Source organism: Bacillus sp. FSL P2-0069 (assembly GCF_038593315.1).
Lineage (GTDB): Bacteria > Bacillota > Bacilli > Bacillales > Bacillaceae > Bacillus > Bacillus safensis.
The window spans coordinates 3,565,592-3,665,757 of the sequence record NZ_CP151984.1 but is presented as its reverse complement, the minus strand read 5'-3'; the positions used below and the strand labels follow the sequence as shown (position 1 = coordinate 3,665,757).

Below are 100,166 nucleotides of genomic sequence, written 5' to 3'. Positions count from 1 at the left end.
AAGGCTTCTCCCCCCTCCTTTTCTTTTTAAAATGACCAGTATCAAACTGTTATAGAACACGAAAAAGAGCAAATGGTCATCACCATTCGTGCACATACATTGTTGAAAACAATTAATATAGTAGAAAAACGTCTTTTCGACAAATTACACAAGCTGTGGATAAACAATTCAACAGACTGTGTAATAACTTTCCACAGGTTATCCACAAATTGTGGATAATATAAAATGGCCAGATAAGTAATTAAGAGTTAAAACACAAATATAATATCAAAATAAACAAGATGGTGCAATGGGTGTCACAAACTTATCCACACACTTTACATCCTGTTGAAAAATAATTATCCACATCGGTTATTTGTGTGAAAAAAATGTCGATAATGGGTGTGGATAGTCTAAATATGCCGGAAAAATATCCACATTCTTGTTTTGAAGGTCTTTTAGGAGGAAAAAGAGAATAAAATGCTGGAAACTAAAAAAGAAGGTTTCTTCGTTTGATAATTTATGTTATGCTTATAAGGTTGATAATAAGAGTTTTATCATTGATATTGACAATCGATGGGTTACACAAATATAATGAGTTAGACTGTCTTAAACAGCTATTCCTCAGGGAGGTGTCATAAATGAAAAGAACGTTTCAACCAAATAACCGTAAGCGTAGTAAAGTTCATGGCTTCCGCAGCCGTATGAGTACTAAAAACGGACGTCTAGTTTTAAAGCGACGCCGCAGCAAAGGTAGAAAAAAATTATCAGCTTAGGCCACTGAATAATGTCAGTGGTCTTTTTTACATAAAATCGTAAATGAACTGTCAGTTTTTATCGGAGTGGAAGAAAACATGAAGAAGCGAAACAGGCTAAAAAAAAATGAAGAGTTTCAAAAGGTGTTCAAAAAAGGTCAATCAATGGCAAATCGCCAATTCGTTATTTACCAGCTGGATCAGCCAAATCAAGTTGAACTGCGTCTAGGATTGTCTGTCAGTAAGAAGATTGGTAATGCAGTGATGAGAAACCGAATTAAACGTCTGATCCGTCAGGTGTTTTTAGAGGAAGGCCATAAGTTAAAGCAAGAAAAAGACTACATTGTCATTGCACGAAAACCAGCGAGTGAATTGACCTTTGAAGAAACAAAGAAGTCTCTCCAACATTTATTTAGAAAATCCGCTGTTTATCAACAACAACCGAAAAAGTCTTCGTAATAGAAACTTTCGTTGAATCAATTTTTAAAAGCGCTTCCTTCATCTAGTGAATTAAAATGAAACCACCACTTTGCAAAGAAAAAATGTTACCATACTGATTAGGTGAGTCACTTTCTTAATCAATTCCAACTTAAATAAAGTTTGAAGTAATGGGAGGAATCTTGTTGAAAAGGCGATTATTACTAATATTTAGCTTGATTGGCGTATTGGTTTTATTGGCAGGATGTACACAGATCAATGAACCAATTACATCAGATAGTAAGGGATTCTGGAATTCTTATATTGTTTACCCGCTATCTCAATTAATCACGTACATGGCAAACTTAACTGGTGAAAACTATGGTGTAGCGATTATTATTGTAACACTGTTAATTCGCTTGCTTATTTTACCATTAATGATTAAACAGTTAAGAAGTACAAAAGCGATGCAAGCATTACAGCCTGAATTGAAAAAGCTTCGTGAAAAATATAGCTCTAAAGATCAAAAAACACAGCAGCAGCTTCAGCAGGAAACAATGGCCCTTTTTCAAAAAAATGGCGTCAATCCATTAGCAGGCTGTTTCCCAATTTTAATTCAAATGCCAATCCTTATTGGTTTCTATCATGCAATTATGAGAACAGCAGAAATTAAAAAGCATACATTCTTATGGTTTGACTTAGGCAGCCCAGATCCATTGTTCCTATTACCGATTATTGCGGGTGTAGCTACTTTCATTCAGCAAAAGCTGATGATGGCTGGAAATCCTTCGGACAACCCTCAAATGGCTATCATGCTATGGGTGATGCCGATTATGATCGTTGTGTTTGCAATTAGTTTCCCAGCAGCACTTTCATTGTACTGGGTTGTAGGTAACATTTTCATGATCATTCAAACATTGGTGATTAAAACACCTCAAGTAAAAGTTGATACAAAAGAAAAAGCTGGCGGGAATAAAAAATGAAGGAAATAACTGCTGTCGGTCGCACAATCGAAGAAGCAGTAGATTCCGGACTTAAACAAATTCAACTACTACAAGAAGAAGTAGAAATCACAATAGTAGATGAAGGAAATAAAGGATTTTTAGGATTATTTGGTAAAAGACAAGCTGTGGTCAAGTTAGTAGAAAAGATAAATGCATTTAAATTAGCTACACAGTATTTGGATAAAATTGTTAAGTCTATTGATCCTAAAGCAAAGATTATTTCCAAACAGGAACCGAAAAACATTTCTTACCACATTGATGGAGATAAAACGTCATTAATGATTGGAAAAAGAGGCCAGACATTGTACTCTTTAGAAACGTTGGTACAGCTAGTGTTTAATCGTTATTCTGATCAGTATCATCATATAACAATTGATATTGGCGATTATAGGAAGAAACGACAAGAAGCACTTGAACAATATGCAGTCAAAACAGCAAATCGGGTTTTAAAAACGAAGAGAAAGGTTCATTTAGAACCAATGCCTTCGAATGAACGAAAAATTGTTCATGATGCGATTGCTGCATTCTCTAAAGAACTTGCCACGGCATCTGAAGATACAGGCAGCAAACGTCATGTTGTGGTGCTGTATAAAAAATAGCAGAAAGGCTAAGATTCAGCAAAGCTGGATTTTAGTCTTTTTTTATTGAAAAATTGCTTTTTATAGAGGATTCATCCTTTATTTCTAAAAAATGAGTGTGTGATATGAGTGCAAAACGCCAATTTAACAAGTAAGTATAGGGATCAGGGCGTTTAAATTTATTGGATTTAGGTGTAAGATGTGAAGACAAGTTTCAAACGTCGTTATTCACATGTGGATAAGTTAAGTGTTAAAATAGATAAGATGCAAAGCTGTGGATAATTAGATATGGGATACTTTCACTTCGCTTTCATTTATGGTATCTTTAAATTTTGGATTAAGCGTTTTTGATATAGAAATGGACAATGTCCATTTAATAGATAACAGACTGTTTATTAAGTAGAGAAAGAGGTGAATGAGTGATGGATACAATTGCAGCAATTTCTACACCGATGGGTGAAGGAGCAATTGCGATTATTCGTTTAAGCGGGCCTGATGCGGTACAGATTGCTGATCGGATGTATAAAGGTCCTAAGGAGAAAAAACTTGTATCGGTGGATTCACATACGATTCATTATGGTCATATTGTGGATTCTAGCACTGAGCAAGTCATAGAAGAGGTCATGGTGTCAGTATTAAGAGCACCAAAAACATTTACGAGAGAAGACGTTATTGAGATTAACTGCCATGGCGGAATTGTAACGGTCAATAAAGTACTGCAGCTTGCTTTAAGAGAAGGAGCAAGATTAGCGGAGCCAGGTGAGTTTACAAAACGAGCTTTCTTAAATGGAAGAATTGATCTTTCACAGGCTGAAGCGGTAATGGATTTGATTCGCGCAAAGACAGATCGTGCGATGAATGTAGCGATTACTCAAATGGAGGGACGACTCTCCGGTTTGATTAAACGACTTCGCGGTGAGATATTGGAAACTCTGGCCCATGTTGAAGTCAATATTGACTATCCTGAGTATGACGATGTTGAAGAAATGACGCATCGGGTTTTAGTTGAAAAGGCAACATCAGTGAAAAAGGAAATTGAGTCACTGCTAACGACTTCTCAGCAGGGGAAAATACTGCGAGAAGGCTTATCTACTGTCATTATTGGAAGACCGAATGTTGGGAAGTCTTCCTTGTTGAATAGTCTTGTACAGGAAACAAAAGCGATTGTAACGGATATTCCTGGAACAACGAGAGATGTCATTGAGGAATATGTAAATGTTAGAGGTGTACCGCTTCGTTTAGTCGATACTGCGGGTATACGTGAGACGGAGGACATTGTTGAGCGTATAGGGGTTGAACGATCTAGACAGGTCTTAAAAGAAGCTGACCTGATTTTACTTGTGCTCAATTATAGCGAGGAATTGTCAGAAGAGGATATCAAACTTTTTGAGGCCGTCTCAGGCATGGATATCATCGTAATCGTGAATAAGACAGATCTTGAGCCTAAGCTTGATATTGAAAAGGTCAAGCAGTTAGCGAAGGATCGTCCGGTGGTTACTACATCATTATTACAAGAAAAAGGGATTGATGAACTTGAAATCGCGATTCAATCACTATTCTTCACGGGTTCAATTGAAAGTGGAGATTTAACGTATGTAAGTAATACAAGGCATATTGCTCTTCTTCAGGCAGCAAAACAATCCATTGAGGATGCTCTTGAAGGAATTGAAATGGACGTACCGATCGACATAGTTCAAATAGATTTAACACGCTGCTGGGAACAGCTGGGTGAAATTATTGGAGATGCTGTTCATGAAAGCTTGATTGATCAGTTATTCTCTCAATTCTGTTTAGGAAAGTAAAGGGAGGAACATAAGAAATGGGTTATGAAGCTGGCAATTATGACGTAATCGTCGTGGGTGCCGGTCATGCTGGAGTTGAGGCTGCTCTTGCTTCTGCAAGACAGGGCGCCAAAACACTTGTATTGACTATCAACCTCGATATGGTTGCTTTTATGCCATGTAATCCGTCTGTAGGCGGCCCCGCAAAAGGGATTGTCGTCAGAGAAATTGATGCTCTAGGCGGAGAAATGGCACGAAATATAGATAAGACGCATATTCAAATGCGCATGCTGAATACGGGGAAAGGACCTGCTGTCCGTGCGTTAAGAGCGCAGGCAGATAAGTTCCAATATCAGCATGAAATGAAAAAAACAATGGAAAATGAACCAAACCTGACAATGCTGCAAGGTATGGTAGATCATTTAATTGTAGAAGATGATGAATGTAAGGGTGTTGTTACTCAAACAGGGGCGAACTATCGTGCGAAGTCTGTTGTTTTAACGACAGGGACTTTCTTAAAAGGCCGCATCATTTTAGGAGACCTTTCGTATTCAAGCGGTCCAAATAACCAGCAGCCTTCTATTAAATTATCTGATCATTTAGCAGAACTAGGATTCGATTTGGTTCGCTTTAAAACAGGAACACCTCCTCGAGTGAATAGCCACTCGATTGATTATAGTAAAACAGAAATTCAACCAGGTGATGATGTCCCGCGGGCATTCTCCTATGAAACGGTTGAATATATTACTGACCAGCTGCCATGCTGGTTAACGTACACGAGTTTAGAGACCCATCAAATTATTGATGAGAATCTTCACCGTTCTCCAATGTATTCAGGTATGATTAAAGGAACTGGCCCTAGATACTGCCCATCCATTGAAGATAAAGTGGTTCGTTTCAATGATAAACCGAGACATCAAATTTTCTTAGAGCCAGAAGGTCGTAATACGCAGGAAGTTTATGTTCAAGGATTGTCTACAAGTCTTCCGGAGGATGTACAGCAGCGCATGCTTTCAACCATCCCAGGACTCGAGAATGTTCAAATGATGAGAGCGGGTTATGCCATCGAGTATGATGCGATTGTGCCTACTCAGTTGTGGCCTACACTTGAGACGAAGAAAATTTCTGGATTATATACAGCCGGCCAAATTAATGGTACGTCTGGTTATGAGGAAGCAGCGGGTCAAGGGATTATGGCAGGTATTAATGCAGGAAGAAAAGCATTAGGTAAAGAAGAAGTCATTTTAAGCCGATCTGATGCATATATCGGTGTCCTCATCGATGACCTTGTCACAAAAGGAACAAATGAACCATACCGTCTCTTGACATCACGTGCTGAGTATCGTCTCCTTCTACGTCATGACAATGCTGATTTAAGATTAACTGAACTTGGCTATCAAATTGGATTAATTTCTGAAGAAAGATTCCAAGCATTCCAGCAGAAAAAAGAAGCCATTGAAGCAGAGAAAAAACGTTTATATTCTGTGATCATTAAACCTTCAGCAGAGACTCAAGAATTTATTCGTTCACTCGGTGGAAGTGAGTTGAAGGACGGCATTCGTGCAAGTGATTTGATGAAACGTCCAGAAATGAATTATGAAACTGTTGTGAAATTAGCTCCTGCGGAAACACCGCTTCCTTCTGATGTGTGTGAGCAGGTAGAGATTCAAATTAAATACGAAGGTTATATTGAAAAGTCACTCCAGCAAGTTGAAAAACTGAAAAAGATGGAGAACAAAAAGATTCCTGATCGTATTGATTATGATGCCATCAAAGGGATTGCAACTGAAGCGAAACAAAAGCTGAAAGAAGTCCGACCGCTTTCTGTTGCACAGGCTTCTCGTATTTCAGGCGTTAACCCTGCTGATATTTCTATCCTTTTAGTATATTTAGAGCAGGGGCGTATTGCGAAGATAGCAGAATAGAAAGGATGTCGGCATGAACATTGAACAATTTACAGCAGCACTAGAGGAGAAAGGGATCACTCTTTCTCCTGTGCAGCTTGAACAATTTGAAACCTACTTCCGCATGCTTGTAGAATGGAACGAGAAAATGAATTTAACGTCCATTACTGAAAAGGAAGAAGTGTATTTAAAGCATTTTTATGATTCAATATCAGCAGCATTTTTTATTGATTTTCACAAAGTGACGACGATTTGTGATATTGGAGCTGGTGCTGGTTTTCCAAGCATTCCTCTTAAGATTTGTTTCCCTCATCTACATGTGACCATTGTTGATTCTCTTCAGAAACGAATTACGTTTCTCAATGAGTTAGCAAAAGGATTAAACTTACAAGATACTACTTTTTATCATGATCGTGCGGAAACGTTTGGACAACGTAAGGAAAAGCGTGAAAGCTATGATCTTGTCACTGCTAGAGCAGTTGCACGTTTATCCGTCTTGAGCGAACTATGTCTGCCTCTAGTGAAAAAGGAAGGATTGTTTGTTGCCTTAAAAGCATCTGCCGCTGATGAAGAAATGCAAGCAGGGAAAAAAGCTGTCACAGTCCTCGGAGGAGAGGTTGTTGAAAAGCATTCCTTTGTTCTTCCTTTAGAAGAAAGCGAACGGAACATCATTGTCATTGAAAAGAAAAAGCAAACACCAAAAAAATATCCTAGAAAACCAGGAACACCTAATAAATCACCAATAGAAGGTTGATCATGTAAAAGGTCGGTTTTTCTTCAATATTTATGATTTTACAGAAGGAAAAAACATGAGAAAATAGAATTATAAAAAGGTAGTTTTTAAAGGTGGTGTAGGTTCATGAAGCATTCACTCTCACGCTTCTTCGGGCTTGGAGACAAAGAACATCCTGAGCGTGAAACCGAAATAGAGGCAGAGATTGCTGAGCATGATACATTAAAGGAAGAGATACAGGAGCTCCCGGTCGACACAATTATGCCAAACCGTTTTCAGCCACGCACCATTTTTTCAGAAGAAAAGATACAAGAGCTGGCCACGACGATTCATACCCATGGCATTATCCAACCGATTGTTGTTAGACCAACAGAAGAAGAAGGAAAATATGAACTGATCGCCGGCGAAAGACGTTGGAGAGCGGTACAGACTCTTCAATGGGAGAAAATCCCCGCTATTATAAAAGATTTTACTGATACGGAAACGGCATCTGTGGCATTGATTGAAAATTTGCAAAGAGAAGAGCTGTCTTCTATTGAAGAGGCTCATGCTTATGCACGTCTTTTAGAGCTTCATGATTTAACACAAGAGGCGCTTGCTCAGCGTTTAGGCAAGGGACAATCAACTGTTGCTAACAAATTAAGACTTTTAAAGTTGCCTGAAGAGGTACAACAAGCCATTTTAGAGAAAAAAATCTCTGAAAGGCATGCACGTTCACTTGTGCCCCTAAAGCTTCCAGAATTACAAATCGCGCTATTGCAGGAAATCATCGAAAAGCAGTTGAATGTGAAACAGACTGAAGAGCGTGTAGTGAAGATGCTTGAACAAAAAACGGATCGCAAACCGAAGCCAAAACGTAAGGCGTTTAGTCGTGATACACGAATTGCGATGAATACCATTCGTCAGTCTCTCCACATGGTAGAAGACAGCGGACTTAAAATAAATACCGAGGAAGAAGAGTTTGAGGAATATATCCAATTAACGATTCGAATTCCTAAATAGAAATAAGCTGATGAGCGCCACTCGTCAGCTTTTTTTGTTTGTCTTATTTCCTGCACACACCATATTTACATAATATTTATAAATTGGTAAAATATGATTTTCATAGTATAAAGGAGGTGACAACTACTGATGAAAATGAAGAAGACTATTTTCGCCATTATTTGCTATTTACTTATTTCTTTTTCTGTTTTTCCAAATGAAGCGACAATATACGCTGTGAAATCGCCAACGGCTCATGCGGATGAAGGCCTGATGACCAACAGAGAATTGAACGTTTTGAAGAAGCAAGGTGTTGTTTCTAAAGATGTGACTGTACAGCAATTTAATCAAGAGTATGCGTCTTCCGACGATTCGATCGACTTGATTACAGCTGACGATGATTTGAAGAACTATGGTTTACGACAAAATAAGCATGATGAGCTGGTGACGGATGAAAAGCCGCACACCCTCAAGCAACTTTTAGGAAAGCCGTATCCTGGTACCGATATTATCCCTAAAAAAGGAGATATCTTGGTGACAACCACTGATGCTGTGAAGGGTTTGGTTGGACATGCAGGTATCGTCATTAATGAGAAAAGCTATGCTTCTATTCCAGGGTTTCGAAAGCATCCTCAACTTGATTCCATTCATAACTGGTTTCGCTATAGTGCCAATACAAAGGTAATTCGGATTAATCAAGAGGAGAAGGCAGATTTAGCAGGGGAATGGGCACACGATTATGTGAAAGATCATCCGAAGGCTCGCTACTCCATCACCATGTCAATTCAATCATTGGACCCGACTTATTGTTCAAAGATCGTGTGGCAGGCCTATGGCAAAACAGGGGACGCTTTGGGACATGCGACTTTTACCATTAAGACACCCTATGGATTTTTAAAAAAGAAAAGCTATAAAACAGTAACTCCTAAGGTCATTGTCAGTGAAGGCCGTAAAATAGGTGAATTATACTTTTAATATGTGACCCTCACTTTTGATAGAAGTGAGGGTTTTGATGCATGTCTATTTCTTAAAAAAGATATATCAATATACTTTTTAGATGTGTTATCATTCGTTCTTTTATGTACGAAAAGGCACATTCACCGACGAATTTATAATAGGGAAACAAAAAAAGCAAACGTTTCATACTTTTTTTGATAGAATAGGAAGTATGAATGATTGAGAAACTTGTTAAGTTGAAAGTGGGTGACATCGTGGGGAAAATCATAGCGATTACCAACCAGAAGGGCGGCGTCGGGAAGACGACAACTTCTGTTAATTTGGGTGCGTGTTTAGCATACATAGGCAAACGAGTGTTGTTAGTTGATATTGATCCGCAGGGCAATGCCACGAGTGGTATTGGGATTGAGAAGGCCGACGTAGAGAAGTGTGTGTACGATATTTTAGTTGATGATGCAGATGTTCTTGATGTGATTAAGACGACAGAGGTCGAAAATCTTGATGTCATTCCTGCGACGATACAGCTTGCAGGGGCTGAAATAGAGCTTGTGCCTACAATCTCACGTGAAGTGAGGCTGAAGAGAGCACTTGAATCTGTTAAGCAGAATTATGATTATATGATTATTGACTGCCCGCCATCACTTGGACTGCTGACGATTAATGCGTTAACTGCATCCGATTCCGTTTTAATACCAGTTCAGTGCGAATATTATGCGCTTGAAGGATTGAGCCAATTGTTAAACACAGTTCGTCTCGTGCAGAAACATCTAAATACCGATCTTGCCATTGAAGGTGTCTTGCTGACAATGCTTGATGCCCGAACAAATCTTGGGATTCAGGTTATCGAAGAAGTGAAGAAGTACTTTAGAGATAAAGTCTATCAAACCGTCATTCCGAGAAATGTGAGGCTGAGTGAAGCGCCAAGTCATGGAAAGCCGATTATCTTGTATGATCCACGTTCAAGAGGTGCAGATGTCTATTTAGACTTAGCAAAGGAAGTGGATGCGAATGGCTAAAGGTCTTGGAAAGGGTATTAATGCACTATTTAACAACGTAGACTCAAATGAAGAAACGGTTGAAGAAATTAAATTAAAGGATTTGCGTCCGAATCCTTATCAGCCAAGGAAAACGTTTGATGATGATGCATTGTCTGATCTGAAAGAATCCATTCAGCAGCACGGTGTTTTACAGCCGATCATTGTTCGTAAATCGATTAAAGGATATGACATAGTAGCAGGAGAACGTCGTTTTCGCGCAGCACAACAAGCTGGTCTGACAACAATTCCTGCAATCGTTCGAGAGTTTTCAGAAACGCTGATGAGAGAAATTGCCCTTTTAGAAAACCTGCAGCGTGAGGATCTCTCTCCACTAGAGGAAGCGGAAGCGTATGCTTCCTTGCTGGATCATCTAAGTGTGACGCAAGAGGAATTAGCGAAGCGATTAGGGAAAAGCAGACCGCATATTGCGAACCATCTCCGTCTGTTGACTTTACCGGATGAGATCCAAAAGCTGATTGCAAATGGAACGTTATCAATGGGACATGGCCGGACATTGCTTAGCTTAAAGAACAAAAAGAAGCTGGCGCCTTTGGTAAAGAAAATCGTGGATGAGGGGTTAAACGTACGACAGGTTGAGAAACTTGTTCAGCAGTTAAACGAAAATGTTCCACGTGAAACAAAGAAAAAAGAAGCACCAAAGGATCGAGTGTTGAAAGAAAGAGAGTCTTTCTTACAAAACTACTTTGGTACTTCAGTGACGATCAAGAAACAGAAGAAAAAAGGTAAAATTGAGATTGAATTCCTCTCAAATGAAGATTTAGACAGAATCCTTGAATTGCTTTCTACGAGGGAATCATCAGAGTGACCATCTTGATATGAGATGGTCTTTTTTATATTCTTCCAGTGATATTTTGAATAGGGGTGAAGAGAGACCGGCTTTTTTCTCTCGTCCAATCCATTTGGTCAATGTGAGATAGACTTTCAGAAAGTGTATTGGCCATAGACATGACAAGATGAAGACGTGTGTTTTGGAGGACGAAGTATTCCATGAAACCACTCACATTGACGATCCCATTAATATGAATATCTCCTACCTCTGGAAGCTCTTTTTGCACACCAGCTCCAGGCTTTAACGGTCCATCTCCAATTTGGAAAGAACCGACACTTTTCACTCTTCCTAAACAGGCATCAACCGCTACAATAAACGGGTGTTTATGAGCTTGTTCAATTTCAGCGAGTTTTTCTTTTAAATTGACCGCATGCACTGGGTCAGAGAGTGTTCCATATACATGAAGCTTTTTCAAATCCAGACCTGAAAGCTTTGAACCAACAAGTGGACCTAGAGAGTCGCCAGTTGAGCGGTCTGTACCAATACAAACGATGGCAACGGGTCTTTTTCCTGCTTTCTGAAGATGCGAGAATAAAATACTTTTAAGCTGTTGAATGGCGTTTGTATCCGTATGGGACACGTATTCTTTTACCCTATTTCTAAAAAAAAGACCGTTCTTGCTATTCATAGGTCTCACTTCCTTGTCATAGTAGTTAGTAACAGTATACGGAAACAAGCTTAATTCTATACCTATGAGGTGATGATTGTGTGGAAGGCTGGTTCAAGGTGGACGCTTTTAATTTTAGGAAGCTTAATAGGTGCGGGATATGCTTCCGGCCAGGAAATTTGGCAGTTTTTTGGCATTGATAGCGGACTAGCCATTCTACTGTTTACATTGATGTTTATGCTGTCTACCTATGTGGTGTTAAAAATCAGTTATGAGGTGCGTGCCGATCACTTTGTGCCAGTGCTGGAACGGCTTGTCGGTCCATGGCTGGCTAAGGTGTATGACGTGTTAATTGTCCTTTATTTATTCACGACAACGACGGTCATGATTGCTGGCGGCGGGGTGACGCTTGAGATGTATCATGTGCCTTTTTGGGTTGGCATCGGCGCGTTCTGTTTGTTTTCATTTATGATTTTTTTCTGGGATGTGAAAGGGCTCTTATCTGTGAATGCTTTCATTATACCAATTTTGGTGGCGGGGCTCATCTATGCGTTTGTTTTTTATTATATGAACCATGATCATATGTGGAGGATTGATTTTGGGCAGCAGTACAATTGGCCTGCCAGCATTGTCTTTGCTTCTTTGAACATATTATCTGTTGTGGCAGTGCTGTCTTCGGTTGGGAAAGAAATGAAGGGGCTTGGGGAAGCCAAAGTGGCGAGTATATTAAGCGGTCTTATTTTTGGTGTCATCTCGTATGTGTATAACGAAATACTGGTTGATATTTCGGGAAGTCTTTCATCAGAGGGAATTCCTTTGTTTACAGTATTAGAAGGGGCGCCGACTTCTTTGTTTGTGTTTATGACCGTTGTCCTTTGTCTAGCAATTTATACGACGACGGCAGCAGGTTTATTTGGATTATCCAGCCGGATGCTTTCTTTTGTACGAATGCCCCGCTGGCTGGTTGTCTTGGTGATGCTTCTTTTGATGGCACCTTTAACATCTCTTGGATTTGCTGATTTGATTGCTTTCTTGTATCCAATTTATAGTTTGTTGAATCTGTATTTGCTCGTCTGTTTAATGCTGTATCCGATTTTAAGTAAAAAGATATTTTCTCGTTCTAAAAATTATATTGATAAAACAAAATAAGCACCTCTCTTTTTTAGAGCTGTGCTTATTTGATCTGAATTGAATCAATAGCTTCTTTGATATCATCATAGACAGGCATTTGCTTGAGACGCTGGAGGCGATCCTCTAATTCTGAAATGGCCTGTCCCTTTAAATGCTGGGAAATGTGTTGTTTGACAATGGTCGTCTGGTTTATCATGTCTTCTGTTTTAGACAATTGATATTCCAAGTGCACGCGAGTATTTGCTAATTCGTCGTGCAGCCGCATTTTGAGCAGCCGTTTTAGATCCTTTCGCTGTCCTTCTCTGCGCATGGCCTGAATGGCGGCGATTTCTTCAGGAGACTGTGTTTGTGTGTGGGGTGCCGATTGATTTTCGAATACAGACATGGAACGGCGGGCACTCACATTTTGCAAGAAACGCTGGGCGTCACTAGGAGGCTTATTTTGATTGATCATGCGATGACTCCTTTCTTAATGAATACCCATTTGCATCGCAAGGCGTCTATCTGCCTTGGCGTAGTCATCACCCATTGTGTACATATGTCTTGAAAGAGCAGAAAGCTCTTGTTCGTAATCCCTCAGGGTGTACAAGGCATTCAGCTGTTTTTCGTGTGAATAAAAGGAGGAATGCGACTGTTCCATCCTGACTTCCTCTACCAGTGCTTCCACATCACTATGACTTAATAAATCATAGTGGCCAAAGCCGACGAGTCCTTTGAGTTCTTGTTTTACATGATGGACGGCGTCTTTTACGCTTTCATCAATTCCATCGATTTTTTCAAATACAGTGTGCACTTCATGTTCAATAATACCTTGCAGATCATAGGATGAATTTTTCAGTAAATGGGATTTTATGATAATTTCAAGTCCGTTTTGTGCATATGCACGTCCAGAATGGATCTCTTGCAGCAGCATGGCTGTAAAACTTGTATTATGATCAAGCTGTTCATCTAAAATACGAGCGGATCCATTCGGGTGGAATGAATATCCATTTGCTTTGAATTCTCCTGAAACGAGAGCTAAAAAAGCATTTGTATCAAAGGATTCGTTCCATTCTATATTCATAGATGCAAAAGCTGATTTTAAAAAGGTGTCAATTTCTCTTTTTTTGTATTTTACGGATTCTTGGACTGAGTCTTGCTGCCGTGGCGGTACGGTGTACTTGACTTGCCCAACTCCTTGATCATGACGATTGAGTAAACCGACGTAATGACTAGGCTGAATATATTCAGTCAACATGCGTTTATATTGACCTTGCTGCGCCTTTTGCTGAATCGAAGGCGACAGGCTGCTCCATATATTTGGGCTGTCAAAGGTGACGGCTTTTTTGACAGCTGGCTGTTCTGTTGCAATATAAGCACAAACAGCACCGGCAAGTGCTTGTCCAGTGAGATGGATACCTGCATTCGGATGCTTCTGACAGACTTTCTCTATGTATTCCTTCCCTTTAAAAAAGACATGGCCTTGATTGCCATCAAGGGACTTTCTTTCAATTGGATAGGCATAGTCAGTTTTGAGCAATGACTGTGCTGCGTTGTGTACATCTTGCTTAGATGACACCGTCATTTGATGTGGCAGCGGGCAGTGAAAAGCGACGATGAATTCATCTGATTGTTCCGGCTGCATTGTTAAACCATATAATTTTTGGTCGATCTTTAGAAAATCGTGGACAGTGAGTGTTTGCTGACCTATTTCTATTGTATGGTGCTGCTGGTAATTGTCGATATTTCCAGCATGATCGGATATGATTTTATATTCTTTATCAGTTAATCTATCCTTTCGATTGACCATCGTACCTGCTCCCTCACATAACATTTATGCAGATATCATAAATCAAAAAATATGGAAAAACCACCGCGTTCTACCAATAAAAACCTTTTGACCTACAGTGTTTGTGACAATATTGAAAAAAAACGGAGTTTAAGTAACTATTGGTCACAAATAAAATGATCTAAAAGAAGGGTTTTTTCTCTAAAAAAGAATAGGATGAACGATTGAAAGAGACTCTTTGTTTTGTGCATTGCCCTCCATCGCCGTTTTTTTGTACAATAGATTCAATGAAGTGAGCAAGGAGAGGTGAAGGCTGATGGCAGACAAAGCGTTTGGGTTACATGATGTTGTAGAAATGAAAAAGCCCCATCCATGTGGTGCCAATCGGTGGAAGGTCATTCGTTTGGGCATGGATATCCGTATTAAATGTGAAGGCTGCGGACACAGCGTGATGATCCCAAGAAGAGATTTTGAACGAAAAATGAAGAAAATTCTCGTCAAGCATGAGGAGCCAACTGCTTAAGTAGGCCTCATGCTTTTTTCATTAAATTTGTCTTTTCTAAAACAAAGCCAGGTGCAATTTCTCGTTTTGAAGCATTGATTTATTCTTTTTGACGATGTTTCTTCTATTGAAAATGCATGATGGTTAGCTTGTCTTTTCATGTAAACCTACTTATAATTGCTCTAGGTTCATATTACGCAGTATAACGAGCACGTTTGATATAGAGGAGATGAAAGAATGGCTTTAACAGCTGGTATTGTTGGCTTACCTAACGTCGGGAAGTCAACGCTATTTAATGCAATTACACAGGCTGGAGCGGAGTCTGCTAACTATCCGTTTTGTACCATTGATCCAAACGTCGGAATTGTAGAAGTTCCTGACGAGCGTTTACAAAAGCTAACAGAATTGGTGCAGCCGAAAAAGACAGTTCCCACTGCTTTCGAATTCACTGATATTGCGGGTATTGTCAAAGGTGCATCTAAAGGTGAAGGTTTAGGGAATAAATTCCTTTCTCATATTCGTCAAGTAGATGCGATTTGTCACGTGGTCAGAGCTTTTGCAGACGATAACATTACACACGTAGCTGGTAAGGTTGATCCTGTAGCAGATATTGAAACGATTAATCTAGAATTAATTTTGGCTGATTTAGAAACAGTTGAAAAGCGTTTAGCTCGTGTGAGTAAGCTCGCAAAACAAAAGGACAAGGAAGCAGTAGCTGAATTTGAGATTTTGTCGAAGCTAATGAACGCATTTGAAGCTGGGAAATCGGCAAGATCTGTAGAATTTACAGATGAACAGCAAAAGCTTGTGAAACAGCTTCATTTACTCACATCTAAACCAGTTCTTTATGTAGCAAATGTGAGTGAGGATGAAGTAGCGGATCATGAGGGCAACGAATATGTGCAGCAAATCCGTGAGTTTGCTTCTGGTGAAAACGCTGAAGTCATCGTCGTTTGTGCAAAGATCGAGTCTGAAATTGCAGAGCTTGAAGGAGAAGAGAAGCAAATGTTCCTTGAAGAGCTTGGTATTAATGAGTCAGGGCTTGATCAGCTAATTAGAGCATCTTATTCACTTCTAGGATTAGCTACGTATTTCACAGCAGGTGAGCAAGAGGTACGTGCTTGGACATTTAAAAAAGGAATGAAAGCGCCAGAATGTGCTGGAATCATCCACACAGACTTTGAGCGTGGATTTATTCGTGCTGAAACGGTTGCGTATGAGGATTTACTAGCTGGCGGAAGCATGTCTGCTGCTAAAGAAGCAGGAAAAGTTCGTCTAGAAGGCAAAGAATATGTAGTGAAAGATGGAGACGTCATTCATTTCCGTTTTAATGTATAGGTTCTTGTCATAGGCCAAGTGATTTGTTATAATATACAATTGTGAGTAATATAATTTATTGCTCCTTGCCCGTTTAGGGCCGCTTAGACCAAAAGGAGGTGCAATCAGATGAGAAAGTACGAAGTTATGTACATCATCCGCCCAACAGTTGACGATGAGGCTAAAAAAGCAGTTATCGAGCGTTTCAATAACGTGTTAACTTCTAACGGTGCGGAGATCACTGGAACAAAGGATTGGGGTAAACGTCGTCTTGCATACGAAATCAATGATTTCCGTGACGGTTTCTACCAAATCGTAAACGTTCAATCTGACGCTGCAGCAGTTCAAGAATTTGACCGCTTAGCTAAGATCAGTGACGATATCATTCGACACATTGTTGTTAAAGAAGAAGTATAAATCATTGAAATATATATTTAAAGGTGGTCTTTCAATATGCTAAACCGTGTTGTATTGGTCGGAAGACTAACAAAAGACCCTGAGCTTCGCTACACGCCTAATGGTGCGGCTGTAGCCACGTTTACTCTAGCTGTGAATCGTACGTTTACGAATCAATCTGGAGAGCGTGAAGCCGATTTCATTAACTGTGTTACTTGGAGAAGACAAGCCGAGAACGTGGCTAATTTCTTGAAAAAAGGAAGTCTTGCCGGTGTAGACGGTCGTTTGCAGACAAGAAACTATGAAAATCAGCAAGGACAGCGTGTCTTCGTGACAGAGGTTCAAGCTGAAAGTGTTCAATTTCTTGAGCCTAAGAGCGGCGGTGCTGGTTCAGGTGGATACAGCGGCGGTGGCAATAGCGGAGGCCAGTATTATGGCGGTAGCCAAAACGATCAGAATCCATTTGGAAATGAACCAAGTCAAAATCCATATGGCAATCAAAACAACCAAAATCGTAATCAGGGAAATAGCTTTAATGATGACCCATTTGCGAACGATGGTAAACCGATTGACATCTCCGATGATGATTTGCCATTCTAATTGATCTGAAAAAATGACTAAAGGAAAGGTGTGAAAACAAATGGCAGGTGGACGCAGAGGCGGTCGTGCGAAACGTCGTAAAGTATGTTTCTTTACTTCTAACGGTATCACGCACATCGATTACAAAGATGTTGATCTTCTTAGAAAGTTTGTTTCTGAGCGTGGTAAAATTTTACCTCGTCGTGTAACAGGAACTAGCGCTAAGTATCAACGTAAATTGACTTTAGCGATCAAAAGATCACGTCAAATGGCATTACTTCCATACGTTACTGGTGAGTAAGTCGTTGACTTAAAAAGCGGAGAGCCCCGAGCTCTTCGCTTTTTTTATTTTCCTCACTGTGAATCCCATCTATTTTTGCTAGAGTTGTTTTTGACAGTCAACCTAGGGGAAGTATGTAAAAGTGACAGTTTATTCTATACAAATATGAGGTTGATCTGTCATATTGGTAGTCTAGAAAATAATTGCAGTCAGGGCGTGGGAAGATGATTGAATTTAATAAGGTATCGATGCAATTTTCTGATGAACGCTATGCCGTTCAATCTGTTGATTTGGAGATTCAGCAAGGTGAGTTTTTTGTATTGATTGGACCTAGTGGCAGCGGGAAAACGACGACATTGAAAATGATCAATCGTCTCATTTCTTCTACAGAAGGTGAGATTTACATAAAGGGTCAAAAAATAAGTGATTTTGATATGTATGAGCTGCGCTGGGATATCGGTTATGTTCTGCAGCAAATTGCGCTTTTTCCTCATATGACCATAGAAGAAAATATTGCTGTGGTGCCAGAGCTTAAACAATGGAGCCGGAATGAGACCAATCAGCGTGTCCATGAACTCATGTTGATGGTCGGGCTTGATCCTGCTATGTATCGGCACCGAAAGCCAGCAGAGTTATCTGGTGGACAGCAGCAGCGTGTCGGTGTGGCACGTGCACTTGCAGCTGATCCTGAGATTGTCCTGATGGATGAACCTTTTAGTGCGTTAGATCCACTAACGAGGGAGAAATTGCAGGATGATCTGCTTGATTTGCAGCGCCGCATACAAAAAACCATTGTTTTTGTGACGCATGATATGCAGGAAGCTATGAAGCTTGGTGATCGGATTTGTGTGATGAATGAAGGAAAAGTTGTGCAGATCGGACGTCCTGAGGAATTGGTTCAACATCCAGCCAATGCCTTTGTAAAGGAGTTTGTTTCAGGGGCTGCCCGCCATGTGGGACATCAAGCTTTTGAGCTGGAAACCTTGGCCCAACCGATGGCTCACGAAGCTCTTTTTCTCTATGAGGCGGTCTCAGCAGATGCCACACTGGATGAAGCCTTGTCTCTATTGGCAAAGCACGAGGAATTGGCTGTTGAAAAGAATGGAGAGCGGATTGGACTAGTGAATCGTCAAGCAGTGATTCAGTTTTTAGCTGATTCTTCTAAAGAGAGGGGCGAGTCACATGAATGATTGGACCCGTGTGTTATGGGAACGCAAAGAACAATTGGGGCACGCCTTACTTGAGCATATTCAAATTTCTTTTATTGCTTTATTTTTAGCGATTTTGATTGCCATTCCATTAGGTATCTATTTAACGAGGGTTCCAAAGCTAGCGGAATGGGTCATTGGGGTGACGGCTGTCTTGCAAACGATTCCGTCGCTTGCACTGCTTGGCTTGCTGATTCCTCTCGTGGGGATTGGGCAAGTGCCTGCGATTATTGCGCTTGTGGTCTATGCCTTACTCCCTATTTTAAGAAATACATATACAGGCATTCAGGAGGTCGATCCTTCCCTGAGAGAAGCAGCGCTTGCTATGGGGATGAATCATCGCAAACGGTTATTAAAGGTAGAGCTTCCACTTGCCATGCCAGTCATTATGGCGGGTATCCGAACCGGAATGGTTCTCATTGTGGGGACCGCCACTCTGGCAGCACTGATCGGAGCTGGGGGATTAGGAAGTTTAATTCTGCTGGGAATTGATCGAAATGATATGTCTCTTATTGTCATTGGTGCGATACCAGCTGCCTTACTCGCTCTCTTATTTGATGTGGTGCTGCGAACCTTTGAGAAAATTTCTTTTAAAAAGACTGTGATTTCTGTGGCTGTTTTTGCTCTGATTGCAGGAGCAGTTGTCGCTGCCCCCTCGCTGTTTCAGCAAGAAAAGAAAGAAATCACCATTGGCGGAAAGTTAGGATCAGAGCCTGAGATTTTGATCTCGATGTATAAGCTTTTAATTGAACAGGATACAGATATTCAAGTGAACCTGAAGCCCGGTCTTGGTAAGACGTCCTTTGTTTTCCAGGCATTACGCTCTGGTGATATTGACATTTATCCCGAGTTTACGGGTACAGCGATTTCTGAATTCCTCAAAGAAACAGCAAAAAGCACAGATAAAAGAAAAGTGTATGAGCAAGCGCGGCGTGGATTGGAATCGTCCTTTCAGCTCCGTCTTCTTGAGCCTATGGCATACAACAATACGTATGCTTTAGCCGTGCCGCAGTCACTGGCTGATCAATATGAGGTGTCCAACATTTCAGATCTAGGTAAGGTCAAAAACCGTATAAAAGCTGGATTTACCTTAGAGTTTTCTGATCGTCAGGATGGGTATCGAGGCATTCAAAAAGCATATCAATTTTCCTTTGGCGATGTTGTGACGATGGAGCCGAAGCTTCGTTATCGAGCGATTCAAAAAGGAGATATCAATTTGGTCGATGCGTATTCGACAGACAGTGAATTGAGACAATACAAATTAAAGGTGCTTGATGATGATCAGCATGTTTTCCCGCCATATCAAGGAGCACCGCTGCTCAGGCAGGAGACATTAACTGAATTCCCTGAGATTGAGACCTCTCTCAATAAGCTTGCGGGTCAAATCACAGACGATGAGATGAGAGAAATGAATTATGAAGTCAATGTGAAGGAGAAGGATGCATTTCAGGTAGCGAAGGCCTATTTAAAAAAGAAAAAATTGCTGCAATAATCAAGGGAAAGCAGAGCTGTTTCATGCAAAGCAGCTCTGCTTTTTTAAAAGAAAAACAAAAAACATTGACATTTATTTAAAAACATCATATCCTTAATTCGAGATAAATATATTTTTTTGATCTAATATCTCGAATTCGAGATAATATAAAGACGTCAGTAAAGACATAATGAATAGAGGTTTCTTACTTCAATTAGGAGGTCATGAGAAGTGAAAAAAACAGAAGGAATTCACCATATTACAGCTATTGTAGGTCATCCTCAGGAGAACGTTGATTTTTATGCAGGTGTTTTAGGACTTCGTCTCGTGAAGAAGACCGTGAATTTTGATGATCCGGGCACATACCATTTATATTTTGGAAATGAAGGCGGCTCTCCAGGGACAATTATTACGTTTTTCCCTTGGCCAGGTGCACAAAAAGGTCAAATTGGTGCAGGACAAGTGGGCGTGACGACATATGTTGTACCGACAGGCGCTTTCTCTTTCTGGAAAGATCGTCTTGAGCAGTTTAATGTCTCTTATGAAACGGTTGAACGTTTTGGTGAAGCTTTTCTCTCATTTGAAGATCCACACGGCTTATTGATTGAGCTGGTAGAGCGTGCGGAAGGAAAACAAAACGAGTGGACCTTTAATGGTGTCACACCAGATGTAGCCATTAAAGGATTTGGCGGAGCTGTTTTATTAACTTCGCAGCCGGAGCAAACGATGCAGCTGCTAGAGCAAACGATGGGACTTGAACGAGTCGGAGCAGAAGGAGACTATGTGAGATTCCGTTCGTTTGGTGAAATAGGCAATGTCATTGATGTGAACATCACACCTGTTCCACGAGGACGTATGGGTGTTGGAGTTGTGCACCATATTGCATGGAGAGCAACAGATGATCATGATCAATTAGATTGGCAAAGACATATTGCACAAAGCGGGTATCAAGTGACACCTGTGCAAGACCGAAATTACTTCAATGCTATTTATTTTAGAGAGCTTGGCGGCATATTATTTGAGATCGCTACTGATCCTCCAGGGTTTGCACACGATGAATCAGTGGAAACAATGGGTGAAGCATTGAAACTGCCACCGCAATATGAGGCGCAGCGCAGCCAGATTGAACAAATTGTGTTTCCAATTGAAGTGAGAGAAGTTAAAGGGAAAGGAGATTCATGATGAAGCATCTTTTTCGAAAAGGAAAGAATGAACAAAGACCTGTCCTGTTATTACTGCATGGAACTGGCGGGACGGAAGAAGATTTATTGCCGCTTGCACAGATAGTAGATCCTGATGCATCTGTTCTTAGTGTGAGAGGGAATGTATTAGAAAACGGCATGCCGCGTTTTTTCAGACGTTTGGCAGAGGGTGTATTTGATGAACAGGATTTGATTGAGCGTACTGAGGAACTATATACATTTATCGGCGAAGCAGCTGATGAATATGGATTTGATCGTCACAATGTGGTAGCTATCGGATATTCCAATGGGGCAAACATTGCTGGAAGCTTGTTATTCCATTATGGGGATGCCCTAAAAGGCGCCATCCTGCATCATCCAATGGTTCCAAGACGCGGAGTTTCATTGCCTTCATTAGCGGGGAAACAAGTCTTTATAGCAGCAGGTGAAAATGACCCAATGTGCCGTCCAGAGGAATCACAGGAGCTGGAGCAATTGCTGCAGGGTGCAGGTGCATCGGTTACACTTCATTGGGAAAATCGCGGACATCAGCTAACGAGAGAAGAAGTCGATGCTGCGGCTTTATGGTATCGTCGTCAATTTTAAATAAGGTGGGGAATACAGGTGGGATTTTTACAGAAGCTTTTTGGGCAAAATAAACAAAAGGAGATGGAACAAATGGAAAACGTAAAATTAGCGATTATTTATTATAGTTCAACAGGTACAAACTATCAGATGGCGAAATGGGCTGAAGCTGGAGCAAAAGAAGCTGGCGCAGAGGTCAAAGTATTAAAGGTTGCTGAATTGGCACCAGAAGCAGTTGTCGCTTCAAATCCAGCATGGAAAGCACATTTAGACGAAACAAAGGATGTGCCAGAGGTTCAATTAAGTGATTTAGAGTGGGCAGATGCCATCATCTTTAGCATGCCGACACGTTTCGGTAACCTGCCAGCTCAAATGAAGCAGTTCTTAGATACAACAGGCGGCTTGTGGTTCCAAGGTAAATTGGCAAACAAAGCAGTCAGCGCGATGACTTCAGCTCAAAACGCAAATGGCGGACAGGAGCAGACGGTTCTCAGCCTATATACGACGATGTTCCACTGGGGAGCCATTATTGCCGCTCCTGGATACACAGATGATTCCTTATACGGTGCAGGGGGCAACCCTTATGGCGTAAGTGTCACTGTTGACCAAAATGGAAAAATCCAAGAGGATGCAGAAGCAGCTGTGAAACATCAGGCAAAACGTACAGTCAATGTAGCAGAATGGATCAAAAAAGGTCAAAACGCTTAATAGATGTATACAAAAAGAATGCAGCCTCGCCGCTGCATTCTTTTTTTCATTAATAAGGATCTGATGGTGTGCTGTTGTTGATGGCATCGTCCACGGCTTCGGCAGCGCCTGTAGAGCCGATAGGTCCGCTTGGCTGCTCTTGTTTAAAGGCTTTTAAGCCGTCAGCGACACGCTTTCCGTAATCAGGGTCTGCTTTTGTAAAGTTTTCGATCATTTGGTCTTGAATGTCCTTTTGACATGTCGCAAGGGTATTGACTAAGTTCTTAATCAGTTCCTCACGCTCCCAATCATTAAAACGGCGATACGTTTCTCCTGCTTGTCCAAAGTTGTTTGGGCGGTCAATGGCTTCTCGTTTGACTTCACCCTCTACAAAAGGCGTATGATCCTTTCCATCCTGTTTGGCTTCTTTTAATCCCCCGAGGATCGACGGTTCATAATTCACATGGGGATTTTGGCCTTTGCCTTGATCGACATGGTATTCCATTTGTCCATCTCTTTGATTGGTGGCGACATGCTTTTTCGGTGCATTGATCGGCAGCTGTAAATAGTTTGGCCCTACACGATATCGCTGCGTGTCAGAGTAGGAGAAGGTGCGGCCTTGTAGCAATTTATCATCTGAGAAGTCCAAGCCGTCTACGAGTACACCAGTACCAAAGGCAACCTGTTCGACTTCTGCGAAATAGTTTTCTGGATTTTTGTTTAATACCATCCGTCCGATTGGTTTCCATGGATAGTCATCCTTGTACCAAAGCTTTGTCGGGTCTAGCGGGTCAAAGTCGAGGTGAGGGTGGGCATCATCTTCCATGATCTGTGCATATACCTCCCATTCAGGATAATCTCCTTGCTCAATCGCTTCATATAAATCCTGTGTGGCATGGTTAAAATTTTCTCCCTGAATCGCTTGAGCCTGTTCTTGGGTCAGGTTGCGAATGCCTTGTTTCGGTTCAAAATGATATTTAACCAGCACCGCTTTTCCTTCATGGTTGACCCATTTGTACGCATGGACACCTGAGCCTTGCATGTGCCGGTATGTTGCGGGGATGCCCCACGGTGAAAAAAGAAATGTCACCATATGCGTCGCTTCAGGTGATTGTGAGACAAAATCAAAAATACGCTCGCCGTCCTGACGATTGGTGACAGGATCAGGCTTAAAGGCATGAACCAAATCAGGGAACTTTAAAGCATCTCGGATAAAGAAAATTTTCAGGTTGTTCCCCACGAGATCCCAGTTGCCTTCCTCTGTATAAAATTTAATCGCAAACCCTCTCGGATCACGTAATGTTTCTGGCGAATGACCGCCGTGAATCACAGAAGAAAAACGAACGAAAACAGGCGTCTTTTTTCCTTTTTCCTGAAATAATTTCGCTCTCGTATAGGTGGAGATGGGTTCATCACCAAATGTGCCGTAGGCTTCAAAATAACCGTGAGCTCCAGCACCGCGTGCATGAACGACACGTTCAGGGATGCGTTCACGATCAAAATGGCTGATTTTCTCTAGGAAATCGTAGTTTTCAAGCGTAGTGGGTCCTCTATTCCCAACAGTTCTCATATTTTGATTGTCTGTTACGGGATGACCTTGCCGATTCGTTAACGTTTCTTCTGACTCTGAAGATGGTTTAGGCTGTTGATTTTCTTTCAATTCGAATCCCTCCTTCAATATCTCCCTAACAATATGGTCATGTTTCTCCCTATTTCATACAAGGATTGATATAATGATTGAAAACTTTCACGAGGAGCAAACCAGATGATTCGATTACACTGCCTTCACGCCCATCCATCCAATCAGTCATATATAGAAGATGTTTTTGGTGATACAGATGTTGATTTGCATCACACAGTCGATTCATCATTTATAGAACGCGCCACTCAAGATCCTGCATTTGATCAATACAAGCAGCAAACGTATGCTATCAACAGATTAAAGCAAGAAAATGAAGCCGATCTCATTCTGCTCACGTGTACACAATACATTGCTGCTCTAGGTGATCAGCAGCACCTTTTCAAACAACCGATTGTTCCGATCGATGAACCGTTATTTGAGATGATTTGTGAGAAACAAGGGCCTCTTCAACTGGTGTTTTCCAACCCAGATACAGTGGAAGGGACAATGCAGCGGCTTGAATCATATGCCACAGAGCGGGGCAAACAGGTTGAAGTGGAATTGGTTGTGATGGAGGATGCCTTTCATCTCTGTCTAAACGGTGATATGCAAGCCTATGATGAACAAATCAAGGAGCAGCTGAGAAGATGTATGAAGCAAAAAGGGAAAGACATTTGTGTGATGCAGCTTTCGATGGTTCATGCGGCACAGCAGATGGAGCAGGAGACAGGCGTTCCTATCATTCATCCGCTTTCTTCACTAAAACAGTTTGTTCATCAAACACTATCCGCTTGGAAAGAGTGAACCCATCAGGTTCGCTCTTTTTGTATAGGAACGTAAATGCGATGACATGTTAAAAAAATAACCGAGCGCAAACTATTTTCAAAAGGTGCGCGTCTATCCAATGTAAGAAATAACAGATGCGCATTTAAGATAAAGGAGCTCTTTGTAAAATGAAGAAACGAAAAATAGACGATCAATTTGCGGATTACGTCATGGAACATAAACACAGTTTTTATCGGTTGTCCTATAGTTATGTCAAAAACCCAGAAGATGCTATGGATGTTGTTCAGGAGGCCATTCATAAAGCACTCAAATCTGTTCACCGATTAGAGGATGCGAGCAAAATGCATAGCTGGTTTTATAAAATCGTGGTGAACGCTGCCCTAGACTTTTTACGAAAGAAGAAACGGGTGCAGGTGACAGATGATGATACGCTTGAATTCTTATCTCAGGGCGAATCAGATGTATACGAGGATCAAGATGTCAAACGGGCTATAGAGGATTTGCCTGAGATGTATCGGGTCATCATTATTTTGAGATTCTTTGAAGATTTAAAACTAGAGGACATCGCCCAGATTCTCGATGAAAATGAAAACACCATTAAAACAAGATTATATAAGGCGCTGCGGCTTTTAAAAGTAGAATTATCACAGGAGGAAATATAAATGGATAAGTATTTGGAACATTTAAAAGATGAATATTTAGAAATCCCTATTCCACCGGAATATGATGCGATGGTTGAACGAACGTTAAAAAGAAAAAATAAAAAACCTCATTTTCAGCAATGGACAATAGGACTTGTTGCGGCGGCAGCTCTTTTTGTCACAACGGTTAATGTCAGTCCACAGGCAGCAAGAGCGATTTCAGAGGTGCCTGTCATTGGCGAGCTGGTGAAAGTCGTAACGTTTACAGAATTTAAAAAGAGCGATCAAGGAACGAATATTGATCTTAAAACACCACACGTTTCAGGACTTGGGGACGGAACATTACAAGACAGCCTGAATCAAAAATATTTAGCTGAAAACAAAAAGCTGTATCAAGATTTTGAAAAGGAAACAAAGGGGTATAAAAATGGTCATTTAAGTGTTGAGAGCGGTTATGAAGTGAGAACGAACAATGATCAAATCCTTTCACTAGGCCGATACAAGGTGACGACTCAGGCTTCTGCGGCAGAGGAAATGACATATGATACGGTTGATAAGAAAAACCATGTCCTCATTACATTACCAAGCCTGTTTAAAGATGACCGTTATATTGATGTAATTAGTGAAAATATTAAAGAACAAATGAAGAAACAGATGAAAGAGGATTCAAACAAAATGTATTGGATTGGCAAGCAAGATATGGCGGAACCATTTAAGAAAATTAAGCCGGATCAAAACTTCTATATCAATTCAAAAGGAAAGCTTGTGATTTCCTTTAATGAATATGATGTGGCACCTGGCTACATGGGTGTTGTTGAATTCACGATTCCAACAAGCGTGCTAAAGGATGTTCTCGTTAGTGATATGTATATTCATTAAAAAGAATATAGACAAAAAAGACTGCTGAATGATTCAGCAGTCTTGTCGTGTTGATTAAGAAAGTGCGTCTGTCAGCGCTGGTACGACTTGTTTCTTTCTTGATACAACACCTTTTAGTAAAGCTGTGTTGTTTTCAAGCGTGACGTTAAATGCTTTTTCTACTTTTGCTGCTTCAGCACCGAGTGCAAGAGCAAGGGAGTCATTTTCCAAAATGTCTGTGATGACTAAAACAAATAGATCAAGACCTTTTGCTGCAATGACTTCATTGATTTTCGCTTCAATGTCAGCCTGTCTTGCTGTCACTTCAGCAATATCTACTGTATTGACTTGTGCAATTTCGACTTTGCTTTTGCCTAGTGCGAATTCTTTTGCATCAAGTGTAATTAATTCTTGAACCGTTTTTTGGCTTAGATCAGCGCCTGCTTTGAGCATATCTAGGCCGTAAACTTCTGGATCTACCCCTGCGATTTTTGCAAGCTCATGTGCAGCATCAATATCTTGCTGTGTGCATGTTGGGGATTTGAATAATAAGGAATCAGAAATGATCGCAGATAAAAGCAAACCAGCGATTTCTTTTTCAATCGTCACTTGGTTTTCTTTATACATTTTGTTTAAGATCGTTGCTGTACAGCCTACAGGCTCTGCACGATAGTAAAGAGGTTCACTTGTTTCAAAGTTGGCAATACGGTGGTGGTCAATGACCTCAGTTACTTGTACTTGATCAATATCGCTTACACTTTGCTGGAATTCGTTATGATCGACAAGAATGACTTGCTTTGTTTCATTTGCAGCCGTTTCAATGAAACGAGGTGCTTCTTGTTTAAAGAAATCTAATGCGTATTGTGTTTCTCCATTGATTTCTCCAAGTCTGACGGCTTCTGCCTGAACGCCGATTTTGTTTTTCAGATCAGCGTAAGCAATAGCAGAACAAATCGTGTCTGTGTCAGGATTTTTGTGTCCGAATACGAGTGTTTTTCCCATGTGAATTCTCCTTCTTACATTTATTGATGATGTTTCTATTCTAACAGCTTTTGACCTTGAATTCAGGGTTTATAGCTAAGAATAATCTAAAAAATTGTAACATGCTGTTTGAAAACTTGCATGTGCGGTTCCATATCGGTGTTCCACGTGAAACGCTCCCAGGACAGCCTGCATTTTACTTGAGATTTACCGCTATGGTAAAATAAAGGTTGGGGCAAGACATGATGGAGCTGACATCATACGTATACATAGAAGTACACATTGAGCAAGATATAGACAAAAGGATTGGATAGAGGTGAAGGTGTGAAACAAACAAAAGCGTTAGTAGAGGGCGCAATCATGATGAGTATTTTTGCGGTCATGATGCTGTTTTATTTGTATGTGCCGCTTTTATCTATTATTTTCTTTCTAGCTGCTCCGATTCCGATCATCCTCTATACAATCAGACACGGCTTGAAAAAAGGAATTGCTGCTGGCGCTATTGGCATAGTGATCAGCTTTTTAATTGGGTCTATGGCTGGACTCATGAGTGCACCTATCTTAATTGCCGTCGGATTGGGCATGGGTGTTTTCTACAGCAGAAGGCAGCCTGGGAATGCCATCATTACAGGTGCGCTGCTTTATTTATTCAGTATTCTCATCTCCTTTGTTGTCAGTGTCCAGCTCTTTCAAATCGATATTATGAATATTGCGAAAGAGTCGATTGAGCAAATGATGCCGATGGTAGAGAGTGTTTTAAAGCAATCCGGGGCTTCTGAAAAGGACATAGCTAAACAGCTCAAACAGTTTAAAGAGATGCAGGATACGGCATTAAGTGCTTTACCTGTAGCGTTATTGATTTTGGTGACGCTGATGGCTTTTGTGAATCACTGGTTCGTGCGGCCTTTGCTCAAACGGTTTGTTTCAGACATGCCGTCCTTGAAGAAATTTAAGGATATGCGGCTGCCAAAAAGCATGGTATGGTATTATTTACTCACATTGCTTTTGATGCTGATTCAGACGGAAAAAGGCAGCTTTTTATGGCTCGTTCAAACGAGTGCGTTTCAAATTTTATTTATACTGGTGCTTATTCAGGGATTTTCTTTTCTCTTCTATTATTGCCACGAAAAAAACATCTCAAAAGCGGTACCCATTTTCGCTGTCGTGTTAACGGTTTTCTTTCCGCCAATCGGTGTGATTGTGCGAATTATAGGGATTGCTGACATAGGCTTTGATTTAAGAGAAAAAGTAAAAAACAAATAATTCACTCTGAATGTTGAGGAGTTGATATCAGTGCCAAGCTTCTATAGAAAACCTGTCATCAAGTATCCGATCTTCGCGTTAATTGTTCTTGCGGTGGTCACAGTCCTCCTCAACCTTTATTTCAATTGGATCATAGGAGCAGTTGGTCTTATCGTCCTTGCAGGTGTGCTCTACTTCTTAAAGTGGGCAGATACGCAAGTGCAGAAAGAGATTGATTCATATATTTCAACATTATCCTATCGAGTCAAAAAGGTTGGAGAAGAAGCATTAATGGAGATGCCAATTGGTATTATGCTGTTTAATGACCAGTATTATATCGAATGGACCAATCCGTTTCTCGCTTCGTGCTTTCATGAGAGCACACTTGTCGGCAGATCCTTGTACGATACATTCGAGTCTATTGTGCCTCTTATTAAACAAGAGGTCGAGACCGAGAATGTGACGCTGAATGACCGGAAATTCAAAGTCATTATTAAACGGTCAGAGCGCCTTTTATATTTCTTTGATGTCACGGAACAGGTGCAGATTGAACGACAGTACGAAAATGAACGAACGGTGTTATCTTATATCTTTTTAGACAACTACGACGATGTCACGCAGGGCCTTGATGATCAAGTGCGCAGCGCGATTAATAGTGAAGTGACGTCTTTGCTCAACAATTGGGCACAAGAATACGGTATTTTCCTGAAGAGAATTTCGTCTGAACGATTTATGGCGGTTCTAAATGAGAGCATTTTAGCTGAGCTTGAAGCGTCAAAATTCTCCATTTTAGACGAGGTCCGTGAGAAAACAGGGGCACATAGTGCGACGCTTACTCTAAGTATCGGGATCGGTGCGTCCGTTCCTTCCTTGAAAGAGCTTGGAGCACTTGCCCAGTCGAGTCTTGACCTTGCCCTCGGACGAGGCGGGGATCAGGTCGCCATTAAACAGCCGAATGGAAAAGTGAAATTCTACGGTGGAAAAACGAATCCAATGGAGAAACGGACACGCGTACGCGCACGGGTCATTTCTCATGCTTTAAAAGAAATTGTATCTGAAAGCGGTAATGTCATGATCATGGGGCATAAGTTCCCAGACATGGACTCGATCGGTGCATCCATTGGGATTTTAAAGGTCGCCCAGGCCAATGGAAAAGAAGGCTATATTGTCATTGATGCCAATCAGATTGGCGACAGTGTTCAACGCTTAATTAGTGAAATTAAAAATTATGAAGAGCTTTGGTCACGTTTTATCACCCCAGAGGAAGCAATGGAGCTTGCAAAGGATGATACATTGCTTGTCGTCGTGGATACACATAAACCGTCTCTCGTTATGGAAGAACGGCTGCTGAATAAGATTGAAAATGTCGTGGTCATTGACCATCATAGACGCGGCGAGGAATTTATCCGTGATCCTTTACTTGTTTATATGGAGCCGTATGCTTCATCTACAGCAGAGCTTGTGACAGAGCTTTTAGAGTATCAGCCGAAGAAATTACGGATTAACATGATTGAGGCGACTGCGCTTCTGGCTGGGATCATCGTTGATACGAAGAGTTTCTCCCTGAGAACGGGGTCAAGAACGTTCGATGCAGCATCCTACCTTCGTGCAAAGGGAGCAGATCCTGTCCTTGTGCAAAAGTTCTTAAAAGAAACCGTCGATCATTACATCAAACGAGCAAAACTCATTCAGCATACAGAACTGTATCAAAATCAGGTGGCCATTGCTTCATTGCCATCTGACAGGTCGGAGTATTATGATCAAATTACGATTGCCCAGACAGCGGATTCCCTGTTGTCAATGAGTGAGGTAGAAGCGTCATTTGCTGTCGCTAGACGAGATGACGACACAGTATGCATTAGTGCCAGATCATTAGGGGAAATCAACGTTCAAATTATTATGGAAGCATTAGACGGCGGCGGTCATTTGACTAACGCTGCTACCCAGATTTATGGTATAACCATTGAAGAAGCGGTAGGGAAATTAAAGGCTGCCATAGACGAATATTTCGAAGGAGGGGTTCAAAGATGAAAGTCATCTTTCTAAAAGACGTAAAAGGCAAAGGGAAAAAAGGCGAAGTCAAGAATGTAGCTGACGGATACGCGCACAACTTTCTCATCAAACAAGGGTTAGCTGTTGAAGCAACTCCAACGAACCTAAGCGCATTGGAAGGGCAGAAAAACAAAGAGAAAAAGAATGCCATCCAAGAGCTTGAACAAGCAAAACAATTAAAAGAAACACTTGAGGCGTTAACAGTGGAACTCACTGCAAAATCAGGTGAAGGCGGCCGTTTGTTTGGCTCGATTACAAGCAAACAAATCGCTGATAAATTGCAAAAAGATCATCAAATTAAACTCGATAAGCGTAAAATCGAGCTGAATGACGCCATCCGTGCATTAGGTTACACAAATGTACCGGTGAAGCTTCATCCAGAGGTACAAGCAACGTTAAAGGTACATGTGACAGAGCAGGCATAAGTAGAAAAGAACCCGTCTCACGAGGAGGCGGGTTCTTTTTTTATGAAGGATCTGAAATATAGACACTGCGTCCAGCACGCATACCGGATAAAAACATGAAAAATAGGATGATGATAAAGATGATAATCGCTGGTGTCCATGTATGTGTGGAATCAAAAAGGATACCAATCATGAACGGCCCAACAGCAGCTAATAAATAACCGAGAGACTGCGCCATTCCAGAGAGGGCAGCTGCTTGTTCCATATTGGTTGTACGTAAACCGATAAATGTGAGGGCAAGACTGATACTGGCCCCTTGTCCAATGCCGATCAATAGAACAGAGATGACAAGGATAGGCGTCGATCCTCCGAGGAGAAGTCCAATCATGCCGAGTAAATACACAAGGACAAGGCCGGCGACAAGCGGTCTTTGCGTTTTTAATTTTTCTGCAAAAACGGGCGTTAAGAAGGTGGATGGCAGCCCAACAAACTGCATAATGGACAGCATCCAGCCAGCTGTCGACAGGTTCATTCCATGGGATGTTAAGATATCAGGAAACCATGCGATGCTGCTATAGAAAAGGAATGACTGCAACCCCATAAAAAAGGTCACCTGCCATGCAACACGTGAACGCCATATTGGCTGCTCTGTAAGAGAAATACTTTTGACGTCCGCTGTATTCTGATGAAGAAGCTGCGGCGCCCAAACCATCATGGCGAGAAGGGCAAGTCCAGCCCATACAAGGAATGATGTATTCCAGCCGCCAGGCATCGTATGACTGAGCGGAACACTGACACCTGATGCAAGTGCAGCGAAGACGGACATTGAAGTTGTATATACACTTGTCATCAAGCCTGCATGTGCAGGAAATTTATGCTTCACAAGCCCCGGTAAGAGCACATTACAAATCGCAATTCCAACGCCGACCAGCGCTGTTCCAATCATTAAGAAGGTGATGGAGCCAAACGAGCGAATCACAATCCCAAAGAGAAGGACGGCAAGTCCAAGCCAGAGGGTTCGTTCATTGCCAAGTCGTTTTCCGATTTTAGGTGCAATTGGAGAAAGCAATGCGAATGAGAGCAGTGGTAATGTCGTAAGAAAACCCGCCAGTCCATTTGAAAGCTGTAAATCGGAACGAATCGCGCCGATAACAGGGCCAACGGATGTAATGGCAGGCCGAAGATTAAATGCAATAAGCAAAATCCCAGCAATCAGCAGGATGGTTTGTCCTGTACTGCGAGGATGTAATGTTGATTTTTCTAGTTGTTGTTCCATGAATGTAAACTCCTTTAATTCTTTAAGAAGAACGATCTTTCTTCTGTTCAAGCTCCGCTAATTTAGCTAATAAGATATGCTGCGGCATATGCATGATTTGTTCTAACGGTACATTGAGTGATGCAGCAAGCTTTTGTGCGGTATCGGCTGAGATTTGTAAAGGTCTCATGCGCAAATCCCTCCTCTTTCAATCTATACGTTCCAATATATCATATCGGCTTTGTGCCATGCTGATAAAAAATTAGCGTTCTCTTTGATAAAACCACTTTAGGGCCGATAAGAAATTTTTTTGAAATTGTTTCAGATGATGGCCCTCCCCTTGTTCGATGTGATATTGCAGCTGCCTTTCTTGCATCCCTTTCTGTAATAAAAGGTCATGCAGTTGTTTGTTGAATAAAGGCATGTGCTGTTGAGCAGATGTTTTGCCTTTCCCTTCTTCACTGCCTACAGACAAATAAATAAAGTGATCCACACACTGAATGCTTTGTTGTTTAGCAAACGGTAGAAAATCTTGATACCAAAATGACCCGGAGATCGATGCGATGTTTTTAAAAAGATCAGGGTGCATGAATAAAGTATAAATAGCAAACAGCCCGCCTAATGAAGCACCTACGTGGCTATGTTCATGACAGGTCTCTTGAACTGGATATTCTCTTTTGATATATGGGAGTAAGTCATTCGCTAAAAATGACACATACGTCTGTGCCTCACCTTTAAAGTCAGGAAACCCAGATCGCAGTGATGACGCCTTCCATGGTGTATATTCGTCAAGTCGATTGAATGGGTGTATGCCGACAATGATGATTGGCGAGATGGTTTTAGTTTCGATCATTCTTTCGATCTCTAGCAGGTGTGTTCTAAACAAAGAAGAGCCATCTTGTACAAAGACAGCTGGAACATCAATAGAGGTGTCCTGTGGAAGGTAAATATCAAGCTGACGCCCATTAAACTCATCATATAGAAACGTTCCGTTCATGTGTATCCTCTCCTAAAGGTTTTCAACTGCGTTGAAAAGAAGACAAAGGGCTAAACAATTTAGCCCTTTGTCAAAAATCTGATTACGCATCTGTTTAGTTGTTTTGATCTAACCATTTGACAGCCTTATCAAGGAAGGTTGTTTTGCTTAGTGCTGTTCCTCCTTGAAGCATAGGATCAACGGCATTTTCATTGATGTGCCCATTTTTCACAGCTTTTAGGCTTGTCCAAATTTTATTTTTCTCTAAGTCCTTCAATGCATTTGGATTCGAGGAGTTTTCCTCTTTAGAGAACTGAACAAAAATATAGTCAGGATTGAGTTCGCCAAGGCGCTCCAATGAAATCAATGCTTGTGCTTTGGCTTTTTTGATATCACTTGGTGCTGTAAATCCTAAGTCCCCATATAAGGTCGAGTTGAAGTATACGTCTTCAGGGTAAACGTACAGGTCGCCCTGTCTAATGCGCAAAATGACAGCTGTTTTGTTGCTGCTTTTGTCTTTCAGGGTTTCTTTCGCTTGTTTGAGATCTTTCTGATAATCAGAAATGATGTTTTTCGCTTCTTTACTTTTTCCAGTCAGTTCACCGAGTAATAATAGATTGCTTTCCCAGTCAGAAGAGACATGGGATACTGGGATCGTCGTTTGGACTTTATCCAATTTTTTAATTGTTGCAGGCGGGAACTTGGTTGATCCGAGTATCACATCTGGTTTTAGTTTTAGGATTTTTTCCAGGTTCGGTTCTGTTTTTTCACCGATACCTTCTGTTTTCGCTGTAATGTCTTTAAATAATTCAGGGAATGTGCCGCCTACAGTAGAAGCACCAATAGGCTCGATACCAAGTAATTTTGCATCTTCCATTGATTCAAGGCTTCCAGCAATGACAATTCGTTTCACTGGTGTTTTGAGTTTGTACGTTTGATCTAAGTAGTTGATATTTGTTTCTGCTGTTTCAGCTGACTTGCTTTTGGTCGTGTTTGAAGCAGGTTTATTTTCTGCAGCACCACAGGCTGCTGCGGTGATCGTCATGATACAAAGGATAAGCAATGCGAACCATTTTTTCATTTGTTTTCTCCTTTAACTGATAATTGTTCTCAATTAAAGATTGTAGTAGTCTTTTGTCCTTTTATCCATAGACAATGATCTGTCAAATGATGGACTTTTTACGGAAAAAAAGATAAAAGGTCCTGAATGACTCGTTGATGACTGGCTGCTGTGTATTCACGCCAAGGGTCAGACGTAAGTGGATAGACGGCTTGCTGCGTCACAGCCTTGAGATTTTGCCAAGACTCCTGCTGCTTTAACTTTTGATAAAAAGCAATGGTTTTTGGCTCCTTATGCAGGAAGAGGAAGATGGCGTCTGGATCTAGCTGTTGTATAGAGCGAATGCTGATTTTCTTTTCTATTAGCTGGCCGTCATTCTGAAAAGCTGGCAGAAGGCCAATATCTTGAAAAATTACTTCTGACATGGTGCGATTCACAGACAAATAGAGCTGATCTTGAAAGATACGAAGAGGCAGGACGGTTTTTGGTGGATGATCAAAAAGGCATGCCTTTTTCGCTTGAATGACGAGTTCCTCGTAATGAATCAGCCATTCTTCTGCTTCGTTCGCTTCATTTAGGAACGTAGCTGTTTGTTTGAATTGAGTGCGCCAATCTAATTGTGTGAATGGAACAAAGTGAACAGGACAGATGGTTTTTAACACTTGTTTTTCTTCCTCTGTCACATGATCATTGGCAATGATCAGCTCAGGTTTTGTTTCTTTTAATAGCTGTAAATTGGCTTCAGCGTGCTCGTTGATCCGATGTGCACTCAGGTGAATCGGAATTTCTTCTGCATGATGCTCAAAATCATGTGCTGTCCACTTAGGGTGAAGAGGGGCAGCATATGGGATGATGTGAATGGGTGTGAGCTGGCCGAGTATGGAATGGCCATAGGCTGCAATTTTCCGCTGACGGCTTTTCATATAAGTTGAAGGGGTTATGCCCGTTTTTTTCTTAAAGATGCGGCTGAAGTAATACGGATCTTGATAGCCGATTTCCAGTGCAATGTCTTTGAGCTTTGCGTTGCCTTTTGCCATTAATTGTTTGGCTCTAGCCATCCTTTTTTTGGTGATATAATCAGTGACACTCACATCAAAATGCTTTTTAAATAGCTCGCTGTAATGATTGGCGCTGATGCCAGCCATATGAGATAGACTTGTCAGGCTGAGGGGTTCTTCGGAATGTTGATCGATATATTGTTTTGTTTTGAAAAGGGCATGTGCCGTGTCACAAATATCTTCTTTATGCAGTGTGAAAAGCTGCATAATGAGCTGCTGAAAAAGAGTTTGGCTTCTAAAAAAGCTAATGGATTCAGGTCTTTGCCATTCCTCTGTCATATCGGATAATAAAGAATGAATATGTTCAATCGAGCTAATATCGATAAATTGCCATTTATTCAGTAAAGAACGGGCATGTTCCGTTGATACTTCTCCTATGTTTTGATTTTGCAGCGTGTAGAGCTGAAAGCGAAACAGATAGAGCTCGTGTTTTTGATAAGGCTCTGTTTTTAACATAAATGTTTCCCCAGGCATGATTGTATAGAGTGTCAGATGTTTCAATCGCCATTTTTGATCGTTCAATGTGAGTAAACCGCTGCCGCTTATGCTGAAGAGGAGGCAGAATGTATCTGATAGCTGCTGCTCTGTATGTGGAAGCTCTGCATTATTTATTTTTTCAGTATATGTTAATCGGTAGATGAATTGTTCGGCATTTGCCAATGTACGTAATTGATTGTTGTTTCCCATAAAACCACCTGATCTCTTATTGATTGATAAACATTCTCAATTAAATTGTAGCAGAAAGAGCTGAAAGATGGTGATGTTTATTCTGTCAAAAAAGCACCCTGATGGAGATCAGGGTGCGGTGATTTATTCCGTTTTTCCATGTGCTAGCGCAGGTTCTTTTGTTAAGCTTAATGGCCGCAAGTCCTGCCAGTGTGTCTGGATATAATCGATGCAGGCATTTCTAGTGTCTTCCCCAAAGACTTTTTCCCATCCATCTGGCACTGGTGCAAATGATGGCCAAAGTGAATGCTGTCCTTGTTCATTGACCAGCACAAGAAATACACCGTCTTCACGATCAAAGGGATTTGTCATTTGTCATCTCTCCTTTATTCTTAGTGCTTTTGTTTGACCCGATGCAGTGCGTTGTCTAAGATGACACCAATTTCTGCTAGGGGTTTAGGCTGGCACATGTCTTTGTGCCGGCAATGAATGTCGTGCTGTTCGATTGTTCCGTTGATATAAGGTGCCCATGCTTCGGGATCAATTGGTGTAAACCAATCTGGGATAATGGTAGATCTAAAGAATAATATGTCCCCCTGATAAGTTTTTGGCTGATATTCTCCGAGCAATCGAACTGAATTCACATAGGTTTCTTTTAGATTTCTAATGGCATCTTCATTTAAGCTAGCTAGTGCACTGCCATCTTTTTTCAAGATGTCGATGGCACTTTTCATCGTGAGCGGTTCACCTGTTAAGGTATCTGGATCATAACCGCCAAGCGCAAGAAGAGCGATTAGTGCTTCTTCTTCATCAGGTGCTGCTTTAATCGGTAAGAAATGGTTCGGATAGGCATCCAGCATCGCAACGAGTGCGATTTCTTCACCTTGCTTCTGGAGCTGTGTAGCCATAGCCTGAACAACGTTTCCGCCTAATGACCAGCCAAGAAGATGATAAGGGCCTTTTGGCTGAATCGTTTGGATGTGCTTGATGTAATCCGCAGCCATATCATCTAGTGTGTGCGGGTAGTCATCTTTTCTTGCGATTCCTCGAGCCTGTAATCCATAAATAGGGATGTCTTTTTCTAATGTATTCAAGAGACCTGCATAGCACCAGCTAAGACCACCTGCTGGATGAACACAGAAGAGTGGATATCTTTCTCCATTTGTTCGCAGCGGCAGCAAGATGTCTAGTGCGTTTTCATCGCTTCCTGTTTCTAGTTTCTCTGCCAAACTTGCCACATTTGGTGCTTCAAACAATGTTCCAATGCTTAGTTTGACACCAAGTGCATCACGAATGCGGCTGATTAAACGAACTGCAAGCAGTGAATGCCCGCCAATGTCAAAAAAGCGATCGTCTATGCTGATTTTAGGCAAATCAAGCACCTCTTCAAAGAGATGACATAGGATTTCCTCTTTCGGGTTTCTAGGGCCGCGGCCATCTGCTTGCTGCATATGCAATTGAGGTGCTGGCAGTGATTTTTGATCAAGCTTCCCGTTTGCTGTAAGCGGCATGGCGTCAATCTGTACATATGCCGCGGGCACCATGTAATCAGGAAGACTGGCTGCTGCAAAATGACGAAGGGTTTCAGTATCGAAACGGTCTTCTTCAGTTGTGACGATATATGCGACTAAGCGTTTGTCGCCAGGCTGATCCTCTCGCATCATGACGGCAACTTGTGCAACTGCATCGTGGCGTGCCAGAACGGCTTCAATTTCTCCAAGTTCAATGCGAAATCCGCGTATTTTAATTTGATGATCAGATCTGCCAATGTAATCAAGAGCCCCTTCTTCTGTCCAGCGCGCAAGGTCGCCTGTACGATACATCCTTGTGCCAGGTGCCCCATATGGATCGGCAGGGAATCGATCTGATGTCAGGTCAGGTCTGCCTAGATAACCTCTTGCAAGGCCAGCTCCAGCTACATACATTTCACCTGTCGTCCCAGGGGGAACAGGCTGCAGGTATTCATCTAGTACGTACACGTGTAAATCAGGAATCGGTTCGCCTATTAAACTGCTGGAGTTCTTTGTGATCATATCTCGATTGAGTTCATTGTACGTAACGTGTACGGTGGTTTCTGTGATGCCGTACATGTTAATGAGCTTTGGCTTACAGTCTGAGTGACGGCTGTACCAATCTTCTAATCTGCTAAGCTCTAATGCTTCACCGCCAAAGATGACATAGCGGAGTGATAATGCTTGGCCTAGTGTTTGTTGTTCCTTGTCTATCTGCATGAGCTGATAGAAGGCAGAAGGTGTTTGATTAAGTACAGTCACGCCTTCCTCAACTAGAAGCTGCAGCATCTCTTCTGGGGAGCGAGAGATGGTATGAGGTACAATGACAAGCCGGCCGCCATATAAAAGTGGTCCCCATATTTCCCATACTGAAAAATCAAAGGCATATGAATGGAACATTGTCCAAACATCTTCTTCATCAAATTGGAACCAATGTTCAGTAGATGTCAGAAGACGGATGACATTTTGGTGTGGGATGACCACTCCTTTTGGTTTCCCTGTAGAACCGGATGTATAAATAATATAGGCCGGATGCAGAGAAGATAGCGGCTCAATTCTGTCTATATCAGCTGGATTGTGATTTGGCGTAGTCAGCAATTGATCGCTCGTTTCCTTTTCGTCTAACAAAATCAAATCGCAATCAGCAGGGAGGTGCATTGCATCTGCTTTTGTTGTGATGCTGCAAACGGGTTTGGCATCTTGTATCATGTATGCCAGCCTGTCTGCTGGATAATCGGGATCAAGCGGAACATAGGCTGCGCCTGCTTTATGAACGGCTAATAAGCTTATGAGCATATCGATTGATCTAGGCAGGGCAAGTGCAACGAACTGTTCTGGTCCAACGCCTCTTTCTATTAATAAATGAGCAAGACGATTGGCTTTGTTGTTTAACTCACCATAGGTCAGCTGCCTCTTGCCATCCGTTACTGCGACTCGATCAGGAGATTGCTGCGCCGTTTTTTCAAATAAAGCCGGGAGACTATGTGCTTGGTCTAACTGAGCAATTGTCTTTTTGTCAGGGAGAAATGTTTGCCGCTCTTTATCTGATAAAATGTTCACTTGACCAATCGGCAGATGCGGGCGCTCAGCTACCTCTGTTAAAAAGCGCTTCATTCTGTCAGCGATTGCTCGAATGGTGCTTTGTTTAAATACATCTGTGCTGAATTCAAACAATCCTGTTAATCCCGCTGCTGACCCAGTTTCCGTTCTTTGTTCTGCCAATTCGATGGTCAGATCAAATTTAGCTGACCCTACTGGTTTCACGTAAAGATCTGAGTCAAGTTGTGTCAGCTTCATTTCTGCCTTCGGTGTATTTTGGAAGGCTAGCATGACCTGGAACAATGGATTTCTTGATCTGGACCGGGTTGGGTTTAGGATTTCAACTAGCCGTTCAAATGGCAGATCCTGATGCTCATAGGCTGCTAGGTCAACGTCTCGCACTCGCTTCAATAGCTCACTAAAGGTTGGATTACCAGCTGTATTTGTACGTAATACTAGTGTGTTCACAAACAAGCCCACAATATCGTCAAGTGCATCGTCATTCCGTCCAGCAATTGGACTGCCGATTGGGATATCTGTACCGGCCCCAATGCGTGTCAGTAATGCTGCAAGTGATGCTTGAAGCACCATGAACAAACTCACTTGATGCTGCTTTGCAAGCTCAAGGAGGTTCTGATGTAAAGCGGGTTCAATCGTAAAGTCTATCGTCGCACCGTTGAAGCTTCCTTCCTGTGGACGCGGGAAGTCATAAGGCAGTTCAAGTTCTTCAGGCAGGTCATGTAAGGCATCTTTCCAATAGCTGAGCTGCTTGGCAAATAGACTATCCGCCTTTTCTTCACTGCCCAACAGCTTCTGCTGCCAAATAGCATAGTCAGCATATTGAACAGGTTCTGCTGGCAAGGAGATGGATTTTCCTTGTATACGGGCTTCGTAAGCAGCAGCTAAGTCTCGCGTCAATGGTGCAAGTGACCAGCCGTCACCAGCGATGTGATGCAGCAATAGAAGCAGTACGGATCGGTTTGCATCAAGCGTGAATAATTCAGCTCGAAGTGCAGGTTCTTCTTCAATCTGAAAGCTATAGCGAATGGCTTCGTTTAACTGATTCTCAATTTGTTGATCGCTTGAAGCTGTGACATGGAGTTCAGGCTGAACACTTTTCGGGTGTAAAATGACCTGTCTTGGCATGCCGTTCTTATCTGGAAAAATGGTTCTAAGGGTTTCGTGTTTTTCAGTGATATCTGCCAGTGCACCAATGAGAGCTGTTTGATCTAGTGTACCTGTCAGCTGAATGACAAGTGGAATATTGTAAGTTGGACTTGGCCCTTCAAGGCAATGAAGGAACCAGAGCCGTTTTTGGGCAAAGGATAATGGAATTTCATCTGGTTTGTCTTCAACCTGAAGCGGCGGCCGAATGTCCTTCGCTTTGTCAATGTGCTGCGCAAGCTCAGCAACCCGAGGCGATTCAAAAATGGTACTCATGCTTAGGTCTGCGCCAAGTGTATCGCGTATACGTCTAAGCAGGCGAGCGGCGAGTAAGGAATGTCCTCCTAAGTCAAAGAAACTATCATCTATGCCAATTTGAGATAGGCCAAGGGTTTCTGCAAATAAACTACATAACATGTCTTCTTGTGGTGTTCTAGGTGTACGCTCAGAACTAACTAAAGACATATTTGGTGCTGGTAATGCTTTGCGGTCGATTTTGCCGTTTGGTGTAAGTGGAAGTTCTGGTAACACGACAACAGCAGAGGGCACCATGTAGTCAGGAAGTAATGCAGCCGCAAACTGCCTGAGCTCTGAAGGGTGCAGAGAAGACCCGTCTGTCAGCACAACATACGCACAAAGCAGCTGCTGCCCAGGTTGATCCTCACGAACGATAACAGATGTATGCTTTATGGCTTGATGCTGCATCATCACTGTTTCAATTTCACCTAGTTCAATACGGAAGCCGCGGATTTTAATTTGATGATCGGCACGGCTGATATAATCAATTGAACCATCTTCACGCCATCTGGCTAAATCACCAGTGCGATACATTCTCGTGCCTTTTGTGCCGAATGGATCAGCGACAAAGCGTTCAGCCGTTAAATCATATCGTCCAAGATATCCTCTGGATACTCCTTCACCTGCAATATAAAGCTCACCGATTGATCCTGCTGGGACTGGGTTTAGTCCTTCATCTAAAATGTAAATGCTCGTATTCCAAATGGGTTTACCAATTGCCGGTCCACTATTTTCTCGATGTGCTGTGACATTTTCCATCGTAGACCAGATCGTCGTTTCTGTAGGTCCGTACAAATTAGTAATGTCACATTGAAGAGATTGCAATGTGTGCAAAAGGGAGGCAGGGAGTGCTTCACCTCCAACAAGAACACGCATACCTGTGATCACATCAGGGTATTCATCTGCCAACGCATGCCACAACGTTGGTGTTGCCTGCATGATTGTGACATGATGAGAACGAATCATGTCTGAAAGCTTTGCTGGTTCTTGTATGGTTTCTTTTTTTGCCAATAAAATAGCAGCCCCATGTAAAAGCGGTAGGAACATTTCCAGCCCAGAAATATCAAAGGCAATGGTCGTTACCGCTAAAAGCTGGTCTTTTTGATCTAATAAAAATGAATCTTGCATGGACAATATAAAGTTGATCACATTTCGTTTTGTTACTACAACACCCTTTGGTTTGCCTGTCGATCCTGACGTGTAGAGGATGTAAGCTGGGTGATGTGGAGAGCCCTCGCTCCAAGCCGGATTGATGTGCGGACTGTCTGCTATCTCCTGATGAACAGTTGAATCATCCAGCTGAACGATGTGCGGATGGTCCAAACCGTCTGCTGTCTCTTTGACTGTGAGCAAGCACGCTGGTTTGGCATCTTCTAGCATATAGGCGACACGATCGTTAGGATAATCAGGGTCTAGTGGCAGATATGCGGCTCCCGTTTTGACGACGGCTAATAGACTTACGACCATATTGATGGACCGAGGCAGAGCAATTGCGACAAATTGTTCTGGTCCAATGCCATGTTTTTTCAAATAATGAGCTAATTGATTAGCCCGCTGATTCAACTCTTCATAGGTCAAAGTAATTCCTTCAAACTGTAATGCTTTTGCTTGTGGTGTTTTGCTCACCTGTTTTTCAAATAGTTCCCGCAAAGATTCCTGTGGTAATTCTTGTTTTGTATCATTCCAGTGCTTGAGAATGTTCTCTTTTTCTTTAGACAAAAGAAGGTTGAATTGACTGATCGTCTGATCTTCCTCTAGTCCGGTTATTTCCTCCAGCAATTGCAGAAAACGCTGCTGATGAGCGTCAACTGCTTGCTCTTTGTAAACGGCAGGGTTTGCATCAAAGTCAATTTGAAATCCGTTCCCATCCGCGCGGTCGTATATGTTAATCGATATATCATCCACGGGTCCTGCTGAAAGGTTATGTGCTTGACCAATACTTTGATCAAACACGAGATCATAATCAAATGGCATGATATTGATCTGTGGGCCAAATAATCGCTGATTTCTTCCGATGAGTTTAAAGTCTCTCCGCATGTCCTCGTGACGATATCTTTGATGAGGGCGAATGGCTTTTAATTCATCAGATACTTGCCGAACAAGAGCTGAGAGTGTCATTTCTGGTTTGCATGTTAAACGAAATGGTACCAGGTTCATGACCATTCCGGGTGTTTGTAAGGCGCACGATCCAAGGCGCATCATCACAGGAAGCCCTAAAACAATATCATGTGCACCAGTCATACGATGCATATATAATGCGGATGCTGCAAGGATCATTTCATGCCACGTACCACCGAAGGCTTGAGCATTTCTTTTCATTTTGCTTACCTTTTCGGCATCGAAGCCAGCCGTTTTTCGAATAAAATGATCCGACGTTCTTGGTGCAAGCTCAGCAAGGCTGACAATTTCAGGTTGATCAGCAAAGCGATTTTTCCAAAACGCTCGATCAGCTTCATATCGATTGGACTGTCGATAAGTGGACTCCTCTTGAACTACGTCATGTAAGGCTCCAAATGTTTGAGGAGGCACAGGTGTCCCTTGCGATAAGGCTGAATAGACCTCAGCAACACGACGTGCAATGAGCGAAAAGGCGAATCCATCAATGGCAATGTGATGAATGCGCTGATACCAGATAAATCGGTCGTCAGCAAGCTGAAAAAGTACTTCACGGAATAATACATCTTTCTCTAAAGAGACTGGTGTTGAAAGATCTGCCTTCATCCATGCTTTAGCCGCATCAAGTGGCTGTTTTTCATTTTGTAAATTGACATATTGAAATGGGATTTCTTTCTTAGATGTCATCCATTGCTTTGGACCGTCAGTATCTTCAATGAAGTGCATATACAAGGAATCTGCTTCTAAGACAGTCTTTCTAATGGCGGCTTCAAAATGTATGGGATCAATAGGACCTTTAATATCTATATACTCAGCTGTATTGAAAATAGGATTAGCTGGATCAAGCTGCTGCGCATACCAAATGCCTGATTGGGCACCGGTTAGTGGGAATGAATCGACTGACTGGATCGACAAGGGTCTATACCTCCTTTACAAGTAATCGATATTTGGGATAGATGGCTGCTTTTCTGGGAAAAGAAGAGTCCGCCAATGAGCGAGCGTTGGATTTGCTGCAAGCTCAACGAAATTGACTGCCGCTCCTTGCTGCCTCCACTTTTCCGCTAGGCTCATCATTCTAATAGAATCAAGCCCAAGGTAGACGAGATTCTCATCAAGCGGTATTTCATTTGGATCGATTTGGAGATACTCAGCTACTTGGTGAACGATGGCCTCAAAGGATAAATCATCACTGTTTGCTTCTTGTCCTGTTAAATGACTGATGATTTGGTTTGTCGTTGTGGTGACTGCACAGCGTTCAGCTGCATAGGTCATGGCCATTTTGTGATGTTTCAGTGAAAAGTCAGCGACGGCATCGGCGACAAAAAAGGTTTCAATATCCAGCATGAATGCTTCTGCGGCTGTCAGCATACAGCCAATATGTGCATATACGCCAGTAATGATCAGTTGATCACGCCCGCCTTCTTGAAGAATATCCAAAAAATTAGATTTCTTGAATGCGCTATAACGCCATTTTGTCAGCATTGTATCTGCCTCAGATGGAGCAAGCTGATCAATGATTTTTGTCAATGCTTCATCATCACCAAGTCCAGGTCCCCAAAAATCTGTTAATAAGGCACGATCCTTCGGGTCTTGGTCACCAGGTTGCGCTGTATAGACGACGGGGATTCCAAGTTCATTGCATGTATCACGTAATTGTTGAATATGCTGCACTAACTCTGTGATCGGTGATGTATCTTGTTGAAATGCATTTAAAAAATATTGCTGCATGTCATGTATCAGCAGAACAGCACGTTTCGGATCTGGTATCCAGTTCACTTTATTTTCGGGTAAATCTTGTGTGCTTGGCATTGGATATGCAGGAATAGTAGGGATTGCCATGGTTTTCACTCCTCTTTTTTATACGTTGGCAGTATGGGTTGCAGCTAATTCTCTTAATGCTTTTTTACTGACTTTGCCTACACCTGTTTGCGGGAACGCATCGATCCATTCAATGCGGTCGGGAATTTTAAAGGCTGCGAGCCCGCGTTCTCTTAGAAATGATTTTAAGATGTGCGGTGCTGGTTTGTTGTTTCCTTTCGCGATAACAAAGGCACATGAGCGTTCGCCAAGAAATGGATCTGGCATAGACACCATGGCGGCATCATGAATGTCAGGATGCGCAAGTAAATGGTTTTCAACTTCTTCAGCGGCAACTTTTTCGCCGCCACGATTGATTTGATCCTTGTCTCTGCCTTCTACAACAACATTTCCTTCTTTGGTTAATCGCACGATGTCACCTGTTCTGTAAAAGCCATCGGGTGTAAATGCTTTTTTGTTTTGTTCATCGGCTTTATAGTAGCCGCGAATCGTATAAGGTCCTCTTGTTAAAAGATGTCCAGCCACTTCATGCGGGACGGGCTTGTCCTCATCATCTACCACTAGTACCTCATCATATTCAGACATTGGGCGTCCTTGTGTATGAATAATGACATGTTCAGGATCATCTAATCTGGTATAGTTGACCAGACCTTCTGCCATGCCAAAAACTTGCTGTAACTTACATCCAAGTGTAGGCTTCACTCGTTTTGCTGCCTCAGCACTGAATTTAGCACCACCGACTTGTAAGACTTCAAGACTCGATAAGTCATCTGACCGATGAGGAGCGGCCTCTAGCCAAATCAATGCGATAGGTGGAACGACAGCGGTAATGGTCGCCCGTTCTTTTTCAATGAGTGGAAAGACGACATCAGGGCTTGATCCAGGTGCAAGAACGACTCTTCCGCCTGCGTATAACGTTCCAAGGACGCCAGGCGAGCTTAATGGATAGTTGTGCGCAACTGGAAGTGCAGCTAGATACACACTTTCTTGTGTGAGCTCGCACACCTCATTGCTTTTCCAAAGACTATAAATATAGTCATCATGTGTACGAGGAATGAGCTTTGAAAGGCCTGTGCTGCCTCCAGATAACTGAAGAAACGCAATATCGCTTGCCTCTACATGAATTTGAGGATCAAGAGCTGGGTCCTTTCGCAGATCATCCAAGCAAAGGAATTCCTCAGCTTCCCCTGCAACAATGACATGAGGTAATGAGGGAAGCTTTTCTTTCACTTGACGTGCGAGTGATCGATAATCAAAGCTGCCATCAATATCTGGTATGACATATGCATCTGCTTCGGCAAACTCAATAAAATAAGTGATTTCACTGCTTCTATGAGATGGCAGAGAGAACACGGGTAAAGCACCGATTCGAAATAAAGCGAAAATGACTTCAAAAAAAGCAGGAATGTTAGGAAGCTGCACGACAACTCGACTGCCTTTTTGAATTCCAAGCTGATGAAAACCGGCAGCAAGACTGCTGACGCGTTCGTCAAGTTCTTGGTAGCTTATGTGCGTATCAGCGTATGTAATGGCTGTTTTATTTCCTAACGATGCGGCGCGTTCACGAAGCATACCGCCAAAGGTTTCCCCACGCCAACAGCCGTTTTCACGGTAGCGTTTTGCAAATTCTTCTGGCCATGTAGGTGGTTGAACAAACATGTTTTTGTCATCTCCTATTTATTTTTATCACTGATGGATGCCCATCGCGTGAAGCATCGTGTTGAATTTTGCAGATGTTTCAGCTAGCTCTTCTTCTGCCTTTGATCCTTTGACCACTCCTGCACCAGCAAAGAGACGTAGGGAGTGACCCTCAGCTTCTGCACAACGAATGGTGACAATCCAATCACCATCACCATTTGTATCTGCCCAACCGATCATTCCTGTGAAAAATCCTCGATCGAAGGGTTCAATCGCTTGAATGGCTTCACGTGCATCTGCTGTAGGTGTTCCGCATACTGCGGGTGTTGGATGAAGGCTAAGTGCCAAATCAATTGAGGACACACTGGAATCTATTAAGTCACCTTTGACCACAGTAGATAAATGCCACATCGTTTCTGTTTGAATGACGGATGGTGATGCAGGCACATCTAGTATATGACAGTATGGAGTAAGCGCTTTAGTGACAGCTTCAACAACCACTGCGTGCTCGTGTAAATCCTTCGCTGAGGTAAGGAGTTCATCGCGGCGGCGCTGGTCTTCTACTGGATCTGAACTGCGCGGCCGGGAACCAGCAAGTGGATTGGAAATCACAGATGAACCGGTTTTAGAAAGGAGCAGCTCAGGGCTTGCCCCAAGAAGTGTGCGCTTTTGGGAAGACTTCGGATCAGCTACATTTGCAGCAAACGTATAGCCAGTCGTATTATAACGAGCCAGTCGTTCGAGTATTGTTTTCGTAGGAATGTCTTGATTTGATTTGAGATGGAGAGATCGAGAAATGACGATTTTGCTAAGCTCTCCTTTTTCAATTTTAGCTAATCCTTCGTTCACACCATTCATGTAGACTTCAGGAGAAGGGTCAGGTGTCACCTCATAGGATGGCGATGCCGCTTCTGACTCCTCATCACCTTGTTGAAATTCGAGTGGATCACTAAACTGTACATGGACTGGTACATTTAAACGAACGGGCTGCGCCGGATCAAATGGGACAGCACCAGCCACAATCGGTGTTTGAATTCCAGCTTGTTTGGCATCTTCAAATACGTGCGCTACCCTTGTGGATAGTTCATTTAGCTGATTGGTTTCAATATGCTGGAAAATCCCTTCGGCAAGTATCGTGCGTTTAGGTGAAGCAAGAAAAAAAGCGCCTGGCTGATAGTCTTGAAGCAATTGTACTTTTTCTTCGGACGACAATAATGAATGTTTCATGAAAAGGCCTCCTTTTAAATGAAATGCTAGATTCCGAGTGTTGCGCCGCCATCAATCGTGAGATTCTGCATCGTAATATGACTGGATTGCTCAGATGCAAAGAAAATGACTGCATCAGCGATATTTTGAGGATCAGCGATTTTTTGTAAAGGAATACCGGTTTTATACGTCTCTAGTGAACCTTTAATCACCTGATTTTCTCCTTGTTTATCAGGCCATAAAGCCCATTGCATAGGCGTTGCGGTAGACCCAGGAGAGACGACGTTGCACCTGATTCCATAGGCAGCCAGTTCTAATCCAAGCGTTTTTGTAAATGAAGTGGCTGCTGCTTTTGAAGCGGCATAGGCAGCCATATTCATTCTAGGAATGGCACCTGCGTTAGAGCTGACGGTCACAATGACCCCTTCTGATCTTTTCATCATGTATTTGGAGACAGCTTGAGATACGTAAAAGACACCATGTGTGTTGACTGCGAAAGTTTGTTGCCAGTCATCTGCACTAAGCTGGTCAATAGAACCCATTCGAAGAATGCCTGCTACATTGACCAGTAAATAAATGGGGCCAAGCTGCTTTTCAATTTGATCGACAATGTGCTGAACAGATGCTTGATCGGTAATGTTACCTGGATAGGCAAAGGCACGTATGCCTTCATCCTTCATTTGCTGGACGGTGCTTTGCAGCTGATCTTCTTTTACGTCAACTGCTGCAATAATCGCACCTTCTTCGGCTAGTCTTTTTGCGACTGCTTGTCCAATACCCTGTCCTGCGCCTGTGATAAGGACAACTTTTTGAGATAGACCACTGTGTTTCATGTGTTCACTGCCTTTCCTTCATGTCTGTGGTTGTGAAAGGATCATCATGATAGAGTGCAAATCGAAAAGCGTCATTCATCAGCACCGGTAAAACGGACGTATGTCCTTCTTTAGGGAATTCGTGATAGGCTGTATGCAAGCCATATGGGGATAAGGGCAGCATACGATTTGCTAGTGAATTTGCATGATCATTCATTTGACACGGATGATGTTTTTCTAACTCACCTACACCTACAAGCAGCCTGACATCCATAGGCATCTGACGTATATGGCTGGTGAATTGGTGTTCTTTTTCTAGAAATAATTTTTTGTTCCAGTGGATAGAAGGACTGCCTGCAATATATGTTTGATAAGCATCAGGGTGCTCAAATAGTGTGTGTAATACAAAAAGACCGCCAAGAGAGTGCCCAAATAGTGTTTGACGACTCTGGTTGATCGGAAAGCGCTGCTCGATATAAGGCTTTACAATCTTTTCTAAAAAAGAAAAGAACGCAGAGGCGCCGCCATATGTATGGGTGGAGAAATCCTTTCTTTTGCCACCAATGGAAGCGTCAGGGCCGGTTAGAGTGAGATCATAATGCCTGAGCGGATGATAGGGCGCTTCTGTCTGATAGCCAATTCCAACAATGATGGCAGGTACAACACCTGTTTTTTCGGGTCTTCTTGACTGTAAACGAATGGCTTCGACCATTGTGCCAAAAAGTGAATTCCCATCAAGCACGTACATGACTGGAAAACCAGCCGCTGGAGGAGTAGTAGTCGGTTTAAATATAAAAAGTCTGTATGGGTGTGCTGTGATATCCAGTTGCTCCGTCCCAGGTATAAAAAAAGGACGGCTTTCTCCGAAAAGAGAATCCTCAGTACCCATTCCTTCAGGGCGTTTGGACATGTGTAAAAAATCCCCTTCCTCAAATTGACTCTCATATGCTGATAAAAGCAGGCTTGCGGATATAGGATGAGTGTAGAGATTGAAGAATGGTCCCTTCAAATGAAAATGATTCTCAATTATCACGCAAGCAAATCAAATGATAATGGTTATCAATTATGAAGTCAAATGTTCATTAAGTGGTGTAATTGATAATTTGATCTAAATTTTCGGAAAATAAAGGACTAAATAACTACCAAATGAATGGAAATAGGGAATGCCGGACTGAGTCATTTAAAAAGAGGAGAAATGCCAAAAGACCTTGACCGTCACGGGATATTTACCATTTTCTTCTGTTTGATTCAGGAATATATATAGGTTTTTCTTCTTGAAATCATTTTGAGGAAAAATAAGTCTATAGACCTTCTTGTATTTTTAGGAAAAAAGAGGAGAATTTTTCGAAAAGCTGGTGAGCATATCTCACAACTTATTCAATCTCATGCGTAAATTCATATACAATTTTCTAAGGAAGACAAGATCGAAGGGAATGTAGGCAGAATGAAAACTCCATTAGGAAAGCTAAGGCTAAAACTGCTTGAACATCAGTTCAAACTGAAAAATACGTTTACAGTGGAAGAATATCATGAAATGAAGCAATCATTACATGATATACGGATGACATTTGCGGCCTATGAACAATGGGATTTATACCAGCGGGCCACCGATATGATCACCATCCTCCTCTTTCAACACGCCCTCAAGCAAAACCACCATTAACACTTTCACTTTTTATGAGCAGCGTATTTCTTATGAAAGGACGGTGCTGTTTTAAAGTTGGCCAAATATCATATAGCATCAAAAATGCGGAAATGAAAAAAGTAAGGGATGTCCCCTTACTTTTTGATCAATTGGTGTACATGTCTGTAAACACCATTCAATTAGAATCCATCTGTGACATCATATTCGTAACGAATATCGGCTTTGACATTGCTCATAGTAGATCTCGCAGTAGCCTTTGCGTTGTACTTAAAGCTCCATTTTTGAGCTACTTTTAATTCATCTTCCAGTGAAATACGATAAGACCCACTTGTTGCAGATGAAAAAAGTGATTGGTTCCAAATCTTGTTTTCATCAGCCATCAGTTTGTGTGTGACATTTCCTTGGTTAGGCGATTGGGTACTAGTTGTTGAAATCGATTTAACGATAGCATTGTTAGGAATAGAAGAATTGTTCGTTAAATCCATTGTAATGACAGAAGAATCAACACCTGCTAGATTCAAAGATGAATTCCCCAAGTTGGTAGCAGTCCCGGTAAAATTGAATGTCCCATTCCCAGATTTGATACGATCTTGAATGGAGACAGTAAAATACATATTCCCTGTATATGAGCCACGGGTCACTTTCACAAAATAAGTTTCTGAAGTTGAAGTAACGTCACCAGTATTTGCAAATATAAAGGGTGTTACTGAATCAGGATTAATCACTCTTGACCCTGGTTTAGAACTCTTCGAATTATATACCTCGATTTTCATCCCCGTATATTGCTTATTATACGAACTTCGCACATAGACCCTTTCACCCTTATTGATCGTGAACTGATAATACGCTTCATTTTCACCTTCAGGTAAGATTGTTGTATCTGGGCGACTATTTTTCCAATATCCCATTGAGCTTGCTGTGTTAGGGCTGTTATTCCCCGTTATCGCTGCTTCTGCTGAATTAGGTGCAAAAAGACTAGTAATAAGCACTAATACTAATGCAGGTAATAAAAAAAGTTTAAAGATAGTATTTGTCATATTTTAACCCTCCTTGTAATAATTACTATATCGGATCAAAACTAACAAATTTTAACTTAATTGCCGATATATTTAATAATCACTAATTTTTTTAAAAGGAGAATCAAAATGAAAATTAATACGTCGTACACGGCAGGTGCTTTAAACAATCAGAACCGAATAGACTATAAGGGTCAATCAGCTATTAAAAGTACAAATGAGGTGATGACCGAATCTGATAGACGGATGAAAATACTAGATGAAAAATATGAAAAAATAAATGAACAAAATAAACGTTTCAAAAATCCTCATGGTCATATACACGATAAGTATCGAAATCCACGCTCGCCTTATTTTAGGAGTGATCTAACTAAAGTAGAAAGAGAAGCTGCATATACGATGGAGATTGGCTGGGCTAATTCTGGAAAAGGAGGTCAATATGACTTTAATGACGCCATCTTCCGTAACGAAAAACGGTACGATCCTACTCAAGAAAGCGTAGAGAAAAAAATATTCAATCGGCAAAAGGTCAACGAACAAATACAAGATTTATTCTCTAAAAACGGTATAACCATTCCTAAAAACACAAATCTCACTTTTACCATTGACCCGAACAATTTTAAATTGGTGGTAAGTGGTTCAAAAGACGAAACGCTGATGAAACAAATAGAAGACTTATTAAATACAACCAACAATACAAGAGAATTATTTTTCCATATCATGAAAAGCAGAAATGATGATTCTACTCAATTCACACCGGATTCTCTGGCAAAGTTCCATCTTGTTAATCAAATCAAAACGGTCACAGGCTTCAATTTAAAGGATTTAAGCATTGTAAATGGTCAATTTGTAACGGATAACGGAACGAATATTTTTGATCTATACAAAGAAGAACTTCTTAAAAATCCATATACAGCAGAAAATGCGCGCATTGCCGCTTCACATTACGGTGCACAGCTATTTGACCTAGCGAAAAACGGGTTTGATTCCATTCCAGATTTGGTTTTATCTATTGGTTATCAAAACGGTTCTTTACAAGACATTGGGCAAAAAGTGAATTATGGGGTTAAGAAAGCGATAGATTAACAAAACTTGAACGATGACAGATACAAAATCATTAGCGATAACGAAAGACTCTATAACAATTGATGTTACAGAGTCTTTTCTATTGAAATGCGCTGGTTTGCACAAAATATCAACATGGTAATTTTGACTATAGTCGATGTTTTTCACTTTTTTATTGATGAAAATGTTAAAATGATGAGTAGCGTATTTTTTTATGAAAGGACGGTGCTTGGCATGACGGAACTTCTCGATGACCGGCTGCCGCCGCAAAATATAGAAGCCGAGCAGGCCGTATTAGGTGCTGTTTTTTTAGAACCATCTGCGCTAACGCTCGCTTCTGAGGTATTAATTCCAGAGGATTTCTATAGAATGTCGCATCAAAAGATTTACAATGCGATGCTTGTACTTGGCGATAGAGGAGAACCGGTCGATCTTGTCACGGTGACATCTGAGCTTGCCAATACAGATTTACTAGAAGAGGTAGGCGGGATTTCGTATTTAACCGACATTGCGAACTCTGTCCCAACTGCCGCAAACATTGAATACTATGCAAAAATTGTAGAAGAGAAATCCATTTTAAGACGTCTGATCCGTACGGCGACAACCATTGCACAAGATGGGTATACGCGTGAGGATGAAGTAGAGGACCTGTTGAGCGATGCGGAAAAGACCATTATGGAAGTGGCGCAGCGTAAAAACTCAGGAGCCTTTCAAAACATTAAGGACGTTCTTGTTCAAACATACGATAATATTGAACAGCTTCATAACCGTAAAGGCGATATCACAGGGATTCCAACAGGTTTCTCTGAGCTTGACCGGATGACAGCTGGATTCCAGCGAAATGATTTAATCATTGTAGCGGCTCGTCCATCAGTAGGGAAAACCGCCTTCGCATTGAACATTGCCCAAAATGTCGCGACCAAAACGGACGAAAGTGTTGCTATCTTTAGTTTAGAGATGGGTGCTGAGCAGCTCGTTATGCGTATGCTTTGTGCAGAGGGGAATATCAATGCACAAAACCTAAGAACCGGTAATCTGACAGAAGAGGACTGGGGCAAGCTGACAATGGCGATGGGCTCGCTGTCAAACAGCGGAATTTTCATTGACGATACACCTGGAATCAGAGTAAGTGAAATTCGCTCGAAATGCCGCCGATTGAAGCAAGAAAATGGTCTTGGCATGATTCTGATTGACTACTTGCAGCTCATTCAAGGGAGCGGGCGATCAAGCGATAACCGTCAGCAGGAGGTTTCTGAAATCTCTAGGGCATTAAAATCGCTGGCAAGGGAGCTTGAAGTTCCGGTTATTGCCTTGTCTCAGCTTTCCCGTGGGGTAGAGCAGCGTCAGGACAAACGTCCGATGATGTCTGATATTCGTGAATCAGGAAGTATCGAGCAGGATGCCGATATCGTGGCATTCCTTTATCGTGATGATTACTATGACAAAGAATCAGAGAATAAAAACATTATCGAAATCATTATTGCCAAACAGCGTAACGGTCCAGTTGGTACAGTATCACTGGCGTTCGTCAAAGAATATAACAAATTCGTCAATCTGGAAAGAAGATTTGATGATGCGGGTGTTCCGCCCGGTGCTTAAAGCCCAGCTCAAGAAGCTGGGCTTTTTTGGTTGATCTACATCGAAAGAATGATTGAAAAAACAATCAAAATGAGGAGGAGAGAGAAAAAGAGAGAGCGTATACTAAAAGGAGAAAAGGAGTGAAGACTGATGAAATTTCAACAGTTTGAAGCCGCTCAATTACGTATCGCACGCCCAACTGTCAACATGAAAGAGGTTGTTTCCTTTTATGAAGAAGGCTTAGGGCTCAAACGAATAGGCTCATTTGATCGGCATGAAGGGTACGATGGTGTGATGCTCGGGCTGCCTCACCAGCATGTTCATTTAGAAATCACCAAACATGAAGAAGAAGACAGCCTGCCCGTCCCGCATCCAGAACAGCTGCTTGTTTTCTATATTCCAGATGCAGAAGAATTTCAGCAAATGAAAGAGAGATTGCTCTCATTTGGCGGACGCCATGTCACCTCTACGAATCCATACTGGGACCGGGGAGGAGCAACCATTGAAGACCCAGATGGGTATCGAGTTGTGCTGATGAACACAGATGGTATTACACCTGTTTAAAAAAGACGCCCATTGTTGGGGGTCTTTTTTATGTTGATGAACAGCTGGAAACGGTAAAAAGTTGTTTTTGCTCAAAATCTCCATTTTTAAGCACTGGAAAAGTGATTAAAGCGCTTTTCTTTATATTTAAAACGAACAAAATTTGATTTCGAGATATTAATGTTCGGATTTCGCGTTGACTTTTTCGTTGTGCATTGATAAAATAAATGTGTTTGAAAGAGATAACGTTTTGAAAGGTTAACGGAGGTGCACGATATGTCTTCAGTAGTCGTAGTAGGTACGCAGTGGGGTGACGAAGGGAAAGGGAAAATTACCGATTTCCTTTCAGAAAATGCAGAGGTGATTGCCCGTTATCAAGGGGGAAACAATGCAGGTCACACGATCAAATTTGATGGAGTGACATACAAGCTACACCTCATTCCATCCGGTATTTTTTATAAAGAGAAAACTTGTGTCATCGGTAATGGAATGGTGGTTGATCCTAAAGCGTTGGTCACTGAGCTTGCGTATCTTCACGAACGGAATGTGAGTACAGATAACCTCAGAATCAGCAATAGAGCCCATGTTATTCTGCCTTACCATTTAAAATTGGACGAGGTAGAAGAAGAGCGGAAAGGGGCTAATAAGATCGGTACGACGAAAAAAGGAATCGGACCAGCTTATATGGATAAAGCTGCCCGCGTTGGTATCCGCGTCGCAGATCTATTAGATCGTGAAGTATTTGAAGAGAAGCTTGCACGTAATCTAGAAGAGAAAAATCGTCTCTTAGAGAAAATGTATGACACAGAAGGCTTCAAGATTGAAGATATTTTAGACGAGTATTATGAATATGGCCAGCAAGTGAAAAAATATGTCGTAGACACATCTGTTGTTTTGAATGATGCACTAGATGAAGGCCGCCGCGTGCTATTTGAAGGAGCACAAGGGGTCATGCTTGATATCGATCAAGGGACATACCCATTTGTGACGTCATCTAACCCAGTAGCTGGAGGCGTGACAATTGGTTCTGGCGTAGGACCAACGAAAATTCAACATGTAGTCGGCGTGTCAAAAGCGTACACAACACGTGTTGGAGATGGCCCATTCCCAACAGAACTCCATGATGAAATTGGCGATCAAATTCGTGAGGTTGGCCGTGAATACGGTACGACAACTGGACGCCCGCGCCGTGTTGGCTGGTTTGACAGCGTTGTTGTCCGTCATGCACGCCGTGTGAGCGGAATTACAGATTTATCTCTTAACTCAATTGATGTACTAACAGGGATTGAAAAATTGAAAATCTGTGTCGCCTATAAATTGAATGGAGAAATCACAGAGGAATTCCCAGCAAGCCTAAATGAATTAGCGAAATGTGAGCCTGTCTACGAAGAAATGCCAGGATGGACAGAGGATATTACAGGTGTGAAGAACTTAAGTGAGCTGCCTGCAAATGCCCGCCATTATTTAGAACGCATTTCACAATTAACAGGTATTCCTCTTTCCATTTTCTCAGTCGGACCAGATCGTTCACAAACGAACGTTGTCCGCAGCGTGTACCGTCCATAAGAATAGATTGATGAAGCACCAGTAAAATCTCGCATTTTACTGGTGTTTTTTTGTTTAAATATTCCTTAATTTCAGTAGAACGGACTTCCGGTCATTACCAAAATATGATAACTGTATAGGAGGAAGGAGCGTTCTAGTGAAAGAAAGAATACGATTATTAGATATTTTACGAGGTTTTGCCATACTAGGCACCTTGGGAACGAACGTCTGGTTTTTTGCGTATGCAGGGGATACCTTTGCGACAGATCAGATTGCGGATGAATATGAAAATGGCAGTTTTCTAGAAAGTCTTGTCTCCATGTTCGTTTATGGAAAAATGCTCTCGCTGCTCACGATCATGTTTGGTGTTGGATTGGAGCTGAAATACCAGCAGGCAAAAAGGAAGGACACGCCTTGGCCGGGTACTTATTTATGGATTCTTTTATTTTTATTTATCGAAGGCTTTGTCCATTTTACGCTTGTGATGGAATATGATGTGCTCATGAGCTATGCCGTTACGGGGCTGCTTGTGGCTTACATTGTACGGGGAGGAAGCAGGCGCATCAAAAAGGGCATGATTTTCTCAGGTGTGATTCATCTGCTCGTGATGTCATGTCTGATGCTGTACTCCCTCTCTGAAATGGAGTCAGTGACCGATGATCAAAGCGGTGAACCGGCGCTGGAAGAGCAGCTGCCAGAGACATGGATCTCGCAGGTTCAAGAACGGTTACAATACTTCTTCATGTACCGAGAAGAAGCGGTCTTTATCATTCCAATGAACACATTTCTGTTTTTATTGGGTGTGCGGATGATGAGAGCCGGTGTATTTTATGCAAATGAACGCGGACAATCTCTCCGGCAAATAATGTTCCGAATCGGACTGTGGGTTGGTCTGCCGCTGAATGCACTAGTCTTCGTTTCGAACGATCTAGTGGAATTTGTGGTGCGCTACGTCTTTTCACCATTCCTCTCTATTTTCTATATAGCTGTCATTGCGAAGCTCCTCGCGCGCAAGGAGTCATGGTTCATATGGACTTGGTTTGAATATGTAGGGAAAATGGCGCTCAGCTGCTACATCCTGCAAAATGTCATCTGTTCCATTCTTTTTTATAGCTGGGGATTGGGTCTTGGCGGTCAAATCAATGCGCCCCTTATTGTATTGGCATGGCTGTTGATTTCACTTCTGCAAATCGTGATTTCAGCAGTTTGCCTAAAGGTTTGGAGAATTGGACCAATGGAATATATCCGTTCACGGGCACTTCGCAGGGTGACGATGAAACAAGCATCATAAAGGGGAGAGCACAATGTTTTTTAAAAAAATGACGAAAAGAGAACAAGCGAATACACATAAAGCAGCTGTGCCGGCATTTGTCTTTTATCTTCTGGTATTAGGAGGGCATGCGCTGTACGCGTTTTGCCAAGGTGACAGACCACCGGTTACTTTTGTCATTTTAATGGCGGGACTCCTTGTTTTTTTCTCCGCTGACTGGCTATTTAACAAAAAATGTTCATAAAAAAGCCCTCATCGCGAGGGCTTTTTCCTTACTTCAGGCTTTTATATTGGCCTTTTAAATTTTTACGGATGTACTGGATGATTTTGCGTAGTTCGTTGGCGTGCGGTCTGCCAAACGGACTTGTTTGTCTTTGCTGATAGAGCACTTGACCTTTTTCATTTAATAAGAAATAAGCAGGTTCACCGTGCACCCCATGATCTTCATATGGGGCATCTTCCCCGTGATAGTGGACTTCATATGCTTTTAATGACGTGAGATCATGGTCATACATGATCGGGAAGGACAGTCCCTCTTTATCAGCAAATGCCTTCAAGTCATCAGGGTTATCCGTTGAAATCGCCATCAAGTGAATATCCTTGTCCTGAAAATATGACTGCTGCTGTTCGAGCTCTTTTAATTCTTCTACACATACCGGGCACCAAGATCCTCTAAAGAAAACGATCAGGTGCCAGCTTTGATGCTCCTCTAAATGTTTGTCGAAATCAATGTGATCGCCCTGTATTGTTGGAAGTGAAAAGTTGGGCATTTTATCTCCTAATTTGAATGAACTCATACTGCTTCCTCCTTTTTCAATGACAATGTCACTTGTTTCATGTATAGCCATTTTTGAGCGGCCTGAAACGTGTCTATGTGTTTAAGTAGGCAGTGGTCACCCGAAAAGGTGCATCAAAATTGAAGGCGGTTGCAAAAATGGGGGCTTTGGCAGGAGATTTCAAATCCGACACTTTTTTTAAAAAAATGTCGAAAAACGTATTGCCATATGTATTTACTCTATGATATTATAAATCTCGTTGTTGCAAAGGTCTCTGAAACTTGTTAGGATGCGATGTTCCAGCTTTTTTAAAGCGATTGGTTTGGCGCAATACAGCTTCTTCAGATTCACTTTTCACAAGCCGAGAGCCATTAGCTCAGTTGGTAGAGCATCTGACTTTTAATCAGAGGGTCGAAGGTTCGAGTCCTTCATGGCTCACCATGTATTGGCCCGTTGGTCAAGCGGTTAAGACACCGCCCTTTCACGGCGGTAACACGGGTTCGAATCCCGTACGGGTCATTGATTTACTTTAGCGTTAAGCTAATTTTTTCCTCACTTGCTTGAAGGAGCACCACGATTGCTTTTTCGGGCAAGTTACTGAGGTCCGGTAGTTCAGTTGGTTAGAATGCCTGCCTGTCACGCAGGAGGTCGCGGGTTCGAGTCCCGTCCGGACCGCCATTTATACATATTCATCTTTTTGATGATGGCTCGGTAGCTCAGTTGGTAGAGCAACGGACTGAAAATCCGTGTGTCGGCGGTTCGATTCCGTCCCGAGCCACTTCCAAACGCATCTGCAATCGCAGGTGCGTTTTTATTATGAAAAGAAGGCATAAAAAGGGAGAAGCCGGACCTAGGTAGGGCCCGGCTCCATAAGAAGAAGACGTTACATCTATATAGACGGCTGGTGATTGGAAAAGTTTCAATAAAAAAGGAAAAAGTCATCAATTTTTTCGAGCGGCGCCTTCCTATCCAACGTTTACTAGAAAAGAAAGCCGTTATTATTTTTATCTTTGCCTCGTAAAACGTTATAATAGACAGTGAGCCTTTTTTTCATAAATGGAAAAGGTGTAATGATACATGCAAAATGGAATGACATAGATGCTAAAAATGCAGGAGGAAATCACAATGGAAAAAAAGATTCTTGTCGTAGATGATGAAAAACCGATTGCTGATATATTGGAATTTAATTTAAGGAAAGAGGGCTATGAGGTTCATTGTGCATATGATGGAAACGAAGCCCTTGAAATGGTAGAAGAAATCAAGCCGGACATTATTCTGCTCGACATTATGCTGCCGAATAAAGATGGTGTTGAAGTGTGCCGTGAAGTGAGAAAGAAATATGATATGCCGATTATCATGCTGACAGCAAAAGACTCTGAAATTGATAAAGTCATCGGCCTTGAGCTTGGCGCAGATGATTATGTGACAAAGCCTTTCAGCACACGGGAGCTGCTTGCCCGCGTGAAAGCGAATTTGAGAAGACAAACCGCTGCTCCGCAGACGGAGGAAGAATCTGAATCAAATGATATTGAGGTTGGATCACTTGTTATTTATCCAGATGCGTATGTGGTGTCTAAGCGCGAGGAAACGATTGAATTGACGCACCGTGAGTTCGAACTGCTTCATTATTTAGCGAAACATATCGGACAAGTCATGACACGTGAGCACTTGCTGCAAACCGTATGGGGCTATGATTACTTCGGAGATGTCCGTACAGTAGACGTCACAGTCCGCCGTCTTCGTGAAAAGATTGAAGACAATCCTAGCCACCCGAGCTGGATCGTGACAAGACGAGGCGTAGGCTACTATTTAAGAAACCCAGAGCAGGACTAAGATTCTTATGAGTAAAGTAGGTTTTTTTCGCTCGATTCACTTCAAATTGACCTTGATTTACGTGCTGCTGATCATCGTCGCCATGCAGATCATTGGCGTGTACTTTGTGAAGCAGCTAGAGCAGTCCTTAATTAATTCATATGATAATTCCTTGAATCAGCGAATCTACTCGTTATCGTATTACCTAGAACAAGATTCATCGAAAAGCAAAGCAGAATTAAAAGAGGATGCTCAAAAGATATTAAACGATTTTAACAACAAAGATGAGTCTAATGAAATCTCTGAAGTCAGCTATATTGACGAAAGCAGAGAGGTCATTGCTTCTGTAAATAACGGCAGCCAAGAGATTGCCGGCAAGAAAATCACTGATCAAATCATTAGCCGTATTTTTGCGGTCGGCAAAGACTATGAGAAAAAATTCTATGACCCTGAGTCAAATAAAAGGGTGCGTATTTCTGCGACAGCCGTAAAAAATGAGAACCAAGAGACCGTTGGTGTGATTTATGTTGTGTCTTCAATGGAAAGTGTGTTTAACCAAATGCGAACCATTAACACCATTTTAGCAACTGGGACACTGATTGCACTTGGGACGACTGCTCTACTTGGTATCTTCATCTTTAGAACGATCACTCATCCTATTTCAGATATGAGAAAGCAGGCGATCGAGCTTGCCAAAGGGAACTTCTCCAGAAAGGTCCGGAAGTATGGACATGACGAGATTGGCCAGCTTGCAACAACCTTTAACCATCTGACGAGAGAGCTGGAGGAAGCTCAGCTGATGACGGAGGGGGAGCGGAAAAAGCTTTCTTCTGTTATTGCCTATATGACGGACGGTGTCATCGCAACGAATCAAAACGGTGCAATTATTCTATTAAACAGCCCTGCTTTAGAGCTGTTAAATGTTTCACGTGAAACAGCACTAGAGATGCCGATTACGTCCTTGCTTGGCTTAGAGGAAACCCATACATTTGAAGATTTAGTCGAAAATCAAGATTCCATGCTGATAGAAATTGAGCGCGAAGATCAGCTGTCTGTATTGCGTGTGAATTTCTCCGTCATTCAGAAAGAGCATGGGAAAATTGATGGCTTAATTGCGGTCATTTATGACGTCACAGAGCAGGAGAAAATTGATGCGGAACGCCGTGAATTCGTAGCGAACGTATCGCATGAGCTGCGCACACCGCTGACGACGATGCGAAGCTATCTTGAGGCACTGGCTGAAGGTGCGATTGGTGATAAAGAGCTTGCGCCAAGATTTCTCAGTGTCACGCAAAATGAAACGGAGCGCATGATCCGGCTTGTCAATGACCTGCTGCAGCTGTCTAAGTTCGACAGCAAGGATTATCAATTCAACCGTGAGTGGACGAACTTTATCAGGTTTATCTCGCTCGTCATTGATCGTTTTGAAATGACGAAGGAGCAGCATGTCGATTTTATCCGCAACCTGCCGCAGCGTGAAGTATATGTGGAAATCGACCAAGATAAAATTACTCAGGTGCTCGATAATATCATTTCCAATGCCATGAAATACTCACCAGAGGGTGGACACATCACGTTTACCGTCGATCTGGATGAAGAGAAAGGCCTTGTGTTATTCAGCGTGAAAGATGAAGGAATCGGTATTCCGAAGAAGGATATGGATAAAATCTTTGAACGTTTTTATCGGGTGGATAAAGCAAGAACAAGAAAGCTTGGCGGAACCGGCCTCGGTCTTGCGATAGCAAAAGAAATGGTTCAGGCTCATGGCGGAGATATTTGGGCTGACAGCATTGAAGGAAAAGGGACAACGGTGACCTTTACCCTTCCGTACAATGAAGAACAAGAGGATGATTGGGATGAAGCGTGAGACCTTTAAAACCATAATATTGACAATCCTAATTGCGATCAGTCTTGTATTTACGTGGAATATCTGGATGTTCCAGCCCGTCATGCAGGATCAGGCAGATACCGGCACACAGGTCGTGGAAACGAAGAAGATTTCAAGCGACGAGCCTAGAAGTCTCATTGATGTCGTGAAGCCGCGCGAGATGTTCATCCATTCAAATGGGGAGCATTTTAAAGTGGATCAAAAGGAACTCTTTCAAAACTTTTGGAATGATGTGAGCCTTTGGGATGTCAAAGAGATTAACGATGTGTCAGATCAATATTCCGAGCAGAAATTTAAGAATTTCTTCTATGGACGCGAAGGACAAGGGAAGACATTGGATCTTGTGTTCAATGATCCGATTCCGATTGATATTTTCCAAGCGCTCTTTAAATGGCCGAACAAGTCCATTGAATACAACTCGTTTGATCGGATGATCGTGCCGTTCGCCCAGCAGGATAAGGCGAATAAAAAAGTGTATTTGGTCTCATACAGCAAGGAGACGGTGCTTGAGCTGACAATTGAGTCCGCCAATTACCGTAATCTAATGAACAGTATCGCAGCCGCTCAAAACGAGATGCCGCGCTATGATCTTTATACATTCTCAACGAATTCTAAACGAGATTTCCTTCTTCCGAGAAAGCAAAAGCAGCTTGAAGCGAAGATGTTCTTTATCGAAACGATTAAGACAAATAAATTCAAAGACGCTTTGTTTACGGACCCGAGCCTTGTCGGTGAGGAATCTAATTTAAACCGGACGGTGTACACAGATGGCACAAGCCGCCTTGAAGCCAATCAAAAAGACCACCGCATTCAATATCAGCATCGCAATATCAATTCCAGCACTGTTTTCCAAACGGGGGATTTGATTAAGCGAAGCGTGAAATATTTCAATGATACGGGAAGCTTTACTGATGACTATCAATATTTTGGCATCAACAGCAACCAGCAGCTGTCCTTTAATATGTTTATGGACGGTCTGCCGATCGTGAACAGTACAAAGCATCCATTTGGGATGACCTCTCTTGAAGTACAATGGGCGAATGATGACATTTTGAATTACAAGCGCCCAAACTATATTCTTGGCAATAAAGCGAGTCAAAGTGAACAGGTCAAGCTGATGAACGGGACAGAGCTGAAGGACTTGATCATCAAGCAGACGAAATATGATGATCTGGAGAAAATTGAACAGATTTTCCCTGCATATCAAGCTGCTTCAACTGCTTCAGATCAAGATCAAGCAATGTTTGTCTGGCTGGAGCCTGTATGGTGCATGAAATATAACGGCAAAACCGTGATTCTATCGAATGATCTTTTGACAGAGGGGAGCGAGAATCATGGAGTGGAATAAGACCAAAACGATCTTTATCCTAGCCTTTCTCATTCTCGATATCTTTCTAGGTTTTCAATACTTTGAAAAACGGTCAACCGATCATTTTGCGATTATCGAAAAAACGGATACGCTGGAAGAAATGAAGGCAGACGGGATCAAATATGGCAATCTATCAGATGAAGCGAAGATTGGATACCGCATTACAGCTGAAAAGAAGCAATATACGAAAAAGGATGTCGACGGATTAGCTGATCAAAAGGCGAAAAGCACATTCCCGAAAACAGACAAAGATGATCCTGTCACGCTGCTTGAAATGACCTTCAACAAGCCAGTTGCCTTGCCGAAAAAGGATATCAAAACAGCGGCGACGAACCTTGTGAACCAGCGTTTGCTGGATGGGAAGAATTATAAGCTGTGGAGTATAGATGAAGAGACAGGGAAAATCGTCTTTTTCCAAACGTATAAAGGGAAATACATCTTCCAAGAAGGCCTTGATGACACCGAAACCATCGGGCAAATCACCTTAAATCTCAACGATCAAAACGAAATCTTCTCATATCAGCAATCAATGGTGACATCGATTAATGAAGTGAGAAAAGAAACCCTTGTCCCGGCACTTGAAACCGTGAAGGACTTATATACGCAAAATATGCTGAGCCAAAACACGACCGTGAAAAAGGTAGAGCTTGGCTACTATACGCAATACCCGGGGGCAAGCACGCAAGTCATGGTACCTGTATGGCGGGTGGAGCTTGAAGGCGTATCAGCAGGTTCAAAGAAAAAGACAGAAGAAGAATATTTGATCAATGCCATTGATGGCTCAACACTTGATCATATAGAGAAAGATGACAAATCTTCAATGGAGTGAGAGAACATGAGCTTGCAGTTCAGTGTACTAGCGAGCGGAAGTACGGGGAACGCTTTTTATTTAGAAACAGACGAGCATGCCTTTTTGGTGGATGCTGGTTTAAGCGGCAAACAGATGGTCGAGCTGCTTAGCCAAATCGACCGCAAGCCTGAGGACTTGGACGGCATTTTTGTGACACACGAGCACTCCGATCATATTAAAGGGCTTGGTGTCATGGCAAGAAAGTACAAGCTTCCTGTCTATGCAAATGCGAAAACATGGAAGGCAATGGAGTCTCATATCGGAAAGATTGACACAGAGCAGAAATTCCATTTTGATATGGAGACCGTTCAATCCTTTGGCGGCCTTGATGTCGAGTCATTTGGCGTCTCACACGATGCGGCAGAGCCTATGTTTTACGTGTTCCATTATGGAGGGCGCAAACTTGCCCTCATGACAGATACAGGCTATGTGAGTGACCGTATGAAAGGCATTATTAAGTCAGCCAATACGTTTGTGTTTGAGAGCAATCATGATGTCGGGATGCTGCAAATGGGCCGCTACCCATGGAGCATTAAGCGCAGAATTCTGAGTGATGTCGGACATGTATCAAATGAAGATGCTGCTCTCGCGATGACAGATGTCATTGGAGATGCCACCTCACGCATTTATTTGGCTCACTTGAGTCAAGATAACAACATGAAGGATTTAGCCCGTATGGCGGTCCAGCAGACGCTTGAAATGAAGGGCTTTGTTGTGGGGGACGGCTTTGATTTATTTGATACGGACCCGAAAAAAGCAACCCCGCTTTGCGCCGTATGATTTTTATAATCGTATGATTAAGATAAGAGCTTCTTACCAACACTATATACATCATCTATTCACTGAAAGGAAGGAAACATAGTGGATTATCGCGATGTAGAGTGGAAGCCGAGACGAAGCAGAAAAGGATATTTTCTTTCTGGTTTGATCGGTGTATTGGTAGGAGCTTTTTTAATGGGGTTCTTTTTCCCCTATGTATCTGGACAGAGCGGCAGTCCCTTTGGATGGCAGCAGAACGGTGATGGACAAGCATCTCAGGGCCCTTTAAAAACTGTGAATGTAAACGTCAATGATGCAGTCACGAAAGTGGTGTCTAATATGTCAGATACGGTGGTCGGCGTCATTAATATCCAAAAGTCGAGCTTTTGGGAGGAAGGCGGAGAAGCAGGCAGCGGGTCAGGTGTGATTTATAAAAAAAAGGGTGACACGTTTTATATTGTCACAAACCATCACGTCATCAAAGGCGCCAACCAGCTTGAAGTGAGCCTCCATGACGGGACAAGAATTAGTGCCAATCTTGTCGGCAGCGATCAGCTCATGGATTTAGCAGTTCTCACTGTCAAAAGTAATAAAATTAAGAAAACGGCAGCCTTTGGTAACTCAGATCATGTGAAACCGGGTGAGCCAGTCATTGCCATTGGAAATCCATTAGGGCTTGAATTCGCAGGCTCTGTCACACAAGGAGTCATATCAGGCACAGAGCGTGCGATCCCTGTTGACTCAAATGGAGACGGACAGACGGATTGGAATGCAGAGGTACTGCAAACAGATGCCGCCATCAATCCTGGAAACAGCGGTGGTGCCTTGATCAATATGGATGGAAAGGTGATCGGCATCAACTCAATGAAGATTGCTGAATCAGAGGTAGAAGGAATCGGGCTGTCTATTCCAGCGAATCTGGTCATCCCTGTCATAGAGGATTTAGAGCGTTATGGAGAGGTAAAGCGTCCGTATCTTGGCGTCGGCATGAAATCATTAGCGGATATTGCGAGCTACCACTGGCAGGAAACGTTGAAACTGCCATCTAAGGTTACATCTGGGGTCGTTGTTATGAGTGTTGAGCCGTTATCTCCAGCAGGAAAAGCGAGACTAAAAGAGCTGGATGTCGTGACCTCCTTCGATGGTAAGAGTGTTCAAAATATCGTAGATCTTCGTAAGTATTTATATCAAAGGAAGGTCGGCGACAAGGTAAAGGTGCAATTTTACCGAAGCGGGAAGAAAAAGTCAGCAGAGATCAAACTTTCTCAAACCGACCGATATGGCGGCTAACCAGTTCCAGTAAGGGACTGGTTTTTTTGGCATGACTGACATATGATGAAGGAAAGGGGGTTGTAAGATTGGTTACACTTCAACGGATGTCACAAACCGATTACGATGTATTGATAGAGAAGGCCATTCAGCGGTACGCGGAAGAAAAGGTACTCGCAGGAACATGGAAGAAGGAAGAATCACTTGCGAACGCAGAAGAACAATTTGACAGGCTTCTTCCAGAAGGACTTCAGACAGAGCATCATGAGCTGTGGAATTTCTTAAACGAAGATGAAGCGATTGGCTGGGTTTGGCTTTGTTATGACCCGAATCACCCGCAACACGAAGGATTTATTTATAACTTTATTTTGTTTGAAGCTTATCGAGGAAAAGGCTTTGCAAAGCAGGCCATTGCTGCATTAGAGGAGCAGGCAAAGTTATTAGGTGTGCAAAAACTCTCTCTTCATGTCTTTGCTCACAATCAAATCGCTCGTTCGCTGTACGAGAAAACGGGATTTGCAGAAACCGGTATCTATATGAGTAAACCTTTATAAAAAAGAAGAAGTACCGTGCAGAAAGCGTACGGTACTTTTTTATGAGGACAGCATGGCATCCTGAGCCGTGACTCTGTATAAATCGACTTTACACTTCACGAAAGCGCGAATGATCGCTGGAACTTGAGCTTCTGAACGAATTAACAATGAGGTCTCGTCATCACTGATCACAAGATCTGTTCCGACAGTTTGCAGGTACTGCGTGAGAACAGGTTTCACCTCATCATCAATCCATGCATGCTTGAAGGTTGCACGTATGTTTGAGGATGTGATGGTTTTCTCTTGAGGATGAGTATGTGGGGACACTAATTTTCCTTCAGAAATGAACGCCGTTTTGGTACAAATACTATTGGTGAACCTTGGACGGTCAGCTGTTAAAAAGACGGTTTTTCCTTCATCCTTTAATGTTTCAATGACCCGCTGGATGTGCAAGATCGAATCTGCATCAATATCGGCAAAAGGTTCGTCGAGTAAAATAAATTCCGGCTGATGGGCGATGGCCTGCGCCATTCCGAGCCGTTTCTTCATACCAGGTGTGAATGCACCGACCTTCTCCTGATGATCATGATGTAAACCGACAAATTCGAGCAGTTCTTCATAATCACTCGTTCTCTGGCGTGTTCCGGTGATTTTTGATAAATAGGCAATATGCTCAAGAGCCGTAAGACCTTCATATAAATCCGTATATTCTGGCAGAACACCGATATGCTGTCTCACTTTTTTTAGCGAAGGCATATTCATCACTGTAAACGTACCAGAGGTAGGGCGGGAGATCCCGGTAATAATATTGAAAAACGTCGTCTTACCAGATCCCTTTGGTCCAATGAGGCCGAAGATATCGCCCTGATTGACATCAAGATTAATATGATCTATTGCGACTTTTGTACGGTATTTTTTTGTGAGCCCCTTTGTATGAAGCATCTACACATCCCTCCTTTGAAACAGCAGTGCAGTTCCAATGAGTAAGATAACGGTCAATGCCGTGTTCATTAGGACGTAGGTCAGCGGTTCACTCCAGCGCGCATAATAATAAGGCGTCATATATTGGAACCAATGAATCATTCGTTCTGAAGAAAGAACAGAAATCAAACTGACGATTGGGAAAAGAAAGGAAAATAACATGCCGACAAACATTGATTTCTGCGGTGTTGGAAAGAGCATGGACAAAAATAAAGCACATGAGATACCGACACTGATAAAGGTTAAGATTTTTAAGGCATCTGAGAACAGAAAACGGTGTGAAATCACCATATTCAGCACATATGTCGTCATAATACAGCTAAGCCAAAACAGCATCAGTCCAAGATATTTCCCGATGATAATGTTCAAACGGGTTGTTTTACTGACGAGAAAACGAATGGTTTTCAAATGAATTTCGCGGCTTAAAATATCATGAGACAACAAAAAAATAAGGAAGAAACCAAATAAAGACATCACCAGTTCATTCCCAATAGAATAAGGATCCTTTGCCAGTTCCCATTTTTCCTGATGAGCAGCGATAAACGGAAGACTTGAAACAAAAGTAGATAAAATGAAAATAATAACAATTGTTAAAATAGATTTTGTGCTTTTGAAGAGCTGCTTAAACTCATTCATACAGATGGTCCACACACGCTGTACCTCCCTTCACCTTTATTATACCCCTAGAAAAGAAAGACACCATATCTTGCTCTTTAACATTTGTTTAAATTTCATAAAAAGAAGACTCTTCCAGCATCAGTTGACTCATTTTTAAAAATGTTCAGAAAAATATCTTGATTTATCAAAAAACATCATGTATGATAGCTTTAATTCAAGATAGTTATACAGGCAATGACGAGAGAAAGTACAATCATCAATTTTTCCACAGAGAGCTTCGGCAGCTGAAAAGAAGCAAAAATAATGATTCGAAAAATGGTCTCTGAGCCTCGTGCTGAACATATCTATGATATTAGTAGGTGACGACGAGAGTTGGTACTCGTTATCAAAACCACAGTATATGAGCCAGATTGGAGCTTTGTACTTGTAGAGGCTGTTTAGCGCGAGCAAACAGTAAATAAAGGTGGTACCACGAGACAAATACCTCGTCCTTATGATTCAAAGATAAGGATGGGGTATTTTTTATTGTCCACTTTTTTTCATACAATTGTTCAAATGTTCCACGTGAAACACCACATCCATTTTTTCAAATGAAAGGGAGATTGACATGAGTGAACATGCATTGGTTTTACAATCAGATTTCGGCATTGATGATGGAGCTGTCAGTGCAATGTACGGAGTGGCAAATACGGTCAGCAGCAGCATCCGCATTTTTGATTTAACACACAATATTCCGCAGTATGACATTTGGGAGGCTTCTTATCGCCTGCTTCAAACCGTCACATACTGGCCTGAAGAGACGGTATTCGTTTCTGTCGTTGACCCGGGTGTTGGATCCGAGAGAAAAAGTCTTGTCGTCAAAACGACAAGCTCACACTATATCATTACCCCAGATAACGGGACACTGACGCACGTTGCCCAGGATATTGGCATTGTGGAAGCCCGTTACTTAGATGAAACCATTAACCGGCTGCCAAAGTCGGGAAAATCACATACATTCCATGGGAGAGACATTTACGCTTATACAGGGGCGAGAATTGCATCAGGTGTGATTTCTTTTGAAGAGGTTGGGCCAAAGGCGAATATTGATGATATTATCCATCTTCCAGTCGTACAGGCTTATGCCGAAGAAGATGTGATCACAGGGACGATTGATATTTTAGATGTGAGATTCGGAAACCTATGGACAAACATTCATCACACGCTATTTGAACAGCTTTCAATTAATTATGGGGATGCAATAGAAGTTACCATTGCCAACGGGCCGAAAAATGTGTATAAAAATATCATGACCTATGGACGATCTTTTGCCGACTTAAAGGTAGGCGAACCACTCATATATGTCAATTCACTCGACCATTTAGGCGTGGCGATCAATCAAGGGTCATTTGCAAAGGCTTATAACATCGGTACAGGCACAGGCTGGCGCCTTTCGATTCGCAAAGCTCCGCGCATTATATACGAATAAGAGGAGGATACATCATGGCAGGAAAACAACTTTCAACGAAAACTGTCGTTGCCATTGGAATTGGCGCAGCCGTCTTTGTGATTTTAGGACGCTTCGTCTCCATTCCAACTGGAATTCCGAATACACAAATTGAAACCTCATACGCATTCCTTGCATTAATGGCCGTGCTATTTGGTCCTGTTGCAGGCGCACTGATTGGTTTTATTGGCCATCTCATTAAAGATGCGACCACATTTGGCCCTTGGTGGAGCTGGATTATTGTATCGGGTGTCGTTGGTTTATTGATCGGCTTTATTTCTAACCGTTTAAAAGTAGAAGAGGGAGACTTCGGCTGGAAGAAAATCACGCTCTTCAACGCCGTACAAGCAGGCGCACAGGCATTAGGCTGGTTTATCATTGCTCCTGTACTCGACATTGTGATCTATGCAGAACCTGCGAACAAAGTGTTTGTTCAAGGCATCGTGGCAGGGATTTCAAACATCATCACAGTTGGTGTACTAGGAACCATCATCATTGCAGCTTATGCGAAAACGAGAAGCAAAAGCGGCAGCCTATCGAAAGAAACATCATGAAGCAAGGTGGAACACATAAATGAAGAAACCGATGATTCAATTCGAACATTTCGGATTCAAGTATCGCAGTCAGGCAGAACCAACATTAAAGGATATCAACCTGACGATCTATGAAGGAGAAAAAGTTCTCATCGCAGGCCCGTCTGGATCGGGAAAAAGCACACTAGCCCATTGTATCAATGGGCTAGTTCCTGCGTCTTATAAAGGTTCTATGGAAGGAAGTCTTCACATCGGCGGGAAAAATGCAGAGAAAGAAAACATTTTCTCGCTCTCACAGCTTGTCGGAACGGTGCTTCAGGACCCTGATGGACAATTCATTGGGCTGACCGTTGGAGAGGATATCGCGTTCACGCTTGAAAATGATCAAGTCACACGCGAAGAAATGAAAACACGTGTCGAGGAAGCAGCTAGATTAACAGAGGTAGACGGCAAGCTGGCATCGTCCGTGCATGAGCTGTCAGGCGGACAAAAACAACGTGTCGCCATTGCGGGTGTACTTGTCAATGATGTCGACATTTTGCTGTTTGATGAACCACTTGCAAGCCTTGACCCCGCAACAGGCAAAGAAGTCATCGACCTCATTGACCGGCTGCAAAAACAAACGAAAAAAACCATTGTGATGGTTGAGCACCGATTAGAGGACGTCCTCTTCCGTCATGTGGACCGCATCATCGTTGTCAATGAAGGAACGATTGCAGCGGATATGACACCAGATGAATTGCTCGCCTCAAATGTATTAGAAGCGGCGTATTTGCGTGAGCCTTTATATGTGAAAGCGATGAAATATGCAGGTATTCCGGTTGAAGCAGGAGATCAGATCGCTAATTTACAGCATCTCACCTTAAATGACGAGGCAAAAGAGAAAATCGAGCAATGGATGGAAGCATCTGAGCCGTCAGTCGAGCAGAATGCAGCACAGGATTTACTAGAAGTGCGCGAGCTGAGTTTTGACTATCCAACAAGACCAAATACGCTGAGCAACATCTCTTTTACCGTCAAAAAAGGAGAAATGATCAGCATCGCAGGAGCCAATGGAGCGGGCAAGACGACATTGTCCAAGGTGCTCTGTGCATTTGAAAAGCCAACGAAGGGGTCCATTCTTTTAAATGGTGATGACATCACAGAAGATACGATCAAACAGCGCTCCGAACGAATCGGCGTCGTCATGCAAAACCCAAATCAAATGATTTCAAAACAAATGATCTTTGATGAGGTGGCACTCGGTCTCGTTTTAAGAGGCGTAAAGGAAGACGAGATCAAGGAACGGGTGGAGCGGGTCCTGAAAGTATGCGGACTGTATCCATTTCGGAACTGGCCGGTCTCAGCCCTCAGCTTTGGACAGAAAAAACGCGTCACCATTGCATCTATACTTGTACTAGAGCCAGAAATCCTCATTCTAGACGAACCAACCGCAGGACAGGACTTTAAACATTACACAGAGATGATGACGTTTTTAGAGCAATTAAATCAGCAGGGCGTCACGATTTTGATGATCACCCATGATATGCATCTCATGCTCGAATACACAACAAGAACCATTGTCATTTCAGATGGAGAAAAAATTGCAGATGATACACCAGCCAAAGTGCTGACAGATCAACTGCTTGTCCAAAAGGCGAGCTTAAAAGAAACGTCGCTGTATGAACTGGCGCTGAAAGCAGATTGGCCGAATCCAAATGAACTCGTAGATCGCTTCATTGAGGTTGACAGAAAGGAACGAATGACATGGCTGTAGACATGCTGTCCTATATCGATCGCCCGTCGCCGATTCACCGGCTGACAGGTGCAACCAAACTCATTTGCTTTATCCTCTGGTCATCCGCAGCGATGCTCACGTATGATACAGGCGTTTTAGTCTTTATGTTAGCCGCCAGTATCGTGTTCTTTCAGATGTCGAACGTACGATTTCGTGATATTTCCTTCGTGATGATCGTCCTGGCGATTTTCCTAGTGATCAATAACATCGCCATTTACATCTTTGCACCCCAGCAAGGTGTCGCCATCTACGGAGCGAAGCACGAGCTGTTTCATATTGCCGGCTGGTACAATGTCACACTTGAACAGCTTTTCTATCAATTGAACATTACGCTAAAATATGTGACCGTGATGCCAGCAGCGCTTTTATTTATTGTGACAACAAATCCAAGTGAATTCGCCTCATCCCTCAGCCGAATTGGGGTCAGCTACCGCATTTCGTACGCTGTAGCGATTGCCTTGCGCTATATTCCAGATATTCAGCGGGATTTTCGCACGATCGCGATTTCTCAGCAAGCAAGAGGCATTGATTTATCGAAGAATGAAAAATTGGGGAAACGAATCAAAAATGCACTGTCGATTGTCATGCCGCTGATTTTCTCCAGCTTGGAGCGGATCGAAACGATCAGCAATGCGATGGAGCTGCGGGGGTTTGGGAAACATAAAAAGCGCACATGGTTTACAGCAAAAGACTTTCAAAAAGCAGATTATGCTGCGTTATTGTTTGTTGGTGTGGTGCTGATCGTGTCGTTAGTGATTACATTTGTTAGAGGAACGAGATTTTATAATCCGTTTTGATAGAAGGAAGCCTTCACAGAAGTGGAGGCTTTTTTTAGTTTGTGGATAAAAGGTGTGAGAAATGGTAAAAGACTATTAACATGTGAATAAATCGGTTATATTGGACAATGAGCGAAACACTTGTGAATAACTAAAGAACTTATTGGAGGAATAAGAAACTTATGAATAAAACATTTTATGCTTGTGCAGAACACATAGAAACCGTATTAGACATGTACATAGATGATCACGAAACGCCGCCGGAATTCAGAAAAATCGAACATACACACAGTTTATCCACAACCTGTGAATTGTGCGATGAACCTGCAATATATATAGTGGGGAACGAATGATCGGACACAAAATACACAAATTTTATCCACAATTGTTGATAACTTATCTGAATAACTTGTTCTTAAGGTGGGGATGACCTGTGAATATATCAATTATCACAGTAGGAAAATTAAAAGAGAAATATTTAAAGCAAGGCATAGGCGAATACACCAAACGATTACAAGCTTACGCAAAAATCGAGATCATTGAGCTCGCGGACGAAAAAGCACCCGAGAATCTCAGCGATCAAGACATGAAAATCATCAAAGACAAAGAAGGCGAACGCATCCTAAGCAAAATCAACCCAGACGCCCACGTCATCGCCCTCGCCATCGAAGGAAAAATGAAAAGTTCCGAAGAATTAGCCGATACAATAGATAAGCTGGCAACATACGGAAAAAGCAAAGTATGTTTCGTTATAGGTGGATCCCTTGGCTTAAGCGACGCCGTCATGCAGCGTGCGAATGAGAAACTGTCATTTTCGAAAATGACGTTCCCGCATCAGTTGATGAGGCTGGTGTTGGTGGAGCAGATTTATCGTGCGTTTCGGATTGTTCGGGGGGAGCCTTATCATAAGTAGATGAGGTATTTTACCATTTAATAAAACCTAATAAGAAACCTTTGTTTTATCTATCTGTAAACTTAAGTACAAACTATTATCTACACTTTATTCTACTAATTATTTGCTATAATTAAGATGAATAGTGCTTTGAAACGAGGTTTTATAGATGAATACAGTTCTGACAAGACCATCAGCAGCGCCTGTGATTCAGGCGCTTCGTTCTATTGGATATAACGCTAGCACAGCTATTGCTGATCTTGTAGATAACAGTCTCGATGCTAAGGCATCAACTATTAAAATTAATTTTACTTATAACGATACAGATGGAATGATTACCATAAAAGATAATGGTTTCGGTATGACTGAAGATATGCTTCAAATTGCCATGAGTATTGGTTCTAAAGACCCAAGAGAGCATAGAAGAGCAAACGAACTCGGTCGTTTTGGAATGGGGTTAAAAACGGCTTCTTTTTCACTTGGGAAGCGGTTGAGTGTTTTGACAAAAAAAGATGGAGTATATTATGAGAGATGCTGGGATCTTGATCATGTATCGGAATGTAATGAATGGCAGCTTTTTACCAGAATTCCTGAAGAAATCAAATTGAAAATGGGTGAAATAAAGGAAGAAAACGGCACAGTCGTCTGTATTGATAAACTTGACCGTTTTATGGGAGTCGGACGAAAGCGCAGATTAAAGGAAACAAGCTTCTACAATAAAGTTTCCCGTATTAATAGACACCTGGAATTTGTCTTTCACTCTATACTGGAAGAAAAAGAAGTAAGCCTCTTTATTAACGGTAAAGTGATAGATCCGTGGGATCCCTTTATGAGGAGTCATTCAAATACACTGGAAGGAGAAATGCAGATTCTTAAAATTAATGATAATAGAATTAAAGTACAGTATTTTATTTTGCCTCATGCATCCAATCTAACAGAATCTGAATATAAGAAGGCTGGCGGTTACAAAGGCTGGCGTGATCACCAGGGGTTATATATCTATAGAGAAAATCGTCTTCTATATTTTGGTGATTGGATGGGGCTGTTTCCAAAGGATGCAGCTTCACAGCTGGCCAGGGTTCGCATCGATCTTCCGAATTCAGCTGACTCAGACTGGCAGGTTGATATAAAAAAATCGGGCATTAATTTGCCTGAAGACGCTAAAAGAAGACTTGAATCCATTTCATCCATTGCACGAAAAGTTTCAAGGGATATGTTTTATTTCCGGACACAGTCTGGTCCTAGAAATCCTTCTGTTAAGGGAAGTCTAAATACATGGGAGCAGTCAGGAAAAGATGATGGTCCTCAATTTATTTTAAATCGGAATCATCCGATTCTTTCTGAGTTGCTTAAAAATTTGGATGATGAACATGTAAAACTCTTAAACTTATACTTGAAATTTGTACAGCTTGGCTCGCCAAGCAATATTATTGATGCTCCTAAGGTTCCAGAAGAAGAAGTGCAAAAGGTTTCAGACAGCAAGAAAGAATTGGTAGTCCAATTTGCTTCTTCTATGATGCAGTTGAATGTTGCTGAAAACGAAGAACAGCTTTTGAATATTTTGTTAACGCAACCTGCATTTGATGAATTAAACCGTGCAACTTTAAAAGTAATTTTATTGGAGGCGAATTTGAATGTCAGCAATTGATTTGAAAGATTTTTTTGAACAGAACTTTTCAAATACATATTATTACCTAAAAACAGTTTATAAAAATCAGGAAGAGGCAGCTGAAAAAGCCTTGGAATCAGCAAGAGGATTAGCGTCGGCGGAGAGCCATATTGACGATCCAACATTTCAAAGATGGTCACTTGAAATGTACATAAAGTACAAAATTGGTTTGGAAGTTCCAAAGGATTATGTAATGAGAGAATCCAAAGAAAAAAGCTGGTTTGAGCCTAAGATGGTAGCTAGCGGATTTTTCTGGTCCAGGTACCGTAGATATCTCTCCAGTTCGAAAAACTGGCCTTTTGAGGCAGTTACTGCAATAGATGAAACAACGAATCAGATAATGGCATCTATAGGAAATCCAAGCTCGATGGATCCATTCGATAAACGTGGGCTTGTATTAGGTTACGTTCAGTCAGGTAAAACAGCTAATTTCACTGGCTTAATCAATAAAGCTTTTGATGTCGGCTATATGCTAATAATTGTGCTGTCAGGTATTCATAATGATTTAAGAACTCAGACACAGATCCGTCTGAATGAAGAGGTGATCGGAAACCGAACAGACAAAGATGGAAATCCAATAGGGGTTGCCCAAATAAGCGCAAATACGGCTGATCATATCATTTCTTCTTGGACAACAGAAGACCATGATATCAAATCAAGCCAAAGGGGTACTAGTAACCTAAATTCACCAACATTAATGGTTGTTAAGAAAAATAAAACTGTACTAGAGTCACTTCGAGACCAGTTAATTTATCATCGGGATATATATAATTTAGATATTCCCGTCTTAATTGTTGATGACGAAGCTGATCAGGCATCCGTTGACACTTCCAACCCTGATAAAAATGAAGATCCGAAAACGATCAATCGTTTAATTAGGAAAATTCTTGAAATTTTTAGTCGGAAGGCTTTTGTCGGATATACTGCAACACCTTTTGCAAATCTTCTAATCAGCAATGAAGGAAGTACAAATGAAGAAGGCGATGACCTGTATCCTAAAGATTTCCTTGTCGGCCTACCAAAGCCGAAGGAATATTGCGGACCTGAGGAATATTTTAATGTGGAAGAGGACGCTGAAGATACTCGCCCAAGTCTGATCCGCCATTTGCGTCAAGAAGACCTTGATGTATTTACAAAAATTAAAAAGAAATCTGACGCAAATAAATTCGAAGAAGTTCCTCCTCAAATGCGTGAAGCAATACTTGAATTCCTCCTTGTGATTGCTATCCGCAATCTGAGAGGACAAAGAAATAAGCATAATTCAATGCTCATACATACTTCTCGCTTTAAAGATGTCCAGTCAAGTGTAAAAGACGCAGTGGCGCGGGCATTTGATGCTATATCAAAGCAACTACAGTATAATCCAGAAAGCACTGTGATTGCAGAGCTACAAGACCTTTATGAAAATGATATTCTCCCAACAAGTAAAGATTGGCCTAATGAAAATCATCCAGAATTCAGCTGGAATGAAGTATATAAAGAATTGATGAATTGCTGTGAAAGTATCCAAGTTTTTGAGATAAATGGTAACAGCCGGGATGCATTAGACTACCATCAATATAAAGAAGAAGGGTTAAATGTCATTGCTGTTGGTGGAGACAAATTATCCAGAGGATTAACACTAGAAGGCTTAAGTATCACCTATTATTTCCGTAATACGCTTATGTACGATACTCTCATGCAGATGGGGCGCTGGTTTGGCTATAGAAGGGGTTATATGGATATCTGCCGCATTTATACTTCTAATGAGATTGCTTCAAATTTTGAACATCTGTCTATTGCGATGATTCAACTTCGACAGGAATTTGACCGTCTGGCTGCAATGAAGAAGACACCTTCTGAATATGCAATAAAAATGCTCAGCCATCCAACAATGAAGCTTACAAGTCCTTTGAAAATGAGAAATGCAGTTTCTTCAAATGTCATTTATGCTGGTACCCTACAACAGACAAGACTATTTGATCCAAGTGAAGATGTAATGAAAGGAAACATGGATGCGGCTGTTAAACTCGTTAATATACTTCCTCTAACAAAGACAACATACAAAAAGACCAACTTCTACTCGGCATCTGGTGTGAACGCAGAACACATAAAGGGATTTCTGTCAGAATATCGAACGGCTGACAGTAATATTGTAAATTCTGCACTAATTGCTGACTATATTGATAGAGTGAACAAAGAGGGCGAGTTATTAAATTGGACAGTTTCAATTGTAGAAGGTCAGCTTAAATCTGCTAATGGTCTATCGGAATACCCGGTTGAATTAGGGAAAATCAGTTTGAAATCTGCTTCTGCACTTGGGAATAAAATCAAAGAGCCTGATAGCAAGTATCAAATTAGAGACATTGGGGCTATTGTGTCTCCAAACCATGAGGACATGGATTTGGACTTCGATAAAATTAAAGAACTTAAAGAGCGTAAAGATAAACGAGGAGTGCGTTCAAAGGAAAATGGCCTAATGTTAATATATCCTTTGCATCCAGAAGTTCCTATCTTTAAGAGTTTAGATGTGAAATTCTCCTCGAAACTAGTGCCAATTGGAATTGCGTTTTCTTTCCCTGCGACGGAAATCGAAGAGAAAGGCATCTACCAGACAAATAAAACGATATAATTTTTAAGGAGAGTACTGTGTTGAACCTAAAATTAGAATTTGAGGAATTGATACAAGAACTTAGGGGCAAGGATGATAGTGAAGTTTACAAATTGAATGTCTTGACTTATGAGAATCCAATTATGTTTGCAGGAATTGATCCTACTAATCATCATAGGCAGCTGTACATTGATTTGGGGCCAGGAGGATGGGACGAAGACCAGGAAAAAGCATTGCCTAAATGGAGGGGAATGTCCGTTAAGGTGGAATACTTTGAAAAACTATCCCTCTTAAAGGAACATTATTTTCTTGTTATCCGACAAGAGGATGAACAAAGCCCAGAAATCTTTGAACTTGTTCTGCAGAATCTCGCTGATCATCTGGCAATAGCTGAAGAAGAAGGCTCCCTCTTTTCAACAGTCTATAAGGTACTTGATCGATGGAGGACTTTCTTTCAGCGCGGAGGATTTAAGCGGCTTTCAGAAGAGCAACAGCGTGGGTTGTTTGGGGAATTATGGTTTATTAATGAATGGCTGGAAAAGCATCCTGGCCAGCCGCCTCTTATAATCGAGCATTGGGAAGGACCAACGAAAGGTCGCATTGATTTTAAGGGGACTAGATGCGGAATTGAGATCAAAACAATTATTGAAAAATTATCAAAAACGATTAAAATATCAAATGAAAACCAGCTAAAGCTGAATGAAGCCGTATCTTCAATTTATCTCTATGTATGTTTTCTAGAGCAAAGCCGAACACATGGACTTTCTCTTCAAGAGCTGGCAGGACAGGTTCGTGTCAAGCTTGCAGAAAGATCTGAAAGAATTGCACTAATTTTTAGCGATTTATTGACTGATCTGGGGTTTAGAGAAGAAGAATATGAAGATGTACTGTATTTTATGGAAAAGACAGAGGTGTATGAGGCTGGTGAAAAATTTCCCCGCTTAATAAAGGAGCATCTGCCAAAAGGAATTTCACATGTAAGCTATAATATTGATTTGACTCATTGTTCAGCACATGAGAAGCAGCTGGAAACCATATATCAATTGTTTAGAGTGGAAGGATAAAAGATGAGAGAAACAAGACAAAGAAAAGAATTCCTGCTCGATTTTACAGAAGAGTTAGAGGAAAAAGCAATAAAATCTGGTAGTTACCAGGTTCCTTTCCTGGAAAAAATGATTTCTTTTATGGATAGACCAGATGAACCTGAAATTCTGTTACCTCCTTTTAAGGATTCTGGAAAAAACATTGCCGTAAATGCCTATTCTTATGATGATGAGAATCAAGTATTAGATGTTTACGTTGTTGATTATAACTTTGAGCAGAATGAAGAAGATTTGCTTTCCATCAACATGACTGCTGTTACTGAAATAGCCAATAGGGCAAAACGCTTTATTACAAATTCAAAGAATCTCCTTCAGACGATTGATCATTCTTTGGAAGCTCATGATCTTGCTAAAATCATTGATGAAGTATTGAATAGTTTAAATGAGATTAATATTTTTGTTATCACAAACATGTATTATACTTCCAATAAGCCTGTAGAAATAACCATCCCTGGAATTGAGACGGTTAATGTTCAAGTATGGGATATCGATCGAGTTCAGCAACTGATCACTTCTGAGCAAGCTATTGAAACAGACTACATTAATTTTGAACAGGATTACGGTGAAACATTTGAAATGATGTTTGTCCCTGGCCCTTCAAGTGGTGTGAAGGATTTTGAATGTTATATAGGTTATATTTCAGCTGAGTTACTAGCTAAAGCTTATGATGAATGGGGGCAAAAGCTTGTTGAGCGAAATGTACGTTCATTCCTTCAAGCGAGGGGCGGAACCAACAAAGGCATTCGCGATACATTAAAGGATCCTTTTCAGCGTAAAATGTTTGTTGCATATAACAATGGTATATCAACAGTTGCTCGTACTGGTGACTTTGAACCAGTAAAAGACGGGGTAAACCAATTTAAGATTAAGGGATTAAGTGGCTGGCAGATTGTCAACGGAGGTCAAACGACAGCTTCTATTCATAAAGCCTACAAGGATGGTATCAGCCTGAAGGATGTCTATGTTCAGGCAAAACTTACAATCCTACAGGTGAATGAATTTGTTGAAAGGGATCAGCACCAGATCGAAGATGAGATGATTTCACGCATATCACAGTATGCTAATACACAAAACAAGATTAATAAATCAGATTTATTAGCCAATACACGTTTCATGTCTGACCTCGAAAAATTTTCAAGAAATATCTGGATTCCTGGAATAGAGGGCAGAAGATCCGAAAGCAAATGGTACTTTGAACGTGCCAGAGGGCAGTATATGGTTGATATAAATAGACGCAATAGAGGCAAAGAACAGACCGACTTTAAGAAGCAATATCCGAAAAATAAAGTCCTCACAAAAGTTGATTTGGCTAAATATTTCATGTCATGGGAAGGCTATCCTCACGTTTCTAGTAAAGGAGGGGAAGAAGCTTTTAAAAAATTCATGGAGTTGAATAAGAGCTTCTGGAGCGGAAATACCCTAGATAAGATAACATTATCTGTCTATCAAAAACTAATTGCCCGAGCTATAATTAATCTTAGGGTAAAGAAAATTGTTGATGAAATGAAGCTAAGAGGTTACAAAGCAAACGTCCTTTATTATACAACTGCAATGCTTCATCAAATATATAGTGAACAGATAGATTTAGTTGAAGTATGGGAAAAGCAATCCCTTTCCGAAAAATGGGATGATATTATTCGAATAATCGCAGAAAAGACATTGTCCTACCTTAGGGAATCTGCGGGAGAGCGAAACGTTACACAATGGGCGAAGCAAGAAGCATGCTGGATTCAGTACAAAGAAACCTGCGCACAGGAATTAAAAAACTTAATTTAATCTTATCACCCTAATCCTTTGACAGAGATTCAGGGTGTTTTTAATTTAAGGGCATATAGTGTTTTATATACGATGCAATATGATTAACGGAGTGTTGAAGTCCTGCATGAGTTCATGCTCCCAAATGCATATTAACTTCATTACATAGCAGTCTTTTTGATTCACTTCCTGATATCTGAAGACATTGCCAGAGAACTTTAGAGAGCATTTTCTGACATGGATAGGAGCGCTGTGGTTTTGTTATTCTTTGTGAGAACAAATTGTCTAGTGTATATTCAGGAATCTTACTCGAGTACCCAACATTAAACCACTTGATATAAATATAATTATGATATAATTGAAAAGTTAATTAAAAAACAAATTCAGGAACTTATGTTCTTATCGAAAATATAGTATGAAAGACTACTTCTTAATGAAGTGAGGTTTTATAATGAAAAAATTTAAAGTAATGGATCTTTTTGCAGGGGCAGGCGGTCTCAGCAACGGCTTTGAACAGACAGGCAGGTTCGAAGTGAAAGTCGCTGTCGAAATTAATGAGAACGCACGTAAAACCTTCAAAATAAACCACCATAATGATGTCATTTTACATGAGGATATTACAAAACTTCAATATGCAGACGAAAATGGAAAAAAGATTGGTGAATTCTGTGATATTGATGTTGTGATCGGAGGACCGCCATGTCAAGGATTTTCCAATGCGAATCGGCAGCAGAATACCTTAATTTCTTCGAATAATAATCTTGTTAAGGAGTATTTGCGGGCGATTGAAGAAATTCGTCCTTTAGCTTTTGTGATGGAAAACGTGAAAAGTATGGAGTCAGAAAAGCATAAGTTTTTTTTGAGTGAAGGTGACGAAGTCGAACTTGTTAAGCTGGAAATCGAGCCTGTGGAAGAACATATTAAGATTGGCAGAAGGACATCTTATTCTGTTAATTTGAGAAATTTTCTTATGAATGCGTACGAACAGAGGACAGATTTAACACCTTTTATGATAAGTAATGAACTCTTTTCTAAATTAAATACACTTTTAAAACATGCTAAAAAGAAATCGCCCATTGATTTATTGCGTTTTATAGAAAAAGAGGCAAACTATAAATTTTTTATGAAGGTAATAAACAAGCAATGGCTTAGTCAGCATTGTGAATACTGGAATAGCCTATACCAATTAGATTGGACTGACCTGGGAGAAAAGCTGAAGAATCTTTTATACAAAACAACTGAAGATTTCGCTTCATATACAGATACTCTTGAAAACATCATTGAGGCTCAGAAGATAATACGCAAGATATCAGAAGTAATTGAAAATAAAGTTTTGTTATTCGATATAGAAGAAAATCATGACGATATTGAGATTATCATTAAATCATTTAATGTGTTTAATTATATTAAAAGAAAGTTTACCAGCTTGGGTTATGTATTAAATGAAAATAAGTATATTTTTAATGCTGCTCATTATGGAGTAGCGCAAGAAAGAAGCCGATTAGTTTTAATGGGAATCAAAGGTACTTGTTTAAAAACGAAAACAGTTAAAACGCCTGAGCCATTATTTCATAAAAAGAAAGAGTATAATAAAATCTATGATGCTATAGGTGATTTAGAAAACATTTCACCAGGTGTAAATGTTAAAGATGATGAACTAGATAAGTCGTCCCATCAACCGCTACTTAATAGTCCTCTTAATAATTATCTTAATAATATAGATAAGATTTACAACCATGTTAGAACTGAAACTGGTGAAGTAGCTCTAAAAAGGTTTAAGGCCCTTAAAGAAGGTCAGAATTTCCATAATTTGGATGATTCATTGAAGACAACCTACACAGATCATAGCAGAACACAAAATACGATTTACAGAAGACTTGCATATAATGAGCCTTCAGATACTGTACTTAATGCCAGAAAATCGATGTGGGTTCATCCTGTTATAGACAGAGCTATCAGTATTAGAGAAGCGGCTAGGCTACAATCATTCCAGGATTCATATAAATTCTGTGGATCAAAGGACTCACAGTATCAACAAATTGGAAATGCGGTTCCCCCATTGCTTGCTAGGGCTATTGCAGAGGGAATTTTGCAATCTTTAGGTGAAGAGGTTGAGGAGAATATTAGAGAAATACTTTTGTCTAATCGTGTTGTTGAAAATTCGTTAAAAGAATGTGCATTTTCTGAAGCGAAAAACTTGCGGGTAAAGGTCTGATAAATACTATAACCTGTAAGCTTTATATAACCTATTTAATTTTAAAGTAAATTAATTTAAATTAACTCTTTTGAAATAGCTTTGGATAAAAAACAAGATAAATCATAAGGTTTTGGTACATCACACCAGTATCACTTACCGACCGTCCCATCCTAGGCATGGTCGCAGGCACTAACAAAACATTAATGATCGATGCGGGTAACTCAGAAGATCATGCGAACTATTTCATCCAAAGAACTTTAAAGCACGAGAACGCCAAGCCTGATATGGTTGTCCTCACACATTGGCATTGGGATCATATTTTTGGTTTGCCGGCGATGCCTAATACGCTTTCGATTGCTTCTGCAAAAACAAGAAAGGAAATGGAGAACCTTGTTCCGTTTTCGGTCAGATGAGGCGATTGATGAGCGGGTGAGGGAAGGAAGGGAGATTGAGTTCTATGCGAAGGCCATCAAGGAGGAATATCAGGATCATCGAGATATTCAGGTGGTTTTACCGGATGTGACGTTTGACCGATCTTGGGGGGGGGAACTTGTGTCGTGCAGCATGTTGGTGGCGATCATGTTGCTGATTCAGTGATCGTGTATGTGAAAGAAGAGAAAATCCTGTATCTTGGTGATTGCATTTATCCGAAATGTATGCCGAAAAAGTTCATTATACGGTGAAAGAAATATTGCGTCTTTTAGATGAGTTAGATGCTTTGATGCCGAGAAAGAATATTAAAATTACGTGAACAGAGAACTGAAAGATGTTGAATTGGAAACCATTGTTTACTTTGTAAATGGTTATTAAATAATCTCTAAAAAAAGTCTCATTTGAGTGATTTCCCTCAAACGAGACTTTTTTTGCATCACGGATTGTCACAGACTTATTTTTGGCATTGATAATAAAAACAATCCCAAGTAGGCTTAATTTTCAGGTCGTTGTTTTCGTCCAAAAAAATCAAATCGCTTCACGCAATTGATGGTTCTAAAATGACAATTTTTCATTGTTTCTCCTTTCATTATCACTTGAGAAGTGTTTCATGAGCTAATTAGAGATCTGCCAACATTAAATAATACTTTAAGAATCTTGGTAGATAATAACCTCATTTAAGGGCATCAAGGTGAGCCTTTCATAAGTTAGTGAGGGATGAGAAGGCTAAATTTAGCTGTACAAGCAGCAAAAAAGTACTCTAATCCTTTTCCATCAAACATCTCCATTGCACCAGAATAGAAGATATAACCACCCCGCAAAAAACGCGATTAAGCCTAAAGCGGCGGGAATGACCTAGTAAAACAGAAAGTTGTAAGGAATCTCCAACAACACATGTTGACATATCGTTATTTATCGATATAATGGTTTGTATGGAGCCAATAGAAGTTTTCAAAGCCTTATCCAATGAATCAAGACTGCAAATTTTACAATGGCTAAAGGAACCTGATCGTCATTTTACACCTCATGAAGGGATTGATATGAATACTACAGGGGTATGTGTTAGTCAAATAACAGATAAATTGAAAATGACGCAATCAACAGCATCTCAATACCTTTCAATTTTATTACGAGCTGGATTAATTACGACAGAGCGTATAGGTAAATACACGTATTATAAAAGAGATGAAAATGCCATAAAACAAATTGCTGAGATTCTAGAAAATAATATTTAATAAATGAACTGAATTCATACATCAGAATTCAGTTTCATTTATTAAATACAAATCGACTTATCGTAATATGTTTTTTTGTCCATACATATTAACAATTCTAGATATGTAAATGTATTATATATAAGGAGTGATCTACATTGTCAAACACTGTAAAGATTTACATTTTAGCTATTGTAAGTTTTTTAGTTGGTACATCAGAGTATATCATCTCTGGTATTTTGGATAATATTTCTGAATCATTAGGGATTACGATAGCTGCAGCAGGCCAGTTAATTACGATTTTTTCTCTTGTGTATGCCATCTTCACCCCAGTATTAATGGCTTTAACATCGGGAATGAATAAACGCAAGTTAATGTTATTTTCACTTAGCGTTTTTATTCTAGGTAATATTCTTGCATTCGTCCTCCCTGGGTATCAATTATTTATTGTGTCAAGAATTATTATGGCTCTTGGAGCGGGGATGGTCGTAGTTACTGCATTAACAATTGCTGAAAAAATTGCACCAAAAGGTAAGCAAGGTACCGCTATTGCTACAGTAGTAATGGGCTTTACAGCATCATTGATCATTGGAGTCCCACTTGGCAGAATGACTAGTGATTTCTTTGGTTGGAAGGCTGTATTTGGAGGAATAGCCTTACTCGGATTATTAGCCATGGTGATCATTTCTCTTACGATTCCAAAAATCCAAGGGGATAAACCTGTACCTTTAATTCAACAACTCGCTCTTTTTAAAAAAACAAAAGTAGTGTTGGGATTAGCTATCACCTTTTTTTGGCTTGGTGGTTATTCAATTGCCTATACCTATTTATCCCCTTACCTTTTAAATATATCAGGTGTAAGCAGCAAATTGCTGAGTGGAGTTCTCCTCGTATTCGGGATTGCTAGTCTAGTTGGGTCAAAGTTTGGTGGATTTAGTACCGATCGATGGGGTGTGAATTTTACTCTGATTAGTGGAATGACATTACATGTCATCATGCTCATATTGCTCTCACTAGTTACGCATTCTTATGTTGGAGTATTGCTCATTTTAATATTATGGTCATTTGCTGCATGGTCTTCTGGCCCGACTCAACAATATCACCTAGCTACAATGGAGCCAGAGTCATCAGGTATACTATTAGGTCTCAATCAGTCAATGATGCAATTGGCGATGGCTGCAGGTGCAGCTATTGGAGGTATCTTTGTAGAGAAAGTTTCTCTATCTTCCGTTACTTGGGCAGGTGCTTTAGGCGTTGCAATCGCGATCATTGTCACAATATTGGCTTCGCGTGCTACTTCGAGTAATGAAATTCGATATACTTAAACAGTAGAACGATGGGAAAAAACGTGATTCAATTTAAAAAATAATGACAGAAAGTAGGAAGCACCTTTGCACTCAATTAAAAAAATAGGTCAGAGTTTTTGGTACATCACACCAGTATCACTTACCGACCGCCCCATCCTAGGTATGGTCGTAGGCACTAACAAAACATTAATGATCGATGCGGGTAACTCGGAAGATCATGCGAACTATTTCATCCACAAAACCTTAGAACACAAGAGCGCCACGCCTGATATGGTTGTCCTCACGCATTGGCATTGGGATCATATTTTTGGTCTGCCTGCGCTGCCTGATTCGCTTTCGATTGCTTCTGCAAAGACAAGAAAGGAAATGGAGAAGCTTCTTCCGTTTTTGTGGTCAGATGAGGCCATTGATGAGCGGGTGAGGGAAGGAACGGAGATTGAGTTTTGCGCAAAGGCGATAAAAGAAGAATATCAGGATCATCGAGAAATTCAGGTGGTTTTACCGGATGTCACGTTTGACCGTCGGATAGAGATTGATCTTGGAGGGGTTACTTGTGTCGTGCAGCATGTTGGAGGTGATCATGCTACTGATTCCGTGATCGTGTATGTGAAAGAAGAGAAAATTCTTTTTCTTGGTGATTGTATTTATCCGAAAATGTATGCTGAGAGAGTACATTATACAGTGAAAGAAATATTGCGTCTTTTAGATGAGTTAGAAGCTTTTGATGCCGATACGTATATTCCTTCACACCAAAGACCGTGGAGAAAAGAGGAGTTTCGTCAGGAAACAGACAAACTTCGGATGATAGCGAAATTCACTGATCAATGTGGTGGAGATAAGCAGAAAATCACGAAAGAATATCAACATTACGTGAACAGAGAACTGAAAGAAGATGAATTAGAAACCATTGCTTACTTTGTAAATGGTTATTAAATAATCACTAAAAAAAGTCTCATTTGAGTGATTTCCCTCAAACGGGACTTTTTTGCATCACGTATTGTGACAGACTTATTTTTAGCATTGATCATAAAAACAATCCCCAAGTAAGCTTGAGTTTTCCTTATTAGGAGGTAAAAAACAGATGGGCAAAATAACTGACCCTTACGACACTTTCAAAACCAAAATATCCAAGTATCCAATCGAACAAAATCATTGGCAAGCCTTCAAAGATGGAACAACGATTAAACAATTAAAAGCAGGTACATGCATGGTCAAGGCTGGCGATCCGGTGCAGCATGCTTATTTTTGCATAACGGGGCTTTTCCGTCTCTTCTATTTGTTACCGGATGGAAGGGAGTACAACGTGGCTTTTACGTTGGAAGATGATTTTGCTACTTCTTATGCAAGTATGATCAACGGGCAGCCTTCTCCTTATTCGATTGAAGCGATGGAGGATTCGATCGTGATTGAAATTCCGTATGATTTGCTTCAAATGTTGATGGATAGAAGTCATATGTGGGAGCGGTTTGTTCGGATTAGTGTAGAAAGGCTGTATACGAGAAAGGAAGAGCGTGAGAGGGAACTGCTATATTTGCCCGCAATTGAGCGATATCAGGCGTTTTTATTGAAATATCCCGGGTTACATCAACGTATCGCTCAATATCATATTGCCTCATATATTGGCATTTCTCCGGTTTCGCTGAGCAGGCTGCTCCATCCTGCTGAACATTAACCTATGTTAATGCACATTCTCTAGATCTGACGTACAATCATCACATCAGAGAAGAATCGGGCGTATGATGATGAAATATATGATGGTTGTTTTATTAGAGTTCTATCCATCTTGGCTTGCTTTGCCACGAGAGGAGCGCAGAACCCATGCGGCTTCGCTGCAAGAGTTGATGCAGAAATATGAGGAACATGTGACGGTGCGCTTTTTTGATGCTGAAGCTCTTCCAGGTAAGGATTACACAGATTTTGTGATGTGTGAAACGGATGACCTTAAGTTTTATCATTTTATGTGGGAAGAGATTAGAGATTCTATTCCTTACACGAGTGGTTATGTCAAAATTAAAGAGGTCATCATGGGAATGGAAAATGCTTTTCAAACATATGAAAAAGAATCTCTGAAAATGAATCCGTAATCGAAAACCACCTGATAGCAGGTGGTTTTTTGTACATTCTATTTTTTGGTATAATCATAGGTAATGTAAGAACGGATAAATTTTTGAACTGAATCGGAGGTACATATGAAACAGCTTTACATGAAGCAGAAAGTATTTAGCCTGAGCGGCAGGTTTACGGTAAAGGATCAACAGGAGAATGATGTATATGTGGTCGAAGGCAGCTTTATGAAGATGCCGAAGACGTTTACCATTTTGAATACAGAACGAGATGAAATCGCTGTGATTACGAAGAAAATGTTTACCTTTTTACCGAAGTTTTTAGTAGAAGTTGGTGGTCAAGAGGTATTGACGATTAAAAAAGAGTTTACGTTCTTTAAAGCAAAATATTCAATTGATGCTGCTGGGATCGAAGTGCAAGGTAACTGGTGGGATATGAATTTTCAGGTGCTCCAGAACGGCGAAGTGATTGGTCAGGTGAAGAAGGAATGGTTTACTTGGGGTGACAGCTATAAGGTTGATATTTTGAAAGAAGAGATGGAGCCTGTGATGATTGCGCTCGTTGTTGCGATTGATTGTGTGAAAGCTGATGAAGCAGCGTCTAGGTCTTCGTCGTCGGCAACGACGAATTAATAAGAGAGGTGAGCACACTGATCACATTCCAATACAAAGTATTTCTAACAGTCGTCGAGTGCGGCAGTTTTACAAAAGCAGGGGAGAAGCTTGGGCTGACGCAGTCTGGGGTGAGTCATAATATTGCGAAGCTTGAGTCGGAACTCGGGATTGTGCTGCTTCGGCGGAATCGAAACGGGCTTTCGTTAACGGACGCAGGTGAGCGGGTGATGCCGCATATCCGGCAAATCATGCATCATGCGGCATTGCTTGAGCAAGAGGCAGCGCTGATTCAAGGGATGGAAGTGGGGAGCATCAAGATTGGGACATTCCCCAGTTTTTCTTCAAATGTCCTTCCACGCCTTATTCACCGTTTTACGCAAAGCTATCCGCATATCAAGCTGGAGTTATATGAAGGCGGTTATGAGGAGATTGAGGAATGGATTGCTTCAGGGACGGTTGATGTTGGTTTTTTAACGCAGTCATCGAGGGAATTTGAGACCGTTCCACTTTTTCAGGATGAGTTGGTGGTGCTCATACAAGAGAATCATCGCTTTCATACGAAGAAAGTGATTGAAGTGGACTCGCTACATGATGAAGCCTTTATCATGCCGAAAGCGGGCTGTGACATACTCGTTAAGAAGCTGTTAAAAGAAAGAGGCGGCGTGAAGCCTCATGTTCTGTTTGAAATTGAAGACAACAATACGCTCATTTCTATGGTGCAAGAAGGGCTTGGGGTCACGATCATTCCCAAATTAGTGTTGCCGCCGCACATACCTCATACGAAAATCATTCCACTGGAGACGAGCGTCTTTCGTGAGGTCAACTTGGCGCTCAAATCATTCAAAGCAGCTTCCCCATCGGCCAAGAGGTGGCTCGAAACGGTCAAAAATCATTTTAAATAGAATCAGCTTGAACAGGAAGTCCCCATTCAAGCTGATATTTTATAAAGTCAACACGCCGCGGATCGTGATGACAGCTGCGCCTGCCACTTTGATCACCGGCTCTGATTCATTTGGAATGACTGTGATACGAAGCAAGCCAGGTCTGCCGATGGCATCCCCTTGGGCAATGTTCAGGTGAGTGATTTCTTGCTGAGAAATGATACCCTCCAAATAAAGATATCCAGCCAATGCTCCGTTTGCTGCCCCTGTCACAGGATCTTCGGGTATACCAATCCCAGGTGCAAAATCCCTCGTATAAAGATCGCATTCTTTTGAGGGGTGAAACGTATAAAGATGGGTTGTCGAGATACCATGCTCTTTATTCATTTTAGCTAAAGCCGCTAAGTTCGGTGCCGCTTGATCAATGTCCTGTTGGTCCTTCATCGGAACAAGAAGATGCCAGTTACCGGTGTTTGCTAATTTGATAGGATAGGAAGGATCAAGGCGGTCACTGCTCACACCAAGCATGTCACTAAGCTCTTCTAAATCGATGACAAAATCCCGCGTCTTCGGTGTCACCTGCGTCATTTCCACATCAACGACCTTGCCGTTTTCTTCATTCCATACAACAGGCACATTGCCGATCTTTGTTTCTAACACAACCCCTGATCTCTCTTTAGCCAGTCCTAGCTCCGTCGCCAGAAGCCAAGTCAATCCAACAGTCGCATGCCCGCAGAAATTGACCTCTTCCGTCGGGGTGAAGTATTTGACACGATAATCGGCTTCCTGATCATGGGCAGGCAGCAAGAAGACGGATTCCGGTAAATTCAACTCCTTGGCGATGCTCTGCATGTCATCTTCTGTTAAAAATTCACCATCCAACACCACCCCAGCGGCATTTCCTCCAAATTTCTCAGTTGTAAATGCATCGACGTGGTACACTCTAATGTCTCTCATGTGACGAACCCTCCTATACACTCTTGTTACGTTAATCATAAGTTTGTTTGATACATTCGTAAAATGAATCTTTTTGATGGTTTAAATCGGAAGTGTTCATGTAAGAGAAGGAGTTTTCTCAGAATAAAGGTTTGAGTAAAGTATAATGAAAGAAAAAATAAAGCGAGGGGTGCATGATAGCTATAGGTGGATACATCAATATTGGAATCGTTTTTTATGAGACGATTCATTTACCAAATGCTTTTCGCCAATTGGCTGATTATCTAGCTGAAAAAGAAATGTCTATTACCAAAGTAAAGTTTAGTAAGGATTCTGATGGCGAAATATGGATTGAACAAAGTATAAAAGAGAACATCATCAAAGATGATAACTTTTCAGGTTATTATACAGAGTTTGAATTGTCGGGGTCGAAGCTAAATGATATGACCATCAACATACAAAAAGAAACGGGTTTCGTAGGATTCGTTCTCAGTTTAAATTGGACAGAGGTTGTTTCTCATGATGTCATTCATCTTCAGCAGGAGATCATACGCTGTCTTGTGGATCTTTATCATACGATGACGTTTGAATATGCGTTCATTGGACATGAAATTGAAGTCGAAATTCATCCAGATGAGTTTGAAAAGTGTCTGCAAGACCAGCATGCTTTTCCAGTTGCTCTAATTGGCAAAGGAAATCACATAGACATTTATTATGGTGATGTTGGGATTGATGGCCTATCTTCTCAAGAAAGAAGGGTGGAATGTTTAAAGGTTAAAAGATAAAAGTAAGAAAGCCTCCTGACACCAGGGGGCTTTTCTCATCCATCACCCATAATAATTATTCGCTTGAATAAAAAATTGGGATTGCATGTAGTTATACGTGATTTTCGAGAAGTCGAAGGGCTGGCCGTTTGTGAGATGAAAGACCGTCTCGACGCGGAGAGCGGGATCGTCTTGTTTGAGGCCGAGGTGCTTTGCTTCGGTTTCATTCAGTTTGCCTACTTGTAAGTACATATCGGAGAAGCTGACTTTGAGTCCAAGCCCTTCACTGATGAATTTAAAAACAGAGTCGGCAGCAATTTCTGTGTTGAGATAAGGAATGATCGTTTTTCGGTAATAGGATTCTTCTAAACATAACGTTTGCCCATTGATGTAACGAATGCGTTTTAGATAAAAGACATCTTCATCTTGTTCAATGTTCAAATTAAGTGCAGCTTCTTCGGACGGCTTGATGGTGTCTAGCATTAAAACCTCTGATGTCAGTTGAAATTCCTCTAAATCTTTTTTAAACCCTTGGTTGGATAAAAGGCTGATGTAGCCCTTACGGCGGTGTCTTCGAACAAAGATGCCGCTGCCCCTCACTTGATAGATAATTCCTTTTCTTTCGAGTAAGTCTAATGATTTGATAATGGTACTTTTGCTCACAGCAAATTGGCTCATGAGTGTTTCGAGTACAGGGAGCTTATCCCCTTGCTGCAGCTCATGGGTGACAATATATTTTTCAATATCGCTCGCAATTTGTTGATACTTTAACATGGCCATTCCTCTTTGTTTTCACGATTTATTGTTCTTGTATTATAGCACATACCAAATTTCCTTTGATATGCTAATTGAAATTATATATGTATTGATATATTGTACCGGTATAATTATAATGTACATATACTAGTAGTTATAAAGGGGGGTTTTATATGTCAAAAGTGAGGGATTATCAAAAGCTTGCAGAAGACATCTTAGAGGCAGTTGGCGGAGAAGAAAATGTGGTGAGTGCCGCAAGATGCGCCACGCGGCTGCGTTTGGTCTTGAAACGTTCGAATCCAAAAGCAAAGGAAGCAGTCAATGCGATGCCTGGCGTCATTACCGTGGTGGAAAACGGCGGTCAATTTCAGGTCGTCATCGGTCAGCATGTTGGTGAGGTCTATGAGCATTTTTCCAGCCTTGTTCAGCTGCAGCCGTCTGAAGATGACCAGGTAAATGAAAACAAGGGAACGGTGCTGAATCGTGTCATCGCGACCATGTCTGCTGTGTTTGCGCCATTTGTGTATATTTTGGCGGCAGCTGGTATTTTACAAGGTGCACTTATCCTCATTAATTTATTATTTCCAAGCTTCTCGAAAACGGGAACGTATGAAGTCTTTAGCTTTATTTCTTGGGCGCCGTTTACGTTCTTGCCTATCTTTATTGCCATTACAGCTGCCAAGCATTTTAAAACGAATATGTATATCGCAGTAGCGTGTACAGCAGCGCTTGTCAGTCCGGCTTGGACGGAGATTGCTGGACGCGTGGCATCAGGGGAAGGCGTTACCTTTTTAGGCATAGCGTTATCTGAAACGGTTTATACGTCATCTGTTTTGCCGCCGTTATTCTTGGTATGGATCCTTTCATATGTAGAGAGATTTTTAAACAAACGCATTCACGAGGTGGTCAAACCGTTATTTGTCCCATTTATCTGTATGGTTGTCATGGTTCCATTAACCATTCTATTAATTGGTCCACTTTCGACAGCAGGCGCAAATGGAATTGCAAACGGATACAATGTCTTAGCAGAAAATGTCCCAGCTTTAGCAGGCGCCATTATCGGAGGTTTCTGGCAAGTGCTTGTCATTTTCGGTGTTCACTGGGGCATCACACCAATGGTGCTCGCCAACTTTGAACAATATGGACGTGACTCCTTCCAGGCATATCAAACCATCGCTGTTATCGCTCAGGTCGGCGCAGTGTTAGGGGTTATTTTAAAAGCAAGAAACCGCGAAACACGAAAAGTCGGGGTGTCAGCGGGAATCACGGGTCTCTTTGGAATTACCGAGCCTGCGATTTATGGGGTCACCCTGCGTTTCAAGAAACCATTTATTTTCGGATGTATATCTGGAGCGGTCGGTGCCATTGTTGCCAGCTTCTTTACGCCTTATTACTTTGCGTATGCAGGTTTGCCTGGTCCACTGACGATTGTAAACGGAATTAGTTCAGATTATCCAACGTCAATCATCGGCATTTTGATTGGTGTGGTCATTGCGCTGATCTTACCAGTTGTGCTCATTCAAATGTTTGGTTATGGGGAAGATACAGTGGAACAGACAGCTGGGGCAACATCTGATAAAGATCAAGTTGGAGAAAAAATGAATGCTTCGATGAACAATGAAGAAACCATTCCTGCACCGCTTGAAGGGAAAGTGCTCCCGTTATCTGAAGTGCCGGATGCTGTATTTAGCTCGGGGGCGATGGGCAAAGGATTTGCGATTGAACCGACAGACAATAAGCTGTATGCACCGTTTGACGGCAGTGTCGTCATGCTTGCGCCGACAAAGCATGCGATTGGACTGCGTTCCGAATTCGGTGTGGAGTTACTTGTTCATGTAGGAATTGATACGGTTTCCCTAGATGGCTCAGCATTTACTCTTCATATCAAAGAAGGCAGCAAGGTGAAGAAGGGTGACTTGTTGATGACATTTGATCAAGAAGCCATTGAACGCAAAGGATTAAAAACAATCACACCCGTCATCATCACCAATACACAAGCGTACGAAGATGTGATTGTAGAAGAACAATCGACATGCCAGTCAACAGACGTCATGATCACAATTGTGAAATAGGAGGAATGAATAATGACATTACCAAAAGAATTTCTATGGGGCGGAGCATTAGCTGCACATCAATTTGAAGGTGGATGGAATGAAGCAGGAAAAGGACCAAGTGTTGTAGATGTGATGACAGCAGGTGCTCACGGAGTACCGAGACAAATAACTGAAACGGTAGAAGAAGATAAATTTTATCCGAATCATGAAGCGATCGATTTCTATCATCGTTATAAGGAAGATATCGCGTTGTTTGCCGAAATGGGTTTGAAATGCTTACGTACATCGATCGGCTGGAGCCGGATTTTCCCTAAGGGAGATGAAGCAGAACCGAATGAAGCAGGGTTACAATTCTATGATGATGTATTTGATGAACTGCTCAAGCATGGCATCGAGCCTGTGATTACGCTGTCTCACTTTGAGATGCCGCTTCATTTGGCAAGAGAGTACGGCGGGTTTCGCAGCCGAAAAGTCGCTGAGTATTTCGCGAAATTCGCAGAAGTATGCTTCAATCGATACAAGGACAAGGTCACATACTGGATGACATTTAATGAAATCAATAACAAAATGGATGTCAACAACCCACTATTCCTTTGGACAAATTCAGGGGTATCAGTCAAAGAAGGCCAAAATGCCAAAGAAGTCATGTATCAAGCAGGACACCATGAATTACTTGCAAGTGCATGGGCAGTAGCCAAAGGAAAAGAGATCAATCCTGCTTTCCAAATTGGAGCGATGGTGTCTCACGTGCCAATCTATCCGTATTCCTCAAATCCAGAGGATGTCATGCTTGCAGAGGAGTATATGAGACAGCGCTATTTCTTCCCAGATGTACAGGTTCGCGGCTACTATCCGAGCTATGCATTAAAAGAATTCGAACGCGAAGGGTATCATATTCCATTTGAAGAAGGCGATGAAGAAAGCTTAAGAAAAGGGAAAGTGGATTATCTAGGCTTTAGCTACTACATGTCGACAACGGTTAAAAGTGATACTGTGTCTGATCACAACGGAGACATTGTCAACGGAGCCCTGCCGCATGGTGTAGATAACCCTTATATCAAATCAAGTGACTGGGGCTGGTCCATTGACCCGACAGGCTTAAGATATACATTGAATCGTTTTTACGATCGCTATCAAATCCCGCTGTTCATCGTAGAGAATGGATTTGGTGCAATAGATCAAGTGGAAGAAGACGGTTCTATTCACGATCCAGAAAGAATTCAATATCTCGCTTCTCATATCGAAGCACTGAAAAAAGCGATTGAATACGACGGTGTGGACCTTATTGGCTACACACCTTGGGGCATCATTGATATCGTGTCATTCACAACAGGTGAAATGAAAAAACGCTACGGCATGATCTACGTTGACCGCGACAACGAAGGTAACGGCTCGATGAAGCGCCTTAAAAAAGATTCGTTTACTTGGTATCAAAACGTCATCGCAACGAACGGTGAAGAAGTGTAATAAAGGAAAATAGAAGCCCGGATGAGCGTGGTATATGCTTGTTCGGGTTTTTCTCTTTCTTTCGACAAAAATGGTGAGTATATCCTTTTGTTCACAAGAAATAAGTCTTATAATTTAGTAAGAATATTTATGGGATGGAATAGGAGAGATCGTTAATGACGAAATGGTGGATGGTTCGTGCAGGTGACCAAAATGATTTAATTTCAATTTGGGAAAAGAAAGGTATCGCATCTATCGGGTGGTCGAAATTAGGTAATCCAAAACAATATCAAACAAAGCAAGAGATGAACGCTCGAGCTGATGTCATATTCGCCGAGAACAAACCTTTTACAAGGAGAAGCTGGGTTAGTCAGATATGGAGGTTCAGTAGAGAAATTAAAAAAGGAGATCGAATCATTACATATTTAAAAGAGAGTCGTGAATATCGAGTAGGTACTGTGACTGCTCCGCATTTTTTTGATGAAGCAGCTGGAGATAAAATGTATCCAAACCACATTAAGGTGAATTGGGAGCCAATCGCCGTTAAACGAGATTCTCTCAGTCAACCAGCTAAGAACAGCCTCGGTTCTATATCAACTGTTTTTCGTGTAGATGATTGGGGGCAAGAGATCGAACATTTACTCAAGAACCCTACTTCTATTGCAGCATACGAGGATGAAACAGAAGAAGATGAAATTATTGAAGATTTAGTCAGCAAAGCAACTGTTATGATTGCAGATAAGGTAGATAAACTGGATCCGTGGCAGATGCAAGATCTAGTCGGGGGTTTACTGCAAGCTATGTCATACAATGTTCGCGTAAGCCCAAAAGGACCTGATGGTGGTGTTGATGTATTAGCTTATAAAGATGCATTTGGATTTGAAAAACCTATTATAAAAGTACAAGTTAAGCATCGACAAAACTCAGCCAGTTCCCCAGAAGTACAACAATTATTAGGGGCTAATCCTATGAATGCAAACAGTTTATTTGTTTCTACTGGTGGATTCACTTCTAATGCCAAAGCTGTTGCGAAGCATAATGAAGTTCATCTAGTAGATTTAGAAGAACTCGTAGACCTTATTGTACGTTGGTATGAGCATATGCCAACTGAGACAAGATCTTTATTACCTTTGAAAAAAGTGTATGTACCTGAGTGATTTTTTATTGCCTACGCTTCAATAACGCCTGAATACAAAGGAAAAAGAGGATAATAACAATAAAATAGTTCATTGAGTTTTGAAAGACATTGATGTTCAAGGATAATTGTAGAAAAATCCAAAAGCCGAATATCACGATAATTGCATAAATGATTCCTTTATACACTTTGATTCTCCTTTCGTTTTAGTTGGCATTATCTCATATCACTGAAAAGGTTGAACAGGGATTAATGTTCTAATAGTTCTATCACATAGTCTGGTATAAAGGGCCAACTAATGTTTATAAATAGCATAAAGGTAAGGCTAGACAGAGCAAAGTGCATTGTTTGGCTTATTTTATTTGACCGTTAAATAGAAAGTCTATTCCATTTTTTATGTCATTTAGCCTATTTTTCCGTTTTGAGGGGCACGGTAAAATAGACTTTATGATCAATAATGGAGGGAGTGACTTCTTCTGGGCAAGATACTTGATGCAAAAGCACTAACCAGTGCCATGGACACAAGGGCAAAACACTATCAAGAACTCCGCGAACAAATGATAGATTTAAAAAAGTCATTACAAGGTGTGGCCAATCTCGGTGATGATTTCACTGGGAAAGGTGCCGATAACATTAAAAGTTTCTATAAAGAGCTGTCTGGAAATGTAGACATGTTTATCAGCTTCATTGATAAGCAAAAAGCCTTTCATGAAGGTGTTTCTGGAACACTGGATGATACGAGCTTTGGCGGCGATACCTTTATAGAGGAACACTTTTTAGACAACGCAGTACATATGGGCATCAAAAACGCCAAAAGCATTGTAAAGGATCAAAAAAAGGCACTCAAAACGATTTTTCAAGACATTGATCATCTCATTTCTCTAGAGGTATTTGATAGCCAAACCTTTGATGAAAAAATAGAAGATGCGGAAGATGAACGAAAAAAGACGGTCAAAGAACTAAGAGAGCTTGATCAAAATTTAAAAGATGAATATGCTTTGTCAGAGACGGAACAGCAAGCTACAATGGCATTGTACGCTGAAATGATCAATGCGACAAGTGACGGAAAAGCGATTTCGCCTATGAATTTTGACAAGAAAGCGTATCAAAATAGCGAAATTTACAAGGCAAAAAGCGATATTGAGAAGCAAACTGCTGAATATCTGAAAATCAAAAAAGAACAAGAAGAAGCCCGCAAGATCGCAAAGGAACAAGAAGCACTCGCCAACCGCCCTTGGTATGAAAAAGCCCTCGATTACAGTGGAAATATCGTCAATGAACTGACAGGTGTGAACGATGCAAAACGTGCAGCAACAGGCGTTGATCCAATCACGGGCGAGGAACTCACCGCAGGCCAGCGAGTCGCGGCAGGCGGCATGGCAGCGGCAGGTTACATCCCAATCGTCGGCTGGGCAGGCCGCATTTTCAAAGGCGGAAAAGCTGTCTATAAAACGAGCCAAGCCACATCAGCCGCAGTCAGGGCGGTCGATATCTACAAGACATCACAAAAGTCCTTTGACGCCTTAAAAACATCGCAAAAAGGCTTATATGGTCTCACCGCCACCAACGGTTTCAGCGAAGCGATCACAGGCCGAGATATGTTTGGAAATAAGGTCTCGAAAGGACAGCAGGAAGCCAGTATGAATGCGGCGCTTGGGATGCTTTTGCCATTTGGAGCGAAAGGGTTTCATGGTAAAATGGGGATTAAGGGTACGGGTGAAATTGGTTGGAATATGTCAAAAGGCGGAGGAGAAATAAATGGAAGAAAGTATTCTCAGCATGCTTTGGAAAGAATGGCACCTGATATTCCTGAAGTAAAAGCTACTTTAACAAGTAGAGCAATCAAAAAAGCTGAAGAATTAGGATTTAAACCACAAACAAAAGAATTTAGTGATTTCATCAAAAAATATGTTGACCCAAGAAATATTCCACCTTCAGTTATTGAAGACGCTATAATGAATACGAAAAAGATACCTGGTAATAGAAGCGGAACGTTTGTTCATGAAACACGGGATGTCAAAGTGATTATAAATGAAGCAGGCGATGTTATCACAGTTATACCGAAATAATTAATAAAAGGATGAATACGAATGTTTATCAAGTATGATGAATATGATCTATTAGAACTTTTTCAAAGTGAGCCGGTGAGTATAACAGGCAATATAGATGATGGAGAATTAATTTATACTTACAAAGATGACCAAAATTTCAAGGTGATTTTAACTTTAGATGTATATAAGCAAACGAGTAGTCTAAGTATTACATTTAAAGATTCTATAGTATTTACAGGTGATTTTAATAATGTAACAAGTATAAAAAAAGATGACAATGCTATGGTAATGAACGTGGGCGAAGAAGAGAGGCTAAAAGTTAAATTTTATAAACAAGTTGGAGTGGAGTTACTTTAAAATAGCCTTATTGTATTAGAAAGAAATATAAAACAATTATGATATTCTCTCAGATAAATCAGTAGGTGAAGTAGTTGATACTTCTAATATAATGTTATTGTTATCATACCTTGACTGGCTATATGCCTTTCAAGGTTTTTGTGTTTATTGGCTTTCATACCGAGAAAAAACCGATAAAATGGGAATCTTTTTCCTGAGTGGATCATCGTATGATAGAGACAAGCAAAACGAACGTATTGAGCACTCTAAGTGCCTTGGTTGGTGTCCCCTTTTTTTATTGGGAGACGCGCCTCTCTCTTATCAATGGTGTATCTGGATACAGAACAAAAGTGTTGAGGAATGTGGCTATACGAGAGGGACATTCTGAGCCTGAATAGCAACTGGTCTGCGGCAGCCGTATCGAGGACAGTTTTTCATTTCAATTGATGATTGACTGTAATTGGCATCCTCTCGGAGTGTAGTCATCATTTCAAAATCTATTTAAGCGAATAGCGTAAGGTGGTGTTTATTCAGCTAACAGTGTTCTGTTTCGAAAGAGACAATAAAGCAATCGAAAAGCATTGCAGCTTGATCAAAATAGCGACATCTACAAGGCAAAAAGCGATATTGAGAAGCAAACTTCTGAATATCTGAAAATCAAAAAAGAACAAGAAGAAGCCCGAAAGATTGCGAAGGAACAAGAAGCACTCGCCAACCGCCCTTGGTATGAAAAAGCCCTCGATTATGGTGGAAACATCGTGAATGAACTGACCGGCGTGAACGATGCAAAACGTGCCGCAACAGGCGTTGATCCAATCACGGGCGAGGAACTCACCGCAGGCCAGCGTGTCGCGGCAGGAGGCATGGCAGCGGCCGGCTACATTCCTATCGTTGGCTGGGCAGGCCGCATTTTCAAAGGCGGAAAAGCTGTCTATAAAACGAGTCAAGCCACATCAGCCGCAGTCAGGGCAGTCGACATTTACAAGACATCACAAAAATCCTTTGACGCCCTAAAGACATCCCAAAAAGGTTTATACGGCCTCACCGCCACAAACGGCTTCAGCGAAGCGATCACAGGCCGAGACATGTTTGGAAATAAGATCTCCAAAGAACAGCAGGAAGCGAGTATGAACGCGGCGCTTGGAATGCTTTTACCGTTTGGAAGTAAGAGTTTAAAACAACTTCAATTTAAACATAAACCAAAAGAAATAATAACTAAAAGAGAAAATTATCAAAGATATGTGAAAGCTGAAAATGGGCAGCGTCCTCCTAATTTTTCACCTGAAGGAGCCAAAAGAAGAGGGGCTTTTCGAGAATCTAAAAGGGCAAGTGGTATACCAGTAAGTGAACAACCCATAGAAGTTAGACCAGCAGTGGACAAAAGAGGTAACCCTATCCCTGGTAAGGATTATTTCTTTAAAGGTGATAAAGTGGTTAGAGATCATGCAGGAGGTCATTATTATCCAGACGACTTAAGTCAGAATAGAGATGCT

General features: G+C 41.4%; 91 protein-coding genes, 4 tRNA genes, 2 pseudogenes and 1 other annotated feature (1 of these 98 cut by a window edge). Of the genes and pseudogenes, 73 read left to right on the top strand and 24 right to left on the bottom strand.

What is annotated here, in order from left to right; translation table 11 throughout:
- The first annotated feature begins 620 nt into the window (after positions 1–620).
- From rpmH to NSQ34_RS18675, 11 genes are all read left to right on the top strand, one after another.
- Entirely contained in the window at positions 621–755 is a 135-nt protein-coding gene (gene rpmH / locus NSQ34_RS18725; protein WP_073208224.1) for a 50S ribosomal protein L34, read from the top strand.
- 78 nt (positions 756–833) lie between these two features.
- On the top strand, positions 834–1,193 hold the full coding sequence (gene rnpA, locus NSQ34_RS18720) for a ribonuclease P protein component (protein ID WP_254001528.1): 360 nt from the start codon (positions 834–836) through the stop codon (positions 1,191–1,193).
- 158 nt (positions 1,194–1,351) lie between these two features.
- The gene (spoIIIJ, locus tag NSQ34_RS18715; protein ID WP_087976621.1) at positions 1,352–2,134 is read left to right on the top strand and encodes a YidC family membrane integrase SpoIIIJ; all 783 of its coding nucleotides are present in this window, start codon (positions 1,352–1,354) and stop codon (positions 2,132–2,134) included.
- Positions 2,131–2,754 (top strand): RNA-binding cell elongation regulator Jag/EloR, encoded by a 624-nt coding sequence (gene jag / locus NSQ34_RS18710; protein WP_034283644.1) that lies wholly within the window; start codon positions 2,131–2,133, stop codon positions 2,752–2,754. The genes spoIIIJ and jag overlap by 4 nt, the downstream gene beginning before the upstream one ends.
- 401 nt (positions 2,755–3,155) lie before the next feature.
- Positions 3,156–4,535, top strand: coding sequence for a tRNA uridine-5-carboxymethylaminomethyl(34) synthesis GTPase MnmE (gene mnmE, locus NSQ34_RS18705; RefSeq protein WP_024424070.1), 1,380 nt, complete (start codon positions 3,156–3,158; stop codon positions 4,533–4,535).
- Between the two features lie 17 nt (positions 4,536–4,552).
- Positions 4,553–6,439 carry a tRNA uridine-5-carboxymethylaminomethyl(34) synthesis enzyme MnmG gene (gene mnmG / locus NSQ34_RS18700; protein ID WP_254001527.1) on the top strand — a complete coding sequence of 629 codons (1,887 nt, stop codon included), beginning with the start codon at positions 4,553–4,555 and terminating at the stop codon, positions 6,437–6,439.
- 13 nt (positions 6,440–6,452) lie between these two features.
- Positions 6,453–7,172 (top strand): 16S rRNA (guanine(527)-N(7))-methyltransferase RsmG, encoded by a 720-nt coding sequence (rsmG, locus tag NSQ34_RS18695; protein ID WP_024424068.1) that lies wholly within the window; start codon positions 6,453–6,455, stop codon positions 7,170–7,172.
- A 105-nt stretch (positions 7,173–7,277) separates the two neighbouring features.
- Entirely contained in the window at positions 7,278–8,153 is an 876-nt protein-coding gene (gene noc, locus NSQ34_RS18690; RefSeq protein WP_024424067.1) for a nucleoid occlusion protein, read from the top strand.
- 129 nt (positions 8,154–8,282) lie between these two features.
- Complete coding sequence (locus tag NSQ34_RS18685) at positions 8,283–9,107, top strand: orthopoxovirus pf05708 family protein (protein ID WP_070326264.1); 825 nt, start codon at positions 8,283–8,285, stop codon at positions 9,105–9,107.
- Positions 9,108–9,343: 236 nt separating this feature from the next.
- The gene (soj, locus tag NSQ34_RS18680; RefSeq protein WP_008360890.1) at positions 9,344–10,105 is read left to right on the top strand and encodes a sporulation initiation inhibitor protein Soj; all 762 of its coding nucleotides are present in this window, start codon (positions 9,344–9,346) and stop codon (positions 10,103–10,105) included.
- Positions 10,098–10,952 carry a ParB/RepB/Spo0J family partition protein gene (locus NSQ34_RS18675; RefSeq protein WP_046312548.1) on the top strand — a complete coding sequence of 285 codons (855 nt, stop codon included), beginning with the start codon at positions 10,098–10,100 and terminating at the stop codon, positions 10,950–10,952. The genes soj and NSQ34_RS18675 overlap by 8 nt, the downstream gene beginning before the upstream one ends.
- Positions 10,953–10,977: 25 nt before the next feature.
- On the opposite strand, the gene yyaC is transcribed toward NSQ34_RS18675, so the two are convergent.
- The gene (gene yyaC / locus NSQ34_RS18670; protein ID WP_034283638.1) at positions 10,978–11,604 is read right to left on the bottom strand and encodes a spore protease YyaC; all 627 of its coding nucleotides are present in this window, start codon (positions 11,602–11,604) and stop codon (positions 10,978–10,980) included.
- A 72-nt stretch (positions 11,605–11,676) separates the two neighbouring features.
- Here yyaC and NSQ34_RS18665 point away from each other — a divergent pair, with 72 nt between their 5' ends.
- Positions 11,677–12,732, top strand: coding sequence for a hypothetical protein (locus tag NSQ34_RS18665; RefSeq protein ID WP_076840623.1), 1,056 nt, complete (start codon positions 11,677–11,679; stop codon positions 12,730–12,732).
- Between the two features lie 25 nt (positions 12,733–12,757).
- Here the strand turns inward: NSQ34_RS18665 and NSQ34_RS18660 are convergent, their stop codons facing one another.
- On the bottom strand, positions 12,758–13,168 hold the full coding sequence (locus NSQ34_RS18660; protein ID WP_034283636.1) for a hypothetical protein: 411 nt from the start codon (positions 13,166–13,168) through the stop codon (positions 12,758–12,760).
- A gap of 15 nt (positions 13,169–13,183) precedes the next feature.
- Positions 13,184–14,503 (bottom strand): hydrolase, encoded by a 1,320-nt coding sequence (locus NSQ34_RS18655; RefSeq protein WP_254001526.1) that lies wholly within the window; start codon positions 14,501–14,503, stop codon positions 13,184–13,186.
- Between the two features lie 295 nt (positions 14,504–14,798).
- Between NSQ34_RS18655 and NSQ34_RS18650 the strand changes: the two genes are divergently transcribed.
- The 10 genes from NSQ34_RS18650 to wrbA all read left to right on the top strand — a co-directional run bounded on the left by NSQ34_RS18650 (position 14,799) and on the right by wrbA (position 22,709).
- Complete coding sequence (locus tag NSQ34_RS18650) at positions 14,799–15,005, top strand: DUF951 domain-containing protein (RefSeq protein ID WP_008347561.1); 207 nt, start codon at positions 14,799–14,801, stop codon at positions 15,003–15,005.
- Positions 15,006–15,221: 216 nt separating this feature from the next.
- Positions 15,222–16,322: a redox-regulated ATPase YchF gene (gene ychF, locus NSQ34_RS18645; protein WP_024424059.1), complete on the top strand. Its 1,101-nt coding sequence runs from the start codon at positions 15,222–15,224 to the stop codon at positions 16,320–16,322.
- 108 nt (positions 16,323–16,430) lie between these two features.
- The gene (rpsF, locus tag NSQ34_RS18640) at positions 16,431–16,718 is read left to right on the top strand and encodes a 30S ribosomal protein S6 (protein WP_024424058.1); all 288 of its coding nucleotides are present in this window, start codon (positions 16,431–16,433) and stop codon (positions 16,716–16,718) included.
- A gap of 36 nt (positions 16,719–16,754) precedes the next feature.
- Positions 16,755–17,297, top strand: coding sequence for a single-stranded DNA-binding protein SsbA (gene ssbA / locus NSQ34_RS18635; protein ID WP_007497456.1), 543 nt, complete (start codon positions 16,755–16,757; stop codon positions 17,295–17,297).
- Positions 17,298–17,337: 40 nt separating this feature from the next.
- Positions 17,338–17,577 carry a 30S ribosomal protein S18 gene (gene rpsR / locus NSQ34_RS18630; protein WP_008359105.1) on the top strand — a complete coding sequence of 80 codons (240 nt, stop codon included), beginning with the start codon at positions 17,338–17,340 and terminating at the stop codon, positions 17,575–17,577.
- Between the two features lie 203 nt (positions 17,578–17,780).
- Positions 17,781–18,746: an ABC transporter ATP-binding protein gene (locus NSQ34_RS18625; protein ID WP_034283633.1), complete on the top strand. Its 966-nt coding sequence runs from the start codon at positions 17,781–17,783 to the stop codon at positions 18,744–18,746.
- Positions 18,739–20,256 carry an osmoprotectant update ABC transporter permease/substrate-binding subunit OpuFB gene (opuFB, locus tag NSQ34_RS18620; protein WP_254001525.1) on the top strand — a complete coding sequence of 506 codons (1,518 nt, stop codon included), beginning with the start codon at positions 18,739–18,741 and terminating at the stop codon, positions 20,254–20,256. The genes NSQ34_RS18625 and opuFB overlap by 8 nt, the downstream gene beginning before the upstream one ends.
- Positions 20,257–20,466: 210 nt before the next feature.
- On the top strand, positions 20,467–21,417 hold the full coding sequence (locus NSQ34_RS18615; protein WP_046312559.1) for a ring-cleaving dioxygenase: 951 nt from the start codon (positions 20,467–20,469) through the stop codon (positions 21,415–21,417).
- Complete coding sequence (locus NSQ34_RS18610) at positions 21,414–22,022, top strand: alpha/beta hydrolase (protein WP_034622294.1); 609 nt, start codon at positions 21,414–21,416, stop codon at positions 22,020–22,022. Before NSQ34_RS18615 ends, NSQ34_RS18610 begins: the two co-directional genes overlap by 4 nt.
- 72 nt (positions 22,023–22,094) lie before the next feature.
- Positions 22,095–22,709 (top strand): NAD(P)H:quinone oxidoreductase, encoded by a 615-nt coding sequence (gene wrbA / locus NSQ34_RS18605; RefSeq protein WP_034283654.1) that lies wholly within the window; start codon positions 22,095–22,097, stop codon positions 22,707–22,709.
- 49 nt (positions 22,710–22,758) lie between these two features.
- Here wrbA and katX read toward each other — a convergent pair whose 3' ends face one another.
- The gene (katX, locus tag NSQ34_RS18600) at positions 22,759–24,348 is read right to left on the bottom strand and encodes a catalase KatX (protein ID WP_065215030.1); all 1,590 of its coding nucleotides are present in this window, start codon (positions 24,346–24,348) and stop codon (positions 22,759–22,761) included.
- Between the two features lie 105 nt (positions 24,349–24,453).
- Here katX and NSQ34_RS18595 point away from each other — a divergent pair, with 105 nt between their 5' ends.
- The 3 genes from NSQ34_RS18595 (at position 24,454) to NSQ34_RS18585 (ending at position 26,615) form a co-directional block, all read left to right on the top strand.
- Positions 24,454–25,113: an aspartate/glutamate racemase family protein gene (locus NSQ34_RS18595; protein WP_176967090.1), complete on the top strand. Its 660-nt coding sequence runs from the start codon at positions 24,454–24,456 to the stop codon at positions 25,111–25,113.
- Positions 25,114–25,262: 149 nt separating this feature from the next.
- Entirely contained in the window at positions 25,263–25,757 is a 495-nt protein-coding gene (locus NSQ34_RS18590; protein WP_034283625.1) for an RNA polymerase sigma factor, read from the top strand.
- Positions 25,758–26,615 (top strand): DUF3298 and DUF4163 domain-containing protein, encoded by an 858-nt coding sequence (locus tag NSQ34_RS18585; RefSeq protein WP_034283623.1) that lies wholly within the window; start codon positions 25,758–25,760, stop codon positions 26,613–26,615.
- 54 nt (positions 26,616–26,669) lie between these two features.
- On the opposite strand, the gene NSQ34_RS18580 is transcribed toward NSQ34_RS18585, so the two are convergent.
- Entirely contained in the window at positions 26,670–27,596 is a 927-nt protein-coding gene (locus NSQ34_RS18580) for a manganese-dependent inorganic pyrophosphatase (RefSeq protein WP_024424048.1), read from the bottom strand.
- 303 nt (positions 27,597–27,899) lie between these two features.
- On the opposite strand from NSQ34_RS18580, the gene NSQ34_RS18575 reads away from it, so the two are divergent.
- The 3 genes from NSQ34_RS18575 to rplI are packed head-to-tail and all read left to right on the top strand — an operon-like array spanning position 27,900 to position 31,294.
- Positions 27,900–28,838 carry a YybS family protein gene (locus tag NSQ34_RS18575; protein WP_034283621.1) on the top strand — a complete coding sequence of 313 codons (939 nt, stop codon included), beginning with the start codon at positions 27,900–27,902 and terminating at the stop codon, positions 28,836–28,838.
- A gap of 30 nt (positions 28,839–28,868) precedes the next feature.
- Entirely contained in the window at positions 28,869–30,848 is a 1,980-nt protein-coding gene (locus NSQ34_RS18570; RefSeq protein WP_041118447.1) for a DHH family phosphoesterase, read from the top strand.
- Entirely contained in the window at positions 30,845–31,294 is a 450-nt protein-coding gene (gene rplI, locus NSQ34_RS18565) for a 50S ribosomal protein L9 (RefSeq protein WP_008359128.1), read from the top strand. The genes NSQ34_RS18570 and rplI overlap by 4 nt, the downstream gene beginning before the upstream one ends.
- A 40-nt stretch (positions 31,295–31,334) precedes the next feature.
- Here the strand turns inward: rplI and NSQ34_RS18560 are convergent, their stop codons facing one another.
- From NSQ34_RS18560 to NSQ34_RS18505, 12 genes are all read right to left on the bottom strand, one after another.
- Entirely contained in the window at positions 31,335–32,549 is a 1,215-nt protein-coding gene (locus tag NSQ34_RS18560) for an MFS transporter (protein WP_251232319.1), read from the bottom strand.
- Positions 32,550–32,571: 22 nt separating this feature from the next.
- Entirely contained in the window at positions 32,572–32,718 is a 147-nt protein-coding gene (locus NSQ34_RS18555) for a YycC family protein (protein WP_064498621.1), read from the bottom strand.
- A 72-nt stretch (positions 32,719–32,790) separates the two neighbouring features.
- The gene (locus NSQ34_RS18550) at positions 32,791–33,525 is read right to left on the bottom strand and encodes an alpha/beta hydrolase-fold protein (protein WP_034283617.1); all 735 of its coding nucleotides are present in this window, start codon (positions 33,523–33,525) and stop codon (positions 32,791–32,793) included.
- A 94-nt stretch (positions 33,526–33,619) separates the two neighbouring features.
- On the bottom strand, positions 33,620–34,585 hold the full coding sequence (locus NSQ34_RS18545) for an iron-hydroxamate ABC transporter substrate-binding protein (RefSeq protein ID WP_034283615.1): 966 nt from the start codon (positions 34,583–34,585) through the stop codon (positions 33,620–33,622).
- Between the two features lie 98 nt (positions 34,586–34,683).
- Entirely contained in the window at positions 34,684–36,309 is a 1,626-nt protein-coding gene (locus NSQ34_RS18540) for a helix-turn-helix domain-containing protein (RefSeq protein WP_254001524.1), read from the bottom strand.
- Positions 36,310–36,432: 123 nt separating this feature from the next.
- A complete protein-coding gene (locus tag NSQ34_RS18535) occupies positions 36,433–36,660 on the bottom strand; it encodes an MbtH family protein (RefSeq protein WP_025093680.1) in 228 nt (75 codons plus the stop codon).
- Positions 36,661–36,680: 20 nt separating this feature from the next.
- On the bottom strand, positions 36,681–43,829 hold the full coding sequence (locus NSQ34_RS18530; protein WP_342501005.1) for an amino acid adenylation domain-containing protein: 7,149 nt from the start codon (positions 43,827–43,829) through the stop codon (positions 36,681–36,683).
- Positions 43,830–43,844: 15 nt separating this feature from the next.
- The gene (locus tag NSQ34_RS18525) at positions 43,845–44,753 is read right to left on the bottom strand and encodes an isochorismatase family protein (RefSeq protein ID WP_342501004.1); all 909 of its coding nucleotides are present in this window, start codon (positions 44,751–44,753) and stop codon (positions 43,845–43,847) included.
- 18 nt (positions 44,754–44,771) lie between these two features.
- Entirely contained in the window at positions 44,772–46,391 is a 1,620-nt protein-coding gene (locus tag NSQ34_RS18520; protein ID WP_340891122.1) for a (2,3-dihydroxybenzoyl)adenylate synthase, read from the bottom strand.
- Positions 46,392–46,418: 27 nt separating this feature from the next.
- The gene (gene dhbC / locus NSQ34_RS18515; protein ID WP_342501003.1) at positions 46,419–47,597 is read right to left on the bottom strand and encodes an isochorismate synthase DhbC; all 1,179 of its coding nucleotides are present in this window, start codon (positions 47,595–47,597) and stop codon (positions 46,419–46,421) included.
- 26 nt (positions 47,598–47,623) lie between these two features.
- Positions 47,624–48,409, bottom strand: a complete 786-nt coding sequence (locus tag NSQ34_RS18510) for a 2,3-dihydro-2,3-dihydroxybenzoate dehydrogenase (protein ID WP_217008626.1) — start codon at positions 48,407–48,409, stop codon at positions 47,624–47,626.
- Positions 48,410–48,413: 4 nt separating this feature from the next.
- A complete protein-coding gene (locus tag NSQ34_RS18505; protein WP_034283606.1) occupies positions 48,414–49,298 on the bottom strand; it encodes an alpha/beta hydrolase-fold protein in 885 nt (294 codons plus the stop codon).
- A gap of 534 nt (positions 49,299–49,832) precedes the next feature.
- Here NSQ34_RS18505 and NSQ34_RS18500 point away from each other — a divergent pair.
- A complete protein-coding gene (locus tag NSQ34_RS18500; protein WP_034283605.1) occupies positions 49,833–50,051 on the top strand; it encodes a hypothetical protein in 219 nt (72 codons plus the stop codon).
- 161 nt (positions 50,052–50,212) lie between these two features.
- Here NSQ34_RS18500 and NSQ34_RS18495 read toward each other — a convergent pair whose 3' ends face one another.
- Positions 50,213–51,070: a hypothetical protein gene (locus NSQ34_RS18495; RefSeq protein ID WP_268456246.1), complete on the bottom strand. Its 858-nt coding sequence runs from the start codon at positions 51,068–51,070 to the stop codon at positions 50,213–50,215.
- A gap of 108 nt (positions 51,071–51,178) precedes the next feature.
- Here NSQ34_RS18495 and NSQ34_RS18490 point away from each other — a divergent pair, with 108 nt between their 5' ends.
- From NSQ34_RS18490 to NSQ34_RS18465, 6 genes are all read left to right on the top strand, one after another.
- A complete protein-coding gene (locus tag NSQ34_RS18490; protein WP_342501002.1) occupies positions 51,179–52,135 on the top strand; it encodes a DUF4885 family protein in 957 nt (318 codons plus the stop codon).
- A gap of 213 nt (positions 52,136–52,348) precedes the next feature.
- Positions 52,349–53,713, top strand: a complete 1,365-nt coding sequence (gene dnaB, locus NSQ34_RS18485) for a replicative DNA helicase (protein WP_003214779.1) — start codon at positions 52,349–52,351, stop codon at positions 53,711–53,713.
- Positions 53,714–53,842: 129 nt separating this feature from the next.
- Entirely contained in the window at positions 53,843–54,256 is a 414-nt protein-coding gene (locus NSQ34_RS18480; protein ID WP_065215020.1) for a VOC family protein, read from the top strand.
- A gap of 255 nt (positions 54,257–54,511) precedes the next feature.
- A complete protein-coding gene (locus NSQ34_RS18475; protein WP_024424032.1) occupies positions 54,512–55,801 on the top strand; it encodes an adenylosuccinate synthase in 1,290 nt (429 codons plus the stop codon).
- A 136-nt stretch (positions 55,802–55,937) separates the two neighbouring features.
- Positions 55,938–57,071, top strand: coding sequence for a DUF418 domain-containing protein (locus NSQ34_RS18470; protein ID WP_070326250.1), 1,134 nt, complete (start codon positions 55,938–55,940; stop codon positions 57,069–57,071).
- Between the two features lie 13 nt (positions 57,072–57,084).
- Positions 57,085–57,294 (top strand): hypothetical protein, encoded by a 210-nt coding sequence (locus NSQ34_RS18465; RefSeq protein ID WP_070326249.1) that lies wholly within the window; start codon positions 57,085–57,087, stop codon positions 57,292–57,294.
- Between the two features lie 28 nt (positions 57,295–57,322).
- On the opposite strand, the gene NSQ34_RS18460 is transcribed toward NSQ34_RS18465, so the two are convergent.
- Complete coding sequence (locus NSQ34_RS18460) at positions 57,323–57,847, bottom strand: peroxiredoxin family protein (RefSeq protein WP_024424031.1); 525 nt, start codon at positions 57,845–57,847, stop codon at positions 57,323–57,325.
- A 344-nt stretch (positions 57,848–58,191) separates the two neighbouring features.
- On the opposite strand from NSQ34_RS18460, the gene NSQ34_RS18455 reads away from it, so the two are divergent.
- From NSQ34_RS18455 to NSQ34_RS18405, 11 genes are all read left to right on the top strand, one after another.
- Positions 58,192–58,267: transfer RNA gene (locus tag NSQ34_RS18455), tRNA-Lys, on the top strand.
- A gap of 6 nt (positions 58,268–58,273) precedes the next feature.
- Positions 58,274–58,345, top strand: a tRNA-Glu gene (locus NSQ34_RS18450).
- Positions 58,346–58,427: 82 nt separating this feature from the next.
- Positions 58,428–58,504, top strand: a tRNA-Asp gene (locus tag NSQ34_RS18445).
- A 27-nt stretch (positions 58,505–58,531) separates the two neighbouring features.
- A tRNA-Phe gene (locus NSQ34_RS18440) sits at positions 58,532–58,604 on the top strand.
- A 347-nt stretch (positions 58,605–58,951) separates the two neighbouring features.
- The gene (yycF, locus tag NSQ34_RS18435) at positions 58,952–59,659 is read left to right on the top strand and encodes a response regulator YycF (protein WP_024424030.1); all 708 of its coding nucleotides are present in this window, start codon (positions 58,952–58,954) and stop codon (positions 59,657–59,659) included.
- A 7-nt stretch (positions 59,660–59,666) separates the two neighbouring features.
- Positions 59,667–61,505 (top strand): cell wall metabolism sensor histidine kinase WalK, encoded by a 1,839-nt coding sequence (walK, locus tag NSQ34_RS18430; RefSeq protein WP_024424029.1) that lies wholly within the window; start codon positions 59,667–59,669, stop codon positions 61,503–61,505.
- Positions 61,495–62,874, top strand: a complete 1,380-nt coding sequence (yycH, locus tag NSQ34_RS18425; RefSeq protein ID WP_034283594.1) for a two-component system activity regulator YycH — start codon at positions 61,495–61,497, stop codon at positions 62,872–62,874. Before walK ends, yycH begins: the two co-directional genes overlap by 11 nt.
- Entirely contained in the window at positions 62,861–63,724 is an 864-nt protein-coding gene (yycI, locus tag NSQ34_RS18420) for a two-component system regulatory protein YycI (RefSeq protein WP_342501001.1), read from the top strand. Before yycH ends, yycI begins: the two co-directional genes overlap by 14 nt.
- Before the next feature lie 6 nt (positions 63,725–63,730).
- Positions 63,731–64,525: an MBL fold metallo-hydrolase gene (locus tag NSQ34_RS18415; protein WP_034283589.1), complete on the top strand. Its 795-nt coding sequence runs from the start codon at positions 63,731–63,733 to the stop codon at positions 64,523–64,525.
- An 81-nt stretch (positions 64,526–64,606) separates the two neighbouring features.
- Positions 64,607–65,794 carry a trypsin-like peptidase domain-containing protein gene (locus NSQ34_RS18410; protein WP_251232337.1) on the top strand — a complete coding sequence of 396 codons (1,188 nt, stop codon included), beginning with the start codon at positions 64,607–64,609 and terminating at the stop codon, positions 65,792–65,794.
- Between the two features lie 68 nt (positions 65,795–65,862).
- The gene (locus NSQ34_RS18405; protein ID WP_251232339.1) at positions 65,863–66,327 is read left to right on the top strand and encodes a GNAT family N-acetyltransferase; all 465 of its coding nucleotides are present in this window, start codon (positions 65,863–65,865) and stop codon (positions 66,325–66,327) included.
- A 39-nt stretch (positions 66,328–66,366) separates the two neighbouring features.
- Here NSQ34_RS18405 and NSQ34_RS18400 read toward each other — a convergent pair whose 3' ends face one another.
- Positions 66,367–67,248, bottom strand: coding sequence for an ABC transporter ATP-binding protein (locus tag NSQ34_RS18400; protein ID WP_176967098.1), 882 nt, complete (start codon positions 67,246–67,248; stop codon positions 66,367–66,369).
- Entirely contained in the window at positions 67,249–67,938 is a 690-nt protein-coding gene (locus NSQ34_RS18395) for an ABC transporter permease subunit (RefSeq protein WP_034283580.1), read from the bottom strand. It abuts the gene before it with no gap.
- Between the two features lie 192 nt (positions 67,939–68,130).
- Positions 68,131–68,401 (top strand) — a binding site (T-box leader).
- Positions 68,402–68,512: 111 nt separating this feature from the next.
- Here NSQ34_RS18395 and NSQ34_RS18390 point away from each other — a divergent pair.
- The 19 genes and pseudogenes from NSQ34_RS18390 (at position 68,513) to NSQ34_RS18300 (ending at position 89,216) form a co-directional block, all read left to right on the top strand.
- On the top strand, positions 68,513–69,373 hold the full coding sequence (locus NSQ34_RS18390) for an S-adenosyl-l-methionine hydroxide adenosyltransferase family protein (protein WP_144496498.1): 861 nt from the start codon (positions 68,513–68,515) through the stop codon (positions 69,371–69,373).
- Positions 69,374–69,387: 14 nt separating this feature from the next.
- Positions 69,388–69,945, top strand: a complete 558-nt coding sequence (locus tag NSQ34_RS18385) for an ECF-type riboflavin transporter substrate-binding protein (RefSeq protein WP_024424020.1) — start codon at positions 69,388–69,390, stop codon at positions 69,943–69,945.
- 19 nt (positions 69,946–69,964) lie between these two features.
- Positions 69,965–71,680 (top strand): ABC transporter ATP-binding protein, encoded by a 1,716-nt coding sequence (locus NSQ34_RS18380; protein WP_342501000.1) that lies wholly within the window; start codon positions 69,965–69,967, stop codon positions 71,678–71,680.
- On the top strand, positions 71,671–72,498 hold the full coding sequence (locus tag NSQ34_RS18375) for an energy-coupling factor transporter transmembrane component T (protein ID WP_342500999.1): 828 nt from the start codon (positions 71,671–71,673) through the stop codon (positions 72,496–72,498). Before NSQ34_RS18380 ends, NSQ34_RS18375 begins: the two co-directional genes overlap by 10 nt.
- A 161-nt stretch (positions 72,499–72,659) precedes the next feature.
- Positions 72,660–72,830, top strand: coding sequence for a CxxH/CxxC protein (locus tag NSQ34_RS18370; RefSeq protein ID WP_065215011.1), 171 nt, complete (start codon positions 72,660–72,662; stop codon positions 72,828–72,830).
- A gap of 80 nt (positions 72,831–72,910) precedes the next feature.
- Positions 72,911–73,390 carry a 23S rRNA (pseudouridine(1915)-N(3))-methyltransferase RlmH gene (rlmH, locus tag NSQ34_RS18365; RefSeq protein WP_342500998.1) on the top strand — a complete coding sequence of 160 codons (480 nt, stop codon included), beginning with the start codon at positions 72,911–72,913 and terminating at the stop codon, positions 73,388–73,390.
- Between the two features lie 148 nt (positions 73,391–73,538).
- Positions 73,539–75,017: an ATP-binding protein gene (locus NSQ34_RS18360; RefSeq protein ID WP_342500997.1), complete on the top strand. Its 1,479-nt coding sequence runs from the start codon at positions 73,539–73,541 to the stop codon at positions 75,015–75,017.
- On the top strand, positions 75,004–77,649 hold the full coding sequence (locus NSQ34_RS18355) for a Z1 domain-containing protein (protein ID WP_342500996.1): 2,646 nt from the start codon (positions 75,004–75,006) through the stop codon (positions 77,647–77,649). The genes NSQ34_RS18360 and NSQ34_RS18355 overlap by 14 nt, the downstream gene beginning before the upstream one ends.
- Before the next feature lie 17 nt (positions 77,650–77,666).
- Entirely contained in the window at positions 77,667–78,692 is a 1,026-nt protein-coding gene (locus NSQ34_RS18350; RefSeq protein WP_342500995.1) for a PD-(D/E)XK motif protein, read from the top strand.
- Between the two features lie 3 nt (positions 78,693–78,695).
- On the top strand, positions 78,696–80,507 hold the full coding sequence (locus tag NSQ34_RS18345) for an AIPR family protein (RefSeq protein ID WP_342500994.1): 1,812 nt from the start codon (positions 78,696–78,698) through the stop codon (positions 80,505–80,507).
- 430 nt (positions 80,508–80,937) lie between these two features.
- Positions 80,938–82,701 carry a DNA cytosine methyltransferase gene (locus tag NSQ34_RS18340; protein WP_342500993.1) on the top strand — a complete coding sequence of 588 codons (1,764 nt, stop codon included), beginning with the start codon at positions 80,938–80,940 and terminating at the stop codon, positions 82,699–82,701.
- A 101-nt stretch (positions 82,702–82,802) separates the two neighbouring features.
- Positions 82,803–83,493, top strand: a pseudogene (locus NSQ34_RS18335) (MBL fold metallo-hydrolase).
- A gap of 554 nt (positions 83,494–84,047) precedes the next feature.
- Positions 84,048–84,350, top strand: coding sequence for a metalloregulator ArsR/SmtB family transcription factor (locus NSQ34_RS18330; RefSeq protein WP_172881591.1), 303 nt, complete (start codon positions 84,048–84,050; stop codon positions 84,348–84,350).
- Positions 84,351–84,487: 137 nt separating this feature from the next.
- Complete coding sequence (locus NSQ34_RS18325) at positions 84,488–85,654, top strand: MFS transporter (RefSeq protein ID WP_342500992.1); 1,167 nt, start codon at positions 84,488–84,490, stop codon at positions 85,652–85,654.
- A 66-nt stretch (positions 85,655–85,720) separates the two neighbouring features.
- On the top strand, positions 85,721–86,569 hold the full coding sequence (locus tag NSQ34_RS18320) for an MBL fold metallo-hydrolase (RefSeq protein ID WP_342500991.1): 849 nt from the start codon (positions 85,721–85,723) through the stop codon (positions 86,567–86,569).
- 148 nt (positions 86,570–86,717) lie between these two features.
- Positions 86,718–87,308 (top strand): Crp/Fnr family transcriptional regulator, encoded by a 591-nt coding sequence (locus NSQ34_RS18315; protein ID WP_342500990.1) that lies wholly within the window; start codon positions 86,718–86,720, stop codon positions 87,306–87,308.
- Between the two features lie 70 nt (positions 87,309–87,378).
- Positions 87,379–87,720, top strand: a complete 342-nt coding sequence (locus NSQ34_RS18310; protein WP_286098835.1) for a darcynin family protein — start codon at positions 87,379–87,381, stop codon at positions 87,718–87,720.
- A 105-nt stretch (positions 87,721–87,825) separates the two neighbouring features.
- Positions 87,826–88,332, top strand: coding sequence for an LURP-one-related family protein (locus NSQ34_RS18305; protein WP_024424003.1), 507 nt, complete (start codon positions 87,826–87,828; stop codon positions 88,330–88,332).
- A gap of 8 nt (positions 88,333–88,340) precedes the next feature.
- A complete protein-coding gene (locus tag NSQ34_RS18300; protein ID WP_268456241.1) occupies positions 88,341–89,216 on the top strand; it encodes a LysR family transcriptional regulator in 876 nt (291 codons plus the stop codon).
- A gap of 39 nt (positions 89,217–89,255) precedes the next feature.
- On the opposite strand, the gene NSQ34_RS18295 is transcribed toward NSQ34_RS18300, so the two are convergent.
- Positions 89,256–90,152 (bottom strand): PhzF family phenazine biosynthesis protein, encoded by an 897-nt coding sequence (locus NSQ34_RS18295; protein WP_268456240.1) that lies wholly within the window; start codon positions 90,150–90,152, stop codon positions 89,256–89,258.
- A gap of 173 nt (positions 90,153–90,325) precedes the next feature.
- Between NSQ34_RS18295 and NSQ34_RS18290 the strand changes: the two genes are divergently transcribed.
- Entirely contained in the window at positions 90,326–90,916 is a 591-nt protein-coding gene (locus NSQ34_RS18290; RefSeq protein ID WP_268456239.1) for an Imm64 family immunity protein, read from the top strand.
- 42 nt (positions 90,917–90,958) lie between these two features.
- On the opposite strand, the gene NSQ34_RS18285 is transcribed toward NSQ34_RS18290, so the two are convergent.
- Positions 90,959–91,669, bottom strand: a complete 711-nt coding sequence (locus NSQ34_RS18285; RefSeq protein WP_342500989.1) for a GntR family transcriptional regulator — start codon at positions 91,667–91,669, stop codon at positions 90,959–90,961.
- A gap of 155 nt (positions 91,670–91,824) precedes the next feature.
- Here NSQ34_RS18285 and NSQ34_RS18280 point away from each other — a divergent pair, with 155 nt between their 5' ends.
- From NSQ34_RS18280 to NSQ34_RS18270, 3 genes are all read left to right on the top strand, one after another.
- A complete protein-coding gene (locus tag NSQ34_RS18280) occupies positions 91,825–93,723 on the top strand; it encodes a beta-glucoside-specific PTS transporter subunit IIABC (protein WP_268456237.1) in 1,899 nt (632 codons plus the stop codon).
- A 9-nt stretch (positions 93,724–93,732) separates the two neighbouring features.
- Positions 93,733–95,172, top strand: coding sequence for a 6-phospho-beta-glucosidase BglA (bglA, locus tag NSQ34_RS18275; RefSeq protein WP_268456259.1), 1,440 nt, complete (start codon positions 93,733–93,735; stop codon positions 95,170–95,172).
- 155 nt (positions 95,173–95,327) lie between these two features.
- A complete protein-coding gene (locus NSQ34_RS18270) occupies positions 95,328–96,308 on the top strand; it encodes a restriction endonuclease (RefSeq protein ID WP_268456236.1) in 981 nt (326 codons plus the stop codon).
- A gap of 4 nt (positions 96,309–96,312) precedes the next feature.
- Here the strand turns inward: NSQ34_RS18270 and NSQ34_RS18265 are convergent, their stop codons facing one another.
- Entirely contained in the window at positions 96,313–96,474 is a 162-nt protein-coding gene (locus tag NSQ34_RS18265) for a hypothetical protein (protein WP_268456235.1), read from the bottom strand.
- A gap of 288 nt (positions 96,475–96,762) precedes the next feature.
- On the opposite strand from NSQ34_RS18265, the gene NSQ34_RS18260 reads away from it, so the two are divergent.
- The 4 genes and pseudogenes from NSQ34_RS18260 to NSQ34_RS18245 all read left to right on the top strand — a co-directional run.
- The gene (locus NSQ34_RS18260; protein ID WP_268456258.1) at positions 96,763–98,355 is read left to right on the top strand and encodes a T7SS effector LXG polymorphic toxin; all 1,593 of its coding nucleotides are present in this window, start codon (positions 96,763–96,765) and stop codon (positions 98,353–98,355) included.
- A gap of 21 nt (positions 98,356–98,376) precedes the next feature.
- A complete protein-coding gene (locus NSQ34_RS18255; protein WP_041118379.1) occupies positions 98,377–98,694 on the top strand; it encodes a hypothetical protein in 318 nt (105 codons plus the stop codon).
- A 572-nt stretch (positions 98,695–99,266) separates the two neighbouring features.
- Positions 99,267–99,842, top strand: a pseudogene (locus tag NSQ34_RS18250) (pre-toxin TG domain-containing protein); the annotation flags it as partial.
- Positions 99,819–100,166 carry the 5' portion of an HNH/endonuclease VII fold putative polymorphic toxin gene (locus NSQ34_RS18245; protein ID WP_342501088.1) on the top strand. Its footprint extends 45 nt past the window's final position, so the window shows 348 of its 393 coding nt (coding positions 1–348); the start codon lies at positions 99,819–99,821; the stop codon falls past the right edge of the window. The pseudogene NSQ34_RS18250 and the gene NSQ34_RS18245, both read left to right, overlap by 24 nt.

Bases quoted from the DNA above. Each gene is read 5' to 3' on its own strand.
- NSQ34_RS18355 (WP_342500996.1), top strand. From the start codon at position 75,004: ATGTCAGCAATTGATTTGAAAGATTTTTTTGAACAGAACTTTTCAAAT.
- NSQ34_RS18255 (WP_041118379.1), top strand. From the start codon at position 98,377: ATGTTTATCAAGTATGATGAATATGATCTATTAGAACTTTTTCAAAGT.
- yyaC (WP_034283638.1), bottom strand. From the start codon at position 11,604: ATGAATAGCAAGAACGGTCTTTTTTTTAGAAATAGGGTAAAAGAATAC.
- NSQ34_RS18465 (WP_070326249.1), top strand. From the start codon at position 57,085: ATGTTTTTTAAAAAAATGACGAAAAGAGAACAAGCGAATACACATAAA.
- NSQ34_RS18675 (WP_046312548.1), top strand. From the start codon at position 10,098: ATGGCTAAAGGTCTTGGAAAGGGTATTAATGCACTATTTAACAACGTA.
- NSQ34_RS18330 (WP_172881591.1), top strand. From the start codon at position 84,048: ATGGAGCCAATAGAAGTTTTCAAAGCCTTATCCAATGAATCAAGACTG.
- NSQ34_RS18585 (WP_034283623.1), top strand. From the start codon at position 25,758: ATGGATAAGTATTTGGAACATTTAAAAGATGAATATTTAGAAATCCCT.
- ychF (WP_024424059.1), top strand. From the start codon at position 15,222: ATGGCTTTAACAGCTGGTATTGTTGGCTTACCTAACGTCGGGAAGTCA.
- NSQ34_RS18500 (WP_034283605.1), top strand. From the start codon at position 49,833: ATGAAAACTCCATTAGGAAAGCTAAGGCTAAAACTGCTTGAACATCAG.
- NSQ34_RS18555 (WP_064498621.1), bottom strand. From the start codon at position 32,718: ATGAGACCTTTACAAATCTCAGCCGATACCGCACAAAAGCTTGCTGCA.
- opuFB (WP_254001525.1), top strand. From the start codon at position 18,739: ATGAATGATTGGACCCGTGTGTTATGGGAACGCAAAGAACAATTGGGG.
- NSQ34_RS18305 (WP_024424003.1), top strand. From the start codon at position 87,826: ATGAAACAGCTTTACATGAAGCAGAAAGTATTTAGCCTGAGCGGCAGG.
- NSQ34_RS18525 (WP_342501004.1), bottom strand. From the start codon at position 44,753: ATGGCAATCCCTACTATTCCTGCATATCCAATGCCAAGCACACAAGAT.
- NSQ34_RS18380 (WP_342501000.1), top strand. From the start codon at position 69,965: ATGAAGAAACCGATGATTCAATTCGAACATTTCGGATTCAAGTATCGC.
- NSQ34_RS18665 (WP_076840623.1), top strand. From the start codon at position 11,677: ATGATTGTGTGGAAGGCTGGTTCAAGGTGGACGCTTTTAATTTTAGGA.
- mnmE (WP_024424070.1), top strand. From the start codon at position 3,156: ATGGATACAATTGCAGCAATTTCTACACCGATGGGTGAAGGAGCAATT.
- NSQ34_RS18490 (WP_342501002.1), top strand. From the start codon at position 51,179: ATGAAAATTAATACGTCGTACACGGCAGGTGCTTTAAACAATCAGAAC.
- rpsF (WP_024424058.1), top strand. From the start codon at position 16,431: ATGAGAAAGTACGAAGTTATGTACATCATCCGCCCAACAGTTGACGAT.
- NSQ34_RS18655 (WP_254001526.1), bottom strand. From the start codon at position 14,503: ATGGTCAATCGAAAGGATAGATTAACTGATAAAGAATATAAAATCATA.
- NSQ34_RS18505 (WP_034283606.1), bottom strand. From the start codon at position 49,298: ATGTCCAAACGCCCTGAAGGAATGGGTACTGAGGATTCTCTTTTCGGA.
- NSQ34_RS18545 (WP_034283615.1), bottom strand. From the start codon at position 34,585: ATGAAAAAATGGTTCGCATTGCTTATCCTTTGTATCATGACGATCACC.
- NSQ34_RS18625 (WP_034283633.1), top strand. From the start codon at position 17,781: ATGATTGAATTTAATAAGGTATCGATGCAATTTTCTGATGAACGCTAT.
- noc (WP_024424067.1), top strand. From the start codon at position 7,278: ATGAAGCATTCACTCTCACGCTTCTTCGGGCTTGGAGACAAAGAACAT.
- NSQ34_RS18340 (WP_342500993.1), top strand. From the start codon at position 80,938: ATGAAAAAATTTAAAGTAATGGATCTTTTTGCAGGGGCAGGCGGTCTC.
- NSQ34_RS18310 (WP_286098835.1), top strand. From the start codon at position 87,379: ATGAAATATATGATGGTTGTTTTATTAGAGTTCTATCCATCTTGGCTT.
- yycH (WP_034283594.1), top strand. From the start codon at position 61,495: ATGAAGCGTGAGACCTTTAAAACCATAATATTGACAATCCTAATTGCG.
- NSQ34_RS18540 (WP_254001524.1), bottom strand. From the start codon at position 36,309: ATGGGAAACAACAATCAATTACGTACATTGGCAAATGCCGAACAATTC.
- jag (WP_034283644.1), top strand. From the start codon at position 2,131: ATGAAGGAAATAACTGCTGTCGGTCGCACAATCGAAGAAGCAGTAGAT.
- NSQ34_RS18280 (WP_268456237.1), top strand. From the start codon at position 91,825: ATGTCAAAAGTGAGGGATTATCAAAAGCTTGCAGAAGACATCTTAGAG.
- NSQ34_RS18685 (WP_070326264.1), top strand. From the start codon at position 8,283: ATGAAAATGAAGAAGACTATTTTCGCCATTATTTGCTATTTACTTATT.
- NSQ34_RS18345 (WP_342500994.1), top strand. From the start codon at position 78,696: ATGAGAGAAACAAGACAAAGAAAAGAATTCCTGCTCGATTTTACAGAA.
- NSQ34_RS18460 (WP_024424031.1), bottom strand. From the start codon at position 57,847: ATGAGTTCATTCAAATTAGGAGATAAAATGCCCAACTTTTCACTTCCA.
- rpmH (WP_073208224.1), top strand. From the start codon at position 621: ATGAAAAGAACGTTTCAACCAAATAACCGTAAGCGTAGTAAAGTTCAT.
- NSQ34_RS18285 (WP_342500989.1), bottom strand. From the start codon at position 91,669: ATGTTAAAGTATCAACAAATTGCGAGCGATATTGAAAAATATATTGTC.
- NSQ34_RS18495 (WP_268456246.1), bottom strand. From the start codon at position 51,070: ATGACAAATACTATCTTTAAACTTTTTTTATTACCTGCATTAGTATTA.
- dhbC (WP_342501003.1), bottom strand. From the start codon at position 47,597: ATGAAACATTCATTATTGTCGTCCGAAGAAAAAGTACAATTGCTTCAA.
- yycI (WP_342501001.1), top strand. From the start codon at position 62,861: ATGGAGTGGAATAAGACCAAAACGATCTTTATCCTAGCCTTTCTCATT.
- NSQ34_RS18385 (WP_024424020.1), top strand. From the start codon at position 69,388: ATGGCAGGAAAACAACTTTCAACGAAAACTGTCGTTGCCATTGGAATT.
- rsmG (WP_024424068.1), top strand. From the start codon at position 6,453: ATGAACATTGAACAATTTACAGCAGCACTAGAGGAGAAAGGGATCACT.
- NSQ34_RS18270 (WP_268456236.1), top strand. From the start codon at position 95,328: ATGACGAAATGGTGGATGGTTCGTGCAGGTGACCAAAATGATTTAATT.
- NSQ34_RS18415 (WP_034283589.1), top strand. From the start codon at position 63,731: ATGAGCTTGCAGTTCAGTGTACTAGCGAGCGGAAGTACGGGGAACGCT.
- ssbA (WP_007497456.1), top strand. From the start codon at position 16,755: ATGCTAAACCGTGTTGTATTGGTCGGAAGACTAACAAAAGACCCTGAG.
- NSQ34_RS18480 (WP_065215020.1), top strand. From the start codon at position 53,843: ATGAAATTTCAACAGTTTGAAGCCGCTCAATTACGTATCGCACGCCCA.
- NSQ34_RS18475 (WP_024424032.1), top strand. From the start codon at position 54,512: ATGTCTTCAGTAGTCGTAGTAGGTACGCAGTGGGGTGACGAAGGGAAA.
- NSQ34_RS18550 (WP_034283617.1), bottom strand. From the start codon at position 33,525: ATGAACGGAACGTTTCTATATGATGAGTTTAATGGGCGTCAGCTTGAT.
- NSQ34_RS18370 (WP_065215011.1), top strand. From the start codon at position 72,660: ATGAATAAAACATTTTATGCTTGTGCAGAACACATAGAAACCGTATTA.
- NSQ34_RS18360 (WP_342500997.1), top strand. From the start codon at position 73,539: ATGAATACAGTTCTGACAAGACCATCAGCAGCGCCTGTGATTCAGGCG.
- NSQ34_RS18510 (WP_217008626.1), bottom strand. From the start codon at position 48,409: ATGAAACACAGTGGTCTATCTCAAAAAGTTGTCCTTATCACAGGCGCA.
- mnmG (WP_254001527.1), top strand. From the start codon at position 4,553: ATGGGTTATGAAGCTGGCAATTATGACGTAATCGTCGTGGGTGCCGGT.
- NSQ34_RS18400 (WP_176967098.1), bottom strand. From the start codon at position 67,248: ATGCTTCATACAAAGGGGCTCACAAAAAAATACCGTACAAAAGTCGCA.
- NSQ34_RS18660 (WP_034283636.1), bottom strand. From the start codon at position 13,168: ATGATCAATCAAAATAAGCCTCCTAGTGACGCCCAGCGTTTCTTGCAA.
- NSQ34_RS18595 (WP_176967090.1), top strand. From the start codon at position 24,454: ATGATTCGATTACACTGCCTTCACGCCCATCCATCCAATCAGTCATAT.
- NSQ34_RS18520 (WP_340891122.1), bottom strand. From the start codon at position 46,391: ATGTTTGTTCAACCACCTACATGGCCAGAAGAATTTGCAAAACGCTAC.
- rnpA (WP_254001528.1), top strand. From the start codon at position 834: ATGAAGAAGCGAAACAGGCTAAAAAAAAATGAAGAGTTTCAAAAGGTG.
- rpsR (WP_008359105.1), top strand. From the start codon at position 17,338: ATGGCAGGTGGACGCAGAGGCGGTCGTGCGAAACGTCGTAAAGTATGT.
- NSQ34_RS18315 (WP_342500990.1), top strand. From the start codon at position 86,718: ATGGGCAAAATAACTGACCCTTACGACACTTTCAAAACCAAAATATCC.
- NSQ34_RS18560 (WP_251232319.1), bottom strand. From the start codon at position 32,549: ATGGAACAACAACTAGAAAAATCAACATTACATCCTCGCAGTACAGGA.
- NSQ34_RS18580 (WP_024424048.1), bottom strand. From the start codon at position 27,596: ATGGGAAAAACACTCGTATTCGGACACAAAAATCCTGACACAGACACG.
- dnaB (WP_003214779.1), top strand. From the start codon at position 52,349: ATGACGGAACTTCTCGATGACCGGCTGCCGCCGCAAAATATAGAAGCC.
- NSQ34_RS18590 (WP_034283625.1), top strand. From the start codon at position 25,263: ATGAAGAAACGAAAAATAGACGATCAATTTGCGGATTACGTCATGGAA.
- NSQ34_RS18375 (WP_342500999.1), top strand. From the start codon at position 71,671: ATGGCTGTAGACATGCTGTCCTATATCGATCGCCCGTCGCCGATTCAC.
- NSQ34_RS18290 (WP_268456239.1), top strand. From the start codon at position 90,326: ATGATAGCTATAGGTGGATACATCAATATTGGAATCGTTTTTTATGAG.
- yycF (WP_024424030.1), top strand. From the start codon at position 58,952: ATGGAAAAAAAGATTCTTGTCGTAGATGATGAAAAACCGATTGCTGAT.
- NSQ34_RS18295 (WP_268456240.1), bottom strand. From the start codon at position 90,152: ATGAGAGACATTAGAGTGTACCACGTCGATGCATTTACAACTGAGAAA.
- NSQ34_RS18535 (WP_025093680.1), bottom strand. From the start codon at position 36,660: ATGACAAATCCCTTTGATCGTGAAGACGGTGTATTTCTTGTGCTGGTC.
- rplI (WP_008359128.1), top strand. From the start codon at position 30,845: ATGAAAGTCATCTTTCTAAAAGACGTAAAAGGCAAAGGGAAAAAAGGC.
- NSQ34_RS18650 (WP_008347561.1), top strand. From the start codon at position 14,799: ATGGCAGACAAAGCGTTTGGGTTACATGATGTTGTAGAAATGAAAAAG.
- NSQ34_RS18390 (WP_144496498.1), top strand. From the start codon at position 68,513: ATGAGTGAACATGCATTGGTTTTACAATCAGATTTCGGCATTGATGAT.
- walK (WP_024424029.1), top strand. From the start codon at position 59,667: ATGAGTAAAGTAGGTTTTTTTCGCTCGATTCACTTCAAATTGACCTTG.
- NSQ34_RS18610 (WP_034622294.1), top strand. From the start codon at position 21,414: ATGATGAAGCATCTTTTTCGAAAAGGAAAGAATGAACAAAGACCTGTC.
- wrbA (WP_034283654.1), top strand. From the start codon at position 22,095: ATGGAAAACGTAAAATTAGCGATTATTTATTATAGTTCAACAGGTACA.